Source organism: Cytobacillus sp. Hz8, assembly GCF_042263505.1.
GTDB lineage: Bacteria > Bacillota > Bacilli > Bacillales > Cytobacillaceae > Bacillus_BE.
This window is the reverse complement of sequence record NZ_JBHKFI010000013.1, coordinates 1-115,343: the sequence shown is the minus strand read 5'-3', so window position 1 is coordinate 115,343 and position 115,343 is coordinate 1. Positions and strand designations below refer to the sequence as shown.

Annotated in this window: 103 protein-coding genes, 4 pseudogenes and 1 riboswitch (1 of these 108 running past the window's edge); of the genes and pseudogenes, 78 read left to right on the top strand and 29 right to left on the bottom strand. The window is 36.4% G+C overall.

Annotated elements, in window-relative coordinates; genetic code table 11:
- The 6 genes from ACE38V_RS15900 to ACE38V_RS15875 form a co-directional block, all read right to left on the bottom strand.
- A protein-coding gene (locus ACE38V_RS15900) for a Bax inhibitor-1/YccA family protein (RefSeq protein ID WP_375842687.1) crosses the window boundary here: on the bottom strand, positions 1-75 show its start. 561 nt of this gene lie to the left of the window's left edge; the window shows 75 of its 636 coding nt (coding positions 1-75); its start codon is at positions 73-75; its stop codon lies off the left edge, out of view.
- A 64-nt stretch (positions 76-139) separates the two neighbouring features.
- Complete coding sequence (mscL, locus tag ACE38V_RS15895) at positions 140-532, bottom strand: large conductance mechanosensitive channel protein MscL (protein ID WP_375842686.1); 393 nt, start codon at positions 530-532, stop codon at positions 140-142.
- Between the two features lie 125 nt (positions 533-657).
- The gene (locus ACE38V_RS15890) at positions 658-1,890 is read right to left on the bottom strand and encodes an aminopeptidase (protein WP_375842684.1); all 1,233 of its coding nucleotides are present in this window, start codon (positions 1,888-1,890) and stop codon (positions 658-660) included.
- Between the two features lie 142 nt (positions 1,891-2,032).
- Positions 2,033-3,313: an MDR family MFS transporter gene (locus tag ACE38V_RS15885; RefSeq protein ID WP_375842682.1), complete on the bottom strand. Its 1,281-nt coding sequence runs from the start codon at positions 3,311-3,313 to the stop codon at positions 2,033-2,035.
- 520 nt (positions 3,314-3,833) lie between these two features.
- Complete coding sequence (locus ACE38V_RS15880; protein WP_375842680.1) at positions 3,834-6,029, bottom strand: DNA topoisomerase III; 2,196 nt, start codon at positions 6,027-6,029, stop codon at positions 3,834-3,836.
- A gap of 138 nt (positions 6,030-6,167) precedes the next feature.
- On the bottom strand, positions 6,168-7,382 hold the full coding sequence (locus ACE38V_RS15875) for an MFS transporter (protein WP_375842678.1): 1,215 nt from the start codon (positions 7,380-7,382) through the stop codon (positions 6,168-6,170).
- Positions 7,383-7,576: 194 nt separating this feature from the next.
- Between ACE38V_RS15875 and ACE38V_RS15870 the strand changes: the two genes are divergently transcribed.
- Positions 7,577-7,822: a hypothetical protein gene (locus ACE38V_RS15870; protein WP_375842677.1), complete on the top strand. Its 246-nt coding sequence runs from the start codon at positions 7,577-7,579 to the stop codon at positions 7,820-7,822.
- Between the two features lie 302 nt (positions 7,823-8,124).
- On the opposite strand, the gene ACE38V_RS15865 is transcribed toward ACE38V_RS15870, so the two are convergent.
- Positions 8,125-8,445 carry a YbjQ family protein gene (locus ACE38V_RS15865; protein WP_375842675.1) on the bottom strand — a complete coding sequence of 107 codons (321 nt, stop codon included), beginning with the start codon at positions 8,443-8,445 and terminating at the stop codon, positions 8,125-8,127.
- 139 nt (positions 8,446-8,584) lie between these two features.
- Positions 8,585-8,740: a hypothetical protein gene (locus tag ACE38V_RS15860; protein ID WP_375842673.1), complete on the bottom strand. Its 156-nt coding sequence runs from the start codon at positions 8,738-8,740 to the stop codon at positions 8,585-8,587.
- 280 nt (positions 8,741-9,020) lie between these two features.
- On the opposite strand from ACE38V_RS15860, the gene motA reads away from it, so the two are divergent.
- The 4 genes from motA to sinI all read left to right on the top strand — a co-directional run bounded on the left by motA (position 9,021) and on the right by sinI (position 12,738).
- A complete protein-coding gene (motA, locus tag ACE38V_RS15855) occupies positions 9,021-9,818 on the top strand; it encodes a flagellar motor stator protein MotA (protein ID WP_375842671.1) in 798 nt (265 codons plus the stop codon).
- Positions 9,811-10,599 carry a flagellar motor protein MotB gene (gene motB / locus ACE38V_RS15850; RefSeq protein WP_375842670.1) on the top strand — a complete coding sequence of 263 codons (789 nt, stop codon included), beginning with the start codon at positions 9,811-9,813 and terminating at the stop codon, positions 10,597-10,599. Before motA ends, motB begins: the two co-directional genes overlap by 8 nt.
- A gap of 159 nt (positions 10,600-10,758) precedes the next feature.
- Positions 10,759-11,979, top strand: a complete 1,221-nt coding sequence (locus tag ACE38V_RS15845; RefSeq protein WP_375842668.1) for an MDR family MFS transporter — start codon at positions 10,759-10,761, stop codon at positions 11,977-11,979.
- 492 nt (positions 11,980-12,471) lie between these two features.
- Positions 12,472-12,571, top strand: a riboswitch (cyclic di-GMP riboswitch).
- 32 nt (positions 12,572-12,603) lie between these two features.
- A complete protein-coding gene (gene sinI, locus ACE38V_RS15840; protein WP_375842666.1) occupies positions 12,604-12,738 on the top strand; it encodes a DNA-binding anti-repressor SinI in 135 nt (44 codons plus the stop codon).
- Between the two features lie 105 nt (positions 12,739-12,843).
- Here the strand turns inward: sinI and ACE38V_RS15835 are convergent, their stop codons facing one another.
- The gene (locus ACE38V_RS15835) at positions 12,844-13,164 is read right to left on the bottom strand and encodes a helix-turn-helix domain-containing protein (protein ID WP_375842664.1); all 321 of its coding nucleotides are present in this window, start codon (positions 13,162-13,164) and stop codon (positions 12,844-12,846) included.
- Positions 13,165-13,488: 324 nt separating this feature from the next.
- Between ACE38V_RS15835 and map the strand changes: the two genes are divergently transcribed.
- The gene (map, locus tag ACE38V_RS15830; protein ID WP_375842663.1) at positions 13,489-14,235 is read left to right on the top strand and encodes a type I methionyl aminopeptidase; all 747 of its coding nucleotides are present in this window, start codon (positions 13,489-13,491) and stop codon (positions 14,233-14,235) included.
- 108 nt (positions 14,236-14,343) lie between these two features.
- A complete protein-coding gene (locus tag ACE38V_RS15825; protein WP_375842662.1) occupies positions 14,344-15,348 on the top strand; it encodes an HD-GYP domain-containing protein in 1,005 nt (334 codons plus the stop codon).
- Between the two features lie 323 nt (positions 15,349-15,671).
- Here ACE38V_RS15825 and ACE38V_RS15820 read toward each other — a convergent pair whose 3' ends face one another.
- Positions 15,672-15,893, bottom strand: a complete 222-nt coding sequence (locus tag ACE38V_RS15820; protein WP_375842660.1) for a DUF1128 domain-containing protein — start codon at positions 15,891-15,893, stop codon at positions 15,672-15,674.
- Positions 15,894-16,091: 198 nt separating this feature from the next.
- Between ACE38V_RS15820 and ACE38V_RS15815 the strand changes: the two genes are divergently transcribed.
- The 3 genes from ACE38V_RS15815 to ACE38V_RS15805 all read left to right on the top strand — a co-directional run bounded on the left by ACE38V_RS15815 (position 16,092) and on the right by ACE38V_RS15805 (position 17,880).
- A complete protein-coding gene (locus ACE38V_RS15815; RefSeq protein WP_375842658.1) occupies positions 16,092-16,598 on the top strand; it encodes a low molecular weight protein-tyrosine-phosphatase in 507 nt (168 codons plus the stop codon).
- Positions 16,582-16,944 (top strand): YtxH domain-containing protein, encoded by a 363-nt coding sequence (locus ACE38V_RS15810; protein ID WP_375842656.1) that lies wholly within the window; start codon positions 16,582-16,584, stop codon positions 16,942-16,944. The genes ACE38V_RS15815 and ACE38V_RS15810 overlap by 17 nt, the downstream gene beginning before the upstream one ends.
- 102 nt (positions 16,945-17,046) lie before the next feature.
- Positions 17,047-17,880, top strand: a complete 834-nt coding sequence (locus ACE38V_RS15805; RefSeq protein ID WP_375842655.1) for a YihY/virulence factor BrkB family protein — start codon at positions 17,047-17,049, stop codon at positions 17,878-17,880.
- Between the two features lie 299 nt (positions 17,881-18,179).
- Here ACE38V_RS15805 and ACE38V_RS15800 read toward each other — a convergent pair whose 3' ends face one another.
- On the bottom strand, positions 18,180-20,105 hold the full coding sequence (locus tag ACE38V_RS15800; RefSeq protein ID WP_375842653.1) for a heavy metal translocating P-type ATPase: 1,926 nt from the start codon (positions 20,103-20,105) through the stop codon (positions 18,180-18,182).
- 274 nt (positions 20,106-20,379) lie between these two features.
- Positions 20,380-21,558, bottom strand: a complete 1,179-nt coding sequence (locus tag ACE38V_RS15795) for an MFS transporter (RefSeq protein ID WP_375842651.1) — start codon at positions 21,556-21,558, stop codon at positions 20,380-20,382.
- Between the two features lie 241 nt (positions 21,559-21,799).
- On the opposite strand from ACE38V_RS15795, the gene cax reads away from it, so the two are divergent.
- Positions 21,800-22,858 carry a calcium/proton exchanger gene (gene cax, locus ACE38V_RS15790; RefSeq protein ID WP_375842650.1) on the top strand — a complete coding sequence of 353 codons (1,059 nt, stop codon included), beginning with the start codon at positions 21,800-21,802 and terminating at the stop codon, positions 22,856-22,858.
- 404 nt (positions 22,859-23,262) lie between these two features.
- Complete coding sequence (locus tag ACE38V_RS15785; RefSeq protein ID WP_375842649.1) at positions 23,263-24,084, top strand: YfkD famly protein; 822 nt, start codon at positions 23,263-23,265, stop codon at positions 24,082-24,084.
- A gap of 50 nt (positions 24,085-24,134) precedes the next feature.
- Here the strand turns inward: ACE38V_RS15785 and yfkAB are convergent, their stop codons facing one another.
- The gene (gene yfkAB, locus ACE38V_RS15780; protein ID WP_375842647.1) at positions 24,135-25,259 is read right to left on the bottom strand and encodes a radical SAM/CxCxxxxC motif protein YfkAB; all 1,125 of its coding nucleotides are present in this window, start codon (positions 25,257-25,259) and stop codon (positions 24,135-24,137) included.
- 205 nt (positions 25,260-25,464) lie between these two features.
- On the opposite strand from yfkAB, the gene ACE38V_RS15775 reads away from it, so the two are divergent.
- The 6 genes from ACE38V_RS15775 (at position 25,465) to ACE38V_RS15750 (ending at position 32,686) form a co-directional block, all read left to right on the top strand.
- On the top strand, positions 25,465-25,650 hold the full coding sequence (locus tag ACE38V_RS15775; protein WP_375842646.1) for an SE1561 family protein: 186 nt from the start codon (positions 25,465-25,467) through the stop codon (positions 25,648-25,650).
- Positions 25,651-25,833: 183 nt separating this feature from the next.
- Complete coding sequence (locus ACE38V_RS15770; RefSeq protein ID WP_375842644.1) at positions 25,834-27,369, top strand: fumarate hydratase; 1,536 nt, start codon at positions 25,834-25,836, stop codon at positions 27,367-27,369.
- Positions 27,370-27,806: 437 nt separating this feature from the next.
- Positions 27,807-28,556, top strand: coding sequence for a delta-lactam-biosynthetic de-N-acetylase (gene pdaA / locus ACE38V_RS15765; RefSeq protein WP_375842701.1), 750 nt, complete (start codon positions 27,807-27,809; stop codon positions 28,554-28,556).
- A 118-nt stretch (positions 28,557-28,674) separates the two neighbouring features.
- Complete coding sequence (gene rlmD / locus ACE38V_RS15760) at positions 28,675-30,057, top strand: 23S rRNA (uracil(1939)-C(5))-methyltransferase RlmD (RefSeq protein ID WP_375842643.1); 1,383 nt, start codon at positions 28,675-28,677, stop codon at positions 30,055-30,057.
- Positions 30,058-30,897: 840 nt separating this feature from the next.
- Complete coding sequence (locus ACE38V_RS15755) at positions 30,898-31,707, top strand: hypothetical protein (protein ID WP_375842642.1); 810 nt, start codon at positions 30,898-30,900, stop codon at positions 31,705-31,707.
- 4 nt (positions 31,708-31,711) lie between these two features.
- On the top strand, positions 31,712-32,686 hold the full coding sequence (locus ACE38V_RS15750; RefSeq protein WP_375842641.1) for a hypothetical protein: 975 nt from the start codon (positions 31,712-31,714) through the stop codon (positions 32,684-32,686).
- A gap of 466 nt (positions 32,687-33,152) precedes the next feature.
- On the opposite strand, the gene ACE38V_RS15745 is transcribed toward ACE38V_RS15750, so the two are convergent.
- Complete coding sequence (locus ACE38V_RS15745) at positions 33,153-33,764, bottom strand: DUF1643 domain-containing protein (RefSeq protein ID WP_375842639.1); 612 nt, start codon at positions 33,762-33,764, stop codon at positions 33,153-33,155.
- A 228-nt stretch (positions 33,765-33,992) separates the two neighbouring features.
- On the opposite strand from ACE38V_RS15745, the gene ACE38V_RS15740 reads away from it, so the two are divergent.
- The 5 genes from ACE38V_RS15740 (at position 33,993) to ACE38V_RS15720 (ending at position 39,327) form a co-directional block, all read left to right on the top strand.
- Positions 33,993-34,757, top strand: a complete 765-nt coding sequence (locus ACE38V_RS15740; protein ID WP_375842638.1) for a DUF2089 family protein — start codon at positions 33,993-33,995, stop codon at positions 34,755-34,757.
- A gap of 15 nt (positions 34,758-34,772) precedes the next feature.
- Positions 34,773-35,099, top strand: a complete 327-nt coding sequence (locus ACE38V_RS15735; protein ID WP_375842637.1) for a hypothetical protein — start codon at positions 34,773-34,775, stop codon at positions 35,097-35,099.
- 2 nt (positions 35,100-35,101) lie between these two features.
- Complete coding sequence (locus ACE38V_RS15730; protein WP_375842635.1) at positions 35,102-36,118, top strand: hypothetical protein; 1,017 nt, start codon at positions 35,102-35,104, stop codon at positions 36,116-36,118.
- 17 nt (positions 36,119-36,135) lie between these two features.
- Complete coding sequence (locus tag ACE38V_RS15725; RefSeq protein WP_375842633.1) at positions 36,136-37,881, top strand: DUF262 domain-containing protein; 1,746 nt, start codon at positions 36,136-36,138, stop codon at positions 37,879-37,881.
- 144 nt (positions 37,882-38,025) lie between these two features.
- Entirely contained in the window at positions 38,026-39,327 is a 1,302-nt protein-coding gene (locus ACE38V_RS15720; protein WP_375842632.1) for a hypothetical protein, read from the top strand.
- A gap of 303 nt (positions 39,328-39,630) precedes the next feature.
- Here ACE38V_RS15720 and ACE38V_RS15715 read toward each other — a convergent pair whose 3' ends face one another.
- Complete coding sequence (locus ACE38V_RS15715) at positions 39,631-40,032, bottom strand: helix-turn-helix domain-containing protein (protein WP_375842699.1); 402 nt, start codon at positions 40,030-40,032, stop codon at positions 39,631-39,633.
- A 261-nt stretch (positions 40,033-40,293) separates the two neighbouring features.
- Between ACE38V_RS15715 and ACE38V_RS15710 the strand changes: the two genes are divergently transcribed.
- Positions 40,294-40,560 (top strand): transposase, encoded by a 267-nt coding sequence (locus ACE38V_RS15710; protein WP_375842631.1) that lies wholly within the window; start codon positions 40,294-40,296, stop codon positions 40,558-40,560.
- Between the two features lie 325 nt (positions 40,561-40,885).
- Here the strand turns inward: ACE38V_RS15710 and ACE38V_RS15705 are convergent, their stop codons facing one another.
- Positions 40,886-41,449, bottom strand: a complete 564-nt coding sequence (locus tag ACE38V_RS15705) for a hypothetical protein (protein WP_375842629.1) — start codon at positions 41,447-41,449, stop codon at positions 40,886-40,888.
- A 127-nt stretch (positions 41,450-41,576) separates the two neighbouring features.
- On the opposite strand from ACE38V_RS15705, the gene ACE38V_RS15700 reads away from it, so the two are divergent.
- From ACE38V_RS15700 to ACE38V_RS15690, 3 genes are all read left to right on the top strand, one after another.
- Positions 41,577-41,900 carry a hypothetical protein gene (locus ACE38V_RS15700; protein ID WP_375842627.1) on the top strand — a complete coding sequence of 108 codons (324 nt, stop codon included), beginning with the start codon at positions 41,577-41,579 and terminating at the stop codon, positions 41,898-41,900.
- Between the two features lie 11 nt (positions 41,901-41,911).
- Entirely contained in the window at positions 41,912-42,157 is a 246-nt protein-coding gene (locus ACE38V_RS15695; protein ID WP_375842626.1) for a hypothetical protein, read from the top strand.
- Positions 42,158-42,402: 245 nt separating this feature from the next.
- Positions 42,403-42,771, top strand: a complete 369-nt coding sequence (locus tag ACE38V_RS15690) for a VOC family protein (RefSeq protein ID WP_375842624.1) — start codon at positions 42,403-42,405, stop codon at positions 42,769-42,771.
- 648 nt (positions 42,772-43,419) lie between these two features.
- Here the strand turns inward: ACE38V_RS15690 and ACE38V_RS15685 are convergent.
- Both ACE38V_RS15685 and ACE38V_RS15680 read right to left on the bottom strand, forming a co-directional pair.
- Complete coding sequence (locus ACE38V_RS15685; RefSeq protein ID WP_375842622.1) at positions 43,420-43,641, bottom strand: hypothetical protein; 222 nt, start codon at positions 43,639-43,641, stop codon at positions 43,420-43,422.
- Between the two features lie 83 nt (positions 43,642-43,724).
- Positions 43,725-44,021, bottom strand: a pseudogene (locus ACE38V_RS15680) (IS1595 family transposase); the annotation flags it as partial.
- Between the two features lie 300 nt (positions 44,022-44,321).
- Between ACE38V_RS15680 and ACE38V_RS15675 the strand changes: the two are divergent.
- The 5 genes from ACE38V_RS15675 to ACE38V_RS15655 all read left to right on the top strand — a co-directional run bounded on the left by ACE38V_RS15675 (position 44,322) and on the right by ACE38V_RS15655 (position 46,948).
- On the top strand, positions 44,322-44,525 hold the full coding sequence (locus ACE38V_RS15675) for a helix-turn-helix transcriptional regulator (protein WP_375842697.1): 204 nt from the start codon (positions 44,322-44,324) through the stop codon (positions 44,523-44,525).
- Entirely contained in the window at positions 44,522-44,953 is a 432-nt protein-coding gene (locus ACE38V_RS15670; RefSeq protein ID WP_375842620.1) for a DUF6442 family protein, read from the top strand. Before ACE38V_RS15675 ends, ACE38V_RS15670 begins: the two co-directional genes overlap by 4 nt.
- A 35-nt stretch (positions 44,954-44,988) precedes the next feature.
- A complete protein-coding gene (locus ACE38V_RS15665) occupies positions 44,989-45,588 on the top strand; it encodes a Crp/Fnr family transcriptional regulator (protein WP_375842618.1) in 600 nt (199 codons plus the stop codon).
- A gap of 64 nt (positions 45,589-45,652) precedes the next feature.
- The gene (locus tag ACE38V_RS15660; RefSeq protein ID WP_375842616.1) at positions 45,653-46,453 is read left to right on the top strand and encodes an SDR family oxidoreductase; all 801 of its coding nucleotides are present in this window, start codon (positions 45,653-45,655) and stop codon (positions 46,451-46,453) included.
- A 339-nt stretch (positions 46,454-46,792) separates the two neighbouring features.
- Positions 46,793-46,948 (top strand): hypothetical protein, encoded by a 156-nt coding sequence (locus ACE38V_RS15655; protein WP_375842615.1) that lies wholly within the window; start codon positions 46,793-46,795, stop codon positions 46,946-46,948.
- Positions 46,949-47,229: 281 nt separating this feature from the next.
- Here ACE38V_RS15655 and ACE38V_RS15650 read toward each other — a convergent pair whose 3' ends face one another.
- On the bottom strand, positions 47,230-49,260 hold the full coding sequence (locus ACE38V_RS15650; RefSeq protein WP_375842614.1) for a sigma-54-dependent Fis family transcriptional regulator: 2,031 nt from the start codon (positions 49,258-49,260) through the stop codon (positions 47,230-47,232).
- A gap of 267 nt (positions 49,261-49,527) precedes the next feature.
- Here ACE38V_RS15650 and ACE38V_RS15645 point away from each other — a divergent pair, with 267 nt between their 5' ends.
- From ACE38V_RS15645 to ACE38V_RS15590, 12 genes are all read left to right on the top strand, one after another.
- Positions 49,528-51,675, top strand: coding sequence for a hydantoinase/oxoprolinase family protein (locus ACE38V_RS15645; protein WP_375842613.1), 2,148 nt, complete (start codon positions 49,528-49,530; stop codon positions 51,673-51,675).
- A 20-nt stretch (positions 51,676-51,695) separates the two neighbouring features.
- A complete protein-coding gene (locus ACE38V_RS15640) occupies positions 51,696-53,969 on the top strand; it encodes a hydantoinase B/oxoprolinase family protein (RefSeq protein ID WP_375842612.1) in 2,274 nt (757 codons plus the stop codon).
- A 14-nt stretch (positions 53,970-53,983) separates the two neighbouring features.
- Positions 53,984-54,487, top strand: coding sequence for an acetone carboxylase subunit gamma (locus ACE38V_RS15635; RefSeq protein WP_375842611.1), 504 nt, complete (start codon positions 53,984-53,986; stop codon positions 54,485-54,487).
- A gap of 676 nt (positions 54,488-55,163) precedes the next feature.
- Positions 55,164-55,559 (top strand): BlaI/MecI/CopY family transcriptional regulator, encoded by a 396-nt coding sequence (locus ACE38V_RS15630; RefSeq protein WP_375842610.1) that lies wholly within the window; start codon positions 55,164-55,166, stop codon positions 55,557-55,559.
- A 5-nt stretch (positions 55,560-55,564) separates the two neighbouring features.
- The gene (locus ACE38V_RS15625; protein WP_375842608.1) at positions 55,565-57,781 is read left to right on the top strand and encodes a M56 family metallopeptidase; all 2,217 of its coding nucleotides are present in this window, start codon (positions 55,565-55,567) and stop codon (positions 57,779-57,781) included.
- A 100-nt stretch (positions 57,782-57,881) separates the two neighbouring features.
- Positions 57,882-58,718 (top strand): DUF1835 domain-containing protein, encoded by an 837-nt coding sequence (locus tag ACE38V_RS15620; RefSeq protein WP_375842606.1) that lies wholly within the window; start codon positions 57,882-57,884, stop codon positions 58,716-58,718.
- The gene (locus ACE38V_RS15615; RefSeq protein ID WP_375842604.1) at positions 58,719-59,057 is read left to right on the top strand and encodes a DUF3658 domain-containing protein; all 339 of its coding nucleotides are present in this window, start codon (positions 58,719-58,721) and stop codon (positions 59,055-59,057) included.
- On the top strand, positions 59,050-59,529 hold the full coding sequence (locus ACE38V_RS15610) for a hypothetical protein (RefSeq protein ID WP_375842602.1): 480 nt from the start codon (positions 59,050-59,052) through the stop codon (positions 59,527-59,529). Before ACE38V_RS15615 ends, ACE38V_RS15610 begins: the two co-directional genes overlap by 8 nt.
- 46 nt (positions 59,530-59,575) lie before the next feature.
- Positions 59,576-59,869, top strand: a complete 294-nt coding sequence (locus ACE38V_RS15605) for a hypothetical protein (RefSeq protein ID WP_375842601.1) — start codon at positions 59,576-59,578, stop codon at positions 59,867-59,869.
- 56 nt (positions 59,870-59,925) lie between these two features.
- On the top strand, positions 59,926-60,888 hold the full coding sequence (locus ACE38V_RS15600; protein WP_375842599.1) for a helix-turn-helix transcriptional regulator: 963 nt from the start codon (positions 59,926-59,928) through the stop codon (positions 60,886-60,888).
- Between the two features lie 96 nt (positions 60,889-60,984).
- Positions 60,985-61,611 (top strand): type 1 glutamine amidotransferase family protein, encoded by a 627-nt coding sequence (locus ACE38V_RS15595; RefSeq protein WP_375842598.1) that lies wholly within the window; start codon positions 60,985-60,987, stop codon positions 61,609-61,611.
- Between the two features lie 15 nt (positions 61,612-61,626).
- Complete coding sequence (locus ACE38V_RS15590) at positions 61,627-61,947, top strand: DUF2935 domain-containing protein (RefSeq protein WP_375842596.1); 321 nt, start codon at positions 61,627-61,629, stop codon at positions 61,945-61,947.
- 100 nt (positions 61,948-62,047) lie between these two features.
- Here ACE38V_RS15590 and ACE38V_RS15585 read toward each other — a convergent pair whose 3' ends face one another.
- Complete coding sequence (locus tag ACE38V_RS15585; protein ID WP_375842595.1) at positions 62,048-63,457, bottom strand: PQQ-dependent sugar dehydrogenase; 1,410 nt, start codon at positions 63,455-63,457, stop codon at positions 62,048-62,050.
- A gap of 787 nt (positions 63,458-64,244) precedes the next feature.
- Here ACE38V_RS15585 and ACE38V_RS15580 point away from each other — a divergent pair.
- Entirely contained in the window at positions 64,245-65,411 is a 1,167-nt protein-coding gene (locus ACE38V_RS15580; RefSeq protein WP_375842593.1) for a YcxB family protein, read from the top strand.
- Positions 65,412-65,596: 185 nt separating this feature from the next.
- Positions 65,597-66,892, top strand: a complete 1,296-nt coding sequence (locus ACE38V_RS15575; RefSeq protein WP_375842591.1) for a B12-binding domain-containing radical SAM protein — start codon at positions 65,597-65,599, stop codon at positions 66,890-66,892.
- 164 nt (positions 66,893-67,056) lie between these two features.
- Here the strand turns inward: ACE38V_RS15575 and ACE38V_RS15570 are convergent.
- Positions 67,057-67,210 (bottom strand): annotated as a pseudogene (locus tag ACE38V_RS15570) (PQQ-dependent sugar dehydrogenase); the annotation flags it as partial.
- A gap of 579 nt (positions 67,211-67,789) precedes the next feature.
- Here ACE38V_RS15570 and ACE38V_RS15565 point away from each other — a divergent pair.
- The 25 genes and pseudogenes from ACE38V_RS15565 to ACE38V_RS15445 all read left to right on the top strand — a co-directional run.
- Positions 67,790-68,491, top strand: a pseudogene (locus ACE38V_RS15565) (RNA-guided endonuclease TnpB family protein); the annotation flags it as partial.
- 259 nt (positions 68,492-68,750) lie between these two features.
- Positions 68,751-69,521: a transporter substrate-binding domain-containing protein gene (locus ACE38V_RS15560; RefSeq protein ID WP_375842589.1), complete on the top strand. Its 771-nt coding sequence runs from the start codon at positions 68,751-68,753 to the stop codon at positions 69,519-69,521.
- 59 nt (positions 69,522-69,580) lie between these two features.
- Positions 69,581-70,225: an amino acid ABC transporter permease gene (locus ACE38V_RS15555; protein WP_375842587.1), complete on the top strand. Its 645-nt coding sequence runs from the start codon at positions 69,581-69,583 to the stop codon at positions 70,223-70,225.
- A 307-nt stretch (positions 70,226-70,532) separates the two neighbouring features.
- A complete protein-coding gene (locus tag ACE38V_RS15550; protein ID WP_375842586.1) occupies positions 70,533-70,976 on the top strand; it encodes a fructose PTS transporter subunit IIA in 444 nt (147 codons plus the stop codon).
- Positions 70,977-70,986: 10 nt separating this feature from the next.
- Positions 70,987-72,423 (top strand): fructose-specific PTS transporter subunit EIIC, encoded by a 1,437-nt coding sequence (locus ACE38V_RS15545; protein ID WP_375842584.1) that lies wholly within the window; start codon positions 70,987-70,989, stop codon positions 72,421-72,423.
- A gap of 65 nt (positions 72,424-72,488) precedes the next feature.
- Complete coding sequence (locus ACE38V_RS15540; protein WP_375842582.1) at positions 72,489-73,661, top strand: MalY/PatB family protein; 1,173 nt, start codon at positions 72,489-72,491, stop codon at positions 73,659-73,661.
- Between the two features lie 3 nt (positions 73,662-73,664).
- The gene (locus tag ACE38V_RS15535; RefSeq protein ID WP_375842580.1) at positions 73,665-75,398 is read left to right on the top strand and encodes a PTS sugar transporter subunit IIA; all 1,734 of its coding nucleotides are present in this window, start codon (positions 73,665-73,667) and stop codon (positions 75,396-75,398) included.
- Positions 75,399-75,408: 10 nt separating this feature from the next.
- Positions 75,409-76,488: a M20/M25/M40 family metallo-hydrolase gene (locus ACE38V_RS15530; RefSeq protein ID WP_375842579.1), complete on the top strand. Its 1,080-nt coding sequence runs from the start codon at positions 75,409-75,411 to the stop codon at positions 76,486-76,488.
- Positions 76,489-76,783: 295 nt separating this feature from the next.
- On the top strand, positions 76,784-77,698 hold the full coding sequence (locus ACE38V_RS15525; RefSeq protein WP_375842577.1) for a helix-turn-helix transcriptional regulator: 915 nt from the start codon (positions 76,784-76,786) through the stop codon (positions 77,696-77,698).
- A 68-nt stretch (positions 77,699-77,766) separates the two neighbouring features.
- Positions 77,767-78,228 (top strand): GyrI-like domain-containing protein, encoded by a 462-nt coding sequence (locus ACE38V_RS15520; protein WP_375842575.1) that lies wholly within the window; start codon positions 77,767-77,769, stop codon positions 78,226-78,228.
- Positions 78,229-78,245: 17 nt separating this feature from the next.
- On the top strand, positions 78,246-78,866 hold the full coding sequence (locus ACE38V_RS15515; protein WP_375842573.1) for a GyrI-like domain-containing protein: 621 nt from the start codon (positions 78,246-78,248) through the stop codon (positions 78,864-78,866).
- A 291-nt stretch (positions 78,867-79,157) separates the two neighbouring features.
- Entirely contained in the window at positions 79,158-79,868 is a 711-nt protein-coding gene (locus tag ACE38V_RS15510; protein WP_375842571.1) for a DUF5131 family protein, read from the top strand.
- A gap of 248 nt (positions 79,869-80,116) precedes the next feature.
- Positions 80,117-80,683 (top strand): DUF4256 domain-containing protein, encoded by a 567-nt coding sequence (locus tag ACE38V_RS15505; RefSeq protein WP_375842569.1) that lies wholly within the window; start codon positions 80,117-80,119, stop codon positions 80,681-80,683.
- An 800-nt stretch (positions 80,684-81,483) separates the two neighbouring features.
- Complete coding sequence (locus ACE38V_RS15500; RefSeq protein ID WP_375842568.1) at positions 81,484-82,812, top strand: replication-associated recombination protein A; 1,329 nt, start codon at positions 81,484-81,486, stop codon at positions 82,810-82,812.
- Positions 82,813-82,968: 156 nt separating this feature from the next.
- A complete protein-coding gene (locus ACE38V_RS15495) occupies positions 82,969-83,280 on the top strand; it encodes a hypothetical protein (protein ID WP_375842566.1) in 312 nt (103 codons plus the stop codon).
- 738 nt (positions 83,281-84,018) lie between these two features.
- On the top strand, positions 84,019-86,115 hold the full coding sequence (locus tag ACE38V_RS15490; protein ID WP_375842565.1) for a sigma-70 family RNA polymerase sigma factor: 2,097 nt from the start codon (positions 84,019-84,021) through the stop codon (positions 86,113-86,115).
- Positions 86,116-86,530: 415 nt separating this feature from the next.
- On the top strand, positions 86,531-87,040 hold the full coding sequence (locus ACE38V_RS15485) for a general stress protein (protein ID WP_375842695.1): 510 nt from the start codon (positions 86,531-86,533) through the stop codon (positions 87,038-87,040).
- A 334-nt stretch (positions 87,041-87,374) separates the two neighbouring features.
- Positions 87,375-87,929 carry a TetR/AcrR family transcriptional regulator gene (locus tag ACE38V_RS15480; RefSeq protein WP_375842694.1) on the top strand — a complete coding sequence of 185 codons (555 nt, stop codon included), beginning with the start codon at positions 87,375-87,377 and terminating at the stop codon, positions 87,927-87,929.
- 12 nt (positions 87,930-87,941) lie between these two features.
- Positions 87,942-89,432: an o-succinylbenzoate--CoA ligase gene (locus ACE38V_RS15475; protein ID WP_375842563.1), complete on the top strand. Its 1,491-nt coding sequence runs from the start codon at positions 87,942-87,944 to the stop codon at positions 89,430-89,432.
- A 4-nt stretch (positions 89,433-89,436) separates the two neighbouring features.
- Positions 89,437-89,853, top strand: a complete 417-nt coding sequence (locus tag ACE38V_RS15470) for a MaoC family dehydratase (RefSeq protein WP_375842561.1) — start codon at positions 89,437-89,439, stop codon at positions 89,851-89,853.
- Complete coding sequence (locus ACE38V_RS15465) at positions 89,853-90,863, top strand: 3-oxoacyl-ACP synthase (protein WP_375842559.1); 1,011 nt, start codon at positions 89,853-89,855, stop codon at positions 90,861-90,863. Before ACE38V_RS15470 ends, ACE38V_RS15465 begins: the two co-directional genes overlap by 1 nt.
- The gene (locus ACE38V_RS15460) at positions 90,860-92,707 is read left to right on the top strand and encodes a 6-bladed beta-propeller (RefSeq protein WP_375842558.1); all 1,848 of its coding nucleotides are present in this window, start codon (positions 90,860-90,862) and stop codon (positions 92,705-92,707) included. Before ACE38V_RS15465 ends, ACE38V_RS15460 begins: the two co-directional genes overlap by 4 nt.
- A 150-nt stretch (positions 92,708-92,857) precedes the next feature.
- Positions 92,858-93,325 (top strand): annotated as a pseudogene (locus tag ACE38V_RS15455) (nucleotide disphospho-sugar-binding domain-containing protein); the annotation flags it as partial.
- A gap of 568 nt (positions 93,326-93,893) precedes the next feature.
- Entirely contained in the window at positions 93,894-94,892 is a 999-nt protein-coding gene (locus ACE38V_RS15450) for an inorganic phosphate transporter (protein ID WP_375842556.1), read from the top strand.
- A 404-nt stretch (positions 94,893-95,296) separates the two neighbouring features.
- Positions 95,297-95,929 (top strand): hypothetical protein, encoded by a 633-nt coding sequence (locus ACE38V_RS15445; RefSeq protein WP_375842555.1) that lies wholly within the window; start codon positions 95,297-95,299, stop codon positions 95,927-95,929.
- Between the two features lie 839 nt (positions 95,930-96,768).
- Here ACE38V_RS15445 and ACE38V_RS15440 read toward each other — a convergent pair.
- The 5 genes from ACE38V_RS15440 to ACE38V_RS15420 all read right to left on the bottom strand — a co-directional run bounded on the left by ACE38V_RS15440 (position 96,769) and on the right by ACE38V_RS15420 (position 102,733).
- Positions 96,769-98,322: an APC family permease gene (locus tag ACE38V_RS15440; RefSeq protein WP_375842553.1), complete on the bottom strand. Its 1,554-nt coding sequence runs from the start codon at positions 98,320-98,322 to the stop codon at positions 96,769-96,771.
- Positions 98,323-98,632: 310 nt separating this feature from the next.
- On the bottom strand, positions 98,633-100,126 hold the full coding sequence (locus ACE38V_RS15435; RefSeq protein WP_375842551.1) for an aldehyde dehydrogenase family protein: 1,494 nt from the start codon (positions 100,124-100,126) through the stop codon (positions 98,633-98,635).
- Positions 100,127-100,184: 58 nt separating this feature from the next.
- Positions 100,185-101,159, bottom strand: coding sequence for a PDR/VanB family oxidoreductase (locus tag ACE38V_RS15430; protein WP_375842549.1), 975 nt, complete (start codon positions 101,157-101,159; stop codon positions 100,185-100,187).
- A 43-nt stretch (positions 101,160-101,202) separates the two neighbouring features.
- On the bottom strand, positions 101,203-101,721 hold the full coding sequence (locus ACE38V_RS15425; protein ID WP_375842547.1) for a dimethylamine monooxygenase subunit DmmA family protein: 519 nt from the start codon (positions 101,719-101,721) through the stop codon (positions 101,203-101,205).
- A gap of 25 nt (positions 101,722-101,746) precedes the next feature.
- Complete coding sequence (locus ACE38V_RS15420) at positions 101,747-102,733, bottom strand: heme-dependent oxidative N-demethylase family protein (RefSeq protein ID WP_375842545.1); 987 nt, start codon at positions 102,731-102,733, stop codon at positions 101,747-101,749.
- Between the two features lie 376 nt (positions 102,734-103,109).
- Here ACE38V_RS15420 and ACE38V_RS15415 point away from each other — a divergent pair, with 376 nt between their 5' ends.
- The 3 genes from ACE38V_RS15415 (at position 103,110) to ACE38V_RS15405 (ending at position 107,013) form a co-directional block, all read left to right on the top strand.
- Positions 103,110-104,969: a sigma-54 interaction domain-containing protein gene (locus ACE38V_RS15415; protein ID WP_375842544.1), complete on the top strand. Its 1,860-nt coding sequence runs from the start codon at positions 103,110-103,112 to the stop codon at positions 104,967-104,969.
- A gap of 547 nt (positions 104,970-105,516) precedes the next feature.
- Positions 105,517-106,368 carry a DegV family protein gene (locus ACE38V_RS15410; protein WP_375842542.1) on the top strand — a complete coding sequence of 284 codons (852 nt, stop codon included), beginning with the start codon at positions 105,517-105,519 and terminating at the stop codon, positions 106,366-106,368.
- Between the two features lie 249 nt (positions 106,369-106,617).
- The gene (locus ACE38V_RS15405; RefSeq protein WP_375842540.1) at positions 106,618-107,013 is read left to right on the top strand and encodes a VOC family protein; all 396 of its coding nucleotides are present in this window, start codon (positions 106,618-106,620) and stop codon (positions 107,011-107,013) included.
- Between the two features lie 89 nt (positions 107,014-107,102).
- On the opposite strand, the gene ACE38V_RS15400 is transcribed toward ACE38V_RS15405, so the two are convergent.
- On the bottom strand, positions 107,103-107,984 hold the full coding sequence (locus ACE38V_RS15400) for a putative RNA methyltransferase (protein WP_375842539.1): 882 nt from the start codon (positions 107,982-107,984) through the stop codon (positions 107,103-107,105).
- Between the two features lie 728 nt (positions 107,985-108,712).
- Complete coding sequence (locus ACE38V_RS15395; RefSeq protein ID WP_127762567.1) at positions 108,713-108,757, bottom strand: erythromycin resistance leader peptide; 45 nt, start codon at positions 108,755-108,757, stop codon at positions 108,713-108,715.
- Between the two features lie 385 nt (positions 108,758-109,142).
- On the opposite strand from ACE38V_RS15395, the gene ACE38V_RS15390 reads away from it, so the two are divergent.
- The 3 genes from ACE38V_RS15390 to ACE38V_RS15380 are packed head-to-tail and all read left to right on the top strand — an operon-like array spanning position 109,143 to position 112,207.
- Positions 109,143-109,850 carry a Crp/Fnr family transcriptional regulator gene (locus ACE38V_RS15390; protein ID WP_375842537.1) on the top strand — a complete coding sequence of 236 codons (708 nt, stop codon included), beginning with the start codon at positions 109,143-109,145 and terminating at the stop codon, positions 109,848-109,850.
- Positions 109,851-109,874: 24 nt separating this feature from the next.
- Positions 109,875-111,371, top strand: coding sequence for a YjjI family glycine radical enzyme (locus ACE38V_RS15385; RefSeq protein WP_375842535.1), 1,497 nt, complete (start codon positions 109,875-109,877; stop codon positions 111,369-111,371).
- A complete protein-coding gene (locus tag ACE38V_RS15380) occupies positions 111,368-112,207 on the top strand; it encodes a YjjW family glycine radical enzyme activase (RefSeq protein WP_375842534.1) in 840 nt (279 codons plus the stop codon). Before ACE38V_RS15385 ends, ACE38V_RS15380 begins: the two co-directional genes overlap by 4 nt.
- 438 nt (positions 112,208-112,645) lie before the next feature.
- On the opposite strand, the gene ACE38V_RS15375 is transcribed toward ACE38V_RS15380, so the two are convergent.
- Positions 112,646-114,133, bottom strand: a complete 1,488-nt coding sequence (locus ACE38V_RS15375) for a DHA2 family efflux MFS transporter permease subunit (protein WP_375842532.1) — start codon at positions 114,131-114,133, stop codon at positions 112,646-112,648.
- Positions 114,134-114,331: 198 nt separating this feature from the next.
- On the opposite strand from ACE38V_RS15375, the gene ACE38V_RS15370 reads away from it, so the two are divergent.
- The gene (locus ACE38V_RS15370) at positions 114,332-114,886 is read left to right on the top strand and encodes a TetR/AcrR family transcriptional regulator (protein ID WP_375842530.1); all 555 of its coding nucleotides are present in this window, start codon (positions 114,332-114,334) and stop codon (positions 114,884-114,886) included.
- Positions 114,887-115,343: the final 457 nt, after the last annotated feature.

Genomic DNA, 115,343 nt, shown 5'->3' with positions numbered 1-115,343 from the left:
AAAAGCAATGGCTAAAGATAAGGCAAATGTCCTCAAAACAGAAGGCATGTACCGATTTGTTGTTTGTGCATACATAAAATTTCTTCACCTCTAATAATGAATTGTTTTTTTAGTAATACGGTTGAATGGACGGGAAGTTTCAATTTTCTTTCGAAAGATTGACTTGTTTTTGAAGTAAATCGCGAATTTCCGTGAGCAATTCCTCTTGGCGGTCTACTTTTATCTCTTCTGCAGGTGGATCTGCTTTTCTTTTTAAGCGATTAAGAATGCGGACGAAGAAAAAGAGAGAAGAGGCAATAATCAGAAAATCCACAACGGTTTGCAAAAACAGCCCATATTTTATTGTAGCGTCCTCTAATGAATATTCAAGTTTTGTGAAACTTATGCCTCCAAGCAGTAAGCCGATTAAGGGCATAATCATGTCCTTAACAAGAGATGAAACGATTTTACCAAAGGCACCACCAATAATGACACCAATTGCGAGATCAATTACATTGCCTTTTAGGGCAAATTTCTTAAAATCCTGCCACATATATATTTATCCTCCTGCTTTATGTCATGTAGAAAATCTCTATAAGGATTAGGCTATGCGGATTGAAAAAAAATAGCCGGCACAAGAAAAAATGTGACAGCCAAGTTTTTTTAGCATTTTGTTGATTAAAATGCCCAATCGCCATTACGGAAAATTGGCTCCGTTTTTCCGTCAGAAGTGATTCCGTCGATGTCCATTTGCTTTCCGCCAATCATGAAATCTACATGTGTAAGGCTTTCGTTAAGACCATTAGCGGCAAGTTCTTCCTTCGACATTTGCTTTCCGTCTTCGATGCAAAATGCATAGGCACTTCCAATAGCTAAGTGGTTAGAAGCATTTTCATCAAATAAAGTATTATAGAATAAAAGGTTTGATTGTGAAATAGGAGAATTAAATGGGACTAATGCGACTTCCCCTAAATAATGTGAGCCTTCATCAGTTTCTACAAGACCTTTTAAGATTTTTTCTCCTTCTTTTGCTGTCACATCCACAATACGGCCATTTTTAAATGTAATGGTAAATTGGTCGATGATGTTTCCTGCATAGCTTAATGGCTTCGTACTGGAAACAACCCCATTCACGCCTGTCTTTAGAGGAACTGTAAAAACTTCTTCAGTCGGCATATTCGCCATGAATTCATCACCTTTGGCATTATGGCTGCCGGCTCCAACCCATAAATGCTTTTCAGGTAATTCGATTGTAAGGTCTGTTCCAGGTGCTTTGTAATGCAATTTATGATATCTTTTTGTGTTTAAATATTGCACCTTTTCATGTAAGGTTTGATCATGGTTTTTCCAAGCGGCAACAGGGTCTGCTTCATTAATTCGAGTAGATGAAAAGATGGCATCCCATAGTTTGGAAACGCGATTTTCCTTTGGCTCATTAGGAAATACCTTATCAGCCCAAGCTTCAGATGGTGCGGCAATGACGGTCCAACTTACTTTATCAGATTGGACATAACGGCGGTAAGTCTGAAGGGCACTACCTGCGGCTTTTTGGAAATTCGCGATGCGAGTATGATCAACTCCTTTTAATAAATCCGGGTTAGATGAATCAATTGCAATAAAGGCTGCTCCATTTTCGGCAAGTTCTTCCGTTTCTTTTGCTCGCCATTTTGGATATTCAAGAAATACATCATCTGGTGCTAAATCATACCGGATACGAGAAACTTGGTCGTCGTTCCAGTTGACAATGACATCTCTTGCCCCAACTTCATATGTTTTTTTAACAATTAAGCGTACTAAGTCAACCGCTTCTAATTTCGTATTAATTACGACCGTTTGCCCTTTTTGAACATTCACTCCCACTTTTACTACTAATTCAGCATATTTTTCTAAGTTTTCTTGGAAATTTGTCATCATGTTTTCTCCTTTTATATTCGTTATTCTTATTTTAGCCCTTTTATGTAAAAAAAGGAAATTATATCCCCGTAAGTTTATATGGTTTTCTGGTAGGAAAAAATGGGGATTTTTTAGTTTCATTAGTCCGCCTTCTTAGCATTTAAATTGCTTCATGCCCGATGTGCCTTGTTTTTTGTTTTTCATGAATGGTGAACATGATGGCATAGAATAGTGCACTAATCATGGCTAATACGCAAAGTACGACGAAGGTCCAGTTATAGCCAATCCAAGTGGTCATTGGAATGGAAATGGGAGCTATGGTGCGCCCAATCGTCCATCTGAGACTTGCTGCCGCAAAATATTGGCCACGCATATGTTCAGGTGAAATTTTGGAAATAAAGCTTTGCTGTAGTCCTGCAGAAGAAAGCTCGCCAAAGGTATAAACCGCCATGGCAAAAATTAATCCCCAAATCCAATGAGTTTGTGCAAATAGAATCATAGAGATTCCGTAAGTGACAGACGACAGAATAAACACATTTTTCTCTTTATATTTTGTCATCCACTTTGTCACGATGACGGTAAATAACGCCACAAGTAAACCATTTTCTGCAAGAACCAATCCATACGCCTGTGGACCATCCATTGAGAGAGTCCAATCTTTTATTGAAAATATTTTTTGACCATGGATAAATTCTTTCATATATACTGGGAGCAATAAATCAAGCTGAGCACTTGTTTGACAAGCCAAAATTCCACCTAGGATAAAGAGAAGAAATACTTTATCTTGGAGGATGATTCCATAATCTTTAAATTGCTTAATCACATTGGTGTACCAAGAGGCATTTTTTGTGATTTCTCCAATAACCATCGGAGCGGTTTCCCGTGTCCATTTTGATAAAGTGACAGAAAGGAGAATGCAAATGATTCCAGAAACGATTAATAATTCGAAAAGATAATTTTCATAAAAAATGGCTCCAAAAAGAGGTCCAACCACTACAGCAATATTAATGGCCGTATAGAAGACAGCAAAAACATTACTTCGCTCCTTCTCGTCTACAACATCGGCAACCATCGCTTGGCTTGCAGGCCAATAAATCGAACCAAAAAAGCCTACTAAAGCAAAACTAATAAAGGCAAGCATAGGTGAGGTAAGCCAGGGTGAATTTCCCATTGCGAACAGGAAAAAGCACACTCCCTGACCAAAAGAGGACAAAATCATCATGGTTTTGCGCCCAAATCGATCTGCACAATATCCACCTATGAGATTGGCAAAGACCGATAAAACTTGTGAAATTATTAGCAAAAGACCTGCTTTTCCCTTGCCAAAAGCATCGGCAAAATAAATCGTTAGAAAGGGGAAAAACATCCAATAGGTAATATTCATCGCCCCTTCACCAAAAAGGCGAATTTTTAAATTAAGATCCCAGTTTCTAATTTTCATGGTGTCTCCTCGCTTAAAATTCGAATACCGTTATCATACTATTCAGAATGAACTCATTTCAAGTTAGTAGTTTAATAGGGCAAAGGATTTTTGATAAAGTGAAACTTCCATCAGTGGGGGTTTTCGACGCACAGGACGTGAAGTGTGCAGACGTAGCGATTGACGTCGCGCTTTTAGTCTGCCATTCATCCCCCACTGATGGTTAGTCACGCAGAGCCTGATTGATTTTTCTAAGGGCTGAAGCCCAAAGAAAAATCTTATTTCACTTATCACGCTCATAACGCCACGTCCTGTGGCTTCGCCTGACTAGGACCTTACCCTCGTCGGACCTTTACGGACAGTTGATTTCCCACTGATCTTCTTCGTATTCTCAGAATCTTGAAGTGGGAGTCAAAATGTCCGTTAAGAGTGGGATAAAGTTTTTAGAAGGGAGTTTGTGGATAAGAACCTTTCTAATTGTGTATAAAAAAAGGTTATCCATAAAGAAATCATTTCTTTGTGGATAACCTCTTTGAAGGATTTAATCGAATTTTAAACCTTTTAGTGCTTCGGCGAACGCATTATTAATAGGTTCTTCCTCTTCTTTTTGTTGGTTTTTCAAGTATTTTTGTACATCTCGCTTGGATACCTTTCCGCGGGATTCCTTTTCGCGTCGGGCTTGGAAGGCGGATAGTTTTTCGCGATATCCACATTGACAGGCAAAGATTTGTCCTTCCCCTTCGCCTCGAAGCTCCAGTTTTTTATGGCACTGTGGACAACGGGCATTGGTGATACGCGCTACATTTTTACGATATCCACATTCACGGTCTTGGCATACAAGCATTTTTCCTTTTTTTCCGTTCACTTCAAGCATTGGTTTTCCACAGTCTGGACAAGTTTTTGTGGAAATATTGTCATGCTTGAACTTTTTATCACTTGATTTAATAGCTGCTACGATTTCTTTTGTATAGTTTTTCATTTCATTGATAAATACTTCTTTTTTTAGCTTACCGTGGGCGATTTGATCAAGCTTTTGCTCCCATTTTGCCGTTAAAATAGGAGATTTCAATCCTTCCGGAACTAAATCCAATAATTGACGACCTTTTGAGGTAATATGGATGTCCTTCCCACGCTTTTCAATTAAAAATGAATTAAATAGCTTATCAATAATATCTGCACGTGTCGCAACCGTTCCGAGACCACCTGTTGATTTTAATGTTTCCGCTAGCTGTTTATTATTTGTTTCCATGTATTTCGTTGGATTTTCCATTGCGGAAAGGAGAGTAGCCTCATTAAAACGAGCTGGTGGCTTGGTTTGTCCTGAGGTTTGTGTGATTAGCTTAATACTTAAAGTATCTCCTTTCTCAATCCGAGGTAAAATCTGTTCCTTCAAATCGTCTGTAGCTTCGTCCTCTTCATAACGATTTTCATAAACCTCCTTCCAGCCAAGGAAGTTGATGGTTTTTCCGCGGGCAACAAAGTTCTCATCGCCGATTTTGGCACGAAGCGTTAATTGCTCGTATTCATATGCTGGGAAGAACACGGCTAGGAAACGTTTAACCACCAAATCATAAATTTTTCGTTCTTTATCGTTAAAGGCAGAGAAGTTCACATAACCTTCTGTTGGAATAATTGCATGGTGATCAGATACTTTGCTATCATCGACGAAAGCCTTCGAAGTTTTAAGCGGCTTGGATAAAATTTTATGAGCGAGTGTTCGGTATTCTCCAACACCGCATGCTTTTAATCTTTCAGGTAGTGTACTGATAATGTCGGATGAAAGATAACGAGAATCTGTCCGAGGATATGTTAACACCTTATGTTGCTCATACAGTTTTTGCATGATATTTAATGTTTCTTTTGCTGAATATCCAAAGATTTTATTGGCATCCCTTTGGAGTTCGGTTAAGTCATAGAGACCCGGTGAGTATGATTTCTTTGCTTTCTTTTCTATCTCATGAACAATTGCCTTTTTTTGATTATCTATTTTTTTCATGAGTTCATCGATTTTTTCTTTATGAAAGCTCCGACTGTTTCCATTATGATCCTGCCAAGTTAACTTTAATTGGTTGGTTGTTTGTGCTTCTATTCCATAATAGGTTTGTGCCTTGAAATTTTTGATTTCTTCCTCGCGTGCAGCAATCATAGCGACAGTCGGTGTTTGCACACGACCGCAATTTAATTGAGCATTGAATCTGGTCGTTAATGCCCGTGTTGCGTTAAGACCGATATACCAGTCAGCTTCTGAGCGAGCAACGGCTGAAGCATATAAATTGTCATAGGCTTTTCCGTTTTTTAGATTGCTGAAGCCATTTTTTATGGCCTTATCAGTGACCGAGGAAATCCATAGTCGTTTAATGGGCTTATTGATTTTCACCTTATCAATAATCCAACGAGCAACTAATTCACCTTCTCTCCCTGCATCGGTTGCAATCACAATCTCATGGACATCTTTTCGCAACAGCTGGCTTTTCACTGCGTTAAACTGCTTTCCAGTTTGCTTAATAACGGTTAATTTCAAACGATCTGGAAGCATCGGAAGATCTTCTAATTTCCATGTTTTATATTTCACATCGTAGTTTTCTGGATCTGCAAGAGTGACTAAATGTCCCAGGGCCCAGGTAACGATGTATTGATTACCTTCAAGAAATCCATTTCCTTTTTTATTACATTTCAGTACACGGGCAATATCACGTGCAACTGAAGGTTTTTCAGCAATGACTACACTTTTTGCCATAGTTTTAAAACATCCTTTCCAGTTTCCGTATGTTTACTATAGCATACGCTCTAAAGGGAATCATCCTACAGAAATTCTTAAGGCAGCAAAAAGAACCGTCCACAAAATGTACGGTTCTACTAGAAGTTGGCAAGCGGATTAGACGGAATGCTTCACAAGGTCTTGGTGACGGACAACAATCGTTAATAAGACACAACCGCAGAGTATTAATAAGGAGCTTGTCGTTATAAAGACGGCGGAGAATCCAAAGTAGCCGGAAACAAATCCACCTAATAAGGGGCCAATCATATTTCCAAAGAATCTTAAACTAGTATTATAGCCAATAATTTCACCCTGCATGCTGATAGGTGCTTCTTGTCGTAGGTAAGCAATTTGCACAGGGACAATTCCTCCAAGAGCAATCCCAAGAATAAAGCGAATAATGACTAATTGCCATAAATTGGTGACAATTGCGCCAGGCATGTAGGCAATTCCTGCTACGAAAAGAAGGATAACTAATACCTTCACATATCCATGCTTATCTGCGATTTGTCCCCAATTTCGCGACATGAGTAAATTCCCAAGACCGGCAACAGAAAAAGCAATCCCAGAGTAGAAGGCAATGTTTTCTTTCCCATGTAATTCTGTGACATATAGTGAAAGTATTGGTTGAATGCTAAAATGAGCAATTTGAATAAGGGCAGAAATGAGCAATGCGGTAAGTAAAACAGGATTTTGGGCTATATGCTTAATTAATTCTTTACTGGAGTGAATGGTTTTTGTACTTTGTTTATCATGGATTCGATATTCTTTCGTGAACAATACGAGAAGGGCTGAAATTAATATCGAAATAGAAGTCCATTTAAAGGTTGTAGAATAGCCAATGGCATCGGCGATCACTCCACCAAGAATTGGACCAAGTAACGCACCCGTAATGGTTCCAGTCTGTAAGGTCCCCAGTACTCGCCCAGCAATTTGTCTTGGAGTCTGCGTTGAAATAAAGGCTTGTGACATGGAAATAAAGCCAGAGAAAAATCCCATAAAGAAGCGCAAAATAAACAAATGCCATACGGAATGAACATGCCCCATTAAGAAAATGGATAAGGCCATTCCAAGTCCGGAAAAGATTAGGATTCTTTTTCGTCCATACCGATCCCCGATTTTTCCCCAAATCGGTGAAAAGATAAAAGCGGAAACAAAGGTTACCCCAAAGGTGAGTCCTGACCAATGCTGTACATATTTTTCGGTGAAATCCCCGAAGGTCTGAATATACAAAGATAAAAATGGAAGTACCATCGTCATACTCGAATTAACGAAAAAATTGGCAAACCACATAATGTACAAATTCCGTCGAGCAACTTCTTGTTGATTCATTACAAAACACTTCTTTCTAAAAACATTTCGTATTCCTAAATATTAACACATTAAAATATTATAATAAAATAAATCGAATTGTAGTGAACAAATAGTGAATGTTTTGATGGTGAGATAGATTGGAATATTTCGTTTCATTTTTGAGGATAATGATCAAAATATAGCCATTAAGTGATTTGAAGGAGAAGATGATATTGAATCAAGAGCAAATCGAGAATGTTTTTGAACATATGGGGTATGTTTATTTTCGTGAAAAATTTCCATTTAAGTTGTGGCTAAATGGGATATTAGATGAGGAGGATGAAGAATTTTTTCTCTCATTTTTAGATGTGTACAGGCTTGAGGATGATGATGCGTACTGCTTTGATGAATTTTTGTATCTCTTGAGAATTTATCAATATATTTGCAAGCATAATGATTTACCTGTTTTTTATTTTTGAAGGAAGTGGGAGTAACAGTAAAAAATCATAGATAAGGCTAAATGGAATTGCTGGGAAAAGACTAATACGCGATAAATGGCGGAATCGTGAAATAAAAGGGTGAAAATGTAAAAATTGAACGGAATCGCGTGAAAAAGGTAAAATGTGAACAACGAAGCGAAGTTGTGGAATAAAGGGTGAACACGCGAGTATCAGGGAGAAATCACGAATAAATAGATAAGAAAACTTACGCAATTTTTTATATAACAATACGCAAAGAATCAAAAAGAGACAGTCTAAAAAGTCTGCCTCTTCCAAATATCCTACAAATCCTTTACATATACTGCAGTTCCTGTTGCAATACACATCATCATGCCTTCGCGAAGGGTCTCAAAGTCTAAATCTACACCGATTACGGCATTTGCTCCTAGTCTGCTTGCCTTGTCTTGCATTTCTCGAAGGGCAATTTCTCGTCCTTCTGCTAATTTATTTTCATACGCACTGCTGCGACCGCCAATTATATCGGTTACACTTGCTAGGAAATCTCTGACAACATTGGCTCCCATAATAGCTTCTCCGGAAACTACACTAATATATCGTTCAATCTCCTTGCCTTGCAATGTAGAAGTGGTCGTAATAACCATAGAAAATCCTCCTCTATTTTTTGAATGATTAATCTACGAGTAGCGGAGAAAAAGGTTTCAATTCAAAAAGTTAGTCAATCTTATAAAGAAGAGAAAGGCTAACCATATCGAGAGGGTCAGCCTTCATTAGGAGATCATGCTACTCTTCGTTTATTCGATTTTTAAAAGCTTCTTGAGTGACGAGTAATTCTTCATCTTCTTGTGCTTCCGTGGTATGGCGTTCAACAAGAGTATTTTGGGGGAACTCACCTGGGTGACTTTTTTTCTTGTGATTCAGATGCTTACCGCGACCCATGTTCACACGCTCCTTTCACTTTTTTATTTTTTCAAAAAAGAAATTTTCTATGTATTCCTTTTTGGTTGAGGCAAATTACCACTTTTTGTTCAATTGAAGGGGGAATTTGGTCGAAATGCCAAAATAAAATGTAAAATAATGCTTCAATATTTATAGATTTTTGTCGAAATAAATAATAAGAAGTCTATTAATCATTGAAAACCTTTCAAATGATAGACTATTATAAAGTAATAGAGTGATAATTTCCTTAAACTTCAAAAGTAGAGATAGGTGACTATATATGGATAAAACTTCGATAATTGGTATTATTTTAGCTCTAATAGGAATTGGATATGGGATGTTTTTAAAAGGGGTTAGTCCAACTGTTGTTGTGACAAATCCAGCTGCGATTCTAATTATTATAGCGGGGACTGCCGCTGCCGTAACAATTGCTTTTCCAACGAATGAAATTAAAAAGGTGCCAAAACTATTTGCCATTGTCTTTAAAGAACAAAAATTAATTCCTACTACAGAACTAATTAAAATGTTTTCAGATTGGGCTCAGCTTGCAAGAAAGGAAGGCTTGCTTGCGTTAGAAGTGAAAACAAATGAAATTGAAGATGAGTTTTTAAAAAATGGCTTGTCCCTTGCCGTTGATGGCCAAAGTGCTGACTATATTCGGGATGTGTTGACAGAAGAAATAGATGCAATGGAAGAAAGACATCAATCGGGTGCCTTGATTTTTTCTCAAGCTGGAACTTATGCACCAACACTTGGAGTACTTGGAGCAGTTGTTGGGTTAATCGCTGCATTAGGAAATATGGCAGACACAGATACTTTAGGACATGCCATCAGCGCTGCGTTTATAGCAACATTACTCGGTATTTTCACTGGATATGTACTTTGGCATCCATTTGCTAATAAATTAAAAAGAAAATCAAAGCAGGAAGCAAAAATTAAACATATGATGATTGAAGGCATTTTGTCCATTCTTGAAGGAGAAGCTCCAAGGGTTATTGAGCAAAAACTTGCTTCTTACTTACCTGCAAATGAAAGGAAAAAATTCCTTGAAGAAGGTGAAGTGAAGAAGGATGAGTAGAAAGAAAAAGAAAAAGGACGACCATGATGAGCATTTAGGTGAAGATTGGCTGCTTCCATATGCCGACTTGCTTACGCTTCTTTTAGCCCTGTTTATCGTTTTGTTTGCCTCAAGTTCAGTTGATGCGCAAAAATTCCAGGAAATTTCTTCTGCTTTTAATCAGGTCTTTTCTTCGGGAACGGGAATTATGGATTTTCCAAGTCCAATGCCCCAAAAGAATTCTCAATCTCTTGATGAGTATCAGGATAAAGGAGAGAATGATAATAAGGAGGGCGACAAGAATAAGCAACAGCAATCGGAACAACAGTCTTTGAGCGAGGTTCAACGAAGAGTTAATAATTATATAGAAAAAAATCATCTGGAGAATAAACTGGCGACTTCATTATCCGGTGAAGGATTGTTAGTTTCAATTCGCAGCAATGTATTATTTGCATCAGGGAGCGCGGAAGTCAGGAAACAGGATATTAAGATGGCGAAGGAAATATCTGATCTTTTAGTTATGGATATTCCACGGAGTGTCATCATAAGCGGGCATACTGATAACATTCCCATTAGTAATTCAAAGTATGATTCAAACTGGGAACTCAGCGTCATGCGTGCCGTTAACTTCATGAAAATTGTTTTAGAAAATGATAAGCTTGATCCTCAATTGTTTAGTGCGAAGGGCTTTGGAGAATTTCAACCTATTGCTTCCAATAAAACAGCAAAGGGAAGAGCAAAGAATAGAAGGGTAGAAATTCTTATTTTACCAAAGGGTGCTAGCACAAATACTCAACAGTAAAACAGGTTATCTACATCCACTGTGTTCTTATACCATTATAGGATGGGACACTTTGGAGGATAGCCTGTTTTTTTATGATAAAACAAACAAGTCAAAATATTTTGTTAATCAAGAAATATTTGGTATTATTCTGAGGTCAATCTAAAGAGGAGGCATAAGATGAATCGAATAAAAAACTATGTAGCTCAATTTCATCCGATTGTCTGGGTATTGTTAATCGGAACGGTGTTAGCAAGAGGGGCTTCCTTTATGACGCTACCATTTCTATCCATCTACTTATCAAAGAATTTGCATTTGCATCCCATTGTCATTGGCTTAACAGTTGGGATGAGCCCATTAATGGCTACTATAGGGGGCTTTATTGGTGGGCATTTATCCGATCGTTTCGGAAGAAAACCGATTATGCTATCCGCTCTATTTGTCTGGGCATTCGTATTCTATGGTTTTATGATAGCGAAGGATCCCATCGTATTTATCCTATTAAATGCTTTAAACGGACTCTGTAATTCATTCTTTGAGCCAACATCCCAAGCTCTGATGGCGGATTTAACAGAGACAAAAAAACGTATGAAGGCCTATTCGATGCGATATACAGCTATTAATATTGGTGCATCTGTAGGTCCGTTATTAGGTGCATACCTAGCCTCAACCTCGGCAAAATCAACATTTCTCATTACCGGAACGATGTATCTTATCTATGCCATTGTCCTTACGATTATTATGAAGCAGTTAAAAATCTCAAATCACAATCAAAGTAAGCATCAAGTGCGCATAGCCGATGCCTTTTTGATTATTCGAAAGGATAAAGCTCTTCGCTATTTAATATTAGGTGTCATATTAATCAATGCGGGCTATGCCCAAATAGAATCAACATTGCCACAGTATTTAGGAAGCAGCATTCAAAACGGAGTATTTATTTATTCCGCATTGTTATCCATAAATGCCGTAACGGTTGTTGTTCTGCAAATGCCAATCAGTCATTTAGCTGAAAAATTTCGACCTATGCAGGTGATGATGGCTGGAGCGATCTTGATGGCACTTGGATTATTCAGCTTTAGCTTTGTTTCAGGCTGGGTTACGGCGGTTGTAGCAATTCTGATTTTAACTTTAGGAGAGATTCTTGTATTCCCTTCTAATAGTCTTTTAATTGATCAATTAGCTGAAGAACAGTTAAGAGGAACCTATTTTGGGGCAGGACAATTTCGGAAAATTGGACATTTTCTTGGTCCTATTCTTGGAGGATATTTGTTGAGTCATACCGGTGGCTCGTTGCTATTTATTATCATTGCTATTATTACCTTTGGAAGTGTCCTCTTTTTCCATTATGGAAATCAGGAATATGTAAAAGTAATGGCTCCTGTGTATAAAGAAAATGCTTAAAAGAGGGTGATGGTTAATCATCCTCTTTTAAAATAAATAGAAAGCGTTTCCAAAAATTTCATTCAGTATTTTGATTTTTTTCATTTGGTTTACACATACGATCAAGCATAAATCCAGCAAATGCAATAAAACCGATCGGGACAACAAAATTTAAAACATGAAAAAACGTCATTCATATCCCTCCTACCAGAATAGATAAAAATTTCCAAATCAATTCTTGTTATTATTATATGCGAAACGTCACAGAATTGACAAATAATATTCACAAATTTGTCAAAATAAATATTGACAAATTAATCACGATATAATTCGACATTGTTTTATGTCGACTGCATAATGGTTAGAGGAAATAAATTCCTTAAATGTAGAGGATTGACGGGGAATGTTGGAAATAATCAATGAAAAGCAAAAGAAGGATGACAAGTAGTTACACATTTTTTATTTAAAACCGATTATGATTTAGGAATAGCACAAAAAATCTATACTTGAAGTCTCAGAAAAGGGCAAACTAATTGAAAAATTAGGACGCAAAGTCACAGGTCTAAGGTACATGACTTGAGATCATGGATGCTATGATGGCTGGATTATCTGAAATACGATAAGTATTTTTGGGGGAGAAGAGTGATGAATAAGAGTATTTCCACCGAAGAGTTGGATTTCGAGTGGGTAGAATTAATATTTGAGGCGAAAAAGCTTGGGATGAATAAAGATGAGATTCTTTCTTTTTTAAGAAAAAATAAAGAGGATGAAATGGTTTAAGACCAGTTGAGATGAATCTAAAAATAAATATTGTATTAGGGTTTTATATTTAAGTAAAATTTTGATATGGAATTCAAAAAGACCTGAATTGAACAGGTCTTTTCATTATTGATTTTTCATTCTCCATTTATTAAACTCCAGGTATTCACGAAATTGCTCTTTTGTAACCCCCGAATCCATGGCTTCCTTTACAATTCTTATCCATTCAGAATCCAATTCCTCTTCATCGGGCTTTTCATGAATTAATTGGTCAACTGGAACCTTAAGAACAGCAGCAATTTTTTCAAGGAACTGGATGGAAGGATTTGTTTGTAAGTTTCTTTCTAGAGAACTTAAATAGGATTTTGCAACTCCCGCTTGTTCAGCTAATTCGGTCATGGACATTTTCTTTTCAAGGCGGAGATTTTTCACACGTTCACCAATCATTTACGTTCACTCACCTTATTAATAATGTTAACTTAAATATAACAAATTTTGTTAAAATGTTTTATATTTAGAACAAGATATTAAAAATTTTATCATAATTGTAAACTCTTTTGTTTGAATAGTTATCAAAAGTTTGTGAATTTATTCTATTGGAATGATAAATATGTGATTTGATGGTGAATTCATGTCAAACCCTTCTTTACCAGGGGTTCTTTATGCAGAGTGACAATTTTTTTGATAATCTCCTCCATCAACGATAATATATATATGAGAGATGAACGAATAAGTCATTTTATTTAGATGGTAGGAAAGGCAGGAGTCAAAATGATTGTATTAAAATCTGATCGTGAAATAGAGAAAATGAAAGAGGCAGGAGAGCTATTAGCGGCATGTCATAGAGAAATAGCCAAATTGATAAAACCAGGAGTCACTACCTGGGAAATTGACCAATTTGTTGATCATTTTTTGGCTGAACACGGTGCTACACCAGAGCAAAAAGGCTATAATGGCTACAAGTATGCGACATGTGCAAGCGTTAATGATGAAATTTGTCATGGCTTTCCTCGAAAACAGTCATTAAAAGAAGGGGATATTGTTACTGTTGATATGGTCGTAAATTTGAATGGAGCCCTAGCTGATTCTGCTTGGTCTTATGCAGTTGGTGAGGTTTCAGAAGAAGCGAAAACTTTACTAGACGTAACAAAGAATGCTTTATATAAAGGAATTGAACAAGCGCAGGTTGGAAATCGTATTGGGGATATCGGACATGCGATTCAAACCTATGTAGAAGGCGAAGGGTTTTCGGTGGTACGTGATTTTATTGGACATGGAATTGGAGCGGTGATCCATGAAAAACCAGATGTGCCACATTATGGACTTCCGGGAAAAGGCCCAAGAATAAAAGAAGGAATGGTCTTTACGATTGAACCAATGGTCAATGTGGGAAGATATCAATCCAAAATGGATGATAACGGATGGACAGCAAGAACCATTGATGGAAAGAATTCTGCACAGTATGAACATACGATCGCGATTACCAAAGAAGGTCCGGTCATCCTAACGGAACAATAAAATGGCGACTTTTGGCTAACTGTATGAAGGATAAAATAGGTTTAGGAAGAAAATCAAAAGAATTTCCGCTATTTTGATTTTCTTTTATTGAATGAAGAGGAGTCACAAATGAGATTAATAACTATTGAAGAATATAATCCTAAGCTAATGCAGTTAGCACGACCCGTTTTTGATAAATATAGAAGGGTATTGCTTGCTGCGGGCAGGCAAATTCATCCGATTTATTTAGATCGATTGAAAGCGATGGATATCCGCTATTTATTCGTTGAAGATGCTGTCTCATATGGAATTACGATGGAAGAAATGGTGGATGTTCCAACATGGATGGATGCAATTGAGATAATTGAAGCCGCTTTTAAAAGTGTAGCAACGAAGGGGGAGCTGCCGTTACGGGAGCTCCATAGGCTTGTGGTTCACCTTGTAGATGAGGTGGGAAAGAGAAAAGCTTTGTTTTTAGTGCCTTCAAGCTCACTTGCGGAAGAACTTAGAATGTATGCGCATGCGGTCAATGTAGCCCTAATCTCATTAATGCTTGCAAAAAAAATGAATATTCATCAACTTCAATTAAAGGATCTGGCCTTCGGTGCATTGTTACATGATATTGGAAAATTATTAACAGATGTTGAGGAAGATCATCCGCGAGTTGGCTTTGAATTCCTGCGCAGAATTCGTGAAATTAATTTATTGTCTGCTCATGTCAGCTTTCAGCATCATGAGGCGGTTGATGGATCTGGAACGCCAAGAGGTCTAATAGGGGAACAAATTCATTTATTTGCGCAAATATGTGCGATAGCGAACATCTATGAAAATTCCATTTCAAAGGAAGGCCTCCCACCGCATGTTGCTATGGAATATATTATGACAAAAAGCGGCTCTATCTTTGCACCAGATCTGGTGCAGCATTTTATACAGGGGATTCCATTGTATATACCAGGGACAGGCGTGATACTGAATAATAATCGCAAAGCCATTGTCACAAGAATTGTCGATAATCTTCAAAGACCATATATTCGTTATCTCGATACTGAAGAAGAGATTTCTCTTGCTAATCATCTTACTTTGCTGATTTCAAAGGTGATGGATCGAGAAACGGACATGACGAGTGATGAGTGATTATGAGAAAAGTCCGCAAATATATGCGGACTTTTCTCATTGATATTCATTTCATTGTTTATCCCACTCTTAACGGACAGTAAGACTCCCACTTCAAGATTCTGAGAATACGAAGAAGATAAGTGGGAGATCAACTGTCCGTAAAGGTCCGATAAGTGAAATAAGATTTTTCTTTGGGCTTCAGCCCTTAGAAAAATCAATCAGGCTCTGCGTGACTAACCATCAGTGGGGGATGAATGGCAGACTAAATGCGCGACGTCAATCACAACGTCTGCACTAGTACGTCCTGTGCGTCGAAAATCCCCACTGATGGAAGTTTCACTTTATTTTCTAAGATTTCCAAGTTCTTCTGCTAAAGCTTGCATTTCATTTGGACTAAACGTATTCTTTCTCATAACAAGCTCATAGATTTCCTTTAATTCTTCATACATATTCTCATCAAAATGGGAAGGCTTAATGGCACCAATATTGAGGACCTTTAATTTTTCCTTTATTTTTTCAATCATAAACTCAACATTTTGCGCCGTTTTTTCAGTTAAATTCATCCCGTCACCCTTTCCTTTCATTGGTTTAATCTTTCCATGTGAAAAGCTAAAAGTCAATGGAAAAATGAAAGCTTAAATCTAGTCAATTACATATATATGATGAACATAATGAATATAGAAATATTGTTACTGAGACGAATCTTTTCTTGCATGATGGATATATAATCGAAGAAAATGAAGGTAAGGAGGAATTTGAAGATGATTCATGTATTATTTGTTTGTTTGGGCAATATTTGCCGATCGCCGATGGCAGAGGCGATGTTACGTAATTTAGTGAAAAAAGAAGGTTTAGATCAGATGATTGATGTTGATTCAGCGGGAACTGGTAATTGGCATATTGGTCATCCTCCTCATGAAGGGACAAGAAAAATTCTGCAGAAATATGAGATAGACGGGAGTAATTTGTTGGCTCGTCAAATTTCAATTCAAGATTTTGATCAATTTGACTATATTATTGCGATGGATTCCGAAAATCTAAAAAATCTGCAATCTATGCGCCGGTCATTACCTAATGTTGAAATCAAGAGGCTATTAGATTTTGTTGAGGATATAACGAAAAAGGATGTGCCTGATCCTTATTTTACCGGGAATTTTGAAGAGGTATATGAATTAGTCAAAGTGGGTTGTGAGCAGCTATTAAAAGCAATTAAATTGAAACATCATCTAAAAGGAAAGGGGACAGATACTCATGAAACAGGAAAGTAAAAAATTTTTTGGAGGGATGTTTTTAGGAGCAATCGTCGGAGGAGCCATCACGCTGCTTGATAAAGAGACCAGAAAAACAGTATTTGCGAATGTGAAGAAGACTGGCAGTAATGTCACCTATTACATAAAAAATCCCCAAGTGGTCGTAGATCAGGTGAAGGATGGCGCATCAAGATTAAGGACAACTGTAGAACAGGTAACCGAGGATATCTCCTTTATCGCGGAAAAGGTGGAACAATTAAAGGAAGTAACACCAGCAGTTACCGATTTAGTAAAGGATACACAAGAAGCGTTTTCTTGTGATAAAAAAGAGTTCGAGACGGAAACTGGAAATAAACCTTTTTAATAATTCACCTCTGAAAAAGAAAAAATAGACAAAAAGCCATTATTTTCGTTCTGCCAATTACAACAGGAAATGATGTTTTTCCGATTTAGAGGAGGTGTAGAAATGAGTAAAGGAATTGTAGCTTCATTTCCAAGATTAATCAAACAAATTTTCGAGGATGATGTATTTGGACTTGCTGCCCAGTTAGCTTACTTTTTTCTACTCTCTCTCTTTCCGTTATTACTTTTTTTATTTACACTCATCTCTTATTTGCCCATTACGAGTACACATTTATTAGGATTTGTTCAGGATTTTGCCCCTGGTGACACGATTAATCTAATTGAAACGAATTTAAATGAAATTATGGATAATCGGAATGGAAAGCTTTTATCCTTGGGAATTATCGGAACCATTTGGTCTGCTTCGAATGGAATTGATGCCATCGTGAAGGCTTTTAATAAGGCTTATAATGTAAAAGAGACAAGATCCTTTTTGGTTGCTCGTGGAATGTCAGTGGTTCTAACTCTTGCGATGATTTTTGTATTTATTATTGTTTTGTTGCTCCCTGTGTTTGGAAGGGAAATAGGGATATTTGTTTTTTCGAAGTTAGGGTTTTCACAGCAATTTCTTGTTATCTGGAATACATTAAGATGGGTTATTAGCACGATTGTTTTAATGATTGTTTTTCTATGCCTCTACTGGATTGCACCAAATAAAAAAATTAAGTGCCAAAGCGTTTTGCCTGGATCCATCTTTGCGACCATTGGATGGAGTTTAGCCTCTCTGGGTTTTTCTTATTACGTTGGGAGTATCGGCAATTATTCAGCGACCTATGGGAGTATTGGAGCCATTATCGTACTAATGATTTGGTTCTATATTACGGGGGTCATCATTATTCTCGGTGGAGAAATAAATGGATTCTCAAGTCGTCTAAAAGATGATGAGTCATGTAAATAAGGTTTCTAGATGTTTCCACTGATAATTGTTGGGAGGATTGAAAAATAATAGAGTGTGGGGCCAAAAGATACCCCGCGAAATTGCTCTAGTATTCAAAAACAATCATCAAAAAGGAGATCATTCTTATGGCAAAAGGAGATACAAAGCAAAAAGGGAACAAAAGTAATCCTAAGAAAAAGACATCTGGCTCACAAAATGGTTCTAACGGCTATCACTAATAGAGATTAGTAAGGGAAGAAACTATTTTGCATAAGTGAAAAAGCTGGCAAATCAAAGCGATAAGCCAGCTTTGTTTCGTCTTATGTGCGTAATAGTCTTAAGCTGTTAAGAATAACCAAAATGGTACTTCCCTCATGGCCCACAACCCCATATGGGAGCTCAAGGAATTGTAAGAAGTTCGTTGAAATCAAAGCGACAATAACGGATATCGAAAAAACAATATTTTGTTTTATAATTCGATTCATGCGCTTCGATAAATGAATCGCCTCTGCAATTTTGGGGAGGTCATTTTTCATCAGCACCACATCAGCTGTTTCTAATGCGACATCTGTTCCTTCTCCCATCGCAATCCCAACATTAGCTGTGGCTAAGGCAGGTGCATCATTAATTCCGTCACCAACCATGGCAACCGTATCAAAACGGCCCTTCAGTTTTTTCATTTCATCTACTTTGGTTGCGGGAAGGCATTCTGCGATATAGTCATCCACGTGGGTTTCTAAAGCAATGGCCTTTCCGGTCTTTTGACTATCACCAGTCAGCATAATTGTATATATCCCGTTATTTTTTAACTGGTCAATGGCAAACTTGGTTTCTTCTCTTATCACATCTTTTAGGGCAATCAGTGCTACAATGTCATCCTTGCATTTAACGAACACAATGGTTTTCCCTTGGTTAGCGAGCTCCTTGCAGGCTCCATCTGCAAAAACTTCAGCTTCAGCAGTTCCAACAAAGCCAGCCTTTCCAACCTTCCATTCATTATGATGAAATAGTGCCTTAACTCCCCAGCCGGGAACATCTTCTATGCCTTCTGGATGAAGAAGAGGAGAGCCAAGGTTTGTTTTCACATATTGGACAATCGCTTGAGCTAAGGGATGACTAGAGTGGTTTTCGATGGAAGCGACTGTTTGTAAGGTGGCTTCATGTGATAAACCAGCTTTAACAAAGACATCTGTTACTTCCGGTTTCCCTTTGGTTAGCGTTCCCGTTTTGTCAAAGGCAATTGCTTTAAGATTGCTTAAATTTTCTAAATGCACCCCACCCTTGAATAAGATACCATGCCGAGCACCATTGGATATGGCTGCGAGAGTGGCTGGCATAATGGAAGCTACAAGTGCACAAGGAGAAGCAACCACCAATAAAATCATCGCGCGATAAAAGGTTTCCGTCCAACCCCAATCTAGGGTGTAATGCGGAAGAAATAACATAATGAGAACAATAGATAAAATCACCTTCACATAGGTGCCTTCAAAGTTTTCTATAAATAATTGGGATGGGGATTTTTCACTTTGAGCGGTCTGGACAAGCTGGATGATTTTTTGAAAAAGGGTTTCGTTACTTGGTTTTGTAATCTCGACAGTAATGGATCCTGTTAAATTGACGGTACCAGCAAAGATTTCATCCTTGATAAATTTTGATACGGGAATAGATTCTCCAGTGAGAGCTGCTTCATCCAGTGTCGTCTGTCCTTTGATAATTTGGCCGTCGGATGGGACTCTTTCGCCGGGTTTTATGAGGATCTGGTCTCCAATTATGAGCTGAGAAACATGAACCCTTTCTTCTTTCCCTTCATTAACGCGCAGGGCTTCCTCAGGTTGGAGCTTCATTAGAGCAGAGAGCTCTTTATGGCTTTTATTCAATGTATAGGTTTCTAATGCTCCACTGACCGCAAAAATAAAGATAAGCATGGCCCCTTCTGTCCAGAAGCCAATAACAGCTGAACCAATTGCGGCAAGAATCATGAGCATTTCAACATTTAGTTCTTTGTTCTTTATGGTGTCCCCGATCCCTTCTTTTGCCTTTGCAAATCCCCCAATCACAAAGGCAAGAATATAGAAGGAAATGGATAGTACAGAAATTTCATAGCGGTTTGTAAGCCAGCCTAGGACAATAAGGATTCCACAAGCTGCAGCTGCAATCAACTCTGCATGCGGTTTTAATTTGGATAGAATGCTCATCTGCCTTTCAGCTACATGTACGTTCTCCAATATTTTGGCATCTCCATGCATGTAAGGCCCCCCCTTTTGTTCATTTAATTTTGAATATTGAGAAAAATAATCATCGTCATTCTCCCCTAAAAATGACGAAAGCTGTCATCTATTAGATGACAGCAAGAAAGCAAGAAAAGACTATTTATTTCTAGGATAAAACCAATCAATGTTACCTATATTTTACCACATTGTTAAAGGAGCTAAAAGAGGTTTGTTAACAAAATTTCCACAAATTTTTTCAATATTGAAAATAATAACCAATTCAATGAATTCAGGAAAACCAGTAGATCCTTTAAGCAGAGTGATGTTTAACAGGAATCGGCAGTTTCTTATTTGAATAAACCAATGCCACAAAAATGAAAAATAAGACAGTACTTATAATATGGAAAAAGCTAATACTTTCAAAGTATTGAATGAATATTCCCCCAATAAAAGGACCAACTAGACTGCCTATGCTGAAAAACATTCCACATAATAAATTTCCGGTTGGAAGCAGCTCTTTTGGAGATAAATCTGCCATAAACGAGATTCCGAGAGAAAAGGTCGAGCCTACTAAGCAACCTGCCAAAAAGAAGCATAAAACCAATCCAAAGGTGGAGGATTCAAGAAAGCTTGCTAGCACAAAGGTTAAAAAACCTAAAAAGAGTACATAGGTTAATATTTTTCTACGACCATATTTATCGCTCAAAATGCCTAATGGCAGCTGCGTCATAATACTTCCAATTGCAAAGGATGATAGCATGACGGAAATATTACTTACCTTAATTCCGATCCTTAGAGCGTAGACAGGAAAGCTTCCGTTTAAAGAGGCTTCTAATAATCCATATCCCATTGGCGGGAGAAAGGCAACCCAAGCATATTTCCATACTTTTGAAAAACGTTTGAATGTTTGTGTAAATGAATCTCCATGAGCGTCTTGATTGGGTAATTCATTTTTTAAACTAAATAAGAACATCCAGCCAATCATGCACAAAATCGAAGAAATGATAAATGGCCACGCCGGATTGTGATTGCCTAACGGGGTCATTAATGGCCCCAAAGCAAATCCAATTCCAAAGAAAAGCCCGTATAATGAAATATTTCTGCCAAGCTTATGGGCAGGTGAAAAGGAGGTTATCCAGGTTTGCGCAGCAAAATGCAAGGAATGATCTCCAATTCCAATGAAAAGACGCAAAATAAACCAAAACCAAAACGATTTCCAAAGAGGAAATAATGCTAATGATATAAATACAATAAGACCACCCGTAATTAGGACGGGTTTATATCCGTATTTTCTCAACGGCCCTTCCATAAAAGGGGAGATCAAGAGTATGCCTAAATATAAACCAGCAGCGTTTAACCCATTTAATGAAGAAGATAAGCCGCTATGCTCAAAAATAACGGCGATAAGTGGAAGCAGCATCCCTTGACTAAACCCAGAAATCGCAACAATACTAACTAGGATCCAGAAGCGTAATTGATTTTTGTTCATGTCATAATCCTCAATCTTTTTTTTAAATCCATATCTTCCATCATATCGATTTTTTTTGAAATATTAAATATATTTTTAACAAATAAACTTTGGCCTGAGTTTCCCTTAAGATAAAAAAATAGTATAATCTCCTAAGAGAGAGACAAGGTAAGATTTACCACAGTGGATAGTATTTGAAAACCAAAGTTGATTATGTACATATGTTCATTTAGATAAAAGAAAGAGAGGAACAAAAAAGAATATGGCAAATAAGATTTTCATGATTATTACCTTTATCGGAGTCCCTTTATCAGTTATTGGTTCATTTATGCATTGGCCAAGTATTTTGCTTTTTGCGATTTATTGCTTAACGATTATAGCTCTTTCAAGTTTTATGGGGAGGGCGACAGAAAGTTTAGCGATTGTTGCTGGCCCACGGATCGGTGGATTGTTAAATGCCACGTTTGGAAATGCGGTTGAGCTGATTATTTCAGTGTTTGCGTTAAGAGCGGGGTTAGTAGGAGTTGTTCTTGCATCACTAACAGGTTCTGTATTAGGAAATTTACTTTTAGTGGCTGGTCTTTCCTTCTTTATTGGCGGCTTAAAATTTAAACGTCAACGATTTAATGTGTATGATGCGAGACATAATTCAGGATTATTAGTATTTGCCGTTATTCTTGCCTTTGTGATTCCAGAAGTGTTTTCAATGACCATGAATAAGAATGAAACACTTACTTTAAGCGTTGGAATCTCCATTATTCTCATCATTCTTTATTTGGCGGCTTTATTATTTAAGCTTGTAACACATCGTGGGGTTTATCAACATATGAATGAAACGGAGCATCATGAGGAAGAAACTCCAGAATGGAGCAAAGGGGTCGCCATTGGAGTATTAGCTGTTGCGACGATTTGTGTGGCGTATATCTCTGAGCATTTGGTTCATACTTTTGAAACAGTTGCCGAGCAGTTTGGCTGGTCTGAGTTGTTTATCGGGATTATTATTGTAGCGATTGTCGGAAATGCGGCAGAGCACGCATCAGCTGTATTAATGGCTGTGAAAAATAAAATGGATATTGCCGTTGAAATTGCGATCGGTTCAACCTTGCAGGTGGCAATGTTTGTTGCACCGCTGCTTGTTTTGATTTCTCTTTTCTTACCGAATTCCATGCCACTTGTCTTTACACTGCCTGAATTGATTGCCATGATAACGGCTGTGCTGCTTACGATTGCCTTATCTAATGATGGGGAAACCAACTGGTTTGAAGGGGCAACGTTATTAGCTGCCTATGTCATTATGGGCATTGGGTTTTACTTATTATAAAAGACATGAAAAAAATCGGATCTGGTGTTTATTAATCAGATCCGATTTTCATAAGTATTTTGTATGAAATTTCATCATATAAAAAGATTTGACTCAAGCGCTTTATTTAAGTTTATCAACCACCTCTCATGAATAAGAATCAGAAACGTACTTTGAGAGTTGCGAATTATAGATAAACTTTCAACCTCCTCTATTCTGTGATTGAAGCGATTGATATCCTGCCCTCCTTTATGATTGATTACCTTTATTATAATCACAAAAGCCCAAGTTGTAAATATTCTTAATATTACATAAATGTTACGTTAATTTTTTTTGAGAAAAATTACATTGAATGGATATTTTTAATGGACTCCGAAAAAAATATAATAAACATCTTTTGAAAAGCTGAAAGGAGTTCAAGTATCATGAAAAAATTTGGTTTTGTCTTTATTGTTGGTCTTGTTTTCATGCTCTCCTTCTTGCCTTATGTCAATGGGGAGAAGCCTCAAGAAAAAAAGGCGCCACAATCAATTCAACATATAAAAATTCCAAACTCTGTCAGGAATATTACAAAGGAAAACACTTATCCAAATCCGACACAAGACATTCCCAAGCTTCAACCCAGTGAACTAACACAAAAATTGATTGATTCGTCTAAGGTGAAAATTGAAAATCCTGAATTAATTCGGATGTTAAATGAAACGAATGTGAACAGTACACCATTTGCGATTGGGTATCGTGCGACAATCTATCTAGGACAATGGCCTCTTCATTATGAGTCAAGCGAAACGGCTCCAAATTGGGAATATCAGAAAATTAATACGAATTATTATGATAATCGGGGCGGGAAATCCCCTTATCAAATCCATTACGTTCAAGAGGCGCAAAAAATCGTTCGCGGAGGGTTAACCGCTAAAATCGCAAATGCGGATGATGTCAAAAAGATGATGCTGTTAAAAGCAATGGAGAAATCAGGTTTACCGCTCGCTTTTGATACCGTTATCGGAGGAGGGACAAAGAAGGATCAGGTTTATAACATTCCACCCAAACGGCTTGGTTACTTATACGGTTATGCTCCTGCGGTTAATGAAAAAGGAAAGGTAACTTATGGAGAAGTGTACTTAATGCTAAAGGGAAATAAAAAAATGATTATTGTTAAAAATGTTACCTCCCAAGGAATAGGGGCATGGATTCCTGTTCAAGATCATGTTTCCTTTGGATTTGCAGCAACGGAACGGCCAAGATAAAAAAAGGTCCCTGTTTAAATGGAAGACAGGGACCTTTTTTTATGGGCTAATTATCGAGTGATCTTATTTTTTTTCTTAGAAAAATCATCCATTGGGTAATATTTATTTTTAACTAACACATTAGGACCAAGGCATCGTACGGCAGGGCAGTGACAGCTTAAGCTTTGGGCAAGTTCAGTTGAAGTCCATGAAGCAAACATGTCAGTGAGCTTTTGTTGTTGAATATTTCCTAATGGCGGGGTATCCCCGAAATCGGTGACAATGACATCTCCAGAGAAGATGTTGATGTTTAATCGTGACCTTCCATCCGGATCATTTCGCAATGTTACGTTTTCAGCTGAATAAAGACGCTTGATAAGCTCTAAATCCTCTGGATGATCGCTGCAAGGATAAAATGGAAGAGTTCCGAATAGCATCCACACATCTTTATTCCGAATATCTAATAGATGGTGGATTGCTAAACGAATTTCTTCTAATGACAATGCTTCAAGATTAGAGGCAAAATCTGATGGATACATCGGATGGACCTCATGCCTTTGACATTTCATTTCCTCAGTAATTTGCTGATGAATATGCTCAAGATGGGGGAGCGTTCTTTTGTTGATCATCGTTTCAGCAGACACCAAAACCCCTTCAGAAACAAGTGCTTGGCTATTTTCAATGATTCGGTTGAAAAGTGCAGCTCTTTGCTCTCTGGTCGGCTTCCGATCCATCATCGCAAAGCCCCCGTCAATAAAATCATCAATGGTTCCCCAATTATGGGAAATATGTAATACATCTAAATACGGGGCAATTTTTAAATAACGCTCCAATTCAAGCGTCAGATTGGAATTGATTTGTGTTCGAATGCCTCGTTCATGGGCATACTGCAATATTGGTAAAACATATTGTTCAACCGCTTTTTTCGAAAGCATTGGCTCTCCACCGGTAATACTTAAGCACTTCAGCGTCGGAATGTCATCAAGGCTCTTAAGTAAAAGCTCAAGTGGCAAGGCCTCAGGATCTTTTGATTGCAAGGTATACCCGACAGCACAATGCTCACAGCGCATATTGCATAGGTAAGTTGTGGTAAATTCTATGTTCGTTAAAGTCTGTTTGCCGTATTGTTCCATGTCGAAATAGGCTTCCCACGGATCAGTTGCAGGCGTAATTAAAGTTTTCTTGTTTGTTATCATTACTTCTTCTTTCTCCCTTATTTGTTCTCCTTTGCCATTATTCTCTTCAGAAAGGATCCTGTCAACCGACTTGTATTATGAGGAATACTCATAAACGAATATATGAGGGGAAAAAGCGGAAAATTACGTTATAATTCGAAAAAACCATTGCCTAATGGCGATTATTTCAGTAGGATAAAAACGGAAGTGAAAGGAGAGAGTTACTTTGGGGAGCCCAATTAAGGAAAAACAATCACAAGTTGTGTTTTTAAAACAACGATTAAATATGTTTTTAGATGTATTAGATGCGATTGAGCCTGAAAATACAGAGCTTGAGGATATTGATCGTTTAATTGAAATGATTGATGAATTGGAATCGAAATGCCGCGAATTTCAACATCGTGAAGACTAAGAGGGGGGCCTGATGTTACGGGCTCTTTTTTTATGTGTAAAAAAAACATCCAGGCTATATTTTGCAGCCGATACCTTTATCTTTTCATCAAAACATGATAAGGGTATAATGAATAAAGAAAAATGTTGTAATATTCAAATAGATATCGACAATTCGGGGAGCAATGGGAAAGGGGAACGCAAAATGAATATTGAAAAATTTCAAGAAAGCATGTATCAGCTCATTGTTGAAACATCCACAAATCTGCCAAAAGATGTTCGTCGCGCGATAAAGGCGGCAAAGGAAAGAGAAAATGCCGGAACAAGATCAGCAATGAGCTTAGCGACGATTACAAAAAATATTAAAATGGCGGATGACAAGGTATCACCAATTTGCCAGGATACAGGCTTACCAACCTTTAAAATAAAAACACCTGTTGGAGTCAATCAAATGAAATTGAAAGAGGCGATCTGCTCAGCGATTGCGCTTGCTACAAAGAATGGGAAGCTCCGTTCTAACTCTGTAAACTCCTTAACAGGTGAAAACAGCGGAGATAACTTAGGGGAAGGAACTCCGGTTGTTAAATTTGAACAATGGGAAAAGGATGATATTGATGTCCGCCTCATTTTAAAAGGCGGTGGCTGCGAAAATAAAAATATTCAATATAGTCTTCCATGTGAACTAGAAGGTCTAGGCCGTGCTGGACGTGATTTAGATGGCATTCGCAAGTGCATCCTCCATTCTGTCTATCAAGCCCAAGGACAAGGCTGCAGTGCAGGATTTATCGGAGTAGGTATTGGTGGAGACCGCTCTGCAGGATATGACCTAGCAAAGACACAATTATTCCGTGAAGTAGAAGATGTCAATCCTAATGAAGATCTTCGCAAGCTTGAAGAATATATTATGGAAAACGCCAATAAGCTTGGAATTGGAACAATGGGCTTCGGTGGAGAAACAACCCTTTTAGGTTGTAAAATCGGTGCTATGAACCGAATTCCAGCCAGCTTCTTTGTTTCAGTTGCCTATAATTGCTGGGCTTATCGTCGCCTCGGAGTGCGTGTCAATCCAGAAACAGGTGAAATCAATGAATGGTTATACCAAGGTGGGGATAAAATCGATTTTGCAGATGAGAAAATCGCTGCTACTTCAGAAAAAGAAAATCGTGTTGTCACGCTAACAGCTCCTGTGACAGAAGAACAAATCCGTGAATTAAAAGTGGGCGATGTCGTGCAAATTAATGGAAGAATGTACACCGGCCGTGACGCCATCCACCATTATTTAAATGACCACGACGCTCCAGTTGATTTAAACGGACAAATCATTTATCACTGCGGACCTGTTATGTTAAAGGATGAAAGTGGTACTTGGCATGTGAAGGCTGCCGGCCCAACCACAAGTATTCGTGAGGAACCATACCAAGGTGATATAATGAAGAAATTTGGTATTCGCGCGGTTATCGGAAAAGGCGGCATGGGACCCAAAACCCTTGCAGCCCTTAAAGAGCATGGTGGTGTTTACTTAAATGCCATCGGCGGCGCTGCTCAATATTATGCAGATTGCATTAAATCCGTTGATGGTGTGGACTTAATGCAGTTTGGAATTCCAGAAGCGATGTGGCACTTGAATGTTGAAGGCTTCACTGCAGTCGTGACAATGGATTCACATGGAAACAGCCTTCATCAGGATGTGGATCAATCTTCTTTAGAGAAATTGGCTCAGTTTAAGGAACGGGTGTTTTAATAGTCGTGCATAAATGTGATTATTCGCAAATAATTGGAAAAAGTCGCGAGAAAATGGCTAGTTTCGCGAATAAAAGTTGGTATTCGTGCATATATGGGGAAAATCGCGAATAAAGCATATTTTTCGCGAATAAATTAGAAAAGTCGCGAGCATTTTTTGTTTTTCGCGCATAAAAAAAGCTTTCACGAATAAATTTCCTTTTTCGCGAATAAAAGGCTTAAAGTCGCGAATAAATTTGAAAAGTCGCGAGTAAAAGTCTCAAAATCGCGCATAAATGTTTAATTTAAGAAAAAAATGCTAAAGGATAGAATGCATGTTACATGCTTTCTATCCTTTTTTTACCTCCTGCAAACTCGAATGTTTTCAAATGGAAAACAAACAATAAGAAAAAAGTTTCAAGGGGGATTCTTGTGAAAGCATCAAGATTAGTCTACATAATGGTTTTCTTTTTATTTTTTACCAGTCATCAAGTACTGGCAGCTCCCAATACACCCATCCATTGGGGAATGAAAAAAGGTGCAAACGAACAGCCGGCAGAGGCAGGAAAGCAGTTAGATGATTTACTTTCCAAATATAAAGCCTTTTACAAAGCCGATGTGACAAAGAAGGAGCTTTATTTAACTTTTGATAATGGTTATGAAAATGGATATACAGAGAAAATTCTCGATGTCCTCAAAAAGGAAAAAGTGCCGGCAACTTTTTTTGTAACAGGACATTACCTAGAAAGTGCGGCTCCATTTGTAAAGCGGATGGTGGATGAGGGGCATATCGTCGGCAATCATTCTTGGCATCATCCTGATCTAACACAGGTAAGTGATGAAAAATTACTAAACGAGCTTGAAACGGTTCGGGAAAAAACAAAAGAACTAACAGGTCAGAAAAAGATGGTCTACATGCGCCCGCCAAGAGGAGTGTTTAGCGAAAGAACGATGGAGGTGGCACAAAAAGCGGGTTATACCCATGTGTTTTGGTCGCTTGCCTTCGTTGATTGGAACGTTAACTCACAAAGGGGCTGGCAATATTCTTATGATAATATCATGAAACAAATTCATCCGGGAGCTGTGATTCTTCTGCACACCGTTTCCAAGGATAACGCAGATGCTTTAGAAAAAGTAATCCAGGATTTAAAGAAAAGAGACTATACATTTAAAAGCCTTGATGACTACATGAAGAGCCGAAACCCATGATCTCATTTCCCGAATTCCAACGGAGTTTGGGATTTTTTTTAGGAAAAGAATGAGGAAAAATGCTATAATACGGGGAAACTTGAAATAGCACGTAGCAAGATTATTGGAGTGAAAATAATTGAAAAATGAATCATCTATCAAGATTAAAGATAAACAAACATTTCCCCTTACAATCAAAAGGCTTGGAATAAACGGAGAGGGCGTAGGCTATTTTAAAAAGCAAGTCGTGTTTGTTCCCGGCGCGCTCCCAGGTGAAGAGGTTGTTGTTGAAGCAACTAAAGTCCATCCCAAATTTGCAGAAGCTAAAATCAAAAATATACGCAAAGAGTCCCCATTCCGCGTTCAGCCTCCATGCCCAGTTTATGAAGAATGCGGAGGATGTCAGCTGCAGCATTTACGCTATGACCAGCAGCTTAAGGAAAAAAGAGATATTGTCATCCAAGCATTGGAACGGCACACCAAGATTCCAGTCGATACTTTAGATATTAGAGAAACGATTGGAATGGAAGATCCGTGGAATTACCGCAATAAGAGCCAGTTCCAGGTGGGGAAAAAGGATGAAAAGGTATTGGCTGGTCTATATGGATTAAACTCTCACAAATTAATCCACATTGATCACTGCGCCGTCCAACATCCGAAAACTACGAAAGCCACTGGCAAGGTGAGAAAAATTCTTGAAAAACTTAATGTCCCCATTTATAACGAGCGCACTAAAAAAGGAATCGTTCGTACCATTGTTACAAGAGTTGGCGTGCAAACGGGAGAGGTGCAAATCGTTCTAATCACAACGAAGAAGGATCTTCCACATAAAGAGCAGATTGTTCAGGAGATCAAGAAGCGCATGCCAGAGGTTAAGTCAATCGTTCAAAATATTAATGGAGAAAAGACATCCTTAATTTTTGGCAAGGAAACGATTGCATTGGACGGAAAGGAATTTATCCAAGAATCATTAGGAGACCTATCCTTCGAGCTTTCGGCCAGAACCTTCTTTCAATTGAACCCTGAGCAAACAGTGAAATTGTATGATGAAGTGAAACAGGCGGCAGCATTGACCGAGAAAGAAAAAGTTGTGGATGCTTATTGTGGTGTTGGTACCATCGGCTTGTGGGTGGCAGACAAAGCGGCAGAAATTCGTGGAATGGATATCATTCGGGAATCAATTGAAGATGCGAAGAAGAATGCTGCTCGTCACGGGATCAAGCATGCCCAATATGTGACCGGAAAAGCGGAAGATGTTTTCCCTAGATGGGCGAAGGAAGGCTGGAAGCCGGATGTTGTGATTGTGGATCCTCCGCGTACTGGGCTTGATGGTGGACTTATTCAATCGTTATTGAAATCTGCGCCGAAGAAGATTGTGTATGTTTCATGTAATCCTTCTACGCTTGCGAAGGATATTGCGGTGCTTTCTGGGAAGTATCGGGTGGAGTATATTCAGCCGGTGGATATGTTTCCGCAGACGGCGCATGTTGAAACGGTCGTGAAGTTGGAAGAACGATTGTAGACTCAAAATAAACCCTTGTTCTACAAAATAAACCCATAGCATAATCAAAACAAAGTTCTGATATTCCTGTGGAAAATGTGTGGACAAAGGCAGGAAAAAACAAAGAAGAAAGAGGGTGGGAACAGGAATCCCATCCTTTTTTTGCTCGAATAAAAGTGAGAGAAAAAACTTGAAAAAAGCTTGATATAATAGCGTTTGAAAGAAAGTGTGAGGGGTTCTTACGAACCCCAAAAGCCTGAAAAAATCAGGAGAAAATCCCTTTCCTTGACCCTAAATCCTGTTCCCTGTACCAAGACTTTATTATCATAGAAAATAAAGTTCTGGTAGAAAAAAGTGAGAAGAAAATCGGGAAAATGCAGGAAGTGTACAGGACTTTATTTTAAATGGAAGAAATTAGTGCGTGTAGGATTGCGGGTTGAGGAGGGATGAGTAGCAGGAGTTTATTTTTACTGAACAACGATAAAAACTAGTTATATCAATGGATTAAGCCCTTGAGTGTGATGATGAACAATCAAGGGCTTTTGTATGTGGAGACATATCTATCTACAGGATAACAAATATTTAGATGTATACTTGTTAAAGGCAGAATAATCAACGGTAAGAAAAAAATATACAACTTTATGGATATGGCAGAAGATGAGCTTTATAAGTACTTTGGTGAGCAGATAAACAACTATTATTTAGTTGAGCAGTAGCTAATATTTGTGTGATGATGAATTTTACAAACAAAACAAGGTTATTATTAATAGAAAAAGTGGTGCTAGAGCCACTCTTTTGTTGAGCAATAAAAATACTTGATGTAAGATATTGTTATTAATTGACATGAAAGGGGAATCTAACATGGCTAAAGGAAGTAATAATAATTTACCAGCTTATACTACTGTAGAGAATTTGTTTAGATTAATCAACGTATTAATAAAGAACAACAAAAATGAAGAGTCTGTAAAAGCTCTTTTTGAGTTAGGCGACTCTGCTTATAGAAATACGAAATCTGCACTTAAATTATTTGATATAATTGAGAATGATAGTCTTAACTTTACACCTATTGGACGTGAAATTGCATATTCAGGTGAAGATAATAAAAAAGGAGAAATGATAAAAATTGTAAAAAACTATGAACCTTATGAATTAGTTCTCAATAGCATAGTAACTTCTCTAAACGACACTAAAGTAACTGAAATAGATACGATTAAAAATCTTTGGGGTAGGGCTGATTTTGGCTCAGGAGATAGAAATAGGAGTAATGGTGCAACTTTGTTTATGAGCATCATTAATTTTATTGAATTTGGAAGTTACATAATAGGTAGAGGAAAAAATCCAACGCGTATTGAATGGGTACCTGATATTAAAGATAAGATTAATAGTTTGAACAAAGTAAACTCTAGTGTTGAGCAGAAAGAGAATACAAATACGCAAGTCCAAGATACCGTTGAAGAAAGCGTTGTTGAAACTGTTCCTGTGGAAGAAGAACAGGAAGAAAATACTCCTGCCGATATTATTGCTAATGAAAATAATGTCAGACCAATCAAAAATCCTAATAGAGCAGTTAGTTTGTCAAATATAACTATAAATGTTGATATGAGCGATTGGTCTGATGAAAAGATAAAGACTTTCTTTAAATATGCTTATGGTCAGTTTGAGGAGGACTAAAATTATGTCAACTAAACTTCCAAGCCACAATGTTCCTCTTTCTCTCATTGCTGATGTGTTATGTTACATAAATAGTAACTCTTCATCAAATATTGAAGAATTAAAACGCTTTACTAGTAAAAGTGACGCTTATATAAGAAGTTCGCTTGCGATATGTAAGTTATTAAGTATTATTGATGAAGACGGAAATGTAAGTTCATTTGCTAATTCATTAGGTAGGACACCAAATGATGAATTAAAACTAAATGTAATGAGGAAATTCATACAAGAGTATGAGCCGTTTATAACATTTATTCAATATCACTTGAACGGTACGACACTTGAGGAATCAGCGAGAAAAGTATATGTATCTTATAGGTTAGAAGGAAAAGACCACAACTTTCTAAAAGACTTATTTATGTCATGGGGAACAGCATCAGGTATTTTTGCAAACGCTGTGAATGGCATTACTTTAGAGGAAACAATAAGAACACAGTTATTAGAAATCAACACACTTGATATTAACCTTGATGATGATATGGCAATTAGGATATACATAGGTAATATTATAAGTGCTGATATATTTTCAACATTGACCTCAGCTGAAGTTGAAGAACTGGTTGACGCGTACAAGAAATGCACTACTGATGCAAGGGGTGCTATAGAATGCGCAGGACGGGCATTTGAAGATTTTCTAAGAAGAATAGCTCCCACGGTAGGAGTTGACGTAAGTGGTAAAAATGGTATTGGTCAGGTTATAAACGCGTTATATAATAACAGGAATGCGTCAGGAATTAATGAAAACAAGATACACAATAAGCAGCAAAGTATAGGCGCTGCCATTGGTGATATTAGGAATATGGCAGGTCATAGTATGGAAGCTCGTACAATGGAAAGATGGGACCTATCAACCCATAGCGCAAAGATATATATTGAATTAGTCCTGTCCACGATAAGAAGCATACACAGCTATATTCAATATTCTATATATACTTTCTAAAACTTGCACGCCAGATTTTTATCTTATGTTGCCTATTTTCTTTCTAGAAAAGTCAGTCATTTTGTGTATAGATAATATTCAACTATTGAAGAGCAAAACGATTAAAGTGCCACCAAGGAACCAGTGGGTCTTTACGGCATCTTTTTTGACCGTTCAAGGCATGTGGAATGCTGTGCGTTGATTACAAATTGTAGAGCAATAAAAAAAACTCCTGACATCCAAAATAAACCCTTGTCATAATCAAAACAAAGTTCTGATATGCCTGTAGAAAACGCGCGGACAAAGGCATGAATCAAAGTAGAAAAGAAAGGATGGGAACAGGAATCCCATCCTTTTTATCCGATTGAAAATGAGAAGAAAAGACTTGGAAAAACTCACCTTATAAATGTTTGAGAGAAAGAGAGAGGGGTTTCTTAAGCGATAAAATCATCATAAATAACTCTATGGATTAATGAAACTATTCAACTTATCTCACTGCATTTGATGGATAAGGTGAAATATCTTCATAATCATACCAATACCTGCCGTGACCTGGATAATTATTATTATTTACCATTGGGCCAACACGATAAAGGGGTTTATCTCCAATTAGCTTTATAACCTCACGTATTCTTTCCTTATATTTACTCTCAAGTAAAGGCTTATTGTTCCCCCAAGCGGCAATAATGATATCCTTCTCAACATTAAAATTGGACAATAATTGCAATATTACTTCATTGTTGTATGTTCGATACCTCAGCTCATCATCCGTTCCAATGTAATCTTTTAAATAATCTGGTGTACCACTAACCATCGTAAATAAATTGACAATGGTTACCTTTTGAACATTCCCTAATTTAAATAGATAATCCGTTATCTTATAAATTGTATCATCAGAAACTTTTCTTCCCTGAGTATCTTCTTTACCTGCATTGCTTGGATTTTTTAGTATCACAATGGCGTGCTCGCCATCTATTCGATTATGAAAAGGTATCGTGATTGAAAAACGGTGGAGTTTCTTTTCACTTGAATCAAAAAATTTAGGGTTCATAGTAATACTTTCTTCGTCAATAAAATTTGAAAAGTAAACGGTTTTCAAAACCTCACCTCATTATGAATAACATTCTTCTAACGTAATCTTACATTAATTTTGGAATCTTTTGTATTTAAAGAATTAAAAGGCTATATATCCTAATAAATGCCTTATTTTTCTAATAGTGAGCTAGAATATTTTCATTACATTTAAAGTAGTTATAAATAAAATTACAAACTACATTGACAACGATTTATTTGAGAGATATAGTTTGATTATAATAGGAGGAATATTATGGAAAAAACTTTAGTGGCAAAATGTCCAAGATGCGATGAAAACCTAAGCGCAACAAGATTAAGTTGTGATAATTGTGAATTAGAATTAAACGGTGATTTTCCTCTTAGCAAATTCGACTATCTCTCAGCGGACGAACTTGATTTTGTTGAAAGCTTTCTGAAGGCACAAGGTAATTTTAAGACTCTTCAAAATGAGAAAGGCATGTCTTATCCAGCTGTGAAAAAGAAGTTTAATAATATTTTAGAAAAATTAAATCTATCTCCAATAAAAGGTGAAGAAAGGGGTGAGACTGCTATGTTAACTGTGGATAACCAGCCAATAAATGAAGGGGATAGCTTGGTTGTTAAAAAGATAAAAGAAAAGCTTAATTCTAATGGTGGTAGTACTTCGATTCCTCTTTATAGCGGAGACCTTTGCGATATTGGTTTTGATCCAAATGGTAAGGGGCTAGTCTCACCTAAGATTCCTGTTCCTAATCATCTTATATGGGAAGTATTTGATGCAGCTGTTGAGGTTGTAATCCAAAAGGGTGGAAAAGCCATGAAGGGTAAAGCTCGTTCAGGAGCAAAGCTTGGAAGTGACGATTTGCCGCTTGATTCAGTAGAAGGATACATAGCACACAAAGTACATTGCGCACAAATTGGAGAGACCGCTTTCGGACCAGGTTTTGTAATTGCTGCCATTTTGGATTGGGCGGGAATTTGCAATAATGAGAGAGGTTATTTGACAATAAATCCAACTTTTTTGAATGAAATAAAATAGCATAAGGGGGCCAATATGAGTACTTTAGAAAACAGGTTTAACGAAGAAATGAAGGGAATTTATTTTTCTGCCAAGAAAGAACTGGGTTATAATGCAACAAGGTTTATGCAATTAGTATCTCAAAAAGGTGGTCTTCAGGCAGCGAAACAGCTTATTTGGAAAGAAGGAAGCACATACGGATTCGAAGTGTTGTGGGAAAATAAAAGACTAGATTTATCAGTTGAAGCATTAGTACTAAGGCCGGAATACAATGAATTGTTTACAGACACAGAATTGGAGATTTGTAAGAGAAGATTACAAGATCTTGACTATAAATTTATAGAGAATGCTGAGGGAGAATAAGAATGAGCACCTATTCTACTAGTGTAAATGTTACAGTTGATGGTATTTTATTGACCACTAATGAGAGTATTGCTCACGTAAATATCGGCAACGGATATTCAATAGAAAAAATAAAACTCCAGGATTTCAAATATTTCACAGATATAGTTGATGGAAAAAATAAATTGATTATCGATTACTATAATTCCAGATTAATAGATGAGTTAAGTGACGATGAACAAATATATTTTATGTGTTTTAAGAAGACTGACAATTTTATTGCTCAAAGAAATGTTGAAGGGAATATAATTAGTATTACGACTGAGCCATTTTTTAATAATGATATTCAGAAATATATGGATGATGAATTTGAACATATAAATAAAACGATTTCAAAATTACAAGTGTATAATGTGGGTAATATAGGAATTCACAAGGTTTATTTTAATTTCAAGTACAGTTTTGTTGGGAATAATACGTTCACTAACTCCATTTTGATTAAAGATGCAAATACAATTAATCCCCAAAAATACGTCTTAAGCGAAGATGAAGCTAAGGATTATAATAATTTTTCAATTAAGTATGACCACTGTTTTAATCTTACCAAGAATATTATTGATGAATTTTGTTTTGGCCTTAAGCAAATTGATGTTGCAACAGCATTTGAACAACATACTACATGTTTGGAAATGTTTATGCTCGAAAAAAATAATCAGAATAAGAAACAATGTTTATCTAAGCGGACAGCAGTTGCATTATATAATACTGACACAGATGTTGTATCTGCTTATACAAGGATGAAGGAGTTTTACAAATTTAGGTCTGAGTCATTACATGATGGTGATTTTTCAAATATTACGAAAGTAGAACTTGAGGAATTAGAAAATATTACTCGATTATTAATTAAGCAATTTTTAGAATATATGCATTCATGCATTGCTAATAACCCATCTGAGACTTTGGCTACTGTAAAAGCAAAATGGATAAATATGCTTAAGGCGAAAGTAATGTCCTATCAAAGCCATGGTTTATTACAATAATTAAGGAGGATCGAAATATGTCATTTCAAACGCCGCTTACAATAAATGAAGTAATTGATGGTATTCATTCAAAGAAATATTTGTTACCTTCCATTCAAAGGGAGTTTGTGTGGAGTCCTGAACAAATTACAATGCTTTTTGATAGTCTAATGAGAGATTATCCTATAAATTCATTTTTATTCTGGAAGGTGTCGAAAGAAAAAGCGTCGGAGTTTAAATTTTATGAGTTCTTAAGGGATTACCATCAAAAGGATAATCGACATAATCCTAAGGCAAATATAAGTGGAAGTGACGATGTAATGGCTGTTCTTGATGGACAGCAGAGATTAACATCTTTGTACATAGCACTTAAAGGGACTTATGCTAATAAAATTGCTTATAAAAAATGGGACAACCCATTAGCATATCCAAAGAAAAAATTATATATAAACCTACTTGGAATGCCTGAAGATATTTCATATGAATATGAGTTTGAATTTCTTACAGATGCTGAAGCTAGAAAGAACGATGAGGATCATCATTGGTTTCCAGTTGGCAAAATGTTGGATCTGAAAGAACAGTATGATGTAATGAATTACATGATTGAAGCCGGGCTATCCTCAAATCCCGATAAAGATAAGGCCAAATATGCAAATAGGGTTCTATATAAGCTGCATTCAGTAATTCATGTAAATAAAATAATAAGTTATTATCTTGAACAAAGTACAGAACTTGATAAGGTTCTTAATATTTTTATACGTGTAAACAGTGGAGGTACAACATTAAGTTATTCAGACTTACTTCTTTCTTTTGCTACTGCACAATGGGAAACAAGGGATGCTCGTGAAGAAATCAACGAATTTGTTGATGAAATAAATCAAATTGGTAAGGGGTTTAATATCGGCAAGGATATAGTGTTAAAAGCATGTTTAGTACTTTGTGACATACCAGATATTTCATTTAAGGTTGATAATTTTAACCGTACAAATATGCTTTTAATCGAAAAAGAATGGGATAACATTACAAAAGCTATTCGTAATGCTCTTACACTTATCAGCAGCTTTGGATTTGGCAGAGAAAACATAACATCTAATAACTTGATGATTCCTGTAGCTTATTATCTTAAGACAATTGAGTTGCCTAATAATTTTGAAACTTCAACATCGAGAATTGAGGATAGAAAAAATATCAAGTTATGGTTTGTATCAGCATTATTAAAGAGGGTATTTAGTTTTGCGCCTGATGGAGCATTAAAGCCAGTTAGAGAAATAATAAAAAATCAATCATCAAATGGCTTTCCAGTAGATGCGATTTTCGCACAGTTCAAAGGTACAAATCGTGCCTTACAATTTACAGATGATGATATTAACAATCTGTTGTATTCTAAGTATGGTCACGGTGATACATTAGTTGTCCTTTCAATCTTATATCCTTGGGCAGATTTAAGACATAACTTTCATGTTGACCATATGTTCCCTAAGAGTGAATTTACAGTTAAAAGGTTGAAAGGCAAGGGTGTTCCTGAAACCAAAATTAATGAATTTATAGCGAATTATAATTATATTGGTAATCTGCAGCTGCTGGAAGAAATCCCTAATATTGAGAAGAAGGCAATGGACTTTGAAAAATGGTTAAGTGAAAAAGTTCCTGCTGGTGAATTAGTAGATTATAAAAAAAAGCACTATGTTCCAAATGTAAGTCTCGATTTTAGCAACTTTGATGTATTCCTGGAGAAACGTGAAAACTTATTGATTCAGAAATTGAATTCAGAACTTAGAAGGTAGATATCACTTGCTGCTTTTATAGAGCAAAAAAAGTAATATAACATCTAATAATACCCAAGAAGTTACAGCAACATTAAAAATAATTATTTAATAAATAAGCGGGTGATCAAACTGAATATTAATATAGGTCAACGTGAATATTTATTGGAAATACTTAACTATGAGTATGTTATACCTGATGAATTCCATACATGCGTAAAAGATGCAATAAAAAAATATGCAACTAATAGCAGATATTCTGAGGAAGCTATTGATTCAATGTTAAAAAAGCCTCAGAGTATGGCGTCAAGTATTGGAGCAATTCGGGATAACAATTTAAGCCTTTTCAGAGGTAAATTTGCTGAGTGGCTGGCATGTATTGAATACAATTCATTAAAAAACAAGGGAATTGTTTTGATGACAATAATTAATCCTGATTCAACTTCAAAGGCAGATTTATTACATATCATTAAAAAAGGCGATAAATATGAAGCTATCCCTGGACCAGATATTAAATGCGGAGGTAGCACGTATGTCTTTAACCAGTGGAACAAAATTGTAAATAGTAGATATGACATACCTATGGTTGATATGGATGGTATTCTGACAACCGAAGAAGGATTAAAAATGCTTACTGACAAGCAAAGAGAGCAGTTTGAACATCTCAAGCAAGTACATCCTAGGAAGAAGCCTATTAAATCTGAGTGGAATAAACAAGACATTAATAGGCTCATGATGGATTATCTTAAATATGTTAGCGATGGTATTACACCTGCTGATTCAGAAGATAAGCCATTTGTTGCCAGTAAAGAAAATCGGGATAGAATAAAAGATAATTTATCTAAACTTCCAAGTAAAATTGAAAATCGGTCTAGCTGGGATGAGTTCTGTAAAAAAGCATCTGAATTACCAAGTATATCAGAAAATTATTTGAATCCTATGACCATGGCAAAAGTAGAAAAGAAAAAACGGGAAGAAGTATCTAAGAAAGGTTCCAAAGTTTCAACTGAAAATATAAAATATGTAAAAGTAAAGGGAAAAAATAATAAAACCAAAAGTGTACCAGGGAATACGATCGTTAACAAACCAAAACAGAAGGGCTTTTTAAAAGGGGTAGCAAATTTCTTAGGATATGATTCTCCTACTGAAATGTTTTTTGCAGGTGCAAAAGTATTTACTGCTTCAGTAGTTGAAGCCGCTAGTAGAAAAATTGCAAACAAGATGTTTGGAGGGGGCCCGGACTCGGGGCCAAGTCAATTTGATAATCAGGGGAATGAAAAAACATACAATGATTCGATTGAAATAAAAAATAGTACAAATGAAAGAACTAATACAAATAATTCAACCCACGCTTCTCCTAGGGCACATATTGTAAAGGGGCATGGGCAGCATTACAATACAAAAAAAGGTCCGATTTGGAAAGAAAAAGAACCCTTTCCACGTGGGAAAAAGGATGAAAGTATATAATAATAATGATGATGTTGAGTATCTCTATAAAAATCTATTAAGCAAGGGGTAAAATTCATACCCCGGGGTAATGAATAACTACACTGTATTATATGAGCGTTTATTTTGCTTTATAGTATAAGGTAAATGTAATGACGCATGTGGAATGTATCTCGCAACTCATAATAAAATAGGCAGTTTCCCCTTAATAAGGGGGACCTACCTATTTTATTGATAATTAACATCTTATGTTATTTTGTATTTAGTTCGATTTACTTTTAACTCAATATTCTTCTACTTCTATGAGGTCATTTCCGATTAATGCTAATTCTTATTTTCTATCTCGGATGAAGTAAGTAATAACTTTTTCCTGTTCTTTGCACCTGGGTACCCTAATATGCAATCAAATGTTGTCTTATCATCTTTATTTTGAAAAATATAAATACAATTGAAATTATTGAGATATAAAAATTGATCCTCAATCGTTTTCAACAATAATACCCAATAATTAGAAATACTCCTAAACCCCCGTGAAGGTTTTTCGGCAATTGATGGCATTAACCAGTCCCTACCTACTTTTTTTGCTGTTCGTAATTTTCCACGTCGTATCCATTGACGGACAGTAGTCTCTGTAACATTATGAAGTTCTGCAAATTGACCGACTTTAAGATAATCACATTTTACATATAGAAGTGTGAAGTTTTTTGTAGAAGTTGTACCACTTATTTCTCCAGACTCATCTAATTCTAATTCGTTACAATAATATTAAATTATAAGGTGGGATCATTTCTGAATTTACCTTCTAAAGCCAAGATGTTTGAAAATTGGATGTATTGGTTTGACCAAAAAGATTTTGATTGGGGAGAACCAGGCTGTTGGTCATAAGAGGGAGTTAGAATATGGCCGCAGAAGATTTTGTTGAAAATTTATATCAATCAATAAAAAGAAAATCTTGTTTCGTATCAGGATTTATTTAACAATACTGAGATGAAAGATGTTACTGATTCTTATTGGAAAGAGGCATTGAGATTTTTCGAGGAACTTACAGATGACAACAAAAAAATACTTTTTAAAATCATCGGACAAGTTCAAGTGGATGCTATTTCGACTATTTTAGGAATTATCGATGGTGTTGTTCCCCTACCTAGTAAACAAGAAGAAATTGAAATGAAGTTTATTGGGGAAAAGGAGCCTATAAATGGCAATTTGCATGATTTATTCTTAGCGTATGATGAAGAAAACAGAGGAATCTGAAAAGAGCATTCAAACGCTTCCTTGGTTATTTTTTTCATTTCATTTAGTGAAGCCTCAATAGCTTTATTCATAAACATTGTTTTAAATCCTCTCTTATTTTTAGATAATTTTTCAAGACGTTTTGATAGATCTTCTCGAAACAAAAATGTAGTTTAGGAAAATCTGCTTTTTAGTTAACTCTTTCTTCTTCGGGCAAAACATTACGGATCGCTTTTAGGAAGCATTGAAAAAGGGAATCCTCCTAAACAAGTGAATTCCCCTTACACTATTAGATATTTAAATATGATTTAAAAGATTAAAATAATAGTTGAAATAAAAGTAATTATCACCATTTATTATCAATAAATTTATAATTATTATGTGAAACAATATCTTTATTAGTGTATACATAAGGCTGTACTAAACCTTTAAGTTTACCCCATATTGGAGAATATAATGATTTAACTTTTAATTCTAGACCAGCTTTATAATAAGAATAGTACACCAATTCTGAACAATAAGTCTTTGTTATGTCTTTATTCCTCTTAGTAACTGCATCTTTTATACTAAACGGAATCTTTTTACCTTTAAAGTATTTTACTGCCATATTGGCAGCATTTTGGCCTAAAGTGCTTGACTTTGGTCTAATTACTTTTGATTGGCCATATCTATTATGCCATGAAATTTCACTTATTGTTTTTGGATATGGTTCAGTTGATCTGCCGGAAGTATGTAAAATTGTAATTTTACCAATATATATACCAGCATGTCCAGTAATGCCACTTGAAGAAGTACTTTTAGTGATAATAATATCCCCAGGCTTATTGTCGATTGCGGCTTCTGCTTTAGTTAGATTTAAGCCGACGAGTAAAAATCCTGTAATTAAAAAAGAAAACACTATTTTTTCCATAAAATCCCCTATCTAACAAAAATACATCTTTTTGTAAATATTTTCAATATTTTTTAAAAACTGTTTTTTTTAGAACTTTAATAATATATTATTAAGTTAATATATGTAGAAATAGTGAGGCCATAAAATGAAGAAGAAAATATTGATTTCAATAGTAGCTTTAATTGTATTAATAGGTAGCCCATATGCTTATATTCAATACAAATTAAGAAGTGTTCAAAAAAATGTAACTGAATATTTGACTACCGACGGAAATATTTCAAAAAATGATATTGTTTACAATAAACGAGTTTTTGCAAATCTAAAAGGAAATAAAAATTGGATGGTTGCTATTAAACTAAAAAACGATAATAAAACATATTATTATTATATAGACAACAAAAACATTATTTTAGAATCTTATTCAGAAAATGGAAAAGAGCATGTATTAAATAAAATAATCAATAAATAGAGTATAAAGGCGTGCAGTACGGCGAACTGCCATTGCTTGACGAAATCGAAGAGGATTTGATGAAGCATTTATGCGATGAGCATGACGAGGATGAGGATGGGAACGAAATGGAGATGTTCCTGAAAAAATTTATGGAGATTGATGACGAAACTCTCCGCTCCATGCCCCATGAACTGCAAAAACAAATGCTCGTATTAGAAAGTCAGGGGATTCTTCCAGGACCGATTGCCGCACGCATTCGGCGTCTGTTTAAATAAGGATCCGAACTGCTATAAACGCGGATATCGAATGCCCTATCGCGTGAATGGTTTTGTGCTTTGTTTAATTCACCCCTATCATGATAAAAAAAGATTCTAATCCTTTTTTTAATTAGCATAAACGGCCTCTGAGGGGGTACCAGCTTCAAGCGGCATCTTTTTTGGTAGTTCAAGGTATATAGAGTGTATTGTAAAATTATATAGAAATGATGAATAACGCCAACTATTAAATAGGAGCAAGGTATATGAAATGTGACATAAAATCATTGTACATATGCGTTTTAGACATGGAGCGAGCAATTTCATTCTATGAAGCTTTTTTTGAGCAAAAAGTTGCAGTGAAAGATAATGTGTATAGTATTTTTGATATCAATGGATTTCGATTTGGGCTGTTTGCCTTTGAAAAAATGAAGGAAAAACATTCATTCGGGAATAATTGTTTACCAAGTGTGTCGGTAGAAAGTGTCAACATATTTAATCAAAAATTAAAAGGTCTTAAAATCGTATTTCCTGCTACTAAAATCGGGGAAAACTGGGTTGCAGAGTTTGAAGATAGTGAGGGAAATCATATTGAGCTTACAACACCAATTGATGAATGGTGCTCCACTATCTGATAGACAAGTGGGTAGCTACTACAAGGGGATGCTGACCTTATGTGGCATCTATTTTGACCGTTCAAGTCATGTGGAGTGTTGCGCGTTGCTAAAAAAATATTGTAAACCCAAAATAAACTCCTGACATTTAAAACAAACTCTTGTCACAATCAAAACAAAGTTCTGATATGCTTGTGGAAAACGTGTGGACAAAGGCAGGAAAAAACAAAGAGGAAAGAGGGTGGGAACAGGAATCCCATCCTTTTTCATTCAGGAAAATGGTGAGAGGAAAAGAAGGGGAATCCCGTCAAATCAGGATTTATAGGGAATAAAAGATTGAAAAAATTCAGGAGTAAAAGTAGGAGAAAATCCCATCCTATTACCCCTAATCTCTGTCCTTATAGCAGAACATTATTTTAATGTTGAAAATAAACGTTTTTTAGGGAAGCTCCTTTTTAAAGGAACTTCCCTAATTCTGTTTGATTACCAGATAACCCTTGGTTTTCTACACATCTTTGTATAATCTTCATTTTCAGCTAATTTTCTTACTTTTACATCTTTTATAACCCAATCTATGGGAGATTTGTTTTCCACTTTTAAAGTAAACAAATGATACGGTGGCATTTTTGCTCTCTCATAGGTTATGAATTGATAAGTTATTTCATATCTCTATGCTTGGTAAGGTTCTGTCTTTACCTCTACAAATTTGCAAAAATCAGATAGGTATATTTCTCCAAAATAATCTTTAATTGCTTTGGATTCCAACGGTGATAAAAATGAATATATAATATCTTCAAGCACCATTTCGTAACGCTTACTGTTAGTCTCTGCTTGAACAGGAGTAATAGAAATAAAGGTAATGAGACAGCTAATCATAATGATTCTTCTCAAATCAATACCCACTTTCCGTAATTATTGTATTCCTTAGGTATTTTTCCCGAATAAACTGCTAACATTCCTTTTGAACCACACCGTTAGAAGTAAAAAGAATATACTTTTGATAGTCGCAAACTGTCATATGTGTCAGTCATTTCAAATGCAAATGATGTTAATAGAAATTCTTTAATATGCCGATTAGTGCTTTCTATACTTCGACTATCGACAAATAAAAACCAAGCAAGGTAATTATCAAGATATTTTGTAGCTACACCTTTGAATCGGTCTATCCAACGTTTTAAACGAGAATGAAGACCATTGACATTTTGAATGTGATATAAGCCCTTAATAACGTGTTTGCCATCGAATGATTTAATATGATAATGCTCTAAACCTTACTGAACAGTAGAGAATAAGTAGGATTTAAAAATTCAAAAATAAAGGGTTACCTAGTGTTGGAATTTTCTTGCGACTTTGTTGCCAGAGATATCAATGCTGGGGAACCCTTATTTTTTTATAGTTAGAACGCCCTTTCATAGCTATAAAAGGTCGCATTTTGGATTTTCAGCATGTAGAGTGGCTCATTCACCAACAGTCATTGGAAACTTTTTATGGAAAGTAAACTTAACATTTGTTTAAAAAGGGAGTATAATAAGAGTATGGAAAGTAAACTTTCCGTAGAAGGAAGGGTTATCTTGAAAAATCGTTTGGAAGAAATCCGAAAAAGCAAAGGAATAAAGCAAGAGGATTTAGCTGCTGCCCTTGAAGTTTCAAGACAGACAATTGGTTCATTAGAAAATGGCAGATATAATCCATCTATCATTTTAGCATTCAAAATTGCTCGATATTTTGATATGAGTATTGAAGAAATATTTCTTTACGAGGAGGACGCAAAATGAAGAAAAATATACTGGAGTATGTTCTTATTATAGTTGGAGCCTTGCTGCTTGGAATAGGAGTATATTTGGTTAAATGCCTTACTAATCCGCAAGGGGTAATGTTGGCATTGCCATATGTTTGCATTGGAATAGGCTGTGGTGTGTTCGGAAATGGTATGGGGAATGTTATTAGTCGTAGAGCGTTGAAGAACAACCCAGAAATTCAGAAACAAATTGAAATAGATAAAAGCGATGAACGAAATATTGCCATTATAAATCGAGCTAAATCAAAAGCTTACGATATGATGGTATTTGTATTTGGTGCACTTATGATTTCCTTTGCATTAATGGGCGTTGATATGATAGCTGTTTTATTATTAGCTTTTGCGTATCTGCTGGTCATTAGCTTTGCAGTTTATTATCGTTGCAAGTATGAAAAAGAAATGTAGATTATGAGCATTATCTTCGGAGGGCAGGTTTTTGCATGAATGAGAATGTATACAGCGATTTATGGATGAATCTTTTAAAAAGTAATGAGATTTCTCTTGGTGAGGAAAGCTTTTCTTTATTGCGTAATATTTTTAAGCGAAAGGTATTAAAAAAGGATACGTTCTTCTTACAGGAAGGTGAAAAATCTACTGAAATAGGTCTTATTGTTAAGGGGGTTTTTCGCTCTTATTATATTGATAAAAAAGGTAATGATATAACAAAGTATTTTTATGCAGAAGGAGAGATACTATTCTCTTATGTGGCATATCTAACTCAAAAAGAATCTATGTATTCCGTGCAAGCGTTGGAAGACAGTGAAATTCTTGTAGCTAAGATTTCCGATTTTGAGAAAATAATTGCAGGAAATAGTCAACTAATTTTATTTTACAAAAAAATGGTTGATAGCGTCCTTGTTGTGAAGGAAGAACATGCAAGTAGTTTTAAATTATTAAACAGCACGGAACGTTATAAACAATTTCTTGCTGCGTATCCAAGGTTGGAAAAGCGTCTTAAACAATGTCATCTTGCCTCTTATTTAGGAATAACCCCTGTGTCCCTTAGTAGAATAAGAAAAAAATCAATTCTTAACAAATGATAATGCAAGGAATCTCCAAGCGGCTTATGATGTAGCTGAGTTTTAATATTGGAGGTTGATTGATATGAAAGAAGAAATAGTTGCTTTAATTACTGGATGCTCTACAGGAATTGGCAAGGTACTCTGTAAGATTTTATTGGATAAAGGATATACTGTCGTTGCAACAGCGAGAAATGTAGAAGCCTTAAAAGATTTGTCTGCATCCTTGAAATTATCATTGGATGTCACCCAAAGAGAGTCCATTTATGCCGCGATAAATGAAGTGATATCGCAATTTCATAAAATTGATATCCTCGTAAATAATGCAGGATATTCGATTAGAGGGGCTTTGGAAGAGATTGATGTAAATGGCACGAAAAGTATGTTTGATGTAAATGTATTTGGCATAATGAACATGAATCAGGCAGTTGTTCCAGAAATGCGTAAGAAACAATCAGGCAAGATTATCAATATTGGCTCGATTTCAGGAAAATTTGTTCAACCAATTAATGGGGCTTATTGCGCATCGAAATATGCAGTGGAGGCATTAAGTGATGCATTGCGTTTAGAGTTGCACGACTATAATATCCAAGTAACCGTTATCGAACCAGGCCCCGTAAAAACCAATTTTTTTAAGACGTTGGTTCATAATTCAAGTGATCTTATATCAAATCCTGACTCTTGCTATTCCCATTTTTATGAATCGGATGCTAGAAATAGAAGCAAGCAAGAGCTAACTGATCCTACAGAAGCAGCAAAAGCCATCAGTGATATAATTTTGAAAAAGCAGCTTAATTCCCGTTATAAAGTTGCTGTTCCACTTACATACAGTATGATTACATATTTTCCAGATTCTCTAAAGGAATATTTTATGAAAAAGCGTTAAGAGGCCAGGTATAAATGAGCACTTCACTGGGATACTGTGTTAATTGAAAGAAACTTGTTAGAATAGAAGACATGAAATTCATCCAAAATAAGAGAAAATAGTAAGCCCGTATTCAAATAACGCATATAAATGATCAGCACCCTTGGTACTGAAGGGTTCCTATTCGGAATTGACATCAATATATGCAAGGCAAAGTGAGTGGGCAGAAAAAGAAAACTATGAATCTGCGAAACCTCCGTATGACATATATGTGACTGATCCTGAACAAGTCTCAACACTGAGGAGCTTGTTACAGAGGTGTATTACCCTGTAAAGAAAAAATAGTTGATATTATGAGGCATGGACTATGAAAAGAATGTACTGGCTGACGGTGGGAATTTCATTTGTTGTATAGCGGCAAAAGATATGGTTGTAACAATCACATCAAAATTTATGATGAACCCCAAAAACAGGCTGACATTGATTAAAGAATATATTATTCCAGCAGTAAAATAAATAAAAGTGGTAAGGAACGATAAAGAATTACTCAATTGTATCAAATAAAGCCTTTAAGAGGTCAACATACTTTTTGAATGTTTTATTGCTTACAATTTTTGCGATAATTTCAAATCCTTTTAAGAAAAATAACCATCCACCTAAGATAGAAAAAAGTGGAAACAGGGAGTACTAAGCTAAAAATCTGTTTCCACAAAATCATATCCCTTCGTTACAATACCTTTCGAGGGAGGCAATAGAATCATTTCATTGGCTCTATTCATCCTAAAGAATAGGCAGAATTATTCTTCCCCAGTCCCTTTCACTATTGGTACGGTTTTCTGTAGTCCATTCAATTGGAACTTTTTTAATTTCCGGTATAAGGTTGACCGAGCGATGTTCAACTTTTTGGCAACTGCTGTGATGTTATAATTGTTTTCGATTAAGAGTTGGGTTAGGGTTTGCCTCTCGTCTATATCAGTCTGTGATGGAATATTTGTTTGTCTTCTGGGGGGAGCAATCATTTGGTTATCGAGCAAATAGGTTGGGAGGTTTTCAAGATCAATGATTGGCGAATCAGAAAAAATGACTGCATACTCGAGCGCGTTTTGTAATTCTCTTATATTCCCTGGCCAGGTATATTCCATAAAATAGTCTAAGGTTTCCTGAGTAATTGAAAGCGGAGTTTGATCATACTTTTGACTAAATTGCTGCAAGAAATAATCAATAATTAAAGGAATATCCTTTTTTCTCTCTCGAAGAGGAGGAATATGAATGGTCACTACATTTAGTCTAAAGAGCAGATCCTCCCGAAAAAGCCCTTTTTTGCAAAGGTCAAATAAATTCTTATTGGTTGCAGCTATGATTCTTACATTTACAGGGATGGTTCTTGATGAACCCATTCTCGTAATTTCCTTTTCCTGAAGTACCCTAAGTAAGTGGACCTGTAAATCAAGAGGCATTTCTCCGATTTCATCTAAGAATAAAGAACCTTCATTTGCTTCTTCGAACTTTCCTTTTTTCCCATCCTTTGCCCCTCCAGTAAATGTTCCCTTTTCATAGCCAAATAGCTCGCTACCTATTAGTTCTTTTTGAAGCGTTCCGCAATTAATGGCCAAAAATGGTTTATTGGTTCTAAGACTGGATTTATGTATAGACAAGGCAAGCTTTTCTTTTCCTGTCCCGCTTTCTCCCAACAGCAAGATGGGGACATTGGATGAGGAGGCTTTTTGGCATTTGTGGATTGTTTTCAATAAGGCGTCAGAATTTCCAATTACTTCTTTCCATGGCCCATCTTTTAATGAAAGGTTTCGGGGCATAGGATTGAGAGTAGAATTGTCTTTGCTAAAAACAATCATGTATCCAACAAATCTTCCTTCAAACCAGATCGATTCTATGGACAGAATTTGGAAGTTTCGTATTTGCATTTGTGCATCAGAAAAGTTTGTTTGATGGGAACCTGAAGTCCTTTTTAATGTAACAAGAAGATCCTGAAAATCTTTAAGATTTTTTAGATTTGCGGAAGGTGAAAGCTTTAATTTTTCAATAAGTGTTTTACTGCTTTTCACTACAATGAAAGCGTGGTTCAGCACTAAAATTTCATTCGATTTCCACTTGATGGAAGTTTGATCAAAATAATCGGACAAATGGTGGTTCACTCTTACATAAATCTGCGACAGTTGTTTTTCAATTAACTGGGCGACTGTGATAGCTAAACCTAATGTATGAGGCTGGGCATTCTCCCAGAGGCTTGTAAAGTCTATAGAGCCAATGACCTCCTGTGTAAAGGGATGGATGATGGGGGCAGCCGAACACGTCCATGAATGACAAACTTGGCAAAAATGTTCTGCCGAAAAGATTTGAATCGGATTCTTCGTAATAATGCTTGTTCCAATTGCGTTGGTACCAGCGGAGTCTTCACTCCAATCCATACCAAGGAAAAAATTCATTTTCTCCGCTTCCCGCTTGATTTTTGGGTCCCCTTTTATATAAATGATTCGTCCACTTTTATCTGCAAGTGTAAACAGATAACGGGTTCCCAGCAGCTTTTGAAAAAAATCGTCGATAATTAATTTGCCTACTTGGTATAACTCGGAATCTTCTAATAGCTTGTTGAAGTCTGAGTCAGGAACCGCTGACTTTACCTGAACTTGTATGGGATTAACCCCTTTATCTTGACAGCGCTTCCAAGAATCGAAAACATTTTTCCTCATTTCTTCTGGCAGTGTATCCTGTTTTGACCTTGTTATAAATCGCTCCCATAACGTACCAAGTTCTTTCGTTTTTTCCTGTAAATTTTGTGTAGAGAAAATAGATAGGAAAGGATTTAACATTTGTCTCTCCTCCAAAATACAACTGAATATTAAGAATATTTTAACATTATTTCTTGTAAATGGGAATTTACTTCTATCCATTTTTTATAATGATTTGTTTCATAATAGTACAACTGTAGCGAAACAGGTGTAGTGTTGGCCGAACAACAAAAAACATATAGTGGTTAATTTATATAATATTATGAATATTCAATAATTGGCACAAAAATTGCATTATATGTAAATGTAAGTTAAATCATTCAGTGAAAAAAGAAGGGAGAGAAAGGAATGGTATTAAGTGGAGCAAGAAAGGCGCAAATCCTCGCTATCGATGCTGGTGGAACGATGACAGATACCTTCATTATTGATGATAGCGGCGATTTTGTGGTTGGAAAGGCACAATCAACTCCGGAAGATGAATCAATTGGTCTTCTGAATTCTGCTAGAGATGCACTAACTTATTGGGGAACAGAAGTAGAAGAAGAATTCCCTAAATTGCTTGCAGGTGTTTATTCGGGTACAGCTATGCTTAACCGCTTAGTTTCTAGAAATGGGCGCCGGGTGGGTTTAATTGTCAACAAAGGAATGGAAGATTTCCATCGTATGGGAAGGGCAATCCAGGCTTATCTTGGTTATTCCTATTCAGATCGTCTTCATTTAAATACACACCGTTATGATCCGCCACTTGTTCCAAGAGAGTGTACCAAAGGGATTACAGAAAGGGTGGATCTTTTTGGAAACGTTATCATTCCTTTGTATGAACATGAAGTAGAACCAGCTGTCTTGGAGCTCTTGGACCAAGGCGTAGAGGCCATTGTGATTAGCCTGCTTCATTCTTATAAGTATCCTGAGCATGAGAGGAGAATTAGGGATATTACAAAAGAGGTTCTTAAGAAGAACAACGTGGACATTCCCATTTTTGCATCAGTAGATTACTATCCGGTCAGAAAAGAGACTCACCGGACGAATACAACCATTATTGAAGCATATGCAGCTGACCCGTCCCGTGAAACGTTATTAAAAATCAATGACATGTTAAAGGTACATGGTTCGACTTTTGATCTTCGAGTTATGGCAAGTCATGGAGGGACAATTAGTACAAGAGCGAATGAATTAGCAAGGACGCTCGTTTCTGGACCTATCGGGGGTGTAGTCGGCGCGAAATATCTCGGAGAACATCTTGGAATTCCTAATATTGCCTGCTCAGACATAGGGGGGACTAGTTTTGATATGGCCCTCATTACACAAGGGGACCTAAGCATTAACACTAGTCCAGACATGGCAAGACTGGTTCTTTCACTCCCTCTTGTCGCAATGGATACAGTTGGAGCAGGTGCAGGGAGTTATGTCAGAATTGATCCAAACTTCAAGTCATTAACTTTGGGGCCTGATAGTGCTGGATCAAAAGTGGGTGTTTGTTATCCGGAGGGTGGAGTCCAAACTGTTACCGTCTCTGACTGCCATGTGGTTCTTGGATTAATTAATCCGGATAACTTTCTTGGTGGTGAGGTTAAACTTAGACCAGAGCTTGCCTATTCGGCCGTTAAGGAACAGATTGCCGATCCGTTGGGACTATCCGTTGAAGATGCAGCTTATGGCGTCATAGATTTGTTAGAATCGCAGCTAAGAAACTATCTGGAATCTATGATTCTCGGAAAAGGGTACTCTCCATCACAATATGTTTGTTTCTCATACGGTGGAGGAGGTCCGCTGCATACAGCAGGCTATACGAAAGGTCTTGGCTTTGAAGATGTTCTCGTTCCAGCTTGGGCGGCAGGATTTTCTGCATTTGGATGTGGAGCAGCTGATTTTGAGTACCGTTACGACAAGACCCTTGATATCAATGTAGATAATAATGCTGAAGACGAGGAAAGGCTTAAGGCTGGAATGGAATTACAAGGGGCATGGGAAGAACTTAAAGAAAAGGTAGCCGTAGAATTCGAGAAAAATAAGTTTGATCGAAATGAAGTGGACTATCGTCTCTATTTCCGCATGCAGTACCAGGGACAATTAAATGACCTGGAAATTGAAGCTCCAATTTCTTTATTCAGGAGTGTTAGTGACTGGGAAGCTCTTGTGGAAGCATTTGAAGATACCTATACAAGGGTTTACGCCAAAGCCGCCAAATCACCTGAGCTTGGATACAGCATTACAGGGGCAATTATCCGAGGAATAGTGGACGTAGCTAAACCTCGTATTCCTAAAGAGTCACTGCTTGGTGAAAATCCGAATCCGGATGCTTTCCTTGGTCAACGAAATGTGTATTGGAAAGGCGAATGGATTAAGGCAAATATTTGGGAAATGGAGAAATTAAATCCAGGAAACAAAGTAAGCGCTTTTTCTATTCTTGAATCTCCGGCCACTACCTTTGTCATTCCTCCTGGGTTTGAGACATATCTGGATGAACATCGCATTTTCCATTTAACAGAACTTTAATAAAAGGAGGTTAATTTTAGATGAAAATTATCGACAAAGATCAGCATAGCCAAAAAAATATTGGCTGGGACGGTAAAACCCTTAAACAAATGCGCAAGGAAATCGATGATCTCAGTACATCAACGGGTCATTATGCCGGGTTAAGAACATTGCCATTGAAAGAAACAGATCCCATTCGCTATGAGAAAATCTTTTCCAAGCTACGAGGCGGGGTTGTGCACGCAAGGGAAACGGCAAAAAAAGTGGCAGCTTCTCCAATTGTGGAACAGGAAGGAGAATTATGCTTTACCCTTTATACTCCAGAAGCAGATGCTGTGGTTACATCTACAGGAATTATTATCCATGTGGGGACTATGGGTGCCGCCATTAAATATATGATCAAAAATGATTATGAGGATAATCCCGGGATTGAAGATGGAGATATCTTCTGTAATAACGATTGTCAGATAGGAAATGTACATCCTTGTGACGTGCATACCCTTGTCCCAATTTTTCACGAAGGCGAGTTGATTGGCTGGGTTGGCGGGGTTACGCACGTAATCGATGTTGGAGCCACTGCACCAGGCAGTATGACGGTTGGACCTGTCACTCGTTATGATGACGGCTACCAAGTGGCCTGCCGAAAGATTGGAAAGAACGATACGCTTCTAAAAGATTGGTTAATTGAAAGCCAGAGATCCGTTCGTACAACGAAATACTGGCTATTGGATGAACGGACTCGACTTGCAGGCTGCCATATGATTCGAGATCTTGTTCTAGATATCATAAAAGAGGAAGGGACAGATACTTATAAGCATTTTATTCGCGAGGTTATCGAAGACGGGCGTAGAGGATTTGTTAATCAGGTGAAAAACATGCTAATCCCTGGAAAATACCGTCAAGTTTCCTTTGTTGATGTACCATATGAGAATTTAGATGTTCCGCCATACGCACGGGTAAATACGATTATGCATGCGCCTACAGAGCTTACAGTCCACAAGGATGGTAAATTTCAGATTAATTTTGAGGGGGTTAATAGGTGGGGATGGCATAGTTACAATGCAACACCTGTTTCCATAACGAGCGGCATTTGGGTTATGATGTCCCAGACATTAATTCCTAACGACCGAGTGAACGATGGTGCGCTTTACGCCAGTCAATTTGATCTTCCATACGGTTCGTGGCTAAATCCAGATGATATTCGAACGGCACACAGCTATGCCTGGCATTTCCTTGTATCAGCTTGGAGCCCATTATGGCGCGCTCTTAGTCGAAACTATTTTGGCCGTGGGTATTTGGAAGAGGTGAACGCAGGGAATGCCAATACATCCAATTGGCTCCAAGGCGGCGGATATAATCAATACAATGAGAACCACGCAGTCAATAGCTTTGAATCTGCAGCAGAAGGTGTTGGAGCAGGTGCTGTAAAAGACGGCATCAGCCATGCGGCAGCCATTTGGAACCCTGAAGGTGATATGGGAGACATGGAAATATGGGAATTAGCGGAACCGCTCCTTTATCTTGGCCGAAGTGTGAAGCCTAACACAGCCGGTTATGGGAAATATCGTGGGGGCAGTGGATATGAGACTTTACGTATGGTATACGGAGCAAAAGACTGGACCATGTTTTTTATGGGCAATGGCTATATGTCAAGTGACTGTGGATTAATGGGTGGCTACCCTGCTGCATCAGGATACCGGTTTGAGGCACATGGTACGAATCTAAAGGAACGAATTGAGAAGAAATTGCCAATCCCTACTGGGGGAGATACGGATCCGGACAATCCAGAGTATGAGAATTTGATGGAGGCAGCAGAGATTATCCGCGATAAGCAGTCGATAACAACGGAAACGATATTTGACAATTATGATCTGTATTTGAATTACCTTCGTGGGGGTCCAGGGTTTGGGGATCCGCTTGAGCGCAAGCCGATTTTGATCGAAGCTGATCTTAACGAAGGGTACCTGTTATCCCGCTATGCCGAAAATGTTTATGGTGCCGTAGTTTCTAAAAATGAAAAGGGTCAATACATCGTTGATGAAGAGGCTACAAATGAACGGAGAAAACAGATCAGAAAAGAGCGACTTAAGAGAGGGGTACAAGTGAAGAAGTGGATGGAAAATGAAAGATCAAAAATTGTCAACAAAGAAGCAGCTGTACAAGTCAAACATATGTATGCAAGTAGCTTTGCCCTTAGTGAAAGCTTTATAAATGAGTTTAAGGAGTTCTGGAGTCTGCCAACAAATTGGAGGTTAATGGAAGATGAATTAGGAATTCCGGTATTTGGTTCCAAAATTAATCATCAAAAAAAATAAAGGGTGATTCTATTATGTCAAATTATGATCGTAAGACGATTGAAGAATTGATAGATGGGACAATTGATTCCTACAAACTGAAAGAAATGCTGTCTAATTTTAAGGATGCAGACCGTTTTGAAAAGTATATTAGCATACTCCAGGAAAGGGTACCATGGAAGGATCCCATTCTATTACCTGCAGGTCTTCACCTATACATTGTTCAAAAACAGAATGGTGACAGAATTGTCAAATGTGACTGTGGACACGAATTTTGTGATGTAAAGGATAATTGGAAAATGCACGCACTCATTTATGTCCGGGATACGGAAGAGAAATTGGGTGAGCTCTACCCGAAGATGCTTGCACCGCACCCGGAGTGGCAAGTGATTCGAGAGTACTACTGCCCTGAGTGTGCGACTCAGCTTGAAGTAGAAGCAGTTACACCTTGGTATCCAATATTAAAAGATTTTGAACCTGATATTGATGCTTTTTATCATGAGTGGATTAAGCTCCCATTACCACAAGCTCATTCATAGGGAAAAGGGCGGCAGTTATACTGCCGTCTTTTTCTCTATTTTGTAATTCTCTGGGAGTTGGAATGTGGAATTGGCGAGGTATGATTTGCAATTAATTCAAAATTAGAGATTAGGGCTAACAGTGAGATTTTTAATTTTGAATGAGATTGTCCTTATGATTTTGGACCTGTACGAAAACATGAAGTATCAGTATATTTTCTATTTTTTGAAATGTTAAATCAAGGAACCGCAGATGACAAGACAACGAAAAAGTTCTATAAGCGTTCAACGATTCAAGAGGTCTTAGAAAATCTTTAGAAAGAAGAGGTGATAAAAATTCCCATAAATATCACCCATTAATGAAGCAACATTAGAAAAAAAGCCTTATGGGGGGGTAAATACAACCCCATGTGTTGCCAGATACATTCTGCCCATGTTGAAGTGGGATTGTATATGATTTAAAAAGAAGAAGCAGGCTCCCGATAAGGGATTACCTGCTGATGCGGGTTGAAACGGGATGGAGTAGCAGGAGTTTATTTTTACTGAATATCTGAATCAACTTCCTCCATTTTGGAGGGCTATGAATATTTCAGGTATAAGTATATTCAAAGTTCTAAAATATTGTTGACAATCACAGATTACATTTGTAATCTTAGATAAGAGATTACAAATGTAATCTAGGAGGTGCATTATATCAATGAAAGAATTACCAAAAATATCTGAAGCAGAATTAGAAATCATGAAAGTTCTTTGGGGAAAATCACCACAAACAGCGAATGAAATAATTGAAAAGCTGGAATCAACAACGGATTGGAAACCCAAAACCATACGAACCCTTATAAACAGGTTAGTACAAAAAGAAGCTGTTTCTTGTGAAAAGGATAAAGGGCGTTTGTATATGTATTATCCTTTGGTTTCACAAGAATGTTATCTACAAGTTGAAACAAAATCCTTACTGAAACGTTTTTATGGTGCGGCCTTTAAACCACTGCTTGTAAATTTTTTAAAGGAAGAAAAATTATCCTCAGAAGACATTAACGAACTTAAAAGTATTCTCGATGAAAAGATAGAAGAGAATCAAAGGGAGGGATAAGTAAAATGATAGATATTGTTTTTAGCATCTATCTACCTCGCTTTTTTAATTGGGTAATAGAAACGTCTATTATGGCAAGTATATTAGTTGGACTTATCCTTTGTGTCAAAATATTACTGAGAAATAAGCTAACTCCAAGATGGCACTATCTACTATGGATGATTTTAATTGTGAGACTTTTACTCCCCTGGACGCCAGGAAGTTCGTTTAGTATTTATTCCATTCTATTAAATGGATATGAATCAATTATTTCTGTTCAAAGCCCATCTATTGTTTCCTCAGAAAACGAACACTCGCAAGGAACAATCAGTTTGTCTGAAACAAAGGTAGTCAAAGAGGAGCAAGGTTCTCCTGTTAATACACCACAAATGATTGAGAAAGGTAAGAAAGGGATTATGATTCGTAATGAAAAACAAAAGGATGAATCAGAACCACTTTCTATTTATACCATTGCTTTAAACCTATGGCTCACGGGTGTTATCATATTCGGTTTTACAACATATTTAGTAAATAGACGATTACATAAATATATAAAACAACAACCTATTATAACAGACGAAAGGGTCGTCAAAACTTTCGAGAACTGCAAGAAATCTATGGCTATCCAGCGAAATATCCCTCTACTCTTAGCTGGAAAAATCCCAAGCCCAACAGTCCTTGGATTCTTCCAACCAAAAGTTTTACTCTCAAGTGATTATATCAATCGGCTCGATGAACAACAACTCCGTCATATTTTCCATCATGAATTAGCCCACATTAAGCGAAGTGACGTAGGACTCAATTGGCTTATGCATTATTTAATAATCTTAAACTGGTTTAATCCAATTATTTGGTTTGCCTATGTTTACATGCGGGAGGACCAAGAACTCGCTTGTGATGCGTACGCTCTCTCTTTTATGGAGGAAGAGGAAAAAATACCATACGGATATACCATTATCAATCTTCTAGAACACTATGCAAATTATTTTCCAATACCCAGTGTAGCCAATTTAAGTAGGAATAAAAGAACTTTAAAAAGGAGAATTTTAATGATTAAAAAATTTAAAAAGAAATCGTATCGATGGTCTGCACTCGGTGTCATTGCAGTAGTTGCTGTCGCATCAGTATCTTTGCTTAATGCAAATGCAGATGGGTCAAATGGAAAAAAGGAAGAAAAAAGCACAGGAAAAGAAGAAATAATTGAAACAAAAGCAGAGGCAACTGTATATACGCCCCCAAAACAAAATGAAAATTATAAAGAAATGACTAAAGAAGAAATCCTAACGAAAATGATAAACTCTGTTGATTATTTTGAAACTGCCAAAGGTGAATTCAAAATCCATAATGGCAATATTGACAATGCTGATGACTACATGTTAATCGAGTATGAACTTAGTTTAAATAATAACGCAGGTGGTTACAATAAAGAAAGTTTTACAAAGAATGGAGAAGGAAGAATTATATCATATAAAGATGGTACTTTATGGTACATAAATGAATCGGATGGGACGTATCAGGAAAGGGAATATCAGGACGACCGTATTCATTTTGATGCGCTGACACCGGAGAGTGCATTTTCAGTAGATAACGAAGGAATAGACGTTACAAACTATCGTGAAAGACCGCCTATAGGACAAGCTATGAGTTCACTATTCCCTTATGAAATTGCATCCAACTTTACAAGAGATTTAAATAAATGGGAAATTGAAAATCAGAATGCTGAACTATTAGGTCATAATGTTCTAATTATTAAAGGTCAGATAAATAGAATGGATTCTAAGTCTTTCCGTTTTTGGGTCGATAAAGATACAGGAATACTGGTGAAATATGAAACTTATAATTCAGATGGTGAGATTGTTGATTATTTATATCCTACAAAACTTGAGGTGAATGTGCCGATTGATAGTAAAAAATTTACACCAAATTTGGAGGGCTATAAAAAAGAAGATATGTTAGGCAGGAATGTTCCAAGAATGATTACAGGAAATATCGATGAACTCATTCCTGAAGAATTAAAGGAACAATGGGAGGAAGCTAAGAAGAACCCAAACGAAACAACCATATTACATCAAAATGATAAATGGTATATCCATGCGAAAAAGGGATACTTAGTTGATAGAATAGAAGTCAATGGTAGGGAAGGAACATTACTATTATCCAAAGTTTCACCTCAAAAATCCCAATTTACTTTCCATGCTTTAGCACAGGGATATAAAATAGATACTCTCAAAGTTGCTGATTAGTTATAAAGAGGTGTACTTTTATACGAAAACAAAGATTATTTAGAGGGTATTTGGGAATGGAGAAGTAATTTTGAAATACATTGGGAGGGAAAACTAATTTGTGAAGATTGCTTTAATAAAAGGGATAATTAATCTTTCTCAAATAGATGTAAAGCTGTATAGAGTGAAAAGAATAAAGGGGATGCTTATGAGCAATATTCAGGGAATTGAGGAACTGAATAAATCCATTGAAGAACTTCCTGAAAGAGAAGCAAAGTCACTGCTATTTCATATTTTATTCCGATTGAATCTTGTAAAAGAAACGGATTATTCAGAGATAGATTTTATAAATGACTTGGGAAATATATACGAAACGGTATTAAAATTATCGAAAGAACTGTTAAAAGCGAAGGAAGAAGGGAATTTTCAGAAGGTACATATTCTCTTTGGACCTTCTGGTGCAGGGTCGTTACGAATAGCTTTAAAGGAAATGGGAGTATATCCAGTGGAAAAGGTGATTTCCTTTTGGAATATATTTTCGATTGGTCCCATTGAGCGACTACATGAAAGTGATGGGCAAGAGGCAAGAATTCAATGGATGAAAAAAGTTGTGAATGACGAAGATGATGATTTTCAAGACTACCAACAGGGATTTTATAACACAATCAATCAAATAAATTCTGTCCCTGATAATGTACCGATTACGATATGGGTGGCGGATAATTCTCATGAGCAGACAGGATTGCGTTACGTTTTATATTTATTGCGGAATAAAACGAATAAAATCAAGGTGATTAATACAACCAAGGCACATGCTGAACATTTTAATCGACCAGATATTCAATATACAGTTCTAAAAACAGGGGAAATCTCCCCTGAAAAACTGCAAGTTATTTACGAGAAAGGTCAATCAAAATCTTTATCAGGATACGAAAGAAAGGAACTTGAAGAAGAGTGAATGGCTCTTGCTGATACGAAGGAAACCTTACGTATTTGGAAAAATGGAAGAATACAGAACGTCAGAGAGGATTATTACGACCAGTATATGATAAATATGGCGAAAAAATTTCAGATTGAGAGAGAACGAGCTAAAGAACCTGAACTTTTCATGAAATCCGCAAGATTAATTGGAGAAGTGATAGGGCATTTAGATCAGTATCTGGGGGATGAATTCTTTCAGTATAGGCTAAGGAAGCTGATAGACAAGGATGTTTTTGAGATGGAAGGTAATTTGAAGGCGATGCGTTTTAATAGTGTGAGGTTGGCAAAGGGCTGTAGGGGGCATTCAAGTGAATAAATGGTTTTTGCCTTTTATAGTTTTGATAGGAATAAGTTTAACTGGGTGTTCAAAAAGCGAGAGTTCAACAAATGAGATGACTGGAAACAAACCACCTATAGCCATGATTAAAATTGGCAAAGAAACCTATACAACGAAACTTGGTTCATATTGTTGGAAAGGGCGGAAGGAAAGTACCTGTGTTGATACTGCTGGACCAGTTGAACTGTTAAAGAACGAGAATCCTATCCAAGTAAAAGCTGGTGAAGAAGTGACGTTTGAGATGGATTATGAACCAAAGCCCAATGAATTCCATGTACTTCAAATAAATAGGAACAAGGAAACGGAGATAGTAGTGGAAGATAATCATTTTACTGCACCTATGGAAAAAGGGGTCTATTATTATTCATACGGTGTGTGGTGGATGGACAAAATGGAAGCTAATGTATCAAATGGTGATGCATTCTATGCCTTTATTTTAGAAGTAAGATGAATGTTTGCAAACGAAACTCAATAGTGGAGGGAGTACCATAGCAGGAATGGAAATATACGATTTTATAAGATTAGTTTTGATAACTTTTATTATTACTATATTCATTGTTTTATTTGCCCAAAGGAAACAAACCAACACCGTTAATGGGTTTGTTGTCAGCATCATTGCAATCATTTCTATAATTGTTTCTGGAATTAACTTAATTATCATGGGATACATAGCTGATGAATTAGGCTTAGGAGGGGATGTTGTTTCCTCATACATGTTTCTTATCATTTTAGGATTGAATATACTTAACTCGTTTATTTATTTCAAAAATAAAAAGGTAAAGAATCATTAGGCTAAGCAATAAGACCTTTATCATGGTTTAAAAAGGGAAGAGAAGAGGGGGTACCCATGTCAAAAAGCGATAATATGCTGGCAATCTTGTGGATGCTGAATTCAGGCACAAAGGTGACTGCAAAGCAGATATCTGAAAAGTTAGAAATAAATATAAGGACTGTTTATCGTTATATTGATGCGCTTTGTGCCAGTGGGGTGCCTATAATATCCGATACAGGTCATAATGGCGGGTATAGCTTATTGAACAATTTTTTCAGTGCGCCTTTGTTTTTTGATGTTGAAGAACAAAAAGCGCTTCTTCATGCTGCTGTATTTGCAAAAGAAGCAGGGTACCCTTTTAGTGAGGTATTAAATAGAGCAACTGAAAAATTAAAAATGTATTCAAACCGGAAACAGGAAAGCATTCTCAATCGCCATTTAGCCGGTTTCGAAGTGATAAACCGTGATATTGCCCCTTCTGTTAAGACGATATTAGAAGAATTGGAAGCGGCTGTAGCAAACGAGTACTCTGTAGAAATTGAATACCGCACAAGCCATGAAGAACAACCCCGGTCAAGGGTGATTGACCCTTATGGAATGCTTTATTGGAACAATAAATGGTATACGGTTGGGTTTTGCCATCTTCGGAATGAAATCAGAAGCTTTCGGGCTGAACGGATTTTACAGATAAAGCGGACGCACATGATGTTTAAACGGCCTGAAGCCTTTTCTGCCAGGAAATTTTTTTTACAGAATCTTTTGCCTGATCCGGCAAGTAAGGATGAGGTGATTTCATTAATTATCAGTGGCAGGTCAGAAGCTTTGGACGATTTGTGCATTCATTGGTTTCTAGGTCATCATCTGAAAGAGAGGACGTCAAATCAAGCAGTATTTTTACTTGACGAAAGAGCAATTCATGCATATGTACCCTATTTTCTCCTATCTTACGGAAAGGCCATTCAAGTAATCGAGCCACAGAGTTTGAAGAAAAAGCTTGTTTCTATTGCATCGGAATTAATGGAATATTATCAATTTTGATAGCTTCACTGACAGTAGTTGTCAGTGAAGCTGTTTTATAATGGGAAAAACAATGATTGATTACTTGATGAATAGAAAAAGATGGAGGACATGCAAATGAATAATACTGTATATCTCTATGTATTTGATACGATGGCAGACTGGGAAGTAGGTTATTTAACTGCTGAACTGAATTCCGGAAGATATTATAAGAAAGGATTAGCTCCATCAAAAATAGTTACCGTGGGAATTGAAAAGACTCCTATTACTACAAAGGGAGGTTTAAAAATATTGCCGGATATTGAACTGGATGAGTGTAGCATTGAAAACGCAGATGCTTTGATTCTACCGGGCGGAGATACGTGGGCAAAAACAATTCATGAACCTATATTGAAAACGGTAGAGCAGTGTTTAAAGGGAAATATTCTTGTGGCGGCAATTTGTGGAGCTACAATAGGGCTTGCTCAGAAAGGATTGCTGGATTCACGATTGCATACGAGCAACGACTTGGAATACCTTAAAATGATATGCCCTACCTATAACGGAGAAAAGTACTACAAGAAGGAGTCTGCTGTAACTGCTGGAAAACTGATAACTGCTTCCGGAATAGCTCCTTTGGAATTTGCTTTACACGTCTTGAAGAGCTTAGATGTATTTATACCACAAACATTAAACGCCTGGTATAATCTTAATAAAACTCATGAACCTAAATATTTCTACGAGTTGATGAATTCAATCCAATGAAGGCATACTTCACAATTGGTAGAACATGCAAAATTTATTCGTGGATTACTTGACCCAACAGAAAATAATTTGATCAGTCAAGCTAATTATTTTGGGAATGAGTTTGATCAATTAACTGCCGAAGCAAAGGCAGCAATGGACATGACTGCTCCATTGGCAAAAGTTACTGACGAAAGCTTAAAGGCAACTCAGAATTTGCGGAACTTCAAAGTACAAAGCACGCAGGGAATTCTTTCGTGCGAAATAAAATCAATCATTATTCCGTTGCTGGGCGATCATGTCTTACGTGAAGCGAATCATTATCTACGGCTGTTAAAAATGTTTGAAAGAAACTGATTCAAAGACTGCTAGTTATTTCACGAGGACAGGCGACATATTATACGTTCTATTGTAAGAGAAAAACAAATGTAAGAGAAAAACAAATATTTGGGATGAATCATAGAACAATTTCAAAAACAGTACCTTGGTTAAAATCAGTCACTTTCATCGAGCCATAAACCCCTAAATAAAGTCTGGTCTGCTCCAAATTTGTTCCCAAACTCACATAATAAGCTGATTGAGACCCAGAATTATAATCGGTTTCAATAACACTAAAATCATTTAACTTACAATCTGCTTTTGCTCTGGTATAAGCTAAAACTCCTCTAACCGGAGATTGAGTGCCTTCATTTCGTGCAAGATCAGTAAACACAACGCTCCCCGTTAAATCGGGTATAGCATTTCCCATATATGACTGCACTCCAGTGAGTGCAGTTGCTCCAAACTTATCGGGCCGGGGATCATCATGAAAATAACTGATTAGGGGCTGATGACGGGGCACTGAAATTTTAACGGCTTCATCGTAATAAACAATTGTCTTCTCATCCAAAGTCTGATTTTGAGTGCAGCCCCTTAAAATCGAAGTTGGAAAGGCACCTTCCCACCCTCGCCAGCCAAAGTTAATCAAGCCTTCCTCAACAGATTCCATTAAGGAATTTTGGACAAGTTGAGTAACTGGTATCGGTTTATAATAAACGAATGAAAAAATTGACTCGACTAAGTCCTGCCCGACATTTCCCATGTATTTGATATACTGATCAAAATACCTTTGAAATGAAATGCCTGGTATATTGCGAACCCCTTTGGCTATTACCGTAAGCGTTTCCTGAATAGGTGAGGGGAGTTCATTAAAACGTGTAACCACGGGTGAGTTATCAATAAATGTATTCTTAGCTATATCCATTTCAATTATTTTACCAGCAATCTCCATATCATCTTGACTTAAATTAAATGGATCATACCCTGATCCACCGTCCCCGATTGTTAAAATAAGTTTGCCTGTTTCAGGTGAAAAGTTCAAGCTGTTAACACCGTTATGATTTAGAAAAGGCCTTCTTAAACTCAGTAGTGTCCTCCGTTTTTGAGGTTGACCATTCGATTGAAAAATCCATTCTTCGACTGTATCAATATGATCATACTGAGTTTCTCTGTTTATCCACTTTAAGCTTAAGGTTTTGGGATCGCATGGGTCAGGCTTGAAAGGTTCAGCAAGGGCACCCGGTCCTTGTGTTCCAGCTACTGAATAATGAAGATAATACAGACCGTTAACATAAAACTTGGGATGAAATGCCAGCCCCAAGAGTCCCCGCTCGTCATATCCGCCTGTAGAAGCACCTAGTTTTAAAATTCGGGGGCGTATATCTAAAAAAGCTCCTATACTTCCGTTGCCTATATAAAAAATTTCTCCTACTTGGGTTGCGATAAATAATCTTTCTATTGTTTCACCCGGAAACATGGCTGTTTTCAAAACAGTGGGCATATTTATCTTGCTAACAATCGGCCGTAAATGAACTTTAACTTTTATCAACTAACCTCACCGTCTTCTTATTGTTTTCATCTATAAAAATATGATTAAAACTGCTCTAATAGTACCAAAGTTGAGCTGGGGAATCTGATGAAGCCTTTTACCATTTTCCGTACCAGCGTAGGAGGAATTCAAGGCGGTCACGGGTACGTGCCTGTTTTTTCAAAACCTGTCGCTAAGGTACCACCAGCTTCAAGCGGCATTATTATTGCACACTCAAGGCACGTTGAGTGTATAGTTCTGATGACGAATTGTTGCCAGAAGGGCGAATAAGGCGGTCAACCACTATATGTAGTGGCTTTGGAGAAAAATTGAGCAAAAAACGGGCAGAAAAAATGCATTTTTTCAGCCCCACTTTTTTGGAGCTTTTTATAGATGACATTGGGGCTTTTTGAGGATGACAGGGGTAAAAAATGGAAATCAGACTATTTCGTATTCTGTAAAATCTACATAATAAAGGTTATTTATACGATATGAGGAAAAAGTGGCTTTAAAATTGGTGTTGTAAATAATTTTATAATCTAATACCATTTGAGTTGAGAAAAAGATATGGTCAGGCGGATGTTTTGAAATTGAGGAAATCCTTAATCAGAGGGTTTTTGACTGATTATCGTAGGAAAAAAGCAGGTGTTGATGTTAAAAGAATTAAGTCTATTAGTATAATATATAAATCGTTAGGTTTGTTATGTCCTTCCGATATTGCGGACCATAGAGTTGATATCAATGAGACTGGAAAGGTGAAACAATTCCTTTATAATAGAGAAAATAGAAAAGCGGTGGCGTGATATGTATGGTAATTGAAAATAAATTGACAAAAAGATTATATCGAAGAATGATTTTACAAGACTTACTGTTTGGAACAATAAACGGCCTGGTCTTTTTTGTTCTTTATGTCCTGTTGTGGAGAATTTTGTACACGATTACAAAAATTGGACAATTGAAAACAAATCTACCTATCTTTTTAGGAATCAGTTTTCTGCTATTCGCAATGGTCATACGGGTTTTTATTGTATATCGAAGGCAGATGAAAAAAGATTTTTTATTCCAACCTGACAGTCAAATTGAAATTGATGATCACCAATTGATAATTAGTCCAAGCCAATCTGCAGAGCGTCATACCTTTCCATTGGAAAGTTTAATGAAAGTAAAAGAAACTAAAAAATGGTATTTTCTCTACTTTCAAGATAAAACTATTTTTCCTATCACAAAGGAAACAAAACAGTCCCAAGAAAAGTTAAGAGAAATTTTCAGAGGCTTTAAGCCTGTCTATCCAATTCTTTGGAAATGGACAAAAATGCTATTTTTGCTGACTACGATTGTTGGTGGGTATTCTATTTATTCCAATGCAGTTAATTTTAACGGAGCATTAGCCTGGAAAATCAATGAATTGAAAACAGATACAGGGATAAAGCTTGAAAATGATAATTTCTATCAAACAAGGCTGAACGGTATAATTGATTCAGTAAGAGCAAAGGTCAAACTGGAACCGTATTTAATGACAAATGATTTAGAAATAAATTTCGCAAAAGATGGGACCATCACAAGCATTGATACCTATATTTACGGGTTTGACCAAAATAAGAAACTGAAATCGGGGTACTTAATCTATTTTGATAAGGCAAAGGACAATAAAGTTACCATCCATAAACAAGATTGGCATGGACAAGGAACAACCGTGTACGATCCGAACAACGATTTTTCCATTATCATGAATATGCTGGAGTCTATTCCAGTTGAAAAGGAAGTAAAGCGCTGGAATGAAGAAAATGCTGCCGTCATGTATAAAGGAATAAGAAACTGGGGGTATAACCTGGATGGTATTCGTTTTATAAGTAAAATGGGTAAGATTTTTATTCCGAGCATAGCTGATACAGAAATCACGGGACCCACCATTTCCTTATATGTTCCTGGAAAGGAGAATTTCATGACTCCAGAGCGTTATGTGTTTAGACCATAAATTTTTTTGTCGCTTTCAGATTCCAGGGGATGAAGGTGGAAAATGTAGGAATGGCAAGGAAGAAGATTGTATTGATTTATTGGATAGAGGATTTTTTGGAAAACCAAGTTGTATGATTATTGTCTTATTGGCAATTATTTCCTTTTTCATCATTAAAAAAATTATAAACATGAAGCGTGATAGAAATGAAAAAGAAATTATTAATGATTACTCCAGAGAACAAAGAGATCCATCGCTTTAGAAAAAGGCAATTCAATAATTTCGTCCAAATTACAATGCCATATCTCGCTGCATTTGTCGACCCGGAACAATATGAAATTACCTTGGTGGATGAGTACAATCAAAAAATCCCGTCTGATCAGCAGTTTGACCTGGTGGCGATTACTGTCAACACATCAAATGCCGCCCATTGCTACCGAATGTCGGCAAGGTTTAGGGAAAGAGGGACAAAAGTTGTTTTCGGAGGTCCGCATGTGACGCTTCTGCCAGAGGAAGCAATGGAGCATTGTGATTTTTTGATTGTTGGAGAGGCTGAACAGACATGGCCGCAGTTTCTCGTTGAATTTTATGAGGGAGCTTGCCGAAAAAAGCTGTATCAAATAGATGAGGTGCCATCTCTGGTAGGGATTCCGATTCCAAGGCGTGATTTGATCAATAGACGATCATTGGCAAAAGGAGCTGTCATCTCTTCAAGAGGCTGCCCTTATCATTGTGCTTACTGTAATCTCAAACAAATCTACCATGATTCGTTTCGGACGAGGCCGATTGCGGAAGTAATAGAAGATGTCAGGAAAATGAACAGCAAATATTTTGTGTTTTGGGATGACAATTTTTTCGGCAACATCCACTATGCAAAGGAACTAATGAGGGCACTAATCCCGTTGAAGAAACGCTGGGCTGCTCAGATCACGCTTGAGAGGTGTAGAGATACCGAGCTATTACAGCTTGCCAAGGAATCGGGCTGTATCTATTTTTTTGTCGGGATTGAGTCTTTTTCCAATGAAAGCCTGCAAAGTGTAAACAAGCGGATCAACAATGTAAAAAAGTATGAAGAGCTCATCGGCAGCATACACAGTCATGGAATTTCCGTGCAGGCCGGAATCATTTTCGGCTTTGATACAGATAATCGGGAGGTATTCAAAAAGACCCTAGATGCCTGCAACCATCTTGGCATCGACGGGGTGACGGTCAGCATTCTAACACCATTGCCCCATACGCCAGTTTATGAGCAGTACAAACGGGAGGGACGGCTGTTGACAGATGATTGGAGTGCTTATAATGGAAAAACCAGAGTGGCTTACCAACCGAAACAAATGACTCCGGAAGACCTGTTCGAGGGCTATATGTGGTTCAGGAAAGAGTTTTACTCGTGGAAGTCCATTTTTAAGAGAATGAGAGTTTCACGGGTTAATTTGCTTCATAGCCTGTTTGTAAATTTGGGATATAAGTTGAGCATTAGCGGGACGTATAGGAGAAAGTAGAAATATCCGTAAGTGTTTGAATGACTGCTAAAATTTACTATGGCTATTTGAAAGTCAGCTGCTAAAGTACCGGGTGGATAGCATGTCCAATTCTTGGAAAAGGCCCCAATTTAAAATTTCAAAGACAAAAAGCGAATGGATTTGAGATAGTATTGGCTATTTATAATACTTCCGTTGCCTATATAAAAAATTTCTCCTATTTGGGTTGCAATAAATAATCTTCCTATTGCTTCACCCGGAAACATGGCTGTTTTCAAAGAGTGTGGGCAGATTTATCCTGCTAACAATCGGCCGTAAATGAACTTTAACTTTTATCAACTAACCCCATCCTCTTCTTCTTGTTTTCATCTATAAAAATATGATTAAAACTGCTCTAATAGTACCAAAGTTGAGCCGGGGAATCTGATGAAGCCTTATACCATTTTCCGTACCAGCGTAGGAGGAATCCAAGGAGGTCATTGGAGACATGCCTGTTTTTCACATTAACCTGTCGCTAAGGTACCACCAGCTTCAAGTGGCATTATTATTGCACACTCAAGGAACGTTGAGTGTATAGTTCTGCTGACGAATTGTGGTCAGAAGGGTGAATAAGACATGTTCACCACTATAGTCGATAGGCCTTACCAGCGTTAGCTACAGATATAATAATATTTTTGATTTTAGAAATGAAAGGTTTATCAAAAAAAATAATTAGAATATTAGAAGACAATAATAGACCTGCTTGAGTTTTTAATAGATATTTTAACGAATTTCCGAAAGAAGTCTCCCATCCTCAAGGAATGCGAAGGGCGTAGCCTAATGAGTAGGAGGGAGATGAATTTCGGTTGGCTATATCCAAAATCTTCCTCATTATGATATAATGAGAACAAGTGTTCTGACTAAGTGAGGCGATTGGATATGACTAAGCAAAATAAAGCCTTCAAATTCCGTTTATTGCCAAATAGAGACCAAGAAGTATTATTCGCAAAGACTTTCGGATGTGTCCGATTTGTCTATAATAAAATGTTGGCAGAACGACAAGAGATTTACGAAAAATACAAAGATGACAAAGATAGGCTCAAAAAACAAAAGTTTCCGACTCCTGCTAAATATAAAGATGAATTTTCATTCTTAAAAGAAGTGGATTCATTAGCTTTAGCCAATTCACAAATTAACTTGCAAAAAGCCTATAAGAATTTCTTTTAAGGTCGTGCTGAATTTCCAAAGTTCAAAAGTCGAAAGAATAAGCAGTCGTACACGACTAATTTGGTGAATGGAAACATCGAATTGAAAGGCAGTCATATCAAATTGCCTAAAATGAAGCATGTAAAAATCAAACAACATAGAGATATTCCTGCTGATTACAAAATAAAATCCTGTACCATTTCTAAAACAAAGTCAGGAAAATACTATATTCCTATTTTGACAGAATATGAGAAAGAGATTATGTCTGTCATCGTTCAAAAGGTTGTTGGACTAGATTTTGCTATGGATGGTCTATATGTTGAAAGCGAACAGGGTGAGAAAGCCAATTACCCTCGTTTCTATCGACAATCATTGGACAAACTAGCAAAAGAACAGCGTATCTTATCTCATAGAAAGAAAGGTTCTGTACGTTGGGAAATTTTTCGTTAGCTAGTAAAAGGAACGATAAGTCGAGAATCCCCCACTTCAAGCAGACCGTAAGGTTAGCTAAGTGGTGGGTAGTTCACATTAGTAGAAATGCTTATTCGTATAAAAAGTAACATTATTGAGAATGGTTATATATTAAAAAAAGGGATTGAATATATCGAAAATTTGTACTTTTGTAAATTTTAATACATATGCTTTATTAATAATGAATTGTTTTTATTCTATTAAAAATAATAGGGGGCTTCGCATGAGAAAATTTGGTTTATTTAGTTTATTTTTAATCCTTACGCTCTTTATCGCAGCTTGTGGAAGCAAGGACACAACAGGAGAGAAAGCAAGTAGTGAAAAGGTATATAAAGTTGGTGTAGATACTACTTACCCTCCATTTGAATATAAAGATGGAAATGACTATAAGGGTATCGATATTGACTTAATCAATGCCATTGCGAAAAATCAGGGCTTCAAAATTGAACTGAATCCAATGGACTTTGGCGGAATTATTCCTGCTATGCAAGCGAATCAGCTTGATGTAGCGATTGCTGGAATGAGTATTACAGATGAAAGAAAAAAGGTTGTAGATTTCTCAACTCCGTATTTTGATGCAGGATTAACAGTTGTGGTTAAAGAAGATAATTCAACTATTAAATCAGTTGATGACCTTAAAGGAAAAACCGTTGCCGTTAAAAAAGGAACAACAGGTGCTAAATATGCTCAAGATAATCAAGCAAAATTAGGAATTAAAGTCATTCAATTTAATGATAGTCCTGCAATGTTCCAGGAAGTTTCTAATGGAAATGCAGATGCGCTAATTGAAGACTATCCTGTTATCTCATATGCTATTGCCCAAAAGGACCCTGGTTTGAAAATTGTCGGTGACAGATTAAATGGCGACCAATATGGGATTGCTGTTTTGAAAGGGAAAAATCAGGAATTATTAAAAAAAATTGATAAAGGTCTTGCTGAACTCAAAAAAGATGGAACATATGATGAAATTGTAAACACTTATCTTGGTAAATAAATATTGAAGTTAGGGCACGCATAAAGCGCGCTCTTTCTTCTTGAAAGGGGATGAAAAAAATGAACATTATTATGGCGACTTTACCAATATTATTCAAAGGTCTTCAAGTCACGCTTTATATATTTGTTATTGCCATTATTCTAGGCTTTTTAATTGGTTTAGTGTTGGCATTGTTGCGGCTTGCGCCTATTAAAATCTTGAATTGGATTGCAAAGGTGTATGTGAATGCAATTCGAGGAACACCATTTATTGTACAGCTATTCTTTATATATTTTGGAATAAATTCTCTGCATTTGATTTCCTTAAATAATTCAACAGCGGGTATTATCACAGTTGCCATCAATGCGGGGGCGTATTTTACGGAAATTATACGTGCAGGCATTCAATCCATTGATAAGGGACAAACAGAAGCAGCAAGGTCAATTGGTTTTACAGCGGCACAAACCATGCGCTTTATTATCCTGCCTCAGGCTTTTAGGAGAATGCTCCCAACGATCACAAACCAATCCATTATTAGTTTAAAAGACACTTCTCTTTTATCCATTATCGGAATAGCGGATTTAACACAGCAGGGCCAAATTCAGGCTGCAGCCACCTTTGAAGTATTTACGATTTGGCTTACCGTAGGGGTTATTTACTTTATCATTATTTATTTAATTACGATTCTTGCTAATTTCGTAGAAAAGAGAATTCAGCTACGATGAGCCTTATAACAGTAAAAAACTTAAGAAAATCATTTGGAAACCTAGAAAATGGGGTCACCTCATTTTTTTTTTGCCCGGTTTTTCTTATACGAGGTATTGTGGTTTGGAACACAGAAAATAGGATTTGACTGCAAGAAGTTGTATTTCTTAACTTTTTTTCTTTTACATTTTTAGTACTTGTCATAAATAGGATGACAAATACTTTATTTTTACTATTAGATGACATTTAAGAAGTGACAATTAAATAGTTTTTAAAAATTTAGTATGTTGTTAAAATTACATTGACATTGTAGAAAGGAGATAACCTATGGGTTTAATTACAAAAAATGATATTTATTTAAATCTGGAAGTCAATACACAAAAAGAGACATTGTATGAATTGGCCAGAATAGCCTTTGAACATGGTAAAGTTGATGACATTGATACATTTTATGAACAGTTGTGCTTAAGGGAAGAAGAGTCAACAACAGGATTTGGCAGGGGAATTGCAATCCCTCATGCAAGACATAAATGTGTAAAAGAAGGAGGTGTAATTGTTGCAAGATTAGATCATGGAGTTGAATGGAAATCGATGGATGAAAGTCTGGTTGAAGTTTGTATTTGTCTGATAGCTCCTGATGATGAAAATGATTTACATCTAAAGATGTTGTCAAAATTAGCGCGTAAGCTGATTTATAATGACTTCACAGATATGTTAAAAAATGCAGATGAATCAACTATTTTTTCAGAAATTAATCGTGTGCTAGAGTAGGAGGGAGAATATGTCAAAGCTTAACATTGTCGCGGTTACCAATTGTCCTGCTGGTATTGCGCACACTTTCATGGTTGCGGAAGCTTTTGAAAAGAAAGCAAAAGAACTAGGACACAATATTGAAGTCGAAACTCAGGGTGCTGGCGGAGTAGAAAATGAATTATCACCGGAATCAATTGCAAAGGCTGATTATGTAATTTTAGCTATAGGCCGGGGAATAACAGATTCAGACAAGGCAAGATTTGATGGCAAAAAAGTAATTGAGATGAAAGTTAGTGAGGCTCTTAAGGAAGCAGAAACTATTTTTGATCATCTGGAAGAAAAAGCAGTCATTTACCATTCAAATATAGCAGGAAAAGTTAAATTAGGAAAACAAAAGAATGACACAAATGGTATCATGACCCATTTGATGGCAGGTGTATCAGCCGCATTACCATTTGTAGTTGGCGGAGGTATATTAGTCGCTATTGCTAATATACTTGTTCAATGGGGTATGCCTTATGCTGGCTTTGATAAAGGTACACCAACATTTACATATATCGTAGAAAGCATTGGATATTTAGGATTTACATTCATGATTCCTATCATGGGTGCCTATATTGCTTATAACATTGGTGATAAGCCAGCATTAGCACCGGCATTTATTATCACGTATTTTGCCAATGATAAAACTATGTTGGGAATAGACTCAGGAGCCGGGTTCTTTGGTGCAATCTTTTTTGGATTGGCAATTGGATATTTTGTTAAATGGATAAAATCTTACAATTATCCTAGGGCTCTTAAGTCATTGATGAACATGACAATCATTCCCGCAGTTACGATATTTATTTTTGGTTTATTAACATACTATGTTGTTGGTCCATTGTTGGGTGGAATGATGTCATCAATGCTGTCATTCTTAAATAATGTAGGTCCGGAGTATAAATATCCATTAGCATTTTTAATTGGCTGTATGTTAGCATTTGATATGGGAGGCCCTGTTAATAAGATTGCTTGGTTCTTCTGCTTCTCACTGCTGGCTGAAAAGATTTATTCCTGGTACGGTATTGTTGGAGTAGTTGCAAGTGTTCCGCCTGTAGCAGCAGGTATTGCATCTTACATTAAACCGAAATTATTTACGGAACCGGAAAGAGATATGGCAAATTCAGCAATTATCGTAGGGGCTACTGTAGCAACTGAACCAGCTATTCCTTATGCGATGGCTGATCCGCTTCCAATGATTACTGCCAATACTCTGGCTGGAGGTATCACCGGCATATTAACTATAGCATTGGGTATTAAAAGATTTGCACCAGGATTAGGAGTCTTTGATCCTTTGCTTGGCTTAATGACACCAGGATGGGCATTCTATGTCGCTTATATATTTGGTGTTGCATTAAATATTATCCTTATTATTGCATTTAAACAATTAAATAGAAAACATAAGGAAAAGAAGGCATTAACTTAATAATACAGCAAAATTAGTGTATCTGTTGATACACTAATTTGCTTATATATAAAGAGGTAATCATAGTGAATTTTGATAAGATAATTAGCAGAAGAGGTACTTATTGTACACAATGGGATTATATTAGCGACCGTTTTGGCAAAAATGATATTTTACCGTTTTCAATTTCTGATACCGATTTTGAGGTTCCAGAAGAAGTAACGAAAGTGCTGATTAAGAGGATAAATCATCCAATATTTGGATACACCAGATGGAATCATGCTGATTACAAAAATGCTATTGCATATCATTATAAAAAAAGATTTGGGCAGAATATAAATAGAAATGGAATTGTATATAGTCCAAGTGTTATGTATAGTATCAGCGTACTTATTAGATTATTAAGTAATGAAAATGATGGAATAATGGTATTTGATCCAATGTATGATGCCTTTATTGATGTGATTAAAAAAAATCACAGAAAATTAGTTACTGTAAACTTAGATAATGAAAACAATTATTCTGTTGATTTTAATGACTTCGAAAAAAAATTAAAAAAATGCAAAATTTTATTATTATGTTCTCCACATAATCCCACAGGTAAAGTATTCAGCAGAAGTGAATTGTTGAATATCGTCAATATATGTAAAAAGTATTCAGTTTATATCATTAGTGATGAGATTCATAGTGATATAACATTATATAATAATAAACATTATCCTATCATTTCATATATTGGGGAATATAAAAATATAGTCCTTGTTAATAGTTCAAGTAAGACTTTCAATACGCCTTCTATTGGTGGTTCTTACGCAATAATTCACGATAAACAATTGTATAATCAATTTCTTGAACAAACCAGAAAAAGAGATTTCGTTAATTCTGCAAATGTTTTAGGTATGCTTGCTCTAATGGAGTCTTACGAAAAATGTGATTATTACATAGATGAGTTAACAAAGTATATAGAGAAAAATATGGATTATACAGAAAAATTTCTTAATGAGAAATTGCCCATGATTAAATTCATTAAACCACAGGCTACTTATCTGGCTTGGTTTGATATTAGTAATCTTAATTGTAGTTCTGAGAAATTCCAAGATATTTTGGTTAATATAGCAAAAGTTGGAATCATGAGTGGAGAAACATATGGAAAAAATGGTGCCATGCATTTAAGGATGAATTTAGGCTGCCCAATATGTAAATTGGAAGAAGGATTAAAAAGGCTTGAAAAAGCAGTAACTGTATTAATGGAGGGATGATAGATGCTAAGCAACCGGCAGTATTCAATTATTGATTTACTTGTAAAAACATCTACGCCCATAAATGCTGATAGTATTGCAAAAGTAGCAATAAGATCAAAAAGAACGATAATGCGGGATCTTTCAGCAATAAAAACTATATTGGAAAGTAATGATATAGGTGAATTGCTTACATATGAAGGACTTGGATACAAGGTCGAAATATCAGACTTTGATAAATATGAAGATTTCATGAAGAAAAATATTAATGATGAAGAGATAATACTTTATGAATTAATACAAAATGATTATGTTACAATAGAAGATTTGTCTGAAAAATTGTATGTTTCCAAGATAACTGCATCAGAGAAATTGAACGTCATTAAGGAAGGCTATGGAAATTTGCTGAATATAGATGTTTGTAAAAAAGGACATTTTTTAAATGAGCCATTATATAAACAATGTATTCTGTTAAGTAATATTATAGAAAATAATATAAAGCGGTATATGGATAAACTTGAAATGGGTTTAGATGTATATGAAAAATTACAAATGACTATTGATCAAAATGATGAAATAAGGTTTTATTTTCCAAATGTAAAAATAGCACAGATAAATAAAATTTTAATTGCTGCATTGTTGTTCAGAAAAGGTAATTTAAAATCAGAGAATAGTGTATTTGAAGAAATTTATAATGTTTGCGGATTAAATTATAGAAGGAAAACGATAGGAATTTTATCACAGATATCGGATGTTTGTATTGATATAAATCTTAATTTGACCTTTAATCAAGTTGAAAAAGCATTAGATATTCTGCAGGAGCAATATGCTGTTAATTTTGGTGAAGAATTGTCTTCTCAGCTGTATCATCATTTAAAAAGAATTTTAAGTTATCCATGTTATTTAAAAATAAAAGAGATACACAATATTTCAAATATAAAAGCAACTTATCCATTTTCATTTGATTTAAGTATTACATTTATTGACTTGATGAAAAAAATGTATCACTATCAGATTACTAATTGGGATTTGATTGGATTATATTTTGCAGTAAGTTTAGAAAAGAACAAGAAAACAAGAAATAAAATACTTATTTATTCTACTGATAATGCAATAGCAAACATTAATAAGCAATTATTGGAAGATACTCTCAGTAATTGTGATATTGTAATTTGTGATGATGAAAAGACTGTAAGTGACAGTGAAGCTAATCTTATTATTAATAGTAATGATCAAAAATCTTTTAAAGGCAAAGAAACTATACTTGTACATTATATTTTAAGTGAGCCGGACATTAATCTGATTCAGGAAAAAATAGAGAGGATTAGTGTTAGCAAAAATATTGAAACTATTTTTCTAAAAGATTACTCATATACATATGATGTTAAAGATAATGAAAATTTTTTGACTGTATTATCAAATGTTTGCAATCATTTGTTAAAGAAGCATGTAATCAACCTTGATGAAGCTAAAAGGATTGAAGACAGAGAAAAACAGGGAAATTCACTTATAATAAGAAATTATAGCATTCCACACTGTATCAGCAAAAAAGATGATTTTTGCATTTGTATATACGTTCATTTAAGTAAGGAAATTTATATTGATGATATAAGTGTTAATCATATGTTAATAACACTTATGAGTACTAAACTAAAAAGTAATCTAAATATTTTTAAATATTTATATCGCTATCTGAAGGAACATGGAGATAAATTAGAAAATATTACCTCATATAATGAATTTATAAAATATATATAGGAGAATTGAAATGAATGAAAGAGTCGTAAGCATTTTCTTGGATTTGGTCAAAATCTCTTCCCCGTCGAATAATGAAGAAACAGTAAGACAATATATACTAAAATATTTAGATAATTATAATATAATAAAAGAAATAGATGATAATGGGAATATAATTGCTGATTATATTGGACCTAATAAGCACACTATATTATTTGATGCACATATGGATACTGTAAAACCATGCATCAATATTTCTCCGGTGATTAAAGATGGTAAAATTTTTAGTGACGGAACATCAGTTTTAGGAGCAGACGACAAAGCAGGGATTGCTGTAATGTTGGAATTAATAGATAAGATATATCGAAATAATCTTCAAACATGCTCCATACGATTTATATTTTCAGTCTGTGAAGAAATTGGACTATTTGGAGCAAAAAAATTAGATGACAAATATCTTAAAAATATTGATTTCGCTTTTGTATTAGATGGGGAGGGCAGCCCTGGCAGTATTGTAAATAAAACACCTTATGGATGCAAAGGATCGTTAAAGTTTATAGGTAAAGAAGCACATGCTGGGGTTTGTCCAGAAAAGGGGATAAATGCCTTGTATGTAGCATCACAGGCAATAGTTAAAATGCCTAATGGAAGAATCAATGAAAATACCACTTGTAATATTGGAACAATTGAAGGCGGTATTGCTACTAATATAGTTATGCCTGAGGTTTCTATGAAATTTGAGGCAAGAAGCTATAACTTAAACGAGTTAGAATCATTAAAAAATAAGGTTGAATCCATTTGTAAAGAAACGGCAAAAATTAATAATGCATCCTTCACTTCAGATTTAAAATATGGTACTAAAGGATATTATATTGCTGAACATGATGATATTATTGTGCTTTTTAAGGGTGCTTGCAGGAATTCTGATTTACCTTTTAAATTAGAAAGCTGTGGAGGTGGCAGTAATGCAAATGTTTATAGGCAAAGAGGAGTTGACGCGGTAAATATTGGTATTGGAATGAAAAAAGTTCATACTTGCGAAGAGTATATAGAAATAAAAGATATATTAGATACTTTAAATCTTCTGATTGGGATTGTAGGATCGTTTTAGGAGGAAGTAATGCATATCCACCTAATTGGGATGACTTCCTGTACTATTTTGGAATTGAATATGAAGATGAGGATAAAAACGAATAAAGAACTTAAAACTATATTCTAGACATAAGTGGACTTTCTACCTTTTTAAGGGCAATACTATGATACATATGAAAAAGGAACAGGTGCCTGTCAACACTCGGATTTTGTCGATTGAATTTAAAGATTCGACATTTTTCGGGTAGTGACAGGCCCTTTTCTTTTTGGGTTTGTCATATAATTTAAGTAGCAAAATTTAAAGGTGATGAAGTATGTCCATTCATAGACTTCTGGAAATCGTGTATATTTTACTTGATAAAAGGGAAATTACTGCGAAAGAGTTAGCTGAATATTTCGGAGTATCGCAACGGACCATTTATCGTGATATTGATTCATTAAGTGTAGCGGGAATTCCTATTTATACCGTCAAAGGCAAAGGCGGTGGGATAAGGTTACTTGAAAATTATACTCTTAGTAAAACTTTACTTTCGGAAAAAGAACAACTTGATATCCTATCTTCTCTTCAAAGTTTGAAGGCATTAAATGTACCAGATGTTGAATTGGTGTTGGCAAAATTAACTGCCATGTTTGATATTAATAATACAGATTGGATTGATGTCGATTTTTCTCAATGGGGAAGTGGTGTGGTTGAAAAGGAAAAATTCAATCTACTCAAAACTGCAATTTTAAACAGGAACGTTGTAGCTTTTGATTATTATAGTTCTTACGGGGAAAAATCATATAGAATAATCGAGCCGATAAGACTTTTATTTAAAGGGCAAGCTTGGTATGTAAATGGTTTTTGTAGAACAAAAGATAATTTAAGATTATTTAAAATCTCTCGGATAAAAAATCTTACTATCACAAATGAAACTTTTTCAATAAATGAACATGATGATATAGGAAATAATCCCCAAGACCCTACTAATAATTTAACTATTAAAATGGCAACGCTTGTACTAAAAATTGATCCATGTATGGCTTATAGGGTTTATGACGAATTTGATCAGGATAGTATTTTACATAATAAAGACGGAAGCTTTACTGTTACTGTTACTTATCCTGAAAATGAATGGCTCTATGGTTATGTATTATCATTTGGTGAACATATTGAAGTTATCGAACCAAAGTATGTGCGAGAAATCATAAAAAAAAAACTAGAAGAGAACTTGAGAAAATATTTATAATATGACATACAGTTGTCGAATTATGAGCGTTATACTGACTTCATTCTTTAATGAAAGAAGGATATAACATGGATTATGAGATTGTACAATTAACGGGAAAAAAGGTTGCGGGGCTCAAAATAAGAACGAATAATAGTGACCCGAATATGAGCAAATCAATTGGGGAAGCTTGGAGAAAATTTTATGAGGATGGAATATGCCAGTCCATCCCAGACAAGAAAAATGACAATTGTATTGGTTTGTATACAAATTATGAGAGTGGTGTCAATGGAGCCTACGATGTGATGGTTTGCTGTGAAATCCAGGATTCTCTAAATAACATCCCTAATACAGTACATACGGAGATTATTCCTGCTGGAAAATATGCAAAGTTTATCATTCATGGTGATGTACAAAAAGCGGTTGCAGAATTTTGGATGAAGCTTTGGTCGATGGATTTGGATAGAAAATTCAGCTGCGATTTTGAAGAATATCAAAGTGGTTTTGATACGGACAATGCAGAAATACAAATCTATATTTCAATAAATTAATTGGAGGATATGGAATGATGGAAAAGTTAGATTATAGAAAGGCATATAAGGATTTATATCTTCCAAAGACTACTCCAGCAATCATAACAGTTCCACCAATTAATTTTGCTATGATTGATGGTGAGGGTGATCCCAATGGTGAAGAATTTGCGATCGCTACAGCGGCCCTATACAGTTTTAGTTATTCGGTAAAAATGTCTTACAAAAGTAATAATGTTCCGGAAGGCTACTATCCCTATATCGTTTTTCCTCTTGAAGGGGTATGGGATTTAATTGATAAAACGGTATCTGCAAAAGTAAAGAGTAACTTTGCGTACACTATTATGATTCGTCAACCGGATTTTCTAACTGAAGATTTGTTTGAACACTTTTTATCTGAAACAAAAAAGAAAAAGCCAAACGTTTATTTGGATAAAATAAAGTACGGAACGATTACTGAAGGCTTATGTTGTCAAATGCTTCATGTGGGCAGTTATGACAATGAATCTGAAAGTTTTAAAAAAATGGAACAGTTCTGCAAGAATAATGGATATAGGAGAATCTCTAAAAAACATCGTGAAATCTACCTCTCAGATCCCCGCAAAGTCGATTCAAGCAAGCTTAAAACGGTATTGAGGTTCAAAGTGGAACAAGAATGAGGTTGAGGAAAATTGCTTGCTTAATATCCTAAGATGGCCAAACCTTCTGAATGGTAGCCTACTTCCGGTTACGAGTATGCTAATGCTCCCGATATAGAGTGTATTTTGAAGGGAATCAACAAGCGGATGATTACCGTTGTGAGGCCTGGTTGCCTATTGTAAAAAAGCTTGTGTAATTGCGTAGGTGCCTGACACCTAGATTTTATCGAATGAATTTAAAGATTCGACATTTTTTAGATAGTGACAGGCACTTTTTCTCAAGACAAATCTGGGTTTTAAGGTGGCATTATTATGGCTATGTGGAATCCTTGGCGAGGCTGTCATAGATATAGCGAGGGCTGCAAGTATTGCTATATTCATAAAGGTGACAGCAAAAGAAAAGTGGATACAAATCACATTGTAAAAACGGATAAATTCTATGCTCCAATTGATAAAATAAAAAAGGGTGAATATAAAATAAAATCTGGACAGATCGTGTATCTTTGCTTTTCTTCTGACTTTCTCATAGAAGAAGCAGATGCGTGGCGACAACAATGTTGGACGATGATAAAAGAACGTCTTGATTTAAACTTCATTTTTTTGACTAAACGAATAGAACGATTTATGCAGTGTATTCCAGAAGATTGGAATGATGGATATGAGAATGTTACGGTTGGTTGTACTGTAGAAAATCAAGAAATGGCAGATTACAGATTAAGTATCTTCGATAAACTGCCTATAAAGCATAAAAATATTATTTGCCAACCACTAATAGAGAATATTACCATTGAAAAACATCTTAACGATATTGAGTTGGTTGTTGTAGGAGGAGAATCGGATAAAAATGCAAGACCGTTAGATTATGATTGGGTCCTTTCAATTAGAGAACAATGTTTGAGGAACCATGTTTCTTTTGAATTCAGGCAATGTGGTACTTATTTTATTAAAGATGGCAGAACATATACTCTGAGAACAAAAGACTTGTGTTCACAGGCCAGAAAAGCAAATATTAATTTGAGTTAAGGGACGGATCTCTGCTTCCAGAATGGCATCACTTGAGGGCGAAAGAAATTGTGGTTTGCTAGCTTATAAACCTCTTTTCTAAGAGAAATATCTTAAAAAAAGGAAATAAAATGTGTTTTTTGTGAAAAAAGGGACTATCGCTTGGACACTTTTGGAAGATTATATTATATGAAGGAAGAAATCATAATTTGAGAAGCAAAGAACCGTCCCCTTGCTTTATTTACGAACATGTGGAAGGAGGTTTTAGTATGGGAAATGGAAAGAGAAAGTTGTTACCAGAACAACATGAAGAGATACTTGGGATATTGAAAGCCCGTTTTGAGAAAAACATGAATCGTCATAAAGCCCTTGAATGGGCAAAAGTACAAGAAAAGCTAGAAACTAATCTAGAAAAACTCTGGTCACTTAATGAAATGGAAAGAACCGGCGGTGAACCAGATATTGTTGGTCATGATCAAAAGAAGAACGAATATATTTTTTATGATTGTTCTTTGCAAAGTCCTAAAGGCCGAAGAAGTGTTTGCTACGACCGTGAAGCGCTGGAGTCAAGGAAAGAACACAAACCACAAAATAACGCTATTGATATGGCAGTTGATATGGGTATTGAGATTTTAACGGAAGAACAATACCGGGAGCTGCAAAAGCTAGGAAATTTCGATACCAAAACATCAAGCTGGGTGAAAACTCCCTCTAATATTAGAAAACTTGGAGGGGCCGTCTTTTGTGATCGTCGCTACGACACTGTCTTTGTATATCACAATGGAGCAGAATCCTACTATGCTGCTAGGGGTTTCCGTGGCTCATTAAGGGTCTAAATTTAGGTGTGAAACGCTAGTCGGGAGGAAGTGAAGGGACGTTTCTCTGCTTCCAAAATGACATCACCTGGGTGCTTTTTAAAGTAAGACCCACTGATTACGATGAAAATTAAAAGTTTATAACCATCTTTCTCTAGATTCTTATCTACTATGTAGCCCCCAAATAAACTTTTCCGATTCAAAATAAAGATTTCCAATCCGGTCCTGATTTTGTGAAAATAATTCTTTCCGAAATCAGGGCCTTTTTCTGCTCAAGCCCTTTCTATTCCTGTACTTTTCAATTTGCCCTCGTGCAACATTTTCGAAAGAGTTTATTTTAAACCCGGAAAAAAGGGGGGGGAATTGAGGGGAAAACAGGGAAAAAAACGGCTATCTTTGAATCAAAAAAATGTCCAACTGCCTATGGGCATAAAAGGTGGCATGGAGCTCTGGAGGAGAAAAGGAGTTTGAAAGCTGGAAGAAGTGAGTAAATGGGCATAAAATAAAATTGTACTTAAGCAAACAAAGCAGGAACTTTTCATTTGCAGTCCCTTCTTTAACTGATTTGGAAAGATCATACCAATAAGCGAAAAGGCCTGCATTTTTAAAATATAGATATACCATTTGTAAAAAAAGTGGCATCGTTGCTTTGTTGAATCGTAATAGAAAAGGGCATGGCGTAAATGGATTATCTCTGCAAGGGAACAAAAGCAAATCAAATGTATTATGATAAACGATTGAGGAAAATCAAATTTCTTATTCAATTATTTCCTATCTTAATTTGATGCAGTGCAGTCCTTTTTTACAAGGAGGGGTTAACCTTGAAGCAAACTTCTTTATTTGATAACGATAATGATCAAAGCCGTCCCTTGGCGAGCAGAGTGCGTCCTCAAAGTTTAGATGAATTCATTGGACAAAAACACCTGTTAGGTAAAGGAATGGTTCTCAGGGAAATGATTGAACATGACCGTGTTTCTTCCATGATCTTCTGGGGCCCTCCCGGAGTAGGGAAGACAACATTGGCGAGAATTATTGCCAATCAAACCCAATCAAAATTTGTGGATTTCAGTGCTGTTACAAGTGGTATTAAAGATATTCGTAACGTTATGAAGGAAGCTGAGGAATATCGGCAATTAGGTGAAAAGACTATTTTATTTATTGATGAAATTCACCGATTCAATAAAGCACAGCAAGATGCCTTTTTACCTTATGTTGAGAATGGCAGTATTATTCTCATAGGTGCAACCACTGAAAATCCATCTTTTGAAGTCAATTCGGCCCTGTTATCACGATGCAAGGTGTTTGTCCTATATCAATTAACAAGCAGTGAAGTCGTGGAATTATTAAAACAAGCCATCGTAAATCCCAATGGGTATGAATATCAAAATATCCAAATTGACGATCGTACATTATTGGCCATAGCAGAATTTTCAAATGGAGATGCCCGTATTGCGTTGAATACACTGGAGATGGCCGTCCTGAATGGAAAAAAACAGAATGGCCCGGTCATAATCAGCAAAGAGGATCTAACCCAGATTATCAATAGGAAATCACTATTGTATGACAAAAATGGAGAAGAACACTATAATATTATCTCTGCATTGCATAAGTCCATGCGAAATAGTGATGTGAATGCGGCTATCTACTGGTTATCACGGATGTTGGAAGGCGGGGAAGATCCATTGTACATCGCTCGAAGATTGGTTAGATTTGCAAGTGAAGACATCGGTTTAGCGGACAGTAGAGCTTTGGAAATTGCGGTATCTGTTTTTCAAGCATGTCAATTCATTGGTATGCCTGAATGTGATGTACACCTGACCCAAGCTGTGATTTACTTTTCACTGGCCCCAAAATCAAATTCAGCTTATTTAGCTTATATGAGAGCAAAAAAAGATTCCCTGAACTCTATGGATGAACCCGTTCCCCTGCATTTACGCAATGCACCTACCAAGTTGATGAAAGATCTAAATTACGGCAAGGGATATAAATACGCTCATGATACAGAAGAAAAATTAACGGCGATGCAGACGATGCCGGATTCGTTAATAGGTCATGAATATTACCATCCAACTACTCAAGGTTCGGAAGCTAAGTTCAAACAAAGGCTTAAAGAAATTACGGAATGGCATAAAAGAAACCGTAAATCGTAGTTTGAAGAAAGGAGAAAGGACAGTTCTTTGCTTCCAAAATGACATCATTGATGGTGAAAGAAATTGTGATTTTACTGGGTCATAAACGGCATTACAAAACTAAAACATGAACTAAAAACGGGGAAGGGATGGCAAACCAGTCAGATATTTCTTAAATTGATAGAGCAAGAAAATGATTTGGAAGAAATGTTGGGGTTTGTCAGAGATAATCCTAGTTATATTGAAAGTTATGCTGAAAAGTTAGTCAAACATTATAAAAAAGAAGTCATCGAAATTTATAAAGAATCTATAAAATTGTCAGCTAGGACCTCGTCCAAACGAAAAGATTATCAAGGGGTTTGTCACCAAATCATGAGATATAAAAAGACTGCAGGTAAATCAAAGCAAATGGAGTTGATAAATGAATTAATGAGTTTATATAAAAATAGACCGGCCTTTATAGACGAATTGAGTAAAATATATAAATGAAGTGCACTAACATCCAATATGTTGCCGCATACACTTTGAACATGTTGAAGTGATTTCGCAAATGATTTTAAAAGAAGAAGCAGGTTCCCAATAAGGGATCACCTGCTTCTATTCATTTTCGGGGAGAGGAGAATCGGTAGTGAATTCTAAGGCTGCCAAAGACAATAACTTCGATTCAGACAACAGGTAGTTGTTGTATCACAGTTTAAAAAGCTGAGAAGCTATTGTCTTAGCTAACGATATTGTTAAAAACTTACACTTCTACTATTGATGTTAATAATCAAGATGAGAAATTTGTTCATAGGTTAGCCTGTTAATACATAAGCTTTAAAAATTTTGCATTTGAAACAAAATGAATAAAGAATTAGAAAAAAAGGTGAATCAAGTTATAATAATATTAAAAGATTTTAGAAAATAGTGGAAACTGGCAGTGCAGATAGGTTGTTTTAATATTCACAGAGTTAAGTACATAAGAGGAAATATATATACACCTTAATGGCTTTGCTATATTCGATAATAGTGATAGTCAAGAGACTATAAGAAATGATTCATGCTTTTTTTGAAAGTGGCAAATGGTACAAAAGATGCTACGGAAAGTAAAACTGGGTACCTAGGGGACGGGTGCTAGGTCCTACAAAAGTTTTTGGGAAAAGCCTGTACCTACGTTTTTATAAATAAAATGACCAAGAATTCAAAATGCATTAGGTTAAATGAGAATGTTAAAGGGGGAATACCTATATGATTCCAGCAAAAATAAATGCAATTCCAATCACTACAATAAGAGAAAAAGCCTTGGAATCCATTGCTGATTGGTTCGATCTGCATAAACAATCATTTTATACACTTGGTTGGTGTTATCTTAGAAATCAGCAGCAAATGGACGAGCTTTTTTACCGCTCCATTATAAAAGTCCAAAAGGAATTGTCTCGATTTAAAAATGAAACATCATTCGAATTGTGGGTTACCTCCATTTTCATCCAAACTTGTCGGGAGCTTTCTGATGATCAAAGTTTACAAGCGGATGAAGAAAGTGAACCACTTCAGGATTTTTTTAAAGCCCTTGATCATTTGAATGAGTACGAGAAAGAAGCGATGTTCCTTACCTATGTAAAAGGATTCTCTAAGGAAGAAGTGGCCCAACTTCTTCAAGTATCAGTAGAAAAGATCAAAGAGCTTTTGTTTTCTGGAATCTATTCCTTTAGAAAAGAAATGGGGTACAAATCGGCTTTTCATGGCTGTAAGGAGTACCATAAGGATTACATCGATTACTTGGAAAAAAACTTGGAACGATCGAAAAAGATCAATTTTGAGGTGCATATTTTTCAATGTAAAAACTGTCAAGAGGACTTGGCTACCTTTCAGGATGTCATGTTAACCATGTTAAATCTTACTGAAAAGATAGAAAATTTGCGTATGCCATCCGGTTTCATGGAAAACGTCAAAGAGAGGCTGGCAGAACAGGAAAAGCACAGACAACAGAAGCGCAAGAAACGTCGAAGAAAGGGACTTATTTTTGCAGGTGCATTTGCATTGTTAACAAGTATCGGTTTTTTTACGGGGGCGTTTTCCTACCTTTACTATACATGGACGGAAGAAGATCAGGAATTGCGAACCTTTTTGCAACAGGATTTGGGTGAAAGGCTGGACCTGGAAGCGGAAAGCGATGGAGTGAAAATTAAGATCAAGAGTGCGATTGCGGATGATGTTCAGACGCTTGTTTTTTATGAAATAGAGGATACAAACGAGGACAATCAATTTGTGATGAATTATGATGATGGAGTTTTAGTGGAGAATGAACATGAAATCATGAATAGTGAAAAATTTCCAAGGTATTATCTTCCTGACCTTAAATCGGATGTAAATAATGAAAAAAAGAATGTGTATTATGGGAAGATGGGTTTACCGCCACTTAGAAAGGATAATGGGACAATCAAATTCAAGATCACTAAACTTCAAAAATTGAGTCGTGATTCCTCTAAGCGGAATAGTTTAAATGTTTATGAGAATATGGGATACGAAACAGGGGAGTGGAACTTCGAAATACCAGTAACAAAATATCCTTCAACCGAATATTCGTTGGATAAAGAAATAGAAGTCGAGGGGATTCCGGTTCGATTTGATAAGATAATCGTAGCTCCGACGGCAACGACTCTGCAATATAGTATAAATAGAGAATACTCAAAGAAACGGATAGAATCTCTCAATTTTGACCATTTAGAAGTAAATAATAAAAAAGTGAAAGCTGATCGCTATGGCAGCTATGGCAGCTCTTTTTATGATTCACAACAAGACATGAATTGGAATACTTTTCAAACACATTTTGACCCATTTTTTGGAAAAAAGCCAAAAGAGGTTCGCATTCAACTTGGATCTATTTATCTAACAATTGAAGACCCTAAAACCATCAAACTGGATGCTTCTCAGGAATATCCTCAAACCTTTGAATATGCAGGAAGTGCAATCTCCATTGACAAGGTGGAAGTTGGACTGCCTTCCAATGTTGTCATAAGCAATCATGAAATTGAGAATCGGGCATATGAGTCTCTCCAATACCAAGTCATTGGTGAGGATGAAAATAATGCAAATTCGACGGAAATGGAGATGGGAATCGATTCTGAAGGAGTGCTTGTTGATAAAAACGGGATCCAATACGATGAGAATGAAATCCCTGACGCATATGAAGAAGTCGAGCAGCCTCGTTATTTCATAACTGTAGAAAGGATAAGGTTACAAAATAACAACAGTGGAGAGAAAGTGATTCCGAAAAAACTAGAGATTTATGGATATAACACAACAAAATATTTGGATGATGTTGTGAAGATTCCGTTGAAATAATATGTGAGGGTGAGAGATACTTCAGCAAGAATGATATAGTTCAGTTGACCATGTGGAGTTCATCTCGCAGATGATAAAATAGAAATTTAATAAACATTTGCTAACTAAACTGACCCGGATCTTGTTAAAAAACTTTTGCATAATTCGGGCTTTTTCCACGCCTGTTCCTTTTATTGGAAATTCAGGTGATTTTTAGCAAAAAGTGCTACATTAATTGTATAAGGAAATCTATTCCATCTAATAGAGAAAAATGGAATTTGTATGAATTAGTTTTTCAAGAAATCAAGATAATCAACTGCTGGCGACGTGATTTAACGGATCATTCAACAGGAGTAACATCATTAAGTCGGGAGAAAAATGAGGAAGCAATGTGACAATTTATTTTTTATAGTGAGGTGATAGCCAATTGAGAAAAATGTTAGAGACGCGTCTATCCTATCTATATACAGGTGAATCAATGGCAGTAGTAAGTTTTATTTTTGTGAGCTTTTTACTTAATAAGGCTTTTCCTCAACTACATCTATTTTCACTTATTTCTTTTTGGGCTTCATTTTTTCTTTTGGAGTTGCTTTTAGTGCAGGGGAGTGTTTACTGGTATGCAAAATGGAGGAGATTAAAGAAGGAAAATATATCTGTAACTCCTGTTCGGATTGTGAAGCGATTGAAAAACTTACAGAAATGGGATATTGGCCTGATTATTGTCTTACCTTTTATGTTCGTCTTTGATTTTTTCAAATGGTATCCATCATTGCCTTTTGGTGGTTTATCGCTCTCAGGCTTTATTTACTTATTTGCGATACTTGAGTATATTAACTATTTTCATATTCAACTTTCATATGATCAGCTTTCTGATATTAAGTACTTAATAAAGTCAAAGAGATTAAAGCAGGCATGTTTAAGGAAAGATTTTGAGCGAATGATTTAGATGAATTTGAAAATATCATATTGGGCCATATTTCTAAGGTTTGATTACATAGCTTAAATGTTAGAAAATGCACTTGCCATTAAAAAATCGGCGAATCCATAGATGAAGCAGGGGACGGTTCCCTGCTTCATAAAATTTTCCGAATAATTAAAAAACAACTTAAGAACTGGACACAGAAGAAGCAAAGAACCGTCCCTTTGCTTCTTTTAATAGATTTTTAATTTTCAGAAAGTAACTGTTGCAATTTTTAGAAAATTTTATATAATAAAGTTGAGAGGTGATTCAGGTGTCAATAAGAAATTTAGATGAAGAAAAAGTACTAACACAAAGAGGAATGGAAACTCGAGAAAAGTTACTGATGGCTGCTGAGGTGGTCTTTGGTCAGAAAGGATATTTTGAAACTTCTATTGTCAATATTTCTCAAGAAGCAAAGGTTGCCCAAGGAACGTTTTATAATTATTTTCCCTCAAAGAAAGATATTTTCGATGAATTAATTCGAAATTATAGCCGGGATTTACGAATCGCGATTAAGGAAGGAATGGCAGGCAGTTCTTCCTTTGAGGAGGCACAGAGGAAAGGTTTCTTTGCATTTTTTAGCTGGGTCAAAAATCATCCTGATTTATATAGTATCGTCCAGCAGGCCATTGTGGTAGACCAAGAGCTTTTCAAGTGGTATTACGGAAAGCTGGCCAATGGATTTTTAAAAAGCTTGTCTCAAGGCGTTGAGGCTGGTGAATTTAAGGAACTGGATCAAGAGACTATTGCTTATTGTTTAATGTCGATTGGACAGTTCTTGGGGATGAGATGGGTGTATTGGGAGAAGAAGGACGTTCCTGAAGAGGCGTTTGATGCTGCGATGACACTGATATTTCAGGGATTGAAAAAGTAAAGGAGGAGTTCTATGAAAGGCATTGCCTATTGGATTCAAAAATGGGCATACACACATCCTAATAGAATAGCAGTCATTACAGAAAAAGAAAAGGTGTCCTATAAACAGCTGAACAAAATGATTCATACAGCAGCTGCAAAGATCAAGGAAAAACTTAAAGGAAAAAAAGGAGAACGCATTGCTATTTTGTCGCAAAACCGAATTGAATATATAGTTCTTCTTTTTGCAATAGCTAAAATCGAATGTATAGCGGTCCCTTTAAACATTCGATTAAGCGCAAAAGAGCTCATTTTTCAACTAACAGACAGCGGCTCCAAAATGATTTTTGCAGAAAAAGAAAATGAAGAGTTTGCATCATCCCTAATCAAGCAAACTGGAATGGAAAACTTGGAGTTAATAGAAGAAATTTTCCAAGATTCAGCTTCTTCTGTAAGCAACTTCTCTTTTGAAGAAAGGATAGATGAAGATGCTCCATTTATAATTTGCTATACCTCAGGGACAACCGGCAAGCCAAAAGGAGCGGTTTTAACGCAAGGCAATATGTTCTGGAATGCCATCAATAACAAGCTTTCCATCGATTTGACTTCGGAGGACCGCTGCATTGTTTTGCTTCCTCTATTTCATATTGGAGGAATCGGACTTTTTTGCTTTCCATCATTATTTTCAGGCGGTACGATTGTCATTCCAGGCAAGTTTGATCCTGAAAAGGTGATATCCATGATAGAAAAAGAAAAGGTAACTATTGTTATGGGGGTACCGACGATTCATCAGGCATTGCTCACTAGTCCGGCTTTTCAAAGTGCAGATTTGAGTTCAGTGCGCTGGTTTTATAATGGAGGAGCACCATGTCCACGTGAATTAATTGAAGCCTATTATGATAAAGGATATTTATTCGGTCAGGGCTTTGGAATGACAGAAGCGTCTCCTACTCTTTTTATGCTTACAAAAGAGGATGCACCACGTAAAAAGGGTTCTATTGGAAAACCAGTTTTATTTTCCGAATATAAGCTGATCGATTCGGAGGGGAGAGAAGTTGAAAATGGAGAAGTTGGTGAGCTGGCAGTTAGAGGGCCAAACATAATGAAAGAATATTGGAATCGCCCTGATGCTACAAAGGAAGCATTGAAAGATGGCTGGCTGCTGACAGGAGATTTAGCGAAGGCAGATGATGAAGGTTTCCTATTTATAGTGGGCAGGAGGAAAGAAATGATTATTTCTGGAGGGGAAAATATCTATCCGCTTGAAGTGGAACAAGTTATCAGCCAAATAAAAGATGTTTCCGAAGTCGCGGTAGTTGGGCAGGCGGATCCTTATTGGGGAGAGGTTCCCGAGGCTTTCATTGTAAAGAAAATTGGAAGCGCTTTAACAAAAGACGATGTCCTCAATTATTGCAGAGAATTTCTAGCAAAATATAAAATTCCTAAAAAAATTACTTTTATAAATGAACTGCCAAAGAATGCAACAGGGAAAATTCAAAAATCACAACTCATAGGAAGAAGGTGAAAGGGTGAAAAGTTATAGAATTGGCCAGCAAGCCTCTTGCAGCAAAACGATTACAGAAACAGACTTTGTTCTGTTCGCGGGATTAAGCGGTGATTTCAATCCGATCCATATTGATGAGGAATATGCCAAAAAAACAAGATTTAAACGGCGAATTGCTCATGGATTATTGACCTCAAGCCTATTATCACAGCTTTTAGGTGTTCATCTTCCTGGAAAAGGTTCCATCTATGTAGAGCAGAGCATCAGATTTAAAGCACCAGTATTTATAGGTGATACAATTACTGCAAAAGCAACCGTTCAAGATATTGATCAGGGAAAAAGAATTCTGACGCTGCTGACAGAGTGCTTTAATCAGGATAAGACAATAGTATTGACGGGTACTGCTAAGATGATGGTACCTGAGGATGGAGGGGGAATTTGATGGGAATCGGTATTGAAACGACAGGAGCTTTTTTTCCTCCTGGAATCGAAACAGCGAGCGAATTAGCTTTAAAGACGGGAATACCCGAACAGGTGATTATAGAGAAATTCGGTTTATTTCAAAAGCATGTTGCGGATGAGTCAATGCAAGCATCAGACCTTGCCGTTGCAGCTGGAAGTCAGGCAATAAAACATTACGACCCACAATCCATTGATGTAGTGATCTACTTTGGAAGTCCGCATAAGGATTATTATGTCTGGTCAAGTGCACCGAAAATACAGCATGAATTGGGGGCAAAAAATGCCTATGCATTTGAAATGATGAATGTCAGCTCTTGTTTTCCGATAGCCTTAAAGGTGGCAAAGGATATGATTGCATCTGACCAATCGATACAAAACATTCTTCTAGTAGGTGGATGCAAGGAGTCGCAAATCGTAGATTATTCTAACCCGCGATCACGGTTCATGTTCAACTTTGCGGATGGAGGAGCTGCTGCATTGATAACAAGGGATTCCTTTCAGAGTGAAATACTAGAAAGTGCAATACTGACAGATGGTTCATTTCATGACGATGTACGGGTTCCTGCTGGAGGATCCAAACATTTTGCTTGCGCAGAAACTGTCGAAAAACACCTGCATTATATTGATGTTAAAGACCCATTATCGATGAAAGAAAGATTGGATCCTGTTTCGATTTCCAATTTTGACCATGTTATTAGAAAAGCACTTCATAAAAGCGGATATACTCCTCAAGATATTAAACTCCTATTACCACTGCATACAAAACGTTCAATGTTTAAGGAACTACTACAATCACTAGGACTTTCAGAAGAAAAGGCAATTTACCTTGATCACCATGGACATATGTCTGCCCTTGACCCCTGCATTGGATTGCATTTTGCAAAAGAACAAGGGCTCTTAAATCCAGGGGATATTGCTGTGGTAGTCAGTGCGGGAACAGGATACACCTGGGCTGCTACGGTTGTTAAGTGGAAAGGAGAGAAAAAATGATGAGAATAAAGCGAGTAATACTTCTCCTCATTCTTTTTTCTTTATTAGGGTGGAACAGCGATTACACAGAAGCTTCCTATGACTATCAGAATGCATGGGGAAATGAGCCTGATTCCGCCAATCTATTTCGAACACCTGTAGCTCTTGCGAAAGATAGCTTCGGTAATATTTACATGGCTGATATGGGAAATCATCGGATTATAAAAATGGATTCTTCCGGAAAAATACTTAAGACATATGGATCGCTCGGCAATTCCCCAGGGCAATTTAATATGCCTTTTGGCATTGCAATTGATAGAGATGGCAATATTCTGGTTGCTGATACGGGAAATTATAGAATCCAAAAGTTCGATCCTCAATTCAATTATTTAAAAAGTTGGGGGACAAAAGGGTCAAAGAATGATCAATTTGGATTTCCAAGAGAAATTGCTGTAGATCAGCAGAATAATTATTACATCACAGATGAATTTAATCACAGAATTCAAAAATATAATTCTGACGGCCAATACATTCTTACTATAGGTTCCTACGGTAAAGACAATGGACAGTTGGCTTTGCCTCAAGGCCTTGCGATTAACAATAAAGGGGAAGTCTATGTAGCTGATACTTACAACAATCGGATTCAAGTGTTTGATCAGAACGGCAGCTTTAAGCGGAAAATAGGTGGTCTTGAACCTGGAATAGGCCCTTATAAATTTTATCACCCAAGAGGAATTAATTTTGATCCTAAATCTGGAGCTTTGTATGTAGCTGATACCTATAATAATCGAATAATGAAATTTGATGATTTAGACCGGTTTGTTTATACAACAGGGATTTTTCCAAATTTAGTTTATCCTAATCAGATACTTCCGGATGAGGATGGAGATTTATTTATTACTGATACAGGAAATAACCGAATTGAGGTGTATAAGGAGATCGGTCTGAGTGTCTCTTATAAAATGTCTATTGGCATTGGGCGAAACGGAGACAAACAATATGCAGGTCCTTTTGATATTCAAAGCGATTCAAAGGGAAATATTTTTGTATCTGATTCATTTAATCACAGAATCATGAAATACAATTCAAGCGGAAGTCTGATCAGTAAGTGGGGAAGTATGTACGGTACTGGAGGTCCTTGGGGCTATGGCAGTTTTGTAGGCCAATTTTTCGTACCAAGACAAATAGCTGTTGATCGCTATGACAATGTATATGTTGCAGACTCGGTAAATCATCGTATACAAAAGTTCTCTAACTCAGGGATATTTCTTGCTGCCTACGGCTCTTTAGGAACATTAAGCGGATATTTCCGTTTTCCTTGTGGGGTTGCTGTTGACAGTAAAGGAAATATCTTTGTGTCGGACTCTGAAAATAATCGAATTCAAAAGTTTAATTCCTTTTTTGTTTATATGAAAGAATGGGGAGGAACAGGGACAGAAAATAGTGAATTTTCTCAGCCTATGCAGATTGCTATTGACTCTAAAGACAACGTTTATGTAGTGGATCGAATAAATAATCGGGTTCAAAAATTTGATAATAACGGAAAATTTATTGCTAAGTGGGGAACAAACAACGGAAGCGGTAACCAGGATCCGCTGGAGAATTGGGGGGAAGGACCGGGGGATTTGTTTTTGCCAACTGGGATAGCTATTGATGAACAAGACCGTGTATATGTTACCGACACTTCAAATAACAGGATGAATGTCTATGATGAGAATGGAAGATTTTTAGAGCATTTTGGTTCTTTTAGCGGAGAAGACGGTCAGTTCTTTTCTCCTCAAGGTCTTGATATAGACAGCAACGGGAATATCATTATCGCTGACGGGCTGCTCCATAAAATACAGTTTTTTAGAAAATTGGATTAATAAATGGGGGAATAGCTGTGAAATTCAAGTTAAGCAGCTATTAAACAACTTTAATAAATTAAATCTATTTTTATATTGGCATGAGGTTAATAGAGTAGACATACTTTTGGGGATTTTTATTCTCTCCTGAGCTGTTTTGTTGAATCCCTTTACTTTTATAAGCTATGTTTCAAGGCATTTGGCAACACGGAACATACTGTAATCATGTCGATTGGGGAAAAAACTCGAGTTTCTCATTTGGGAGATGTACCTGAAAACTTTATTATAAAGAATTATGTTCCGCAAACAGAGGTGCTGAAATACGCGAAATTATTTATTACGCATGGAGGTATGAACAGTGTTTACGAAGGTCTATATTATGGGGTTCCGCTTATTGTCATCCCGCTAAGCGCGGATCAGCCGGTCATTGCTAATCAAGTCGCTAAAATAGAAGCTGGTATACAATTACAAATGTCAGGCTTGACGGCAAACCAGCTGCATGAATCCGTAGATCATGTGTTGAACCATTCAACATACCATCAAGCTGCGACAAAAATGAAAGAATTCTTGCAAAAATCGTCTGGATATCAGCAGACTGTTAATGAGATTTTTGAATTTAAAAGACAACATAATATCTAAACGAACATAGTGGTCAGTTCCCCCGCAACTTTAACGTAATGGGTGACTGATCACTTTTTTTGAGGGAAGGTTCTCTGCTTTCAATATAAAAAAACAAAAGAATTTTTGTTAAGATGGCTCAAAGTCAGTTTTAAATAAAAATAGCTTCGAATAAGAATGTTCTTTTGGAGGGATTGGTTTATTTTCAACCAGGTATTGTGGAAGTAAAAGCTTTATTCTCTTGCATATATAGGTAATGGTTAACATGTTACTGCTCATGGGAAATACCTCTAAGAGATTACATAGTTTTAGCAGGGTTTAAAAATTAAGAAGCAAAGAACTGTCCCCTCGCTTCGTAGAAAAAGTTGTATAATGGAAATACAGGTTTAATGATTTCATCTTAGAGGTATGATTAAGTTTTAAATTGTAACGATATTTGATGATAATTCAAACGAGCATTCTTCTGTGCTGAAAAGGCTGCCAATTCATTGAGAGTTTTTTATTAAAGTTTTGAAAACTTTGCTGGCTATTGTCAAAAGTCTCCAAAATGCTTGAAACATCATTGAATATGAATAAGGAGATTTGGCAAATGAATAGTGTTTTATTATTAACGATTATTGTAGTTGTTTTTGCAGTGCTATTTGATGTGATTAACGGATTCCATGATACAGCAAATGCCATTGCAACGGCGATCTCTACCAAAGCCATTAAAATGAAACATGCCATTCCGTTGGCAGCATCGATGAACTTTCTCGGTGCTTTGACTTTTACAGGTGTTGCGAAAACCATTACTGAGGGGATTGTCAATCCATTTGAATTATCGAATGGATCAGTTGTTATTTTAGCCGCTCTTTTAGCTGGTATCACATGGAACTTAATAACTTGGTATTTAGGGATACCGAGTAGTTCGTCGCATGCCATTATTGGTGCCATTGCGGGGGCAGCGATAGCAGCATCGGGATTTACATCATTAAACTATGCCGGTTTTATTAAAATAATTGAAGGCCTAATTCTCTCGCCTATTGTTGCCTTTGTACTTGGTTATATCGTTTATAGTATTTTTAAAGTTATCTTTAAAAAAAATAATTTAGCAAAAACAAATAAGAGATTTCGGGTTTTTCAAATATTTACTGCAGCTATACAGTCCTATTCACATGGGACAAATGATGCGCAAAAAACAATGGGGATTATCACGATGGCTTTGATGGCTAGCGGTCAACTATCTTCAAATGAGATCCCACTTTGGGTACAATTTGCCTGTGCCGCTGCCATGGGTCTTGGGACAACGATCGGTGGATGGAGAATTATCAAAACCGTTGGGGGAAAAATTATGAAAATTCGTCCCGTTAACGGAGTAGCGGCTGATTTAACTAGCGCAATGATTATTTTTGGAGCTACCTTTTTGCATTTTCCAGTTAGTACAACACATGTTATCTCATCTTCTATTATGGGTGTTGGTGCTTCCCATCGCATAAAAGGAGTGAAATGGAATACTGCCGAACAGATCGTTATTACTTGGGTAATTACTCTTCCTTTATCTGCTGCATTATCCGGGATTATTTATTTACTTTTAGATTTGGTTTTTTAAGGTCAAAAAAAATGGTGGCTACACCGAAGCAAAACTATTTAATTTTAGTACCTGTATCTACTAAGTCTTTTACTACAATTCTCTGTTTATAGTGAGAAGTTATGTATGATTCTTTCTAATTTGTTTGGACGCTAACAATTTTGAAAGGATCATTTTTTGCTTTTTAGAAGAATATGTGGAAACCATTTAATATATTTACAAAATCATTTTATATTAGCTGTATAATCGCTTGATTGAATTGGATATGTGAATAAAACTTTAAAACTACTCGATATAAAGAAGAGGGATTTTAGCCTGTTTTATAAAAGCAGAACAAATATTAAGAACATTGTGATAAAATTAGTTGGTGTAGGAATATTGGATAATATTTACTTGATTTACATGAAGGATTGGAGTGAAAACACATGGTAAGACAAGGAACTAAGATACTAAAAAAAAGGCTGGCAATGTCTATAATTATTGCATGTAGTCTTTTTATTGGTTCCATGGGAGTGGGAGCAGAGGGTCGCGCTTCAACAGACAAAGTGGCGCAAGCATCCCAAATTTCTAGCTTTACACAAGCAGCTACGGTTTCGAAAAAAGGGATTCTAACCTACCCTAAGAAATTTAGCATGAAAACCGTGACGACTGAATTAAAGCCAGAAGCAGCAAAGTTGATAAAAATCTATGGTGATTCCCTTTATACAGGAAAAACTACTTCTTTTAATTCATACGTTGACAAACATGTCGCAGAAAAAACGAGCAGTAATTATCTGCTTGGCCGCAAGTATGTAAAAAATAATTACAGTCAAAAAGTAAAAGGAATGCGAAAAGTAAATTCGAAGAAAGTACTTGCCTCTTATTCGAAAGCGCTTAAACTAGCGACGACTTCCAAAGTAAAAGTAAGTAATACATATAAAGGAACGGGTTTTGCTAACTTTTCATATGAATTCCAGCCTCCAAATTTTGATGCGTTTGGAAGGGTTACAGTCCAATTTAGTTTTACTCAATTGAAAAATGGCAATTATGTGTTAGAGGACATTTATTTTATTTATTAGGTAGCTGGGAAAGAAACTGGAATTTTCATTGATAGCAGAAATATATCTATAACTAACGAGAAGATCTTAATTAATCTGGCGCCTAGTCAAGGAAATATGAAAAATGAGTTAAGCAATTAAATGATGATTCCTATGCTGAAAGGGGTCATCTTTTTTATAAGTTCTTTTTATAAACCTTGTTGCTCATGGTAATAATTTGATAGATTCCTTTTGAACACCTTTAGATTAATTCAAAGATAATCATGTTTGAACTAAAGTCTCATTTGGACAACATGAACGAAATACTAGGGTATAGAATCCAAAATAAGAACTCATTCGGACAGTCTGGAAGAAATTCAGAGGGAAAGAGTCCGAATCAAGCTTTTATTCGAACAGTATAGATGATTTCCAAAAACATCAAGTCAGATCAGAATCGGAAGCCATAGAGTGAAATTTTAAGACAAGCCCTGTTCGAAAAAACACTAATCCTCAGGGAAATAGCATTTTTAAAATAGTAACAATAATAATTTAAATAAACCATGTAATGATTTATTTTTACCTTAAATTCAGATCAAGGTTATAGAATCAAGTAGCATTAAGGGAAAACAAAAAGGAAGTAGAGAAAGACAATTTATTTTTCTCCACTTCCTTTTTTAGGTGCTATTTTTGACCGAGCTTTTATCTCAGTTAAGTTTGAAAATTGACATCCATCTAACTAATAATGTTTGCAGATATTATTAAAGAGTGTTTTTCCTATACTTTAATGTATCGTCATATCACTTATATGTATACAAAACGATACATTAAAGTACTCAAGTTTTATGATGTTCTCTTTAATAAAATTAGCGCGTTTAGATGATTTAATCATTTAAGGCATCCACTTGATTTGAAGTGACAGGTAAAATTGCTTCTTTCTGCGGCTTTTTTGGGATAGCGTCATTATGTGGCATTTCGCTGTGTCCGTAACTGCGGTGAACCATCATATATACTGTCCCAATTACAACAACGACAAATCCTGATAGGAGTACGATATAGTTGTCATACCAAGGGGCATCTGGTGTTCTTGGCCAGCACATGTTAATCATCGCGATGATCCCGTAGATAAGGGCGCCGATATTGACAGGAAGTCCCCACTTGCCTAATTGATACTTGCCGCTTGGCTGCCATCCTTTTAGTCTTGCTCGAAGTGCAGCAAGGACAACCATTTGGAATCCTAAATAAATGCCAAGTGAGGCAAAACTAATAATCTTGTTGAGAGCATCAGTCGATACTTTAGATCCTAGTACGATTATGGCTGGGACAATGGCGGCAAGAAGTAAGGAGTATGGTGGGATATGACGAGAAACGGAAAACTTTTTTAATAAGCGGCTTCCGATTATCATGTCATCGCGTCCATAAGAATAGGCAAGTCTACTTGCGGCGGCTTGTAAACTCATTGCACATGAAAGGAATGAAATTAAGACAATACCAAGAACAATCTTTGCACCAACCGAACCAAATGCGGTATTTAGCAGGGTATCAACAGGGGTTACATCCTTTCCAGCGATAACGGCCGGGATATCAGCCACTGATAGGACTAAAGCAAGGCAAACAAATGTAGCGGCTGCACCGCCGATGTAAATCGTTCGACGCATGGCTTTTGGAATTAAAACACCTGGGTTGGGTACTTCTTCAGCCACATCACCGCAAGCTTCAAACCCATAATATTGAAAAATTCCAATTAATCCAGCAGCTGCAAATGCATACAAGTAGCTATGACTTCCTTGAGCACCAAAAGAATCAAAGAGAATACTGAGACTGTGATGCCTTTGGGTGAGCAGTAACCAAAAACCAACGACAAGGGCTCCAATAATTTCAGCGGTAAACCCAATCACTGCTGCAGCTGCGAGTACTTTTGTACCAAGAAAATTGATGATGGTCGAAAGAACAAGGATGATGATGGCACAAAGAATTGTTGCGTTCACCGATATTTCAAAACCCAAGACTTGAGCGAGATAAGGTCCAGCTCCGTAGACCACACTGGCAATCGTTACGAGCAGAGCCACTAAGTAGATCCAACCTGTCATCCATGCCCATTTACGTCCCCATAATCTTCGCGCCCATGGATAAACTCCACCTGCAACAGGGTATTGCGCAACAATCTCACTGAAAACGAGTGCGACAAGTAATTGTCCAAGACCAACAATGAGAAAACTCCAAATCATGGGAGGACCGCCTTGGGCTAGAGCATAGGCAAATAATGTGTAAACACCTACTACTGGTGAAAGGTAGGTGAACCCGAGAGAAAAATTTGCCCATGGACTCATGTCGCGGCGAAATTCGGATTTATAACCTAGCGATGCAAGGTGCGCAGCATCGCTATCATGGTATTCTGACTTTGATCCATTCATTTTTTTGTTCAAATCTTCTTGCATATTTTGAGCCTCCTTAAAATTGAAGTTATAGTTTTACATGCAAGTACTGTGCCAATGTTGAAATTATAATAATGTTCAGTAAATTCAGCTATTCTAGTAATAGATGTAACAAAGTAATTTCATTTTTGATATTAAATATTCGACTATGAATTTATTATTAGGGTGGGAGAAAGGCGTCAAACACCTACATAACATCTTTGATAAATGGAAAAATAGTTGATCGATAAGAGGATTTGGCAGATATTAAATTAAAAGGAGGTTGATTCAAAGACTATCTGGTCTTAACATCAACCACCTTATAACATTTCTATTAATGATTGGAAAACCAGCCTGTTGGTCCTACATTAAGACTGATGTTAATTTGTTTTACTTCTTGGAATTCATCTAGACCAAATGTTCCAAGACTTGAACCAATTCCGCTTTGTTTATACCCATGCCATGGAGCTTCGTTATAGGTTGGACCATATGTGTTAATCCAAGTAATACCGGCACGAACTTGCTTAATGACGCGCATGGCTTTTGCACCGTCTGAAGTGAATACACCGCCGGCAAGACCATAGATTGTGTTATTTGCTAGTTTAACAGCCTCTTCTTCATCTTTGAACTTTTGAATAACGGCAACAGGTCCAAAGATTTCTTCTTTTACAATCCGCATTTCAGGAGTAACATCAACGAAAACAGTGGGTTCAACGAAGAAGCCTTTATCTAACCCATTTTCCGTAATCCGATTTCCACCACTGGCTAGCGTGGCGCCTTCTTTTTTCCCGATTTCAATATATTCTAGAATATTTTTAAGCTGTGATTCACTTACGATTGCTCCCATTTCAGATCCTTCAGCTAATCCTGGTCCTACTTTAATATTTTTGGCGCGCCTTATGAACTCTTCCACGAAATGATCATAAATCGTTTCTTCCACAATAATACGACTTCCCGCAGAACATACTTGGCCAGAGCCATAGAATATCCCAACTAATGCATGATCTACTGCTGTTTCAAAATCAGCATCAGCAAAAATAATATTTGGTGATTTTCCTCCTAGTTCAAGCGAGATTTTTTTTAAATTTCCAGCAGCATTCCGCATAATGTTTCTTCCAACTTCAGTACTCCCTGTAAAGGAAACCATATCTACATCATGGCTGCGGGCGATGGTTTCACCAATAATTGAACCTTGACCTAATACTAAATTCACGACTCCTTTTGGAACACCTGCTTCATCAATTATTTCGATTAATTTTGTTGCTGTGACGGGAGTGACTTCAGCTGGCTTATAGACAATTGTATTTCCAGCTGCAAGTGCAGGGGCAAATTTCCACACACTCATGAGGAAAGGAAAATTCCAAGGGACAATTAATCCTGTAACTCCTACTGGCTCGCGTACAACCATTGCTTGCAGCGGATCTGCAACATGATAAGTTTCTCCATCTGGAGTTCTAATCAAACCGGCATAATAACGGAAACATGATGCAGCATCATCTATATCAATATCAGCCTCTGCTTTGATTTTGCCATTATCTTTTATTTCAAGCTCAACAAGCTCATCATGTTTTTCATCAATCAAATCCGCTATTTTTAAGAGATAAGCAGAACGTTCTTGTGCGCTGATCTTAGACCAAACGCCACTTTCAAAGGTCGCCTTTGCCACTTTAATCGCTTCATTGGTTTCTTCTATAGTAGCTCTTGGAGCAATAGCAATTAATTCCCCATTGGCCGGATTGATCACTTTATTGGTATCGGGATTAGTAGAAAGTCTCCATTCCCCATCAATAAATAATTTTAATTCTAATACTTGTGTAGTTACTGTCATAAACATGACCTCCTAAATATTAATTTTATATATTGTCGTTGCTCATCTAAAAGAGTTCTTATAGGTTTAAAACGAGCTCCTTCTCAGGTTCTTTTGCTCTTGAGCAACAAGTTAGGATGACCTTTCTTGAACGTCTTTCTTCTTCTTTGTAGAAATGATCTCGGTGATCAACTTCTCCTTCAATAACTTGTATTTCGCAGCTTCCGCATCCGCCAACTTTACAAGAATAGGGAGCTTCTACTCCGGCTTTTAAGAGTGCTTCTAGTAAAGTTTCATCCTTGGAAACTGCCACTTTCTTACCACTGTTTGCTAGTTTGATCATAAACGGATTTTTTGGCCCTTCATCTGTCGTAGAGAATAATTCAAAATGAATGGAATGATTTGGATAACCATAGTTTTCTGCTGCATTTTTAAATTCTTTTACCATGAAGTGTGGTCCACAGAAATACACATGAGAACCAATTCGATGCTCTGCCATTATGGCAGGCGTCATTTTATGAGGGCGTTCTGTTCTTGAAAAATAGAAGTGGCATTTTCCAGGATATTTGGCATTCAATTCATCGTAAAAAGCACAATCCTCTTTTGTTTTTGCGGCATAATGTAATTCAAATGTTTGGCCTTCGGTTGTTAAATCTTCCATCATTGTCACAAATGGGGTAATCCCAATTCCTGCTGCATAAAATACATGATGCTTCGCCCCTTTAAAGGCGAGTGGAAAATGATTTTTAGGCCAACTAATTTCCAGACAATCACCTACTTGCAACCTTTCATGCCAATAAACAGAGCCTCCTCGTGAATGCTCCTGCTTACGTATCGCAATGGCGTATTGACTACGATCAGTTGGATGACTAATAAGGGAATAATTTCTTTCAATCAGCTCATCATTGTCTTTTAAATAAGTTGTGATATGTGAACCACCGGTAAATGCAGGTAATAATTCTTGTTCAACCGGAAATAGATGGAATCGTTTTATATCTTTTGTTTCCTGTACTATTTTTCCAACCCGTACTTTTATTCTCCCAAAGGTCTTCATCAACATCACTCCCATCATTGATTTGTTCATTTTTATATGTGATTTAATTGGATGTTACGAAAGCTGGATTGTAAGGATAGCCAATATACCCTTTTCGCTTTCTTGAGAAGAAAGGCCCAATTTCTAAGCTGATTTGGCAATGATGGCAGCTGGTATCCGTTTCTTCAGGTTCTACTTCTTGGTGATGATAGCATTTCATGCAATAGACATAGCGCTTCTTTTTCCCCATAATGAATGTTTGAATTTCATCTTCTGAGAAGCCTGCTTCAATGGCCGCTGAAAATATAGTTACGGCATGTTCCCAATTAGCAGAAATATAAAGATGGGTTCCCATTTTTTGCTGATTGAGCACTTCGTTTATATTCTGTAATTGTAGTTCATCGTTAATTTGGATGAGTTCATATTCTTTTTTGCCATGAATTTGCATGATCAGTTGCTGGATGGTATCTACTTCCTTGGGTTCAGCAGAAACAATAAGGAATTTTCTTCGATCCTGCCTAGTGGTGAATTTTTCGACAATCGTTTCTGATCGGTCGAATAGTACAGGGCTGTTGTATACCACTTTTTTATCCCTCCAATCTCATCAATTAGTTAGTTTGTAGTCGGACTTTTTCATATAAATTCTTTAAATATTCAACGGTAGGTTCAATAAATGGGGTAAATCCTTTATAATCGGCCATTGGTTTCGGAATATCTGAAAGGATGGAGTAGGTTTGCGCGAGCCATTCCGGTCTTAAGGCTAAATCCTTCATGGCAAGAAATTGAGTATTTAAGACGAATAAAATTGCATTGCTTCTTGGCATACGATAGAATTTTTGTTCTTCGACACGAAGCCTTACAAGTTCTCCCGCATTTTCAGGAGTAACTAAGAAGCGTGTTGGACCCCAAGTATCAAAGGTTTCATAGTTCACATCCCAACGATTTGCCATCAGATTCCAATTGATTCTTGTCCAAGGCTCACCGGGTAAAACATTTCTTAATAAAAAATTCCGCACTCTTTCAGCGAGGGGGACACCTGTGCGTGAAACAAATGGGACGGGCCCGTGAATTTCGTCAAATGACATTCCTTTATTCCAGTGCGGGGAGAAAAGAGCAGCATAGGATTCTTGGGCAACCTCCAAATACAGATTGTCATCGCGATGAACCATTAAAACGAAATCTGTTGTAAAATGACGGCCGATTAAATCAAGTGGCTCAAGTTTGATGCTTGAGCAATCGCCAAAGATGAAGGATTCCGTTTCATTTAAGAGGAAATTATGAAAAGTCCAATAATCTCCGTTCTTTTCAAGTTTGAAATATTCCGGGTAAGCTTCAACCGACATATTCATAAGCATTTCTGCTACTTCCCATTGCATTTCCATGGTGTGGGGGTAAGATTGGAATCTTACTTCCGTCTGTTCATTCAGCAACTCTCTTTTCCTTTGTATTTGTTTTTGATACTCTGGAGTAATTTGGACGCAATCCATTTCATCTTTATCCAGTTTTCTTAAATCATTCGAATACCGATAGTTGGAACCTTCTTTAATACGATGAAAAGGATAAGGAAATAAGTCTAGATTAGTAGAATCGTACATGTAAAATTCCTCCTTTGATTTGTACCATAATATAAGTTTTTGGGTAAAAATCCAGAAAAATATATTATTTTACTTTATGTAGATGCAATATTTGTGCCAAATTAATAATTTTGATCTTTCTTGAGGTTTTTTGGGGGGAATGATGTCTATGTAAAATTTTCTTTCATTATTACAATCCCTTTCCTAAAGTGAAGAGACGGCTAAAAATAAAAAGTTCATTCAATCTCTTAATTATGTACTCAAATAAAAGATTTTTTCTTCATCATTTTCTTTTTGAAATATTAAAGTTTTTATATTCAGAAAATTCATAATTGAAATTTTTATTTAAATATGAAATAATTATTTAATCATTTTAACTCTATTGAAGGAGTGTTATATGGGTGTGTCCATGATTTTATCCAATGAACAATTGTTTCAAGTTTATCAATCAAGTATGTTATCTATTTACGACGAAATTATTGTAACGGATTTAAAGGGAACCATTTTACATCGAAGTGGAGAATTGAAAAATTTTTGGTCAACAAGCACTGGCACACTTAAAGGGAAAATAATAGAGCTTGAGGAAATGTCTTTCTTTGGTGATTCTATTTTCCAATTATTAAATAGGGAGCTACATTCTCTTCAATTAAAGGCCTGGAATGGCAGTCATATTCTCATTACTATTTTTCCCTCAAATAATAATAAGAAAGAAATAATTCTGTGGGGATTAAAAGGTCTTTCTGATTCATTCATTGAATCAGTCGAGATAACCGCAGATAAGGAGATCAAACCTATTCCTTCAATGGTGGTTCATAGTGATAAAATGAAGGATGTCTTGCATATAATTGATATGGTTTCAAAGGTTTCAACTACTGTTCTTTTATTAGGGGAATCAGGTGTTGGAAAAGAGATGATTGCGAAAACCATTCATCAATTAGGAAATAGAAGGTCAAAGCCATTTATTGCCGTTAACTGTGGGGCTATACCGGAAAATTTATTAGAAAGTGAATTATTCGGTTATGTTGGCGGGGCTTTTAGTGGTGCAAATAAAAATGGTGCGCCTGGAAAATTTGAATTAGCCAATGAAGGGATTATTTTTCTTGATGAAATTTCAGAAATGCCACTAAACTTGCAAGTAAAGTTACTTCGTATTTTACAAGAAAGAGAAGTGACACCATTAGGAAGTTCCAAATCGATTCAAATTGATGTTCAAATTATTGCGGCCACAAATCAATCATTAGAAAAAATGGTCAGGGATGGACGATTTAGAGAAGACTTATATTATCGTTTAAATGTTATCCCCATTCATATTCCTTCATTAAGGGAAAGAATTGAAGAGATTCCTTATTTAATCTATCATTTTGTTGCAAAATATAATGCATTATTTAATCGAAATATTAATCTATTACCTGATGCTATTGATTTATTGTGTATGCATGATTGGCCGGGGAATGTTCGGGAATTAGAGAATACGATTGAACGAATCGTTGTGACTAGTAGAGAATGTAATATGGATGCAAGCTTGGTTTCCAAGTATATTCCCAGTAAAACGGATGAGATTAAGGAACCTCCAATTATTCATCATATCATGCCGCTGCAAGAAGCTGTTGATAGAATTGAAGAACAATTAATTAATATGGCGATTGAAAAATATAAATCGGTTAAGCTTGCAGCAAAAGTACTGGATATTAGTCAACCTACTATGAGTAGGAAATATAAAAAGATTCGTGAGAAACTACAGCACCGCGCTCTCTCACATTCCAAAAAAAGATACGTACTCGAACAACATTTAAATAAACAATTACGGTCAATGGCAATTGTGACATCCGCAGTTATTCTTCCAGAAGAAACCTCTGAATTAGTGAATCAACATGTTCCACCGTCCAACCTTACTTTTCAAAAGGTACAGAAAAAATTAACAAAAATCCGTGAGCAAGAAGGAATTATTGAGTGGGTTTACATTTTTAAAGCGGTCAATAATAAAATGCTGAATATTGTTGCTGATGAGGGCTTTATTATTCCGACAGGACAATTATATGAAGGTCCACCTGAAATGATGGAAGTAGCTTATGAGGCTTTGAAAGGAAAAGCGGGTGTTACTCCATTATATAAAGATATCTACGGTGAATGGAAAACGAGCTTTGCTCCTTTAGCAGATCCCAATGGACAGGTTATTGCAATTATTGGGTTTGACCATACTAAATCTTATATCGAAGCCGAGTTAAAGAAGATTGAGAATATGTTAAAAAGGAATTAGGTAGTTGGGATGATTTTTTTTGTAAAATATCAATAGATGAACAGACTCTAAAAAAAACTGTAGAGCCTGTTTCGATAAAAAAACACTTTTGTACCCTGTAGGTTGATTTGATTTACCATATAGGGTACATTTTTTTATTTGGGGTTGATGGATTAAATAAGACTATCGTTTAATCGTGCTCATTTTTAATAAGATGCCGGCTCTCAATGAATATCTAATGTTAAAGAGATTTTTGGTAGACCATTTGAGTTGTTGTAATTTTTTTGCTTTTTTAATAATCTAAAATTAGTTCTAATTCGGAGATTCGTTATTAGTAAATATTTGAAGGATTTAAAATCTATTGTTAAAGTAAAGTTGACGTTGCCTTTTTCATAGGTTGTTTAGTTGAACTTAAGAAGATGAGCTGTACAGATAATGAACAAGTGATAGACACAAGATTGGTGTGATCTATTTTAGGGATTAATTAGTATTTTGGGTTAAGCATCAAACTGCATAGTTGTAAACAGACTTCAAACTGAGAAGTCCAACTATATGGGAGGTTGATTAAATGAAAAAGGTTATTTTAAGTGCAGATAGTACTTGCGATTTAGATGATATTTTAAAAGAGAGATATGAAGTCCATTGTCATCCGCTTCATATTATTTTAGGCGATAAAGATTATAAAGATGGTGTTGATATGACGCCGGATGATATTTATGAAACCTATCAAAGGGAGCGAATTTTACCGAAAACGACAGCTCCTAATCCTGCTGAGTACATGGATTATTTTAAAAAGTGGACAGATGAAGGCTATGAGGTCATTCATATAAGTCTTGGTTCAGGGATTTCTTCTTCTTATCAAAATAGCTGTTTGGCCGCTACTGAGCTTGGAAACGTTTATCCAATTGATTCATGCAATTTATCTACAGGGATGGGTCTCCTTGTGATAGAGGCAGCTGAACGGATTGCTATGGGAATGCCGGCAGCTCAAATTTATCAAGAAGTGAATGACATCAAATCTAAAGCTCATGCGAGCTTTGTCATTGATAGTCTTACATATCTTTATGAGGGAGGAAGATGTTCAGCACTTGCTGCCTTTGGCGCCAATTTATTAAATATTAAACCTTCCATTGAGGTCGATAATACCTCTGGAAATATGAGGGTTGGGAAGAAATATCGCGGTGCGCTGACTAAGGTATTAAAACGCTACACAATCGATCAGCTAAAGGATCAGACTGATCTAAATCTCAATCGGGTTTTTATTACTCATTCAGGCATAGCCCCTGAGAGCATCGATTTAGTTAGAAATACAATAGAAGAACTTACAGATTTTAAAGAAATTCTGATAACACGTGCTGGATGCACGATCTCTTCTCACTGTGGTCCGAATACACTTGGGGTCTTATTTATGTCAAAATAAAGCATTTTGGGTTAACCTTTTTGTCTAAAAAAGATAAGGTATATGTATATTTTAACCAAATACGAATATTCCCCAAAATATTATGTCATAATGAAGATACATAAAGTCTTTTTCTCAATTTGCAAGTTAATGGTAAAGATTTTCATATGCACGCGTAAATGGGTAGCCCCAAGTAAACCTTCCTTAGTCATTTACTAGGTGCAAATACATATTTATTTTTCAAAAAAAGAAATCTGTCGGGAGGGTATTATGGGAAGATTAATTCATTTTGAAATTCATGTGGATGATATGGAACGGGCTAAGAAGTTTTATGGAGAGGTGTTTGGCTGGTCATTCCAAGATTGGAGTGAGTATGCAGGAATGCCTTACTTTGGTGCTATGACGGGGGCCGATAATGAACCTGGAATCAATGGTGCTTTAATGCAACGTCAAAATGCTCCAAGTGAAACAAGTCAAAGATTAAATGCTTTTGCTTGTACAATGGGAGTGGAAGATTACGATGTAACGGAAGCGAAAATTATAGAGAATGGTGGTAAAGTGGCTATGCCGAAATATGCACTCCCTAAAATGGCATGGCAAGGCTACTATCTGGATACTGAAGGCAATCTATTTGGAATTCATCAACCTGATGAGAATGCTAAATAGAGTTTCATTATGGATATAAAAAATACAAAGAACCCTAGATTTGTTAGGGTTCTTTGTAATTATTTTTAATGTTGCATGACTTCTTTTCATTATTTATTCAATCCAATTAATATATCAAAATCGATTGTAATCTCAGAAGATTCTCGGTTCAAAAAGGCATCTATATCTGCTTTTTCTGCGGACCAAGAAAGTGGAGACATTTGGACTAAATATTCGAGCTCACTTCGATTTAACTTTTTTACATAGCTTAGGGGAATCACCTCCTTTAGATCAAAATGTTTTTGAAAAAGTTGCACAGTATCGTCATTTGTATAAAACTTTTTATTCGTGTTATTGAATAGGGCTTCTCGTAATTCTTTAAGATAATTCTTTCGAGGAACTACTTTGATGACGAGACCATTTGAAACCAAAATCCTCTTAAATTCCTTGTAGTTTGATGGAGATAGGATATTAAGAATGACATGAAAAGTTTGATTCTCAAGTGGTAAGTTTGCTAAATCGCCTACAAGCCAAATTGGTTCTTTATATTTCTTAGCAGCCATAATAATGCCTTCTTTTGCAATGTCTAAACCAACTCCAATCATTTCCTTTTTCTTACATCCTTCTAAAATTTTCTGCAGATGTGATCCTTCTCCGCAGCCCGCATCAAGGATCAAAGATGGGAATCTTGCATGATTTAAATATTCTAGGATTATGTTTGCAATCTTCTCATGTAGGGATGAGTAGAGGTTGCTCTCCAAAATGATTTTTTGTCTTGCTTCAAATAATTCTTTATGGTAGTGACTTTGAGATGGATGCGGCAATAGATTTAGGTATCCCTGTTTGGAAAAATCAAACGTATGGTTTTTCGAACAGATTAGGCTTTTAAGTTTAACAACCTTCATTGGTTTTTTGCATAATGGGCACTTAAAAATGGACTCGATTTTTTTCACGTATTCTGCGCATCTCTCTTTTGTATTTTTCGTCGTCAATGAAGACACCTCGTTAATTTTTGATTAAAAATGATTGAACATCCTCTTTTTTCTCGGGTTGTTTTATCCCACTCTTAACGGACATTTTGACTCCCACTTCAAGATTCTGAGAATACGAAGAAGATAAGTGGGAGATCAACTGTCCGTAAAGGTCCGACGACGGACAGGATGTCCTAGTCAGGCGAAAGCCACAGGACGTGGCGCTATGAGCGTGATAAGTGAAATAAGATTTTTCTTTGGGCTTCAGCCCTTAGAAAAATCAATCAGGCTCTGCGTGACTAACCATCAGTGGGGGATGAATGGCAGACTAAAAGCGCGACGTCAATCGCTACGTCTGCACTAGCACGTCCTGTGCGTCGAAAACCCCCACTGATGGAAGTTTCACTTTATAAAATAAAAAAATCACAGGCAAATGGCCTGTGATTCAGAGTAAAGGGAAGATACCTTCTTTATTCGATAATGGGCTTTTAGAAACCGTCAGTAAATAACCCTCTTATCGAAACAAAAAGAAGGAAAAAAGACATAAAGAAAGGCAGAACCAGCCGCCTTTCTCAACATTACATATTTCATACTAGCACGACTAACCGGTAGTACAAGAAAATCCATCGTAAGCTTGCATCTATGAACAAATTACGTGGTCTTCTAATATGAAATGAAGATTATTAAAAAAGGACAGACTTATCCCATTTACTCTGAATACACAAAACAGAGCCTTTGAACATATTTAATTACTTGTTCAAAGTTGGGAATCGAAGTCTCATAAAATGTGTCATTTTTTAATAATCCTCCTAAAAGTGTGAAGTACAGTCATTATTGTAGATTTTTTGATAAGAAAAGTCAAAGGAAAGTAATGTTGTTTTAATGGAGGTTGGGGCGATAAATAACGGTTGAAAATCTTGGTTTATTCATCAAATAAGCAAATGTTAGATAAAAGTTGTGGTGCTCCCTTAATGGAAGACATAAACTGAATGTTCAATTACAGTAGTTTAAAGCGTCTGAAGGGAGAATGATTTTTAAGGTAAGTAATATTGTAGCTCAAGAAGCTATAAGACTATGACCAATTGATGAACAAATACATATTAGACAGGAATAGAGGACACATGTCCTTCAAGGTGAATCATTTTCTAGATATAATTTATTGGAAGGAGGAGATTAAGTATGGAGGATATACTGCAAGCGATTGATCAGTCATCAGAGCCTCAAAGGACCTATTTAAAGCAATTGTTTAAACATATCCCCATATCTAGTCGTTCCTGTCATTTCCTTGAAATAGAGGAGGATACTAAATTTATATCTGCAAATGAGCCATGTAATGAAGTATGGATTTTAATTGAAGGACGTGTGAGGGCAACTGAAGAGCAAATTTCAGGTGATGTCTATGCTTTTATCGATTTCCAAGCACCTGAGTTGTTCGGGGAAATGGAGGGTCTAGCAGGAATTCCATATTATAGGGTTACTTTAATGACAATCACGAATTGTAAATTTTTGATTATGCCTTTGCATCATTACTTGAACTGGATACGAAAGGATTCAGAGGCATTGTTTTTACGAGCGCGTGCTATCACAAGCAGGACTTTGGAGGAGTCAAAAAACAATCATACCTATTTGTTTCTGGATGGGATGAATCGCCTAATGCTCTATCTGATACAGTATTATAGAAAATTTGAAAAGAATAAAATGTGTGTGATGCAAATTAAGAGACAACAAATGGCTGATGAAACAGGTTTCAGTACAAAAACGGTTAACCGCACCATTAAAAAGCTTTCAGATCAAGGATTAATTACGGTTGATAAACGAAAGATTACCATAACTGAAAGACAATATGAACAACTTTCAGCATTAATGGATCAAAGGATAAATTACTAATATTATTCAAAGGAAGTGTGGAGAATGAATCATATCTTAGAAACGATTACATCAAAAAAACTTACCTATGAGCAAAAGGTTATGTCTCTTGCCCATATGGCGGAGGATACTTTATCCATTATTAATATTCCGGAAAAAACTCAATATTATTTTGATTTGAAGGCAATAGATGATTTGTTTGAGGGTCATGCTCCTTATCGGCCACGCTATATGATGCCCGATTATGAGAAGTATATTAAGAATGGTAGTGAGTTCCTCAGAATTAATCCTCCAACTGATTTGGATGAATTATTAAATTCCTTGTTGATTCTGTATAAGCATGTTCCTTCCATTACGGGATTCCCAGTTTATCTTGGTAATCTTGATAAGCTAATTGAACCTTTTTTGGATGGGGTCAGTGATGAGGAGGCACAGAAAAAGCTTCGATTATTTCTTAACTTCCTTGATCGGACTATTACTGATTCCTTCTGCCACGCAAATATTGGTCCGGAGGCTACTCGGGCAGGAAGACTAATTTTAGAGCTGGAAAAGGAATTGCAAAATGCAGTTCCAAACTTTACATTGAAGTATGATCCAGAGATTACCCCGGATGATTTTGCAGAGTTGGCAATTGAAACGAGCCTTTACTGTGCTAATCCTGCTATATGTAACCATAAACTTAACAAGGAAACTTACTCTTGTGATTACGGCATATCAAGCTGTTATAATATCTTGCCGATTGGCGGCGGTGCCTATACTCTTTCTCGTATCACCTTGCCTGGACTTGCAAAGGTTGCGACAAGTACAGAACAATTTTTACATGAACTGCTTCCGGATTGTCTTCTCGCTTTAGGAAATTACATGAATGAACGTGTCAGTTTTTTAGTAGAAAAATCTAATTTTTTTGAGACTTCATTCCTTGTTAAGGAAGGACTTATTCATTCGCATCAATTTGTTGGCATGTTTGGTATTACGGGCCTCGCGGAGTGTGTGAATACATTGATGGGCGTTGGTGGGAAACGCTATGGACATCATGATGATGCCGATAATCTTGCTGATGAAATTATGACGATTATTTCTGATTTCGCGGCAAGATTCCCAGCCAAGTATTCAAAAATTAGCGGTGGACATTTTATGCTCCACGCTCAAGTAGGGATGGATTATGATATTGGCATCACATCAGGAGTACGGATTCCTGTAGGGGATGAACCAGAAAATATCTATCAACATCTCAGACATAGCGCACGATTCCATCGGTTCATAACGACTGGTTGTGGCGATATTTTCCCTTTTGAATCAACTGGCCGAAAAAATCCTGGTGCGATTCTTGATATTGTAAAAGGCGCATTTTCATTAGGTTCCAAATATATAAGCTTTTATGAAGAAAATAGTGATTTAGTACGCATTACCGGTTATTTAGTTAAGCGCAGTGAAATGGAAAAGTTTCGAAATGAGCAGGTAGTTCTGCAAAATACGACACATCTTGGAGCTCCGAATTATGAACATAATCAACTTGAAAAGAGAAAGGTTAGGGGATTATGACGACTGCTCCTGTCAATAAAATTATTCCTTTAAGTCTAGTTGATGGGCCAGGGAATCGGACCTCTATCTTTTTACAGGGATGCAATTTATCCTGTGCCTATTGCCATAATCCTGAAACACAATCAGTATGCAATCACTGTGGTATTTGTGTTGGCGGCTGTCCATCGGGCGCATTGACGATTGTAGGGAACCGTGTAATATGGAATTCTGAAATTTGTCAGCTGTGCGATCAATGTATTAAGGTTTGTCCTTCCAATTCCTCACCACGAGTGAAAATGATGAATCCTGCTGAGGTTTTCCAAGAGGTTCAGAAGAATATTCCCTTTATTCGTGGAATAACGGTATCAGGCGGTGAATGCACTCTTTACCCCAATTTTTTGAAGGAATTGTTTATTTTAGCAAATGCTAATGGGCTTTCTTGCCTAATTGATAGTAATGGAACGACGGATTTTAGTCGCTTTCCGGAATTGATGAAGCTTTGCCATGGAGTCATGCTGGATGTGAAGGCTTGGGATATTCAAACATACAAAAAACTCACTAGGGGGCCAACGAATTCCATTATTAAGAAAAATCTTCGTTATCTTGCAGAGGGAGACAAATTAGAAGAAGTACGAATAGTGTGTTTGCAGGATGAGGTTGACGCGGAGGAAGTAATCAGGGGAATTGCCGAAACCATTGGCGAAAAAGCTGACAATGTAAAGTTAAAGCTGATTAAGTTTAGGCATTTTGGAGTAAAAGGACGATTGGAGAATACTCCGTCACCTGGTGAAGATTATATGCAAAAACTTTTACAGGTGGCCAATGAATGTGGCTTTGAAAATGTTATTCTAGTTTAAGGTTTTCATTGACAGAATTATTGGTATCCGCTGTAGCAAAAGAATTCATTGATACTGTTCGAATGGGATTTTAATTTGGACTCAATATCAAAGGAATTCGCTCAAGCTGTTTGAATAGGCCAATGATTCGGACTTGATTACAAAAGAATTCGAAACAGCAGAGCCTTTTTATCATGAAAATCAAGAGTATAGAGAATCTAAAAAGACAAAAAAGGTGGGAATCGTAACCCACCTTTTTCTTATACGTTAAGAAAGCATAAATTGGTAGCAAAGAAGAAACTCGACGTAGTGGCCAATTTTAGGAATTTAGTATAAGGGCACAAGGAAAGCTTCCGAGAGACGCTTCGCAGCCGAAAAAAGTGCTTTTCTTTTTTCGGTGAACTACGCCTCTGTCTTCGCCCTTAGGGGCTCGCCAATCGGCGAGTTTTCTTTATGTTATTATTGTCCTTCAGTTGGATTTGTACCGTGTTGTCGTTGTACGATGTTCTTTTCCTCCTTAACTGCTTTCTTCTTATTAGGAATAAAGAAAGTGGCAAAGAAGGCTAGGATTCCAAGAATTGCGACAAACATATAAGCATCATTCATTCCTAGAATTGAAGAATCTAGAATCAGTTGTGCTTTGGAGTGAATGCTTCCGGAATCTAACAACATAGTAGCATGACTCTTTGTTCTCGTTGTCATAATGGTGACAACGACTGCAATTCCGATGGAACCAGCTACCTGACGGACTGTATTGGTAATGGCTGTACCGTGTGTATTAAGTTGTTTAGGGAGTGCATTTAGTCCAGCGGTAGTGATCGGCATCGTCATGAAGGAAATCCCGATTCGTAAAATGATTGTTCTAATCATTAAATAGGTGAAACTTGTTGTCTCGGTTAGATTGGTTACTCCCCACATGGAAGAGATAATAAAGATAAGACCGATAAAGGCTAAAGGTTTAGCCCCGACTTTATCAAATAAACGACCTGAAACAGGTGACATAAATGCATTAATTAATGCTCCAGGTAGTAATAATAGACCTGTATCAAGTACTGTATATCCTCTACTTGTCTGTAAGTAGATAGGAAGCAAAATCATATCTGCATACATAATCATGGTGACCAGTATATTGACAATTGCTGTCATCGTAAACATCTTGTTTGTAAAGACTCGTAGATTGAGCAGTGGGTTATTTAAAGTAAGCTGACGCCAGCAGAAGATGATAAGTAAAATAGCTCCGGAAATTAAATAGGTCAACACGACTGAGCTTCCCCAGCCTTTGTCACCAGCGCTGCTAAACCCATAAAGTAATGCCCCAAATCCAGCAGTTGAAAGAATAATACTAATAAAATCCAGTTTTGGTCTGGATGTTTCTGAAACGTTGACAAGAAATTTATAAGATAGACCAATCACAATGGCAACTAGCGGTGCCATGCCGATAAATAGCCAGCGCCAAGAAAAATGTTCGATAATGACTCCTGCAAGGGTTGGACCAATGGCAGGAGCAAAAATCATGACAAGTCCAATTAGTCCCATGGCTGTTCCTCGATTTTCCTCAGGAAAAATAACAAGGGTGACACTCATTAATAGAGGCATGATAATTCCAGCTCCTGCTGCTTGAATGAGCCGGCCGGTTAATAAGAGAGCAAAATTTGGAGCAACCGCATTGATTAAGGTACCGACCAGCAGCAATATCATCGAGCTGAGAAAAAGCTGGCGAGTGCTAAAACGCTGCATTAAAAAGGCTGTCGCTGGGATTAATATCCCATTCACTAACATAAAGCCAGTTGATAGCCATTGAATAGTGGTAGCAGAGACTTTAAATTCCGTCATTAAATCCGGTAAAACCACATTTAGAATCGTTTGATTCAGGATGGATAGAAATGAGCCAAGAAGTAAGACGAATAAAAGTACCCCTTTATTTAATTGTTGATTTGTTTGATTCATATAAAATTAAACGTTCCTTTCTAAATTATATAAATTGTCGACACTTAGTTGCATAATTGATAGAGTGTCGATAAAATAAATTCTAACATATAAAAAGTGAAAATAGCCATATACACTTTTTGAATATATGTTTACTAATAGACGACTACCTATTATTGTGTTGAAAAAATAATAAATATTAGACGAAGGATTGAGTATATGCCTAATAATAAGAGAATGAAAGTCGATCCACGAATTATACGTACAAAAAGAATGTTTAAGGAAGCACTTATATCGTTAATTAAGGAAAATTCTGATATTAATAAATTGACGGTTCAAATGATTGCAGATCGGGCTGAATTAAATCGGGCGACCTTTTACTTACATTTTCGTGATATTGATGATTTAAAGGAACAAATGATTGACGAGGTATTGGCTGAATTAAATAAGATTATGATGTCACCGACTGAGGTGAATAAGGATAAAAAGGGGAAGTCTCGCTTGATTTCTTTTCTTGAGCATTTTTATCAAAATGCAGGTCTTTACAATGTGATGCTTGAAAACAAGGATTTTCGCAAAAGAGTATTCGATATATTGTTAGACATCCTTACCTTTTGGGAAACAAATCGAAAGGAGAAAGGGCGTTCGTTCCAGCTGCCTAAAGAAATTATTGCATCATCGACTTTCGGAATCATATCATGGTGGCTAGAAGAAGGGACTCCATATAGTCCTGAATATTTAGCAAACCTAATTGATCAGAGGTTTAATAATTAATTATTTCCATTTAGATTAATTAAACGGTTATCAAAAAAAAGCTGTAATATCGTCTGTTATCATATTACTCGAAAAGAAACAAACAATATATGTATTAAACCACTTATTCATGACGTAGTGTAACGACATATCACCACTTTGGAGGAGGCAGAAATATGAAATTCAGCGAGGAAAAACTATTATCAGTTGGAGAGCTTGCTTGAAAAGTGGGTGTAACCGTAAGGACTTTGCAATTTTATCCCACTCTTAACGGACATTTTGGCTCCCACTTCAAGATTCTGAGAATACGAAGAAGATAAGTGGGAGATCAACTGTCCGTAAAGGTCCGAAGAGGGATTAAGGTCCTAGTCAGGCGAAGCCACAGGACGTGGCGTTATGAGCGTGATAAGTGAAATAAGATTTTTCTTTGGGCTTCAGCCCTTAGAAAAATCAATCAGGCTTTGCGTGACTAACCATC

Coding starts and splice junctions, on each gene's coding strand:
- mscL (WP_375842686.1), bottom strand. CDS start 532: ATGTGGCAGGATTTTAAGAAATTTGCCCTAAAAGGCAATGTAATTGAT.
- ACE38V_RS15890 (WP_375842684.1), bottom strand. CDS start 1,890: ATGACAAATTTCCAAGAAAACTTAGAAAAATATGCTGAATTAGTAGTA.
- ACE38V_RS15885 (WP_375842682.1), bottom strand. CDS start 3,313: ATGAAAATTAGAAACTGGGATCTTAATTTAAAAATTCGCCTTTTTGGT.
- ACE38V_RS15880 (WP_375842680.1), bottom strand. CDS start 6,029: ATGGCAAAAAGTGTAGTCATTGCTGAAAAACCTTCAGTTGCACGTGAT.
- ACE38V_RS15875 (WP_375842678.1), bottom strand. CDS start 7,382: ATGAATCAACAAGAAGTTGCTCGACGGAATTTGTACATTATGTGGTTT.
- ACE38V_RS15865 (WP_375842675.1), bottom strand. CDS start 8,445: ATGGTTATTACGACCACTTCTACATTGCAAGGCAAGGAGATTGAACGA.
- ACE38V_RS15860 (WP_375842673.1), bottom strand. CDS start 8,740: ATGGGTCGCGGTAAGCATCTGAATCACAAGAAAAAAAGTCACCCAGGT.
- motA (WP_375842671.1), top strand. CDS start 9,021: ATGGATAAAACTTCGATAATTGGTATTATTTTAGCTCTAATAGGAATT.
- motB (WP_375842670.1), top strand. CDS start 9,811: ATGAGTAGAAAGAAAAAGAAAAAGGACGACCATGATGAGCATTTAGGT.
- ACE38V_RS15845 (WP_375842668.1), top strand. CDS start 10,759: ATGAATCGAATAAAAAACTATGTAGCTCAATTTCATCCGATTGTCTGG.
- sinI (WP_375842666.1), top strand. CDS start 12,604: ATGAATAAGAGTATTTCCACCGAAGAGTTGGATTTCGAGTGGGTAGAA.
- ACE38V_RS15835 (WP_375842664.1), bottom strand. CDS start 13,164: ATGATTGGTGAACGTGTGAAAAATCTCCGCCTTGAAAAGAAAATGTCC.
- map (WP_375842663.1), top strand. CDS start 13,489: ATGATTGTATTAAAATCTGATCGTGAAATAGAGAAAATGAAAGAGGCA.
- ACE38V_RS15825 (WP_375842662.1), top strand. CDS start 14,344: ATGAGATTAATAACTATTGAAGAATATAATCCTAAGCTAATGCAGTTA.
- ACE38V_RS15820 (WP_375842660.1), bottom strand. CDS start 15,893: ATGAATTTAACTGAAAAAACGGCGCAAAATGTTGAGTTTATGATTGAA.
- ACE38V_RS15815 (WP_375842658.1), top strand. CDS start 16,092: ATGATTCATGTATTATTTGTTTGTTTGGGCAATATTTGCCGATCGCCG.
- ACE38V_RS15810 (WP_375842656.1), top strand. CDS start 16,582: ATGAAACAGGAAAGTAAAAAATTTTTTGGAGGGATGTTTTTAGGAGCA.
- ACE38V_RS15805 (WP_375842655.1), top strand. CDS start 17,047: ATGAGTAAAGGAATTGTAGCTTCATTTCCAAGATTAATCAAACAAATT.
- ACE38V_RS15800 (WP_375842653.1), bottom strand. CDS start 20,105: ATGCATGGAGATGCCAAAATATTGGAGAACGTACATGTAGCTGAAAGG.
- ACE38V_RS15795 (WP_375842651.1), bottom strand. CDS start 21,558: ATGAACAAAAATCAATTACGCTTCTGGATCCTAGTTAGTATTGTTGCG.
- cax (WP_375842650.1), top strand. CDS start 21,800: ATGGCAAATAAGATTTTCATGATTATTACCTTTATCGGAGTCCCTTTA.
- ACE38V_RS15785 (WP_375842649.1), top strand. CDS start 23,263: ATGAAAAAATTTGGTTTTGTCTTTATTGTTGGTCTTGTTTTCATGCTC.
- yfkAB (WP_375842647.1), bottom strand. CDS start 25,259: ATGATAACAAACAAGAAAACTTTAATTACGCCTGCAACTGATCCGTGG.
- ACE38V_RS15770 (WP_375842644.1), top strand. CDS start 25,834: ATGAATATTGAAAAATTTCAAGAAAGCATGTATCAGCTCATTGTTGAA.
- pdaA (WP_375842701.1), top strand. CDS start 27,807: ATGGTTTTCTTTTTATTTTTTACCAGTCATCAAGTACTGGCAGCTCCC.
- ACE38V_RS15755 (WP_375842642.1), top strand. CDS start 30,898: ATGGCTAAAGGAAGTAATAATAATTTACCAGCTTATACTACTGTAGAG.
- ACE38V_RS15750 (WP_375842641.1), top strand. CDS start 31,712: ATGTCAACTAAACTTCCAAGCCACAATGTTCCTCTTTCTCTCATTGCT.
- ACE38V_RS15740 (WP_375842638.1), top strand. CDS start 33,993: ATGGAAAAAACTTTAGTGGCAAAATGTCCAAGATGCGATGAAAACCTA.
- ACE38V_RS15735 (WP_375842637.1), top strand. CDS start 34,773: ATGAGTACTTTAGAAAACAGGTTTAACGAAGAAATGAAGGGAATTTAT.
- ACE38V_RS15730 (WP_375842635.1), top strand. CDS start 35,102: ATGAGCACCTATTCTACTAGTGTAAATGTTACAGTTGATGGTATTTTA.
- ACE38V_RS15725 (WP_375842633.1), top strand. CDS start 36,136: ATGTCATTTCAAACGCCGCTTACAATAAATGAAGTAATTGATGGTATT.
- ACE38V_RS15710 (WP_375842631.1), top strand. CDS start 40,294: ATGAAAGATGTTACTGATTCTTATTGGAAAGAGGCATTGAGATTTTTC.
- ACE38V_RS15705 (WP_375842629.1), bottom strand. CDS start 41,449: ATGGAAAAAATAGTGTTTTCTTTTTTAATTACAGGATTTTTACTCGTC.
- ACE38V_RS15700 (WP_375842627.1), top strand. CDS start 41,577: ATGAAGAAGAAAATATTGATTTCAATAGTAGCTTTAATTGTATTAATA.
- ACE38V_RS15690 (WP_375842624.1), top strand. CDS start 42,403: ATGAAATGTGACATAAAATCATTGTACATATGCGTTTTAGACATGGAG.
- ACE38V_RS15670 (WP_375842620.1), top strand. CDS start 44,522: ATGAAGAAAAATATACTGGAGTATGTTCTTATTATAGTTGGAGCCTTG.
- ACE38V_RS15665 (WP_375842618.1), top strand. CDS start 44,989: ATGAATGAGAATGTATACAGCGATTTATGGATGAATCTTTTAAAAAGT.
- ACE38V_RS15660 (WP_375842616.1), top strand. CDS start 45,653: ATGAAAGAAGAAATAGTTGCTTTAATTACTGGATGCTCTACAGGAATT.
- ACE38V_RS15655 (WP_375842615.1), top strand. CDS start 46,793: ATGGACTATGAAAAGAATGTACTGGCTGACGGTGGGAATTTCATTTGT.
- ACE38V_RS15650 (WP_375842614.1), bottom strand. CDS start 49,260: ATGTTAAATCCTTTCCTATCTATTTTCTCTACACAAAATTTACAGGAA.
- ACE38V_RS15645 (WP_375842613.1), top strand. CDS start 49,528: ATGGTATTAAGTGGAGCAAGAAAGGCGCAAATCCTCGCTATCGATGCT.
- ACE38V_RS15640 (WP_375842612.1), top strand. CDS start 51,696: ATGAAAATTATCGACAAAGATCAGCATAGCCAAAAAAATATTGGCTGG.
- ACE38V_RS15635 (WP_375842611.1), top strand. CDS start 53,984: ATGTCAAATTATGATCGTAAGACGATTGAAGAATTGATAGATGGGACA.
- ACE38V_RS15630 (WP_375842610.1), top strand. CDS start 55,164: ATGAAAGAATTACCAAAAATATCTGAAGCAGAATTAGAAATCATGAAA.
- ACE38V_RS15625 (WP_375842608.1), top strand. CDS start 55,565: ATGATAGATATTGTTTTTAGCATCTATCTACCTCGCTTTTTTAATTGG.
- ACE38V_RS15615 (WP_375842604.1), top strand. CDS start 58,719: ATGGCTCTTGCTGATACGAAGGAAACCTTACGTATTTGGAAAAATGGA.
- ACE38V_RS15605 (WP_375842601.1), top strand. CDS start 59,576: ATGGAAATATACGATTTTATAAGATTAGTTTTGATAACTTTTATTATT.
- ACE38V_RS15600 (WP_375842599.1), top strand. CDS start 59,926: ATGTCAAAAAGCGATAATATGCTGGCAATCTTGTGGATGCTGAATTCA.
- ACE38V_RS15595 (WP_375842598.1), top strand. CDS start 60,985: ATGAATAATACTGTATATCTCTATGTATTTGATACGATGGCAGACTGG.
- ACE38V_RS15580 (WP_375842593.1), top strand. CDS start 64,245: ATGGTAATTGAAAATAAATTGACAAAAAGATTATATCGAAGAATGATT.
- ACE38V_RS15575 (WP_375842591.1), top strand. CDS start 65,597: ATGAAAAAGAAATTATTAATGATTACTCCAGAGAACAAAGAGATCCAT.
- ACE38V_RS15560 (WP_375842589.1), top strand. CDS start 68,751: ATGAGAAAATTTGGTTTATTTAGTTTATTTTTAATCCTTACGCTCTTT.
- ACE38V_RS15555 (WP_375842587.1), top strand. CDS start 69,581: ATGAACATTATTATGGCGACTTTACCAATATTATTCAAAGGTCTTCAA.
- ACE38V_RS15550 (WP_375842586.1), top strand. CDS start 70,533: ATGGGTTTAATTACAAAAAATGATATTTATTTAAATCTGGAAGTCAAT.
- ACE38V_RS15545 (WP_375842584.1), top strand. CDS start 70,987: ATGTCAAAGCTTAACATTGTCGCGGTTACCAATTGTCCTGCTGGTATT.
- ACE38V_RS15535 (WP_375842580.1), top strand. CDS start 73,665: ATGCTAAGCAACCGGCAGTATTCAATTATTGATTTACTTGTAAAAACA.
- ACE38V_RS15530 (WP_375842579.1), top strand. CDS start 75,409: ATGAATGAAAGAGTCGTAAGCATTTTCTTGGATTTGGTCAAAATCTCT.
- ACE38V_RS15525 (WP_375842577.1), top strand. CDS start 76,784: ATGTCCATTCATAGACTTCTGGAAATCGTGTATATTTTACTTGATAAA.
- ACE38V_RS15520 (WP_375842575.1), top strand. CDS start 77,767: ATGGATTATGAGATTGTACAATTAACGGGAAAAAAGGTTGCGGGGCTC.
- ACE38V_RS15515 (WP_375842573.1), top strand. CDS start 78,246: ATGGAAAAGTTAGATTATAGAAAGGCATATAAGGATTTATATCTTCCA.
- ACE38V_RS15510 (WP_375842571.1), top strand. CDS start 79,158: ATGGCTATGTGGAATCCTTGGCGAGGCTGTCATAGATATAGCGAGGGC.
- ACE38V_RS15505 (WP_375842569.1), top strand. CDS start 80,117: ATGGGAAATGGAAAGAGAAAGTTGTTACCAGAACAACATGAAGAGATA.
- ACE38V_RS15490 (WP_375842565.1), top strand. CDS start 84,019: ATGATTCCAGCAAAAATAAATGCAATTCCAATCACTACAATAAGAGAA.
- ACE38V_RS15485 (WP_375842695.1), top strand. CDS start 86,531: ATGTTAGAGACGCGTCTATCCTATCTATATACAGGTGAATCAATGGCA.
- ACE38V_RS15480 (WP_375842694.1), top strand. CDS start 87,375: ATGGAAACTCGAGAAAAGTTACTGATGGCTGCTGAGGTGGTCTTTGGT.
- ACE38V_RS15475 (WP_375842563.1), top strand. CDS start 87,942: ATGAAAGGCATTGCCTATTGGATTCAAAAATGGGCATACACACATCCT.
- ACE38V_RS15465 (WP_375842559.1), top strand. CDS start 89,853: ATGGGAATCGGTATTGAAACGACAGGAGCTTTTTTTCCTCCTGGAATC.
- ACE38V_RS15460 (WP_375842558.1), top strand. CDS start 90,860: ATGATGAGAATAAAGCGAGTAATACTTCTCCTCATTCTTTTTTCTTTA.
- ACE38V_RS15450 (WP_375842556.1), top strand. CDS start 93,894: ATGAATAGTGTTTTATTATTAACGATTATTGTAGTTGTTTTTGCAGTG.
- ACE38V_RS15445 (WP_375842555.1), top strand. CDS start 95,297: ATGGTAAGACAAGGAACTAAGATACTAAAAAAAAGGCTGGCAATGTCT.
- ACE38V_RS15440 (WP_375842553.1), bottom strand. CDS start 98,322: ATGCAAGAAGATTTGAACAAAAAAATGAATGGATCAAAGTCAGAATAC.
- ACE38V_RS15435 (WP_375842551.1), bottom strand. CDS start 100,126: ATGACAGTAACTACACAAGTATTAGAATTAAAATTATTTATTGATGGG.
- ACE38V_RS15430 (WP_375842549.1), bottom strand. CDS start 101,159: ATGAAGACCTTTGGGAGAATAAAAGTACGGGTTGGAAAAATAGTACAG.
- ACE38V_RS15420 (WP_375842545.1), bottom strand. CDS start 102,733: ATGTACGATTCTACTAATCTAGACTTATTTCCTTATCCTTTTCATCGT.
- ACE38V_RS15415 (WP_375842544.1), top strand. CDS start 103,110: ATGGGTGTGTCCATGATTTTATCCAATGAACAATTGTTTCAAGTTTAT.
- ACE38V_RS15410 (WP_375842542.1), top strand. CDS start 105,517: ATGAAAAAGGTTATTTTAAGTGCAGATAGTACTTGCGATTTAGATGAT.
- ACE38V_RS15405 (WP_375842540.1), top strand. CDS start 106,618: ATGGGAAGATTAATTCATTTTGAAATTCATGTGGATGATATGGAACGG.
- ACE38V_RS15390 (WP_375842537.1), top strand. CDS start 109,143: ATGGAGGATATACTGCAAGCGATTGATCAGTCATCAGAGCCTCAAAGG.
- ACE38V_RS15385 (WP_375842535.1), top strand. CDS start 109,875: ATGAATCATATCTTAGAAACGATTACATCAAAAAAACTTACCTATGAG.
- ACE38V_RS15380 (WP_375842534.1), top strand. CDS start 111,368: ATGACGACTGCTCCTGTCAATAAAATTATTCCTTTAAGTCTAGTTGAT.
- ACE38V_RS15375 (WP_375842532.1), bottom strand. CDS start 114,133: ATGAATCAAACAAATCAACAATTAAATAAAGGGGTACTTTTATTCGTC.
- ACE38V_RS15370 (WP_375842530.1), top strand. CDS start 114,332: ATGCCTAATAATAAGAGAATGAAAGTCGATCCACGAATTATACGTACA.